Annotated in this window: 104 protein-coding genes, 1 tRNA gene and 1 pseudogene (2 of these 106 cut by a window edge); 51 read left to right on the top strand and 55 right to left on the bottom strand. The window is 70.1% G+C overall.

From position 1 onward, the window contains the following. Together P1K89_RS15915 and P1K89_RS15910 are read right to left on the bottom strand one after the other, a co-directional pair. On the bottom strand, nucleotides 1-1,365 hold the 5' portion of the coding sequence (locus tag P1K89_RS15915) for a S8 family serine peptidase (RefSeq protein ID WP_284617414.1). Its footprint begins 189 nt before the window's first position; the window shows 1,365 of its 1,554 coding nt (coding positions 1-1,365); the start codon lies at nucleotides 1,363-1,365; the stop codon falls past the left edge of the window. 107 nt (nucleotides 1,366-1,472) lie between these two features. Further along, a complete protein-coding gene (locus tag P1K89_RS15910) occupies nucleotides 1,473-3,461 on the bottom strand; it encodes a DNA topoisomerase IV subunit B (RefSeq protein ID WP_284617413.1) in 1,989 nt (662 codons plus the stop codon). 199 nt (nucleotides 3,462-3,660) lie between these two features. Here P1K89_RS15910 and P1K89_RS15905 point away from each other — a divergent pair, with 199 nt between their 5' ends. The 5 genes from P1K89_RS15905 to bamC all read left to right on the top strand — a co-directional run bounded on the left by P1K89_RS15905 (nucleotide 3,661) and on the right by bamC (nucleotide 7,715). Continuing rightward, on the top strand, nucleotides 3,661-4,845 hold the full coding sequence (locus P1K89_RS15905; protein WP_284617412.1) for an MFS transporter: 1,185 nt from the start codon (nucleotides 3,661-3,663) through the stop codon (nucleotides 4,843-4,845). Next, nucleotides 4,845-4,970 carry a hypothetical protein gene (locus tag P1K89_RS15900; RefSeq protein WP_284617411.1) on the top strand — a complete coding sequence of 42 codons (126 nt, stop codon included), beginning with the start codon at nucleotides 4,845-4,847 and terminating at the stop codon, nucleotides 4,968-4,970. Before P1K89_RS15905 ends, P1K89_RS15900 begins: the two co-directional genes overlap by 1 nt. Continuing rightward, complete coding sequence (locus tag P1K89_RS15895) at nucleotides 4,970-5,515, top strand: class I SAM-dependent methyltransferase (RefSeq protein ID WP_284617410.1); 546 nt, start codon at nucleotides 4,970-4,972, stop codon at nucleotides 5,513-5,515. Before P1K89_RS15900 ends, P1K89_RS15895 begins: the two co-directional genes overlap by 1 nt. 70 nt (nucleotides 5,516-5,585) lie before the next feature. Next, nucleotides 5,586-6,467, top strand: coding sequence for a 4-hydroxy-tetrahydrodipicolinate synthase (gene dapA / locus P1K89_RS15890; protein WP_284617409.1), 882 nt, complete (start codon nucleotides 5,586-5,588; stop codon nucleotides 6,465-6,467). 99 nt (nucleotides 6,468-6,566) lie between these two features. Then, entirely contained in the window at nucleotides 6,567-7,715 is a 1,149-nt protein-coding gene (gene bamC, locus P1K89_RS15885; protein ID WP_284617408.1) for an NlpB/DapX family lipoprotein, read from the top strand. Nucleotides 7,716-7,816: 101 nt separating this feature from the next. Here the strand turns inward: bamC and sodB are convergent, their stop codons facing one another. Then, on the bottom strand, nucleotides 7,817-8,401 hold the full coding sequence (gene sodB / locus P1K89_RS15880; RefSeq protein WP_284617407.1) for a superoxide dismutase [Fe]: 585 nt from the start codon (nucleotides 8,399-8,401) through the stop codon (nucleotides 7,817-7,819). 126 nt (nucleotides 8,402-8,527) lie between these two features. After that, nucleotides 8,528-9,826 (bottom strand): exodeoxyribonuclease VII large subunit, encoded by a 1,299-nt coding sequence (gene xseA, locus P1K89_RS15875; protein WP_284617406.1) that lies wholly within the window; start codon nucleotides 9,824-9,826, stop codon nucleotides 8,528-8,530. A gap of 384 nt (nucleotides 9,827-10,210) precedes the next feature. Here xseA and P1K89_RS15870 point away from each other — a divergent pair, with 384 nt between their 5' ends. From P1K89_RS15870 to P1K89_RS15840, 7 genes are all read left to right on the top strand, one after another. Continuing rightward, on the top strand, nucleotides 10,211-10,870 hold the full coding sequence (locus P1K89_RS15870) for a MotA/TolQ/ExbB proton channel family protein (protein ID WP_284617405.1): 660 nt from the start codon (nucleotides 10,211-10,213) through the stop codon (nucleotides 10,868-10,870). A gap of 17 nt (nucleotides 10,871-10,887) precedes the next feature. Beyond that, nucleotides 10,888-11,313 (top strand): ExbD/TolR family protein, encoded by a 426-nt coding sequence (locus tag P1K89_RS15865; protein WP_284617404.1) that lies wholly within the window; start codon nucleotides 10,888-10,890, stop codon nucleotides 11,311-11,313. A 25-nt stretch (nucleotides 11,314-11,338) separates the two neighbouring features. Beyond that, on the top strand, nucleotides 11,339-12,400 hold the full coding sequence (lpxK, locus tag P1K89_RS15860; protein WP_284617403.1) for a tetraacyldisaccharide 4'-kinase: 1,062 nt from the start codon (nucleotides 11,339-11,341) through the stop codon (nucleotides 12,398-12,400). Beyond that, on the top strand, nucleotides 12,397-12,621 hold the full coding sequence (locus P1K89_RS15855) for a Trm112 family protein (protein WP_284617402.1): 225 nt from the start codon (nucleotides 12,397-12,399) through the stop codon (nucleotides 12,619-12,621). Before lpxK ends, P1K89_RS15855 begins: the two co-directional genes overlap by 4 nt. Nucleotides 12,622-12,630: 9 nt before the next feature. Then, a complete protein-coding gene (gene kdsB / locus P1K89_RS15850) occupies nucleotides 12,631-13,428 on the top strand; it encodes a 3-deoxy-manno-octulosonate cytidylyltransferase (RefSeq protein WP_284617401.1) in 798 nt (265 codons plus the stop codon). A gap of 130 nt (nucleotides 13,429-13,558) precedes the next feature. After that, a complete protein-coding gene (adk, locus tag P1K89_RS15845; protein WP_284617400.1) occupies nucleotides 13,559-14,215 on the top strand; it encodes an adenylate kinase in 657 nt (218 codons plus the stop codon). An 11-nt stretch (nucleotides 14,216-14,226) separates the two neighbouring features. Next, nucleotides 14,227-14,991 (top strand): 3-hydroxyacyl-CoA dehydrogenase, encoded by a 765-nt coding sequence (locus P1K89_RS15840; RefSeq protein ID WP_284617399.1) that lies wholly within the window; start codon nucleotides 14,227-14,229, stop codon nucleotides 14,989-14,991. Nucleotides 14,992-15,137: 146 nt separating this feature from the next. Here the strand turns inward: P1K89_RS15840 and P1K89_RS15835 are convergent, their stop codons facing one another. The 13 genes from P1K89_RS15835 to P1K89_RS15775 form a co-directional block, all read right to left on the bottom strand. After that, entirely contained in the window at nucleotides 15,138-17,900 is a 2,763-nt protein-coding gene (locus P1K89_RS15835) for a TonB-dependent receptor (RefSeq protein WP_284617398.1), read from the bottom strand. Between the two features lie 445 nt (nucleotides 17,901-18,345). Continuing rightward, complete coding sequence (locus tag P1K89_RS15830; RefSeq protein WP_284617397.1) at nucleotides 18,346-20,922, bottom strand: TonB-dependent receptor; 2,577 nt, start codon at nucleotides 20,920-20,922, stop codon at nucleotides 18,346-18,348. 303 nt (nucleotides 20,923-21,225) lie between these two features. Continuing rightward, on the bottom strand, nucleotides 21,226-22,713 hold the full coding sequence (locus P1K89_RS15825; RefSeq protein WP_284617396.1) for a tetratricopeptide repeat-containing sulfotransferase family protein: 1,488 nt from the start codon (nucleotides 22,711-22,713) through the stop codon (nucleotides 21,226-21,228). Nucleotides 22,714-22,856: 143 nt separating this feature from the next. Then, a complete protein-coding gene (locus P1K89_RS15820; protein ID WP_284617395.1) occupies nucleotides 22,857-25,580 on the bottom strand; it encodes a TonB-dependent receptor domain-containing protein in 2,724 nt (907 codons plus the stop codon). A gap of 335 nt (nucleotides 25,581-25,915) precedes the next feature. Further along, nucleotides 25,916-27,733 carry an ABC transporter ATP-binding protein gene (locus P1K89_RS15815; protein ID WP_284617394.1) on the bottom strand — a complete coding sequence of 606 codons (1,818 nt, stop codon included), beginning with the start codon at nucleotides 27,731-27,733 and terminating at the stop codon, nucleotides 25,916-25,918. 18 nt (nucleotides 27,734-27,751) lie between these two features. Further along, complete coding sequence (locus P1K89_RS15810) at nucleotides 27,752-29,248, bottom strand: ABC transporter permease (protein WP_284617393.1); 1,497 nt, start codon at nucleotides 29,246-29,248, stop codon at nucleotides 27,752-27,754. Nucleotides 29,249-29,389: 141 nt separating this feature from the next. Next, nucleotides 29,390-30,373: an ABC transporter permease gene (locus tag P1K89_RS15805; protein ID WP_284617392.1), complete on the bottom strand. Its 984-nt coding sequence runs from the start codon at nucleotides 30,371-30,373 to the stop codon at nucleotides 29,390-29,392. Nucleotides 30,374-30,380: 7 nt separating this feature from the next. Beyond that, on the bottom strand, nucleotides 30,381-32,642 hold the full coding sequence (locus tag P1K89_RS15800) for an ABC transporter substrate-binding protein (protein ID WP_284617391.1): 2,262 nt from the start codon (nucleotides 32,640-32,642) through the stop codon (nucleotides 30,381-30,383). Between the two features lie 245 nt (nucleotides 32,643-32,887). Beyond that, nucleotides 32,888-33,811, bottom strand: coding sequence for an LD-carboxypeptidase (locus tag P1K89_RS15795; RefSeq protein WP_284617390.1), 924 nt, complete (start codon nucleotides 33,809-33,811; stop codon nucleotides 32,888-32,890). A 10-nt stretch (nucleotides 33,812-33,821) separates the two neighbouring features. Beyond that, the gene (tadA, locus tag P1K89_RS15790; protein ID WP_439897997.1) at nucleotides 33,822-34,418 is read right to left on the bottom strand and encodes a tRNA adenosine(34) deaminase TadA; all 597 of its coding nucleotides are present in this window, start codon (nucleotides 34,416-34,418) and stop codon (nucleotides 33,822-33,824) included. A 41-nt stretch (nucleotides 34,419-34,459) separates the two neighbouring features. Then, the gene (locus P1K89_RS15785; RefSeq protein ID WP_284617388.1) at nucleotides 34,460-34,675 is read right to left on the bottom strand and encodes a hypothetical protein; all 216 of its coding nucleotides are present in this window, start codon (nucleotides 34,673-34,675) and stop codon (nucleotides 34,460-34,462) included. A 27-nt stretch (nucleotides 34,676-34,702) separates the two neighbouring features. Beyond that, nucleotides 34,703-35,269, bottom strand: a complete 567-nt coding sequence (thpR, locus tag P1K89_RS15780) for an RNA 2',3'-cyclic phosphodiesterase (RefSeq protein WP_284617387.1) — start codon at nucleotides 35,267-35,269, stop codon at nucleotides 34,703-34,705. Nucleotides 35,270-35,421: 152 nt separating this feature from the next. After that, nucleotides 35,422-36,321: a LysR family transcriptional regulator gene (locus P1K89_RS15775; RefSeq protein WP_284617386.1), complete on the bottom strand. Its 900-nt coding sequence runs from the start codon at nucleotides 36,319-36,321 to the stop codon at nucleotides 35,422-35,424. Between the two features lie 125 nt (nucleotides 36,322-36,446). Between P1K89_RS15775 and P1K89_RS15770 the strand changes: the two genes are divergently transcribed. The 4 genes from P1K89_RS15770 to P1K89_RS15755 all read left to right on the top strand — a co-directional run bounded on the left by P1K89_RS15770 (nucleotide 36,447) and on the right by P1K89_RS15755 (nucleotide 39,126). Next, the gene (locus P1K89_RS15770; protein ID WP_284617385.1) at nucleotides 36,447-37,079 is read left to right on the top strand and encodes an NADPH-dependent F420 reductase; all 633 of its coding nucleotides are present in this window, start codon (nucleotides 36,447-36,449) and stop codon (nucleotides 37,077-37,079) included. Nucleotides 37,080-37,109: 30 nt separating this feature from the next. Next, the gene (locus P1K89_RS15765) at nucleotides 37,110-37,559 is read left to right on the top strand and encodes a DoxX family protein (RefSeq protein WP_284617384.1); all 450 of its coding nucleotides are present in this window, start codon (nucleotides 37,110-37,112) and stop codon (nucleotides 37,557-37,559) included. Between the two features lie 80 nt (nucleotides 37,560-37,639). Beyond that, the gene (locus P1K89_RS15760; RefSeq protein WP_284617383.1) at nucleotides 37,640-38,212 is read left to right on the top strand and encodes an NADPH-dependent FMN reductase; all 573 of its coding nucleotides are present in this window, start codon (nucleotides 37,640-37,642) and stop codon (nucleotides 38,210-38,212) included. Between the two features lie 260 nt (nucleotides 38,213-38,472). Beyond that, the gene (locus tag P1K89_RS15755; RefSeq protein WP_284617382.1) at nucleotides 38,473-39,126 is read left to right on the top strand and encodes a trimeric intracellular cation channel family protein; all 654 of its coding nucleotides are present in this window, start codon (nucleotides 38,473-38,475) and stop codon (nucleotides 39,124-39,126) included. Between the two features lie 8 nt (nucleotides 39,127-39,134). Here P1K89_RS15755 and P1K89_RS15750 read toward each other — a convergent pair whose 3' ends face one another. After that, the gene (locus tag P1K89_RS15750; RefSeq protein WP_284617381.1) at nucleotides 39,135-40,136 is read right to left on the bottom strand and encodes a LysR family transcriptional regulator; all 1,002 of its coding nucleotides are present in this window, start codon (nucleotides 40,134-40,136) and stop codon (nucleotides 39,135-39,137) included. Nucleotides 40,137-40,252: 116 nt separating this feature from the next. Between P1K89_RS15750 and P1K89_RS15745 the strand changes: the two genes are divergently transcribed. From P1K89_RS15745 to P1K89_RS15735, 3 genes are read left to right on the top strand one after another with little or no spacing between them, the layout of a single operon-like run. Then, a complete protein-coding gene (locus P1K89_RS15745) occupies nucleotides 40,253-40,603 on the top strand; it encodes a hypothetical protein (RefSeq protein WP_284617380.1) in 351 nt (116 codons plus the stop codon). Further along, nucleotides 40,555-41,592: a Bug family tripartite tricarboxylate transporter substrate binding protein gene (locus tag P1K89_RS15740; protein WP_284617379.1), complete on the top strand. Its 1,038-nt coding sequence runs from the start codon at nucleotides 40,555-40,557 to the stop codon at nucleotides 41,590-41,592. The genes P1K89_RS15745 and P1K89_RS15740 overlap by 49 nt, the downstream gene beginning before the upstream one ends. A gap of 17 nt (nucleotides 41,593-41,609) precedes the next feature. Further along, nucleotides 41,610-42,812, top strand: a complete 1,203-nt coding sequence (locus tag P1K89_RS15735; protein ID WP_284617378.1) for a glycosyltransferase — start codon at nucleotides 41,610-41,612, stop codon at nucleotides 42,810-42,812. 23 nt (nucleotides 42,813-42,835) lie between these two features. On the opposite strand, the gene P1K89_RS15730 is transcribed toward P1K89_RS15735, so the two are convergent. The 3 genes from P1K89_RS15730 to P1K89_RS15720 form a co-directional block, all read right to left on the bottom strand. Next, a complete protein-coding gene (locus P1K89_RS15730) occupies nucleotides 42,836-43,804 on the bottom strand; it encodes an alpha/beta fold hydrolase (RefSeq protein WP_284617377.1) in 969 nt (322 codons plus the stop codon). 22 nt (nucleotides 43,805-43,826) lie between these two features. After that, nucleotides 43,827-44,531, bottom strand: coding sequence for an SDR family oxidoreductase (locus P1K89_RS15725; RefSeq protein WP_284617376.1), 705 nt, complete (start codon nucleotides 44,529-44,531; stop codon nucleotides 43,827-43,829). Nucleotides 44,532-44,611: 80 nt separating this feature from the next. After that, nucleotides 44,612-45,613, bottom strand: coding sequence for an NADP-dependent oxidoreductase (locus tag P1K89_RS15720; protein WP_284617375.1), 1,002 nt, complete (start codon nucleotides 45,611-45,613; stop codon nucleotides 44,612-44,614). Between the two features lie 129 nt (nucleotides 45,614-45,742). Between P1K89_RS15720 and P1K89_RS15715 the strand changes: the two genes are divergently transcribed. Next, nucleotides 45,743-46,354 carry a TetR/AcrR family transcriptional regulator gene (locus P1K89_RS15715; RefSeq protein ID WP_284617374.1) on the top strand — a complete coding sequence of 204 codons (612 nt, stop codon included), beginning with the start codon at nucleotides 45,743-45,745 and terminating at the stop codon, nucleotides 46,352-46,354. Between the two features lie 69 nt (nucleotides 46,355-46,423). On the opposite strand, the gene P1K89_RS15710 is transcribed toward P1K89_RS15715, so the two are convergent. Continuing rightward, entirely contained in the window at nucleotides 46,424-47,314 is an 891-nt protein-coding gene (locus tag P1K89_RS15710) for an MBL fold metallo-hydrolase (RefSeq protein ID WP_284617373.1), read from the bottom strand. Between the two features lie 116 nt (nucleotides 47,315-47,430). Between P1K89_RS15710 and P1K89_RS15705 the strand changes: the two genes are divergently transcribed. Then, on the top strand, nucleotides 47,431-48,333 hold the full coding sequence (locus P1K89_RS15705) for a LysR family transcriptional regulator (RefSeq protein WP_284617372.1): 903 nt from the start codon (nucleotides 47,431-47,433) through the stop codon (nucleotides 48,331-48,333). A 41-nt stretch (nucleotides 48,334-48,374) separates the two neighbouring features. Here the strand turns inward: P1K89_RS15705 and guaA are convergent, their stop codons facing one another. The 3 genes from guaA to guaB all read right to left on the bottom strand — a co-directional run bounded on the left by guaA (nucleotide 48,375) and on the right by guaB (nucleotide 52,734). Further along, on the bottom strand, nucleotides 48,375-49,985 hold the full coding sequence (gene guaA, locus P1K89_RS15700; protein ID WP_284617371.1) for a glutamine-hydrolyzing GMP synthase: 1,611 nt from the start codon (nucleotides 49,983-49,985) through the stop codon (nucleotides 48,375-48,377). Further along, nucleotides 49,982-51,193: an MFS transporter gene (locus tag P1K89_RS15695; RefSeq protein ID WP_284617370.1), complete on the bottom strand. Its 1,212-nt coding sequence runs from the start codon at nucleotides 51,191-51,193 to the stop codon at nucleotides 49,982-49,984. Before P1K89_RS15695 ends, guaA begins: the two co-directional genes overlap by 4 nt. Nucleotides 51,194-51,255: 62 nt before the next feature. Beyond that, complete coding sequence (gene guaB / locus P1K89_RS15690; RefSeq protein WP_284617369.1) at nucleotides 51,256-52,734, bottom strand: IMP dehydrogenase; 1,479 nt, start codon at nucleotides 52,732-52,734, stop codon at nucleotides 51,256-51,258. Nucleotides 52,735-52,876: 142 nt separating this feature from the next. Between guaB and P1K89_RS15685 the strand changes: the two genes are divergently transcribed. After that, nucleotides 52,877-53,380: a DUF4124 domain-containing protein gene (locus P1K89_RS15685; protein ID WP_284617368.1), complete on the top strand. Its 504-nt coding sequence runs from the start codon at nucleotides 52,877-52,879 to the stop codon at nucleotides 53,378-53,380. Between the two features lie 30 nt (nucleotides 53,381-53,410). Here the strand turns inward: P1K89_RS15685 and P1K89_RS15680 are convergent, their stop codons facing one another. After that, complete coding sequence (locus P1K89_RS15680) at nucleotides 53,411-53,743, bottom strand: RnfH family protein (protein ID WP_284617367.1); 333 nt, start codon at nucleotides 53,741-53,743, stop codon at nucleotides 53,411-53,413. After that, complete coding sequence (locus tag P1K89_RS15675; protein ID WP_284617366.1) at nucleotides 53,730-54,179, bottom strand: type II toxin-antitoxin system RatA family toxin; 450 nt, start codon at nucleotides 54,177-54,179, stop codon at nucleotides 53,730-53,732. The genes P1K89_RS15680 and P1K89_RS15675 overlap by 14 nt, the downstream gene beginning before the upstream one ends. 87 nt (nucleotides 54,180-54,266) lie before the next feature. Here P1K89_RS15675 and smpB point away from each other — a divergent pair, with 87 nt between their 5' ends. Then, on the top strand, nucleotides 54,267-54,749 hold the full coding sequence (gene smpB, locus P1K89_RS15670) for an SsrA-binding protein SmpB (protein ID WP_284617365.1): 483 nt from the start codon (nucleotides 54,267-54,269) through the stop codon (nucleotides 54,747-54,749). An 18-nt stretch (nucleotides 54,750-54,767) separates the two neighbouring features. On the opposite strand, the gene P1K89_RS15665 is transcribed toward smpB, so the two are convergent. The 6 genes from P1K89_RS15665 to P1K89_RS15640 form a co-directional block, all read right to left on the bottom strand. Further along, entirely contained in the window at nucleotides 54,768-55,748 is a 981-nt protein-coding gene (locus P1K89_RS15665; RefSeq protein ID WP_439897984.1) for a branched-chain amino acid ABC transporter permease, read from the bottom strand. Between the two features lie 76 nt (nucleotides 55,749-55,824). After that, nucleotides 55,825-56,709 carry a branched-chain amino acid ABC transporter permease gene (locus P1K89_RS15660; protein ID WP_284617364.1) on the bottom strand — a complete coding sequence of 295 codons (885 nt, stop codon included), beginning with the start codon at nucleotides 56,707-56,709 and terminating at the stop codon, nucleotides 55,825-55,827. Between the two features lie 22 nt (nucleotides 56,710-56,731). After that, a complete protein-coding gene (locus P1K89_RS15655) occupies nucleotides 56,732-57,961 on the bottom strand; it encodes an ABC transporter substrate-binding protein (RefSeq protein ID WP_284617363.1) in 1,230 nt (409 codons plus the stop codon). A 36-nt stretch (nucleotides 57,962-57,997) separates the two neighbouring features. Then, nucleotides 57,998-58,708, bottom strand: coding sequence for an ABC transporter ATP-binding protein (locus P1K89_RS15650; protein WP_284617362.1), 711 nt, complete (start codon nucleotides 58,706-58,708; stop codon nucleotides 57,998-58,000). Next, on the bottom strand, nucleotides 58,701-59,480 hold the full coding sequence (locus P1K89_RS15645) for an ABC transporter ATP-binding protein (protein WP_284617361.1): 780 nt from the start codon (nucleotides 59,478-59,480) through the stop codon (nucleotides 58,701-58,703). Before P1K89_RS15645 ends, P1K89_RS15650 begins: the two co-directional genes overlap by 8 nt. Nucleotides 59,481-59,510: 30 nt before the next feature. After that, complete coding sequence (locus tag P1K89_RS15640) at nucleotides 59,511-62,072, bottom strand: ABC transporter permease (RefSeq protein WP_284617360.1); 2,562 nt, start codon at nucleotides 62,070-62,072, stop codon at nucleotides 59,511-59,513. A 100-nt stretch (nucleotides 62,073-62,172) separates the two neighbouring features. On the opposite strand from P1K89_RS15640, the gene P1K89_RS15635 reads away from it, so the two are divergent. Both P1K89_RS15635 and P1K89_RS15630 read left to right on the top strand, forming a co-directional pair. Further along, a complete protein-coding gene (locus tag P1K89_RS15635; RefSeq protein ID WP_284617359.1) occupies nucleotides 62,173-63,042 on the top strand; it encodes a dioxygenase family protein in 870 nt (289 codons plus the stop codon). A gap of 51 nt (nucleotides 63,043-63,093) precedes the next feature. Then, on the top strand, nucleotides 63,094-63,690 hold the full coding sequence (locus tag P1K89_RS15630; protein WP_284617358.1) for a GNAT family N-acetyltransferase: 597 nt from the start codon (nucleotides 63,094-63,096) through the stop codon (nucleotides 63,688-63,690). Nucleotides 63,691-63,723: 33 nt separating this feature from the next. On the opposite strand, the gene P1K89_RS15625 is transcribed toward P1K89_RS15630, so the two are convergent. Further along, nucleotides 63,724-65,976, bottom strand: coding sequence for an aminotransferase class V-fold PLP-dependent enzyme (locus tag P1K89_RS15625; protein ID WP_284617357.1), 2,253 nt, complete (start codon nucleotides 65,974-65,976; stop codon nucleotides 63,724-63,726). A gap of 87 nt (nucleotides 65,977-66,063) precedes the next feature. Here P1K89_RS15625 and P1K89_RS15620 point away from each other — a divergent pair, with 87 nt between their 5' ends. After that, nucleotides 66,064-66,540 carry an Lrp/AsnC family transcriptional regulator gene (locus P1K89_RS15620; RefSeq protein WP_284617356.1) on the top strand — a complete coding sequence of 159 codons (477 nt, stop codon included), beginning with the start codon at nucleotides 66,064-66,066 and terminating at the stop codon, nucleotides 66,538-66,540. Between the two features lie 113 nt (nucleotides 66,541-66,653). Here the strand turns inward: P1K89_RS15620 and P1K89_RS15615 are convergent, their stop codons facing one another. Continuing rightward, a complete protein-coding gene (locus tag P1K89_RS15615) occupies nucleotides 66,654-67,742 on the bottom strand; it encodes a BMP family ABC transporter substrate-binding protein (protein WP_284617355.1) in 1,089 nt (362 codons plus the stop codon). Nucleotides 67,743-67,922: 180 nt separating this feature from the next. Between P1K89_RS15615 and P1K89_RS15610 the strand changes: the two genes are divergently transcribed. The 5 genes from P1K89_RS15610 (at nucleotide 67,923) to P1K89_RS15590 (ending at nucleotide 73,672) form a co-directional block, all read left to right on the top strand. Next, the gene (locus P1K89_RS15610) at nucleotides 67,923-69,557 is read left to right on the top strand and encodes an ABC transporter substrate-binding protein (RefSeq protein ID WP_284617354.1); all 1,635 of its coding nucleotides are present in this window, start codon (nucleotides 67,923-67,925) and stop codon (nucleotides 69,555-69,557) included. Nucleotides 69,558-69,776: 219 nt separating this feature from the next. After that, nucleotides 69,777-70,787, top strand: a complete 1,011-nt coding sequence (locus tag P1K89_RS15605; RefSeq protein ID WP_284617353.1) for an ABC transporter permease subunit — start codon at nucleotides 69,777-69,779, stop codon at nucleotides 70,785-70,787. Further along, a complete protein-coding gene (locus tag P1K89_RS15600; protein ID WP_284617352.1) occupies nucleotides 70,780-71,706 on the top strand; it encodes an ABC transporter permease subunit in 927 nt (308 codons plus the stop codon). The genes P1K89_RS15605 and P1K89_RS15600 overlap by 8 nt, the downstream gene beginning before the upstream one ends. After that, a complete protein-coding gene (locus P1K89_RS15595) occupies nucleotides 71,703-72,686 on the top strand; it encodes an ABC transporter ATP-binding protein (protein ID WP_284617351.1) in 984 nt (327 codons plus the stop codon). Before P1K89_RS15600 ends, P1K89_RS15595 begins: the two co-directional genes overlap by 4 nt. After that, complete coding sequence (locus tag P1K89_RS15590; protein WP_284617350.1) at nucleotides 72,683-73,672, top strand: ABC transporter ATP-binding protein; 990 nt, start codon at nucleotides 72,683-72,685, stop codon at nucleotides 73,670-73,672. The genes P1K89_RS15595 and P1K89_RS15590 overlap by 4 nt, the downstream gene beginning before the upstream one ends. 49 nt (nucleotides 73,673-73,721) lie before the next feature. Here P1K89_RS15590 and P1K89_RS15585 read toward each other — a convergent pair whose 3' ends face one another. Together P1K89_RS15585 and P1K89_RS15580 are read right to left on the bottom strand one after the other, a co-directional pair. Next, nucleotides 73,722-74,420: an HAD family hydrolase gene (locus tag P1K89_RS15585; RefSeq protein WP_284617349.1), complete on the bottom strand. Its 699-nt coding sequence runs from the start codon at nucleotides 74,418-74,420 to the stop codon at nucleotides 73,722-73,724. A gap of 46 nt (nucleotides 74,421-74,466) precedes the next feature. Continuing rightward, a complete protein-coding gene (locus P1K89_RS15580) occupies nucleotides 74,467-74,775 on the bottom strand; it encodes an RNA-binding S4 domain-containing protein (RefSeq protein WP_439897983.1) in 309 nt (102 codons plus the stop codon). A 250-nt stretch (nucleotides 74,776-75,025) separates the two neighbouring features. Here P1K89_RS15580 and P1K89_RS15575 point away from each other — a divergent pair, with 250 nt between their 5' ends. From P1K89_RS15575 to P1K89_RS15550, 6 genes are all read left to right on the top strand, one after another. Next, nucleotides 75,026-75,925 carry a glucosamine kinase nucleotide-binding domain-containing protein gene (locus P1K89_RS15575; RefSeq protein WP_284617348.1) on the top strand — a complete coding sequence of 300 codons (900 nt, stop codon included), beginning with the start codon at nucleotides 75,026-75,028 and terminating at the stop codon, nucleotides 75,923-75,925. Continuing rightward, the gene (nagA, locus tag P1K89_RS15570; protein WP_284617347.1) at nucleotides 75,926-77,098 is read left to right on the top strand and encodes an N-acetylglucosamine-6-phosphate deacetylase; all 1,173 of its coding nucleotides are present in this window, start codon (nucleotides 75,926-75,928) and stop codon (nucleotides 77,096-77,098) included. A gap of 76 nt (nucleotides 77,099-77,174) precedes the next feature. Next, complete coding sequence (locus tag P1K89_RS15565; RefSeq protein ID WP_284617523.1) at nucleotides 77,175-78,185, top strand: SIS domain-containing protein; 1,011 nt, start codon at nucleotides 77,175-77,177, stop codon at nucleotides 78,183-78,185. Further along, the gene (nagZ, locus tag P1K89_RS15560) at nucleotides 78,185-79,687 is read left to right on the top strand and encodes a beta-N-acetylhexosaminidase (protein ID WP_284617346.1); all 1,503 of its coding nucleotides are present in this window, start codon (nucleotides 78,185-78,187) and stop codon (nucleotides 79,685-79,687) included. The genes P1K89_RS15565 and nagZ overlap by 1 nt, the downstream gene beginning before the upstream one ends. A gap of 36 nt (nucleotides 79,688-79,723) precedes the next feature. Next, nucleotides 79,724-81,037 carry an MFS transporter gene (locus tag P1K89_RS15555; protein WP_284617345.1) on the top strand — a complete coding sequence of 438 codons (1,314 nt, stop codon included), beginning with the start codon at nucleotides 79,724-79,726 and terminating at the stop codon, nucleotides 81,035-81,037. Then, a complete protein-coding gene (locus P1K89_RS15550; protein WP_284617344.1) occupies nucleotides 81,034-81,948 on the top strand; it encodes a glycoside hydrolase family 16 protein in 915 nt (304 codons plus the stop codon). The genes P1K89_RS15555 and P1K89_RS15550 overlap by 4 nt, the downstream gene beginning before the upstream one ends. A 130-nt stretch (nucleotides 81,949-82,078) precedes the next feature. Here P1K89_RS15550 and P1K89_RS15545 read toward each other — a convergent pair whose 3' ends face one another. Further along, entirely contained in the window at nucleotides 82,079-82,840 is a 762-nt protein-coding gene (locus P1K89_RS15545) for a GntR family transcriptional regulator (RefSeq protein ID WP_284617343.1), read from the bottom strand. A 313-nt stretch (nucleotides 82,841-83,153) separates the two neighbouring features. Here P1K89_RS15545 and P1K89_RS15540 point away from each other — a divergent pair, with 313 nt between their 5' ends. The 3 genes from P1K89_RS15540 (at nucleotide 83,154) to P1K89_RS15530 (ending at nucleotide 86,957) form a co-directional block, all read left to right on the top strand. After that, complete coding sequence (locus P1K89_RS15540) at nucleotides 83,154-85,907, top strand: TonB-dependent receptor (protein WP_284617342.1); 2,754 nt, start codon at nucleotides 83,154-83,156, stop codon at nucleotides 85,905-85,907. 164 nt (nucleotides 85,908-86,071) lie between these two features. Continuing rightward, on the top strand, nucleotides 86,072-86,359 hold the full coding sequence (locus tag P1K89_RS15535) for a 2Fe-2S iron-sulfur cluster-binding protein (RefSeq protein ID WP_284617341.1): 288 nt from the start codon (nucleotides 86,072-86,074) through the stop codon (nucleotides 86,357-86,359). 82 nt (nucleotides 86,360-86,441) lie between these two features. Beyond that, nucleotides 86,442-86,957 (top strand): DUF3016 domain-containing protein, encoded by a 516-nt coding sequence (locus P1K89_RS15530; RefSeq protein ID WP_284617340.1) that lies wholly within the window; start codon nucleotides 86,442-86,444, stop codon nucleotides 86,955-86,957. 27 nt (nucleotides 86,958-86,984) lie between these two features. Here the strand turns inward: P1K89_RS15530 and P1K89_RS15525 are convergent, their stop codons facing one another. Beyond that, nucleotides 86,985-87,785 (bottom strand): ParA family protein, encoded by an 801-nt coding sequence (locus tag P1K89_RS15525; protein ID WP_284617339.1) that lies wholly within the window; start codon nucleotides 87,783-87,785, stop codon nucleotides 86,985-86,987. A 137-nt stretch (nucleotides 87,786-87,922) separates the two neighbouring features. Here P1K89_RS15525 and P1K89_RS15520 point away from each other — a divergent pair, with 137 nt between their 5' ends. Then, on the top strand, nucleotides 87,923-88,105 hold the full coding sequence (locus tag P1K89_RS15520) for a hypothetical protein (protein ID WP_284617338.1): 183 nt from the start codon (nucleotides 87,923-87,925) through the stop codon (nucleotides 88,103-88,105). A gap of 86 nt (nucleotides 88,106-88,191) precedes the next feature. On the opposite strand, the gene P1K89_RS15515 is transcribed toward P1K89_RS15520, so the two are convergent. After that, entirely contained in the window at nucleotides 88,192-88,407 is a 216-nt protein-coding gene (locus P1K89_RS15515; RefSeq protein ID WP_284617522.1) for a cold-shock protein, read from the bottom strand. 269 nt (nucleotides 88,408-88,676) lie between these two features. Between P1K89_RS15515 and P1K89_RS15510 the strand changes: the two genes are divergently transcribed. Further along, the gene (locus P1K89_RS15510) at nucleotides 88,677-90,305 is read left to right on the top strand and encodes a GMC family oxidoreductase (protein ID WP_284617337.1); all 1,629 of its coding nucleotides are present in this window, start codon (nucleotides 88,677-88,679) and stop codon (nucleotides 90,303-90,305) included. Here P1K89_RS15510 and P1K89_RS15505 read toward each other — a convergent pair. Next, a complete protein-coding gene (locus P1K89_RS15505; RefSeq protein WP_284617336.1) occupies nucleotides 90,250-91,254 on the bottom strand; it encodes a LysR family transcriptional regulator in 1,005 nt (334 codons plus the stop codon). The genes P1K89_RS15510 and P1K89_RS15505 overlap by 56 nt on opposite strands. Nucleotides 91,255-91,366: 112 nt before the next feature. Between P1K89_RS15505 and P1K89_RS15500 the strand changes: the two genes are divergently transcribed. Continuing rightward, the gene (locus tag P1K89_RS15500; protein WP_284617335.1) at nucleotides 91,367-91,993 is read left to right on the top strand and encodes a glutathione S-transferase family protein; all 627 of its coding nucleotides are present in this window, start codon (nucleotides 91,367-91,369) and stop codon (nucleotides 91,991-91,993) included. A gap of 449 nt (nucleotides 91,994-92,442) precedes the next feature. Continuing rightward, entirely contained in the window at nucleotides 92,443-94,053 is a 1,611-nt protein-coding gene (locus P1K89_RS15495; protein WP_284617334.1) for a DEAD/DEAH box helicase, read from the top strand. 40 nt (nucleotides 94,054-94,093) lie between these two features. Here the strand turns inward: P1K89_RS15495 and P1K89_RS15490 are convergent, their stop codons facing one another. After that, nucleotides 94,094-94,828, bottom strand: a complete 735-nt coding sequence (locus tag P1K89_RS15490; RefSeq protein ID WP_284617333.1) for a DUF1223 domain-containing protein — start codon at nucleotides 94,826-94,828, stop codon at nucleotides 94,094-94,096. Nucleotides 94,829-94,884: 56 nt separating this feature from the next. Between P1K89_RS15490 and P1K89_RS15485 the strand changes: the two are divergent. The 3 genes and pseudogenes from P1K89_RS15485 to P1K89_RS15475 all read left to right on the top strand — a co-directional run bounded on the left by P1K89_RS15485 (nucleotide 94,885) and on the right by P1K89_RS15475 (nucleotide 97,288). Continuing rightward, nucleotides 94,885-95,269 (top strand): annotated as a pseudogene (locus P1K89_RS15485) (PPC domain-containing DNA-binding protein). A gap of 142 nt (nucleotides 95,270-95,411) precedes the next feature. Next, entirely contained in the window at nucleotides 95,412-95,894 is a 483-nt protein-coding gene (locus tag P1K89_RS15480) for a DUF3717 domain-containing protein (RefSeq protein ID WP_284617332.1), read from the top strand. Further along, complete coding sequence (locus tag P1K89_RS15475; protein ID WP_284617331.1) at nucleotides 95,891-97,288, top strand: MATE family efflux transporter; 1,398 nt, start codon at nucleotides 95,891-95,893, stop codon at nucleotides 97,286-97,288. The genes P1K89_RS15480 and P1K89_RS15475 overlap by 4 nt, the downstream gene beginning before the upstream one ends. A gap of 26 nt (nucleotides 97,289-97,314) precedes the next feature. On the opposite strand, the gene P1K89_RS15470 is transcribed toward P1K89_RS15475, so the two are convergent. From P1K89_RS15470 to P1K89_RS15425, 10 genes are all read right to left on the bottom strand, one after another. Then, a complete protein-coding gene (locus P1K89_RS15470; protein ID WP_284617330.1) occupies nucleotides 97,315-98,784 on the bottom strand; it encodes a sensor histidine kinase in 1,470 nt (489 codons plus the stop codon). 34 nt (nucleotides 98,785-98,818) lie between these two features. Continuing rightward, entirely contained in the window at nucleotides 98,819-99,526 is a 708-nt protein-coding gene (locus P1K89_RS15465) for a response regulator transcription factor (protein ID WP_284617329.1), read from the bottom strand. A 100-nt stretch (nucleotides 99,527-99,626) separates the two neighbouring features. Next, entirely contained in the window at nucleotides 99,627-100,169 is a 543-nt protein-coding gene (locus P1K89_RS15460) for a Spy/CpxP family protein refolding chaperone (RefSeq protein ID WP_284617328.1), read from the bottom strand. Between the two features lie 143 nt (nucleotides 100,170-100,312). Beyond that, nucleotides 100,313-101,242 (bottom strand): hypothetical protein, encoded by a 930-nt coding sequence (locus tag P1K89_RS15455; protein WP_284617327.1) that lies wholly within the window; start codon nucleotides 101,240-101,242, stop codon nucleotides 100,313-100,315. 65 nt (nucleotides 101,243-101,307) lie between these two features. Continuing rightward, nucleotides 101,308-101,985: a BON domain-containing protein gene (locus P1K89_RS15450; RefSeq protein ID WP_284617326.1), complete on the bottom strand. Its 678-nt coding sequence runs from the start codon at nucleotides 101,983-101,985 to the stop codon at nucleotides 101,308-101,310. Nucleotides 101,986-102,055: 70 nt separating this feature from the next. Beyond that, nucleotides 102,056-102,535, bottom strand: coding sequence for a hypothetical protein (locus P1K89_RS15445; protein WP_284617325.1), 480 nt, complete (start codon nucleotides 102,533-102,535; stop codon nucleotides 102,056-102,058). A gap of 137 nt (nucleotides 102,536-102,672) precedes the next feature. Beyond that, nucleotides 102,673-102,763 (bottom strand) — tRNA-Ser (locus P1K89_RS15440). 52 nt (nucleotides 102,764-102,815) lie between these two features. Next, nucleotides 102,816-104,120, bottom strand: coding sequence for a serine--tRNA ligase (serS, locus tag P1K89_RS15435; protein ID WP_284617324.1), 1,305 nt, complete (start codon nucleotides 104,118-104,120; stop codon nucleotides 102,816-102,818). Nucleotides 104,121-104,204: 84 nt separating this feature from the next. Continuing rightward, nucleotides 104,205-105,185, bottom strand: a complete 981-nt coding sequence (gene ispH / locus P1K89_RS15430) for a 4-hydroxy-3-methylbut-2-enyl diphosphate reductase (protein WP_284617323.1) — start codon at nucleotides 105,183-105,185, stop codon at nucleotides 104,205-104,207. Further along, nucleotides 105,185-105,628, bottom strand: coding sequence for an FKBP-type peptidyl-prolyl cis-trans isomerase (locus tag P1K89_RS15425; protein WP_284617322.1), 444 nt, complete (start codon nucleotides 105,626-105,628; stop codon nucleotides 105,185-105,187). The genes ispH and P1K89_RS15425 overlap by 1 nt, the downstream gene beginning before the upstream one ends. 80 nt (nucleotides 105,629-105,708) lie before the next feature. Between P1K89_RS15425 and radC the strand changes: the two genes are divergently transcribed. From radC to P1K89_RS15410, 3 genes are read left to right on the top strand one after another with little or no spacing between them, the layout of a single operon-like run. Beyond that, entirely contained in the window at nucleotides 105,709-106,380 is a 672-nt protein-coding gene (gene radC, locus P1K89_RS15420; RefSeq protein ID WP_284617321.1) for a RadC family protein, read from the top strand. Nucleotides 106,381-106,406: 26 nt separating this feature from the next. Beyond that, nucleotides 106,407-107,042: a Smr/MutS family protein gene (locus P1K89_RS15415; protein WP_284617320.1), complete on the top strand. Its 636-nt coding sequence runs from the start codon at nucleotides 106,407-106,409 to the stop codon at nucleotides 107,040-107,042. An 8-nt stretch (nucleotides 107,043-107,050) separates the two neighbouring features. After that, nucleotides 107,051-108,067 (top strand): thioredoxin family protein, encoded by a 1,017-nt coding sequence (locus P1K89_RS15410; RefSeq protein ID WP_284617319.1) that lies wholly within the window; start codon nucleotides 107,051-107,053, stop codon nucleotides 108,065-108,067. Between the two features lie 36 nt (nucleotides 108,068-108,103). On the opposite strand, the gene P1K89_RS15405 is transcribed toward P1K89_RS15410, so the two are convergent. From P1K89_RS15405 to P1K89_RS15395, 3 genes are read right to left on the bottom strand one after another with little or no spacing between them, the layout of a single operon-like run. Continuing rightward, nucleotides 108,104-108,523 (bottom strand): group II truncated hemoglobin, encoded by a 420-nt coding sequence (locus P1K89_RS15405; RefSeq protein ID WP_284617318.1) that lies wholly within the window; start codon nucleotides 108,521-108,523, stop codon nucleotides 108,104-108,106. A 5-nt stretch (nucleotides 108,524-108,528) separates the two neighbouring features. Continuing rightward, nucleotides 108,529-109,344, bottom strand: a complete 816-nt coding sequence (locus P1K89_RS15400; protein WP_284617317.1) for a MinD/ParA family protein — start codon at nucleotides 109,342-109,344, stop codon at nucleotides 108,529-108,531. Then, on the bottom strand, nucleotides 109,341-110,072 hold the full coding sequence (locus tag P1K89_RS15395; RefSeq protein ID WP_439897982.1) for a GGDEF domain-containing protein: 732 nt from the start codon (nucleotides 110,070-110,072) through the stop codon (nucleotides 109,341-109,343). Before P1K89_RS15395 ends, P1K89_RS15400 begins: the two co-directional genes overlap by 4 nt. A 184-nt stretch (nucleotides 110,073-110,256) precedes the next feature. On the opposite strand from P1K89_RS15395, the gene P1K89_RS15390 reads away from it, so the two are divergent. After that, a protein-coding gene (locus tag P1K89_RS15390) for a CheR family methyltransferase (RefSeq protein WP_284617316.1) crosses the window boundary here: on the top strand, nucleotides 110,257-110,339 show its 5' end (the start). It continues 787 nt past the right edge of the window; 83 of the gene's 870 nt are visible here — the first part of the coding sequence; the start codon lies at nucleotides 110,257-110,259; the stop codon falls past the right edge of the window.

Raw genomic sequence — 110,339 nt, 5'->3', positions numbered from 1 at the left:
CGGCGTGGCCATCGACGTGCCGTTGTACGACGCGTAGAGGTCGGGCAGCCCGAACACCGCGACGCTGGTCGCTTCGCCGAGCTTGCCGGCGAGCAGTGCCTCGCCGTCGGCCTGCGTGATGCCCACGGAGGGGATCGCCGTCATCGTCTCGCCGAGCGTGCCGAACAACTCGCCGGCTGTGTTGTTGAAGATCACCGCGCCGGCGCCGCCGCTGGCCTGGCAGTTCACGACTTTCTGCGCGAAGCTGATGTTGCCGCGCTTGATCAGGCAGACCTTGCCGGCCATGCTGCCCGGCGTCGCCGTCTCGCCGAGCGCGAAGTCGGCCAGCGCGCCAGCACCCGACACCCGCGGCGAACCGTCCATCGATTGCGATGGCACCGCCATGCCGCCGACGTCCACCGAGCTGCCGGTCTGGCTGAAGGCCGGCACCGTCGACTGCACCGCGACGCCGGGCGCCGCGAGCTCCACGTCGGCATTGACCTGCGAGAAGCCGGCCCTTGCCTTGTTGGCGTCGATCGCGGCGACCGACACCACCTCGGGGAAGCCGGCCGGGAACGAGGTGGCGGTATTGCCGTCGTTGCCGGCGGCCGCGATCAGCAGCAGGCCCTTCTTCGCCAGCAGCGTGCTCACGCGCTGCTCGATCGGGCTGGCCGAATCGCCGCCGAGCGACATGCTGACGACGTTCGAGCCGGCCTGCCAGCAGCTGAGCATCGCGCGCGCGATCACCACGCTGCTGGCGCTGCCGGCGGCATCGAAGACCTTCGCGATGTGCAGCTTCAGCGTGCCCGAGGGCGCGACGCCGACCACGCCGACGCTGTTGTTCAACGCGGCGATCGTGCCGGCGACGTGCGTGCCGTGCGAGTTCTCGTCGGTATCCCAGCGGCCGGACTTGGTGAAGTTCTCGCCGGTCTTCGGGATGGCGGCGAGGTCCTCGTGCGTGCCGTCGATGCCGGAGTCGACGATGCACAGGTTGCGATTGCCGGCGGCGCTGTCCGAGACCTGGTCGGCCTGCACCATCGGGATGCCGTAGGGCACGGTCTGCGTCGACGTGAGGGCCGTCGAGCGCGGGCCCTTGCCGCCGAGGATGCGCCGCGGCACGCCGGCATCGACGAAGTCGACGTTCTTGTTCTTCGCGAGCGCGGCCAGCGCCTTCGCGGGCAGCTCGATCACCATCGCGTCGGCCGCGCTCATGTCGTGCAGCACGCGGCCGCCGGCCTTGGTGACGTCGTTGCGCACCGCCGCCGCGGCGCCGGCCTTGTGGCCGACCGCGACGCTGACACGGTCGTTGTTCTGCGCCTGTACGGAGACCGCGGTCAGGCTGAAAGCGGCGCCCAGCGCCGCGACGATCAGGGAGGGTTTGAACATGGAGGGCACCGATGAACTTCCGGTTGGGAAGCGGTGATGCTCGGCACCCCCTCTCGCAGCGTCAATCCCCGGAAGACGAGGCCCGGGCTAACCCTCGATCTCAGGAATCAGATGTCAACCTCGACTGCATCGCCATGTAACTCCATCAGCTCGCGCCGCGCCGCCGCTTCGCCCTTGCCCATCAGCTTGCCGAACGCCACCACGGTCGCATCGAAGCCGACCTGTCCGAAGGCCACCGGCAGCAGGCGCCGCGTCTCGGGGTTCAGCGTGGTCTCCCAGAGCTGCTCGGCGCTCATCTCGCCCAGGCCCTTGAAGCGGCTGATGCTCCACGCGGCTTCGCGCGCGCCTTCCTTGCGCAGCTTGTCGAGCGTGGCCTCGAGCTCGCCCTCGTCAAGCGCGTAGAGCTTGGCCGCCGGCTTCTTGCCGCGCGCCGGCGCGTCGACGCGGTACAGCGGCGGCTTGGCGACGTAGACGTGCCCGGCCTCGACCAGTTTCGGAAAGTGGCGGAAGAACAAGGTCAGCAACAGGACCTGGATGTGCGAGCCGTCGACGTCGGCGTCGCTGAGGATGCAGACCTTGCCGTAGCGCAGCCCCGACAGGTCGGGCGTATCGCTCGGCCCATGCGGATCGACACCCAGCGCGACCGCGATGTCATGGATCTCGTTGTTCGCGAACAGGCGGTCGCGCTCGACCTCCCACGAGTTCAGCACCTTGCCGCGCAGCGGCAGGATGGCCTGCGTCTCCTTGTCGCGGCCCATCTTCGCCGAGCCGCCGGCGGAGTCGCCCTCGACGAGGAAGACCTCGTTGAGCGTGATGTCGCGCGATTCGCAATCGGTCAGCTTGCCCGGCAGCACCGCGACGCCCGAGCCCTTGCGCTTCTCGACCTTCTGGCTGGCGCGCTGGCGCGCCTGGGCCTGGCGGATCACCAGCTCGGCGAGCTTGCGTCCGTACTCGACGTGCTGGTTCAGCCACAGCTCCAGCGGCGGCCGCACGAAGGCCGATACCAGCCGCAGCGCGTCGCGGCTGTTCAGCCGTTCCTTGGTCTGGCCCTGGAACTGCGGATCGAGCACCTTGGCCGAGAGCACGAAGCTGGCGCGCGAGAACACGTCCTCGGGCATCAGCTTGACGCCCTTGGGCAGCAGCGAGTGCAGCTCGATGAAGGCCTTGATCGCACCGAACAGGCCGTCCTTCAGGCCGGACTCGTGCGTGCCGCCGGCCACCGTCGGGATCAGGTTGACGTAGCTCTCGCGCAGCACGTTGCCTTCGTCGGTGAAGGCCAGCACCCAGGCCGCACCCTCGCCTTCGGCGAAGTTCTCGGTTTCGTTGCCCGAGGCGTAGGCCTCGCCGTCGAACAGCGGCACCAGCGGATCGGCCGGCAGCCCCTGCATCAGGTAGTCGCGCAGGCCACCCTTGTAGAGCCAGGTCTGCACGTCGTTGTCCTTGCCGCTCTTTTCGGTCGTTAGCGTGACGGTCACGCCCGGCATCAGCACCGCCTTGCTGCGCAACAGGTGCGTCAGCTCGGCTTTCGGCAGCTCGACGGCCTCGAAGTATTTCGGGTCCGGCCACACCCGCACGCTGGTGCCCTGCTTGCGCTCGCCGGCCGTCGCCTTGCGAATGACCAGCGGCTCGATCACGTCGCCGCCCGAGAAGGCGATCGTCGCCACCTGGCCTTCGCGCCACACGGTGACCTGCAGCCGCTTCGCCAGCGCGTTGGTCACGCTGACGCCGACGCCGTGCAGGCCGCCGGAGAAGCTGTAGGCGCCGCCGGCGCCCTTGTCGAACTTGCCGCCGGCATGCAGCCGGGTGTAGACGATCTCGACCACCGGCACGCGTTCTTCCGGGTGCAGGCCGAACGGGATGCCGCGGCCGTCGTCGTCGACGCTGACCGAGCCGTCGGCATGTTGCGTCACCGCGATGCGCTTGCCGAAGCCGGCCAGCGCCTCGTCGGCCGCGTTGTCGATCACCTCCTGGATGGTGTGCAGCGGGTTGTCGGTGCGGGTGTACATGCCCGGCCGCTGCTTCACCGGCTCCAGGCCCTTGAGCACGCGGATCGAGGCTTCGCCGTAGGTGCCCGGCGCTTGTGTCTTGGTTGCCATGGGCGCGCATTCTAGGAACGCGGGCCCCGGGGCGCCGTCGCGGCGGGGCAGCGTACGGCGGGGCGGCGTGCGGCGGTGCAGAGCCCGCATGCATCCGTGCAGGCACCCCGCACCGCGTGGGCCCATGCCGTTGTCTTTACATTGCGGGCCTATGACCACGAGTGCCGCCGCCACCGCTTCCGCGCCTACCCGCCTGTCGATGACCCAGGTGCTGCTGTGCGGCGCCGCGATCGTCACGCTGTCGATGGGCATCCGCCACGGCTTCGGCCTGTGGCTGGCGCCGATCACGATGGACCGCGGCTGGTCGCGCGAGACCTTTGCGTTCGCGATCGCGGTGCAGAACCTGGCCTGGGGCATGGCAGGGCCGCTGGCCGGCATGCTGGCCGATCGTTTCGGCGCCTACCGCGTGCTGCTCGCGGGCGGGCTGCTGTACGCGCTGGGCCTCGTGCTGATGGGGCTGTCGACCTCGGGCCTGGCCTTCACCGGCAGCGCGGGCCTGCTGATCGGCATCGCGCAGTCGGGCACCACCTACGCAGTGATCTACGGCGTGATCGGCCGCAACGTCGCGCCGGAGAAACGCTCGTGGGCGATGGGCGTGGCCGCCGCGGCGGGCTCGTTCGGACAGTTCCTGATGGTGCCGGTCGAGAGCTGGCTGATCAGCGCGTGGAACTGGCAGAACGCGCTCTTCGTGCTGGGCTGCGCGGCGCTGGCCATCCTGCCGCTGGCGCGCGGGCTGAAGGAGCCGCCGCTGCCGGCCGCCGCGCACCACCAGAGCATCGGCCAGGCGCTGCGCGAGGCCTTCGGCTACCGCAGCTTCCAGCTGCTGATGGCCGGCTACTTCGTCTGCGGCTTCCAGGTGGTGTTCATCGGCGTGCACATGCCGAGTTACCTGAAGGACAAGGGCCTGGGCCCCGAGGTGGCGACGACCGCGCTGGCGCTGATCGGCCTGTTCAACGTCTTCGGCACCTATGCGGCCGGCTCGCTCGGCCAGCGGCTGGCCAAGCGCCACATCCTGGCGGCCATCTACGCGCTGCGCGGCGTGGCCATCGTCGCCTTCCTGCTGCTGCCGCTGACGCCGCTGAGCGTCTACATCTTCGCGTCGGTGATGGGCACGCTCTGGCTGTCGACGGTGCCGCCGACCAACGCGGTGGTCGCGCAGATCTTCGGCGTGCAGTACATGTCGATGCTCGGCGGCTTCGTCTTTCTCAGCCACCAGGTCGGCTCCTTCCTCGGCGTCTGGCTCGGCGGGCGGCTGTACGACCTGTCGGGCAGCTACGACGTGGTGTGGTGGATGGCGGTGGCGCTCAGCGCGTTCGCCGTCCTGATGAACCTGCCGGTGCGCGAGACGGCGATCGCGCGCACGCCGCGGCCGGCGGTAGCCTGATGTCGCGCCCGCGGCGATGGCTCCTTTACGGCGCGGCCGCGACCGTGCTGGCGCTGGTGTTCGCGGCCTACCTGAACCCGCACCGTGCGGTCGAGCTGGCCGGGCGGGTCTGGGCCTGCTTCTGATGCACGACAGCCTGCCGCCGTCGCCGTGGATCGAGCGCTGGGCGCACCTGCTGCGGCCGGGCGCCACTGCGCTGGACCTGGCCTGCGGCAGCGGGCGGCACGTGCGTTTCCTGGCCGCGCGCGGCCTGGGCGTGACCGCGGTCGACCGCGATGCCGCGGCGCTCGTCGCGCTGCGCGGCGTCGCCGAGGTGATCGTCGCCGACCTCGAAGGCGCGCCGTGGCCGCTGTCGGGCCGGCGCTTCGATGTCGTGTTGGTGACGAACTACCTGTGGCGGCCGCTGTGGCCGCAGCTGCTGGCCAGCCTGGCGCCCGGCGGCCTGCTGCTGTACGAGACCTTCGCTGCCGGCAACGAGACCGTCGGCCGGCCCTCGCGCGCGGACTTCCTGCTGCAGCCGGGCGAGCTGCTGCAGGCCTGCGCCGGCCTGCGCATCGTCGGCTACGAGGATGGCTTCCTCGACGCGCCGCCGCGCTTCGTGCAGCGCGTGGCCGCGCTGGCGCCCGATCCGGCAGCGCCCTCGCCGCTGCGCGTGCCGCTGCCGTCGTAGACCGTCGGGTCCACCCGGCCCGGAGGCCTGCGGTCGCCCGGCTAAAATCGCCGGCTTGCAAGGAATGCGCATGAAACCCATTGTTGGCAGCATCGTCGCGCTGGTGACGCCGATGCACGAGGACGGCAGCGTCGACATCGCCGGCCTGAGGCGGTTGATCGACTGGCACATCGCCGAAGGCACCGATTGCATCGGCGTCGTCGGCACCACCGGCGAATCGCCCACCGTCTCGGTCGAGGAGCACTGCGAGATCATCCGCGTCGCCGTCGAGCATGCCGCCGGCCGCGTGCCGATCATGGCGGGCGCCGGCGCCAACTCCACGCGCGAGGCGATCGAGCTGACGCGCTTCTCGAAATCGGTCGGCGCCGACTGCACGCTGCAGGTCGTGCCCTACTACAACAAGCCGTCGCAGGAAGGCATCTACCAGCACTTCAAGGCGGTGGCCGAGGCGGTCGACCTGCCGGTGGTGCTGTACAACGTGCCCGGCCGCACGGTCGCGGACATGCTGCCCGAGACCACGCTGCGCCTGGCCGAGGTGCCCGGCATCGTCGGCATCAAGGAAGCCACCGGCAACATCGAGCGCGCCGCGCAGCTGATCAAGCACGCGCCCTCGGGCTTCAAGATCTATTCCGGCGACGACGGCACCGCCGTCGCGCTGATGCTGCTCGGCGGCCACGGCAACGTCAGCGTCACCGCCAACGTCGCGCCGAAGCTGATGCACCAGATGTGCATGGCGGCGATCGAAGGCCGCGTGCAGGCCGCGCGCGAGATCCACTTCCGCCTGTTGTCGCTGCACAAGCAGCTGTTCTGCGAGCCGAGCCCGGCGCCGGCGAAGTGGGCGATGTCGCGCCTGGGCCTGTGTCGGCCCGACGTGCGCCTGCCGATCCTGCCGCTGACCGACGCCGGCCAGGCGCTGGTCGATCGCGCACTGCGCGATGCGGGTCTGGTCTGAGCGTCCACCGCGACCGTCCGTCCGCCGTTGTCTGACTTCTTTTGCCCCGGCCGCCCGACTGAAGGCGGCGGCCGCGGCCCCGATCTGGAGATCCGCACCGTGAATCGTGTGTTCGTCGTCACCCCGGCCCGCGCTGCCGTTCTCGCCCTGGCGCTGCTCGCCGGCGGCTGCTCGACCGTCGAGAACTTCCTCGCCGGCGACAAGATCGACTACCGCTCGGCGGCGAACAAGACCTCGCCGCTGGAGGTGCCGCCGGACCTGACGCAGCTGGCGCGCGAAGGCCGCTACCAGCCGCAGGGCGGCACGGTCAGCGCCTCCGCGCTGCAGGCCGGTGCGCAGGCCGGCACAGCGCCCGCCGCTGGCGCAGCGGTGGCACCGAGCACGCTGGGCGATGTCCGCATCGTGCGCGAGGGCAACCAGCGCTACCTGGTCTCGACGCAGACGCCGGAGCAACTCTGGCCCCAGCTGCGCAGCTTCTGGCTCGAGCGCGGCTTCACGCTGGCGGTCGACAACGCCGACGCCGGCGTGATGGAGACCGAGTGGGCCGAGAACCGCGCGAAGCTGCCGCAGGACGGCATCCGCTCGCTGCTGGGCAAGGTGCTCGACTCGCTGTACTCGACCTCCGAGCGTGACCGCTACCGCACCCGCGTCGAGCGCGCGCCCGGCGGCGGCAGCGAGATCTACATCGCGCACCGCGGCCTCCAGGAGGTCTACACCAACCAGCAGCGCGACAGCACGATGTGGCAGCCGCGGCCGACCGATCCGCTGCTCGAAGGCGAGTTCCTGAGCCGGCTGATGGTCAAGCTCGGCGGCGCGAAGGACGACGCCTCGGCCCGCACGACCGTCGCCGCGGCGACGACCGCGCCCGCGGCCCCGGCACGCGCCCGTGTCGTTGCCGGCCAGGCCGGTGCGGCGATGGAAGTCGACGAGGCCTTCGACCGCGCCTGGCGCCGCGTCGGCCTGGCGCTGGACCGCGGCGGCTTCACCGTCGAGGACCGCGACCGCAGCGCCGGCCTCTACTACGTGCGCTACGTCGACCCCAAGCTCGCCGGCCAGGAAGAGCCGGGCTTCTTCTCGAAGCTGTTCGGCCTCGACAAGGACGGATCGAAGCTGCTGCAGCGCTACCGCCTGGCGGTGAAGGCCGACGGCCAGAAGACCCAGGTCGCGGTGCTGAACAACCAGGGCAGCGCCGACGGCGGCGATGCCGCGAAGCAGATCGTCGCGCGCCTGGTCGACGAGCTGAAGTAAGCCGGGTCGGCGCGCGCCAGGCGCGCGGCCGAGAAATGAAGAGAGCCGGTGCATGCACCGGCTCTTTGTTTTGGCGGCGAGCCCGCAGGGGCCCGCGACGGTCAGCCGAAGTTGGCTTCGGCGAACGACCAGTTGACCAGCGAGCTCAGGAAGGTCTCGACGAACTTCGGGCGCGCGTTGCGGTAGTCGATGTAGTAGGCGTGTTCCCACACGTCGATCGTCAGCAGCGGCTTGTCGGCACCGGTCAGCGGCGTGCCGGCGTTGCCGGTGTTGGCGATGTCGACCGTACCGTCGGCCTTCTTCACCAGCCAGGTCCAGCCCGAGCCGAAGTTGCCGACCGCGCTCTTCGTGAAGGCTTCCTTGAAGGCGGCGTAGCTGCCCCACTTGGCGTTGATCGCCGCGGCCAGCGCGCCCGACGGCTCGCCGCCGCCGCCCGGCTTCATGCTGTTCCAGAAGAAGGTGTGGTTCCAGACCTGCGCGGCGTTGTTGAAGATCGGGCCGCTGGACTTCTTGACGATGTCCTCGAGCGACTGGCCGGCGAACTCGGTGCCGGGCACCAGGTTGTTCAGGTTCGTGACGTAGGCCTGGTGGTGCTTGCCGTAATGGAACTCGAAGGTTTCCTTGGAGATGTGCGGCGCGAGCGCATCCGGGGCGTAAGGCAGGGGCGGCAGCGTGAAGGTCGACATGACGGTGTCCTCGGCGGGTGAACGGCGCTCACAGGCGCCGGGTTGGGGTTATCGAGAACATTGTAGGCAGCAAGCCCGGCGCCCACGGACCGCGAAGGGTCTGCCGCCTTTGGGGAACAAAGGCCATCAGTCGCCCGGCAGCCCGAGCTGCACCGAGGTGACCTGCAGTTCGGCCTGGCCGTCGGTCCACTGGGCCTGCAGCGGCTGGCCGGGTCGCAGCGCCTTGGCGGAGGTGACCGGCCGCCCGGCGCCGTCGCTGAGCCACGCATAACCGCGCGACAGCACGCGCCGCGGATCCGCCGCCTCGAGGCGTGCCGCGACGTGCACGAGATGGTCGTGCCGCGTGCCGACCGTGCGCCGCACCGCGGCGTGCAGCCGCTGCGACAGCTCGTCCACGCGCCGCCGCTGCAGCAGCGTCAGCGCACGCAGCGCCGAGCGCTTGCGCTGCTCCAGCATCAACAGCCGGCCGGCGTGCTGCGACACCAGCCGCGCGGGCCGCCCCAGGCGCAAGGCCAGCCGGTCGAGCCGCTGCGCCTGGGTGTCGAGCCGTCGTGCCGCCGCATCGCGCAACCTGCGTTCGAGCTGCACCAGCCGTTGCAGCTCGTCGTCGCGCACCGGCGTCGCCAGCTCGGCGGCGGCCGTGGGCGTGGGCGCCCGCAGATCGGCCGCCAGCTCGGCGAGGCAGACGTCGGTCTCGTGGCCGACGCCGCAGACCACCGGGATCGGGCTGGTCGCGACCGCCCGGACGACGAGCTCGTCGTTGAAGGCCCACAGGTCCTCCATCGAGCCGCCGCCGCGGCAGACGATCAGCGTGTCGACCTCGGCCCGCTCGCCCGCGCGACGGATGGCCTCGGCCAGCTGCGGTGGGGCGTCCGCGCCCTGCACCGGCGCGGGATAGACGATCACCTGCACGTGCGGCGCGCGTCGGCGGATCGCGGTCAGCACGTCGTGCAGCGCGGCGGCCGCCAGCGACGTGACGACCCCGATGCGCCGCGGATACGCCTCGAGCGGCCGCTTGCGCGCCGCGTCGAACAGGCCCGCGGCCTCCATGCGCGCCTTCTGGCGCAGGAACAGCTCGTACAGCGAACCGGCGCCCAGCCGCTGCATCGACTCGACGATGCACTGCAGCTCGCCGCGCGCTTCATAGACGCCGAGGCGGCCGCGCAGCTCGACCTGCTGGCCGTCACCGGGGCGGAAGTCCAGCAGCACCGCGGCGCGGCGGAACATCGCGCAGCGCAGCACCGCGGCCTGCCCGTCGTCGTCCTTCAACGTGAAGTAGCAATGGCCGCTGGCGGCGCGGGTGAAGCTCGCGAGCTCGCCGCGCACGGTCACCGCGCCGAGGCGCGCGGCCAGCGCGTCGCCCGCGGCCAGCAGCAGGCCGGCGACGCTCCAGGCGCGCGACGCGGCCGGCGCTTCGTTCAGCATCGGAGGGCCGTTCGGAGCGGCTTGAAAAGCATGGATTTCCCCAGGTGCGGCATCGGCGGTCGTCGTATCGAGCGGCCTGTCATCGAACCGTCGCAATGTCGCAAGTGGTTGATTTCAAACAAAAAAGCGCTGCTCAAAAATGTGGCAATCCGTTGCGGGGCGCGCCAATGCGTGCTTCGCGGGCCGCCGCCACCGGGTTGCCCACAAACTTGTCCACAGACTCGGTGGATTGTTCACAGGGTGGCGGGTGGACCCCTCGCGGCGGCCCGGATCGACCGCCATCGGCGTGACGCCATAATCGCGGCTCGCCGGCCGGGCGCGTCGCCCGGGCAAGCCCGGATCCCCGCCCCCACAAGCCCCGACAGCGTCTGACGAGGACCCCCCTTGCTTTCGATCATACAAGCGGCCGGATGGCCGATCTGGCCCCTGATCCTGTGTTCGGTGATCGGCCTGGCGCTGGTGGTCGAGCGCCTGATGAGCCTGCGCGATCGCCGCATCGTGCCGGCCAAGCTGCTCGACGAAGTGGTCGCGGTGACGCGGCAGAGCCTGCCGGCGCCGGACGTCATCGCCAAGCTGCACGACAACTCGGTGCTCGGCCAGGTGCTGGCCGCCGGGCTGCGCGCGATCAGCGCCGACCCGCGCCTGAACGAGGCGGCGCTGCGGCAGGTCTTCGAGAATGTCGGCCGCGTCGCCGTGCACCAGCTCGAGCGCTACCTGAATACGCTCGGGACCATCGCCGCCGCAGCGCCGCTGCTGGGGCTGTTCGGCACCGTGGTCGGCATGATCGAGATCTTCGGCTCGCAGGCGCCGACCGGCGCGACCAACCCGACGCAGCTGGCGCACGGCATCTCGGTGGCGCTGTACAACACCGCGTTCGGCCTGATCATCGCGATCCCGGCGCTGATGTTCTACCGCTACTTCCGCGGCAAGGTCGACTACTTCGCGCTCGAGCTCGAGCAGGCCGCCGAGCGCATGGTGCCGCACCTGATGCGCTTCGCGGTGCGCACCGCGCCGACGTCGGCGACCCCGCCCGCCGGCACCTGAGGCTCGGACGCCACCGCATGAACTTCCGCCACCGCCGCATGGAAGAACCGGAGATCAACCTGATCCCGTTCATCGACGTGCTGCTCGTCGTGCTGATCTTCCTGATGCTGTCGACGACCTACAGCAAGTACTCCGAGCTGCAGATCACGCTGCCGGTGGCCGATGCCGAGAAGCTGAAGGAGCGGCCGGGCGAGATCCTGGTGTCGGTGACCGCCGAGGGCCGCTACCTGATCAACCACAAGCCGATCGAGGGCCGCGCCGTCGAGCTGCTGGCCGCCGAGCTGCGCGCGGCTGCCGGCCCGGCCGGTGAGAACGCGGTGGTGATCGTCTCGGCCGATGCGCTGGCCGCGCACCAGTCGGTGATCAACGTGCTCGATGCCGCCCGCCGCGCGTCGCTGCCGCGCCTGACCTTCGCGACGCAGCTCAACGGCGGCCAGCGCTGACGGCCTCCGCCGCCGCGCCCTCCCCTTGTCCTGGCAGCAGCGGCTGGTCGAGCGGTGGCAGCAGCCGCGGGCCGGCCCGCTGCTGATCGCGCTGCGGCCGCTGAGCTGGCTGTACGGCTCGCTGGCGGCACTTCACCGCTCACTTTATTCGCTAGGACTGAGATCCACGCGCCGCGCGCCGCGCCCCGTCGTGGTGGTCGGCAACCTGGTCGCGGGCGGCGCCGGCAAGACGCCGGCGGTGATCGCGCTGGTCGGGCAGCTGCAGTCGCTCGGGCAGCGGCCGGGCGTCATCTCGCGCGGGCACGGGCGCGCGGATGACGCGGTCCGGCTGGTCGAGCGAACGAGCGCGGCCGACGCGGTCGGCGACGAGCCGCTGCTGATCCACCTGCGCACCGGCGTGCCGGTGGCGGTCGGGCGCGACCGCGTCGCCGCGGCCGAAGCCCTCTGCGCCGCGCATCCGGAGGTCGATCTGATCGTCGCCGACGACGGCCTGCAGCACCTGGGCCTCGCGCGCGAACTGCAGATCCTGGTCTTCGACGACCGCGGCGCGGGCAACGGGCGCCTGCTGCCTGCCGGCCCGCTGCGCCAGTCGATGCCGGCCAGCCTGCCCGAGCACACGCTGGTGCTCTACACGCACGGCCGGGCCAGCACGCCGCTGCCGGGCGCCGTCGGCGAGCGCAGCCTCGCCGGCTTCACGCCGCTGGCCGACTGGTGGCAAGGCGCGGCGCCTCGGCCCGAGGCGATAGGCGAGTTGCTCGGCAAGCCGCTGCTGGCGGCCGCCGGCCTGGCGCGGCCCGAGCCCTTCTTCCGCATGCTCGAGCGCCTGGGCCTGGTGATCGGCCGCGTCGCGCTGCCGGACCATGCGCGTTTCGACCCGCTGCCGTGGCCATCGCGCACGCCGGACGTGGTCGTGACCGAGAAGGACGCGGTCAAGCTGCGGCCCGATGCGATCGGCGCGACCCGCGTGTGGGTCGCGACGCTAGACTTCCGCCTCCCGCCCGATTTCGGCCGCCAGGTGCTGCATCGGCTCGAGCAAACCGCCGGCCGCGGCGACAACGACGCCAACGGCGCCAAGGGAACACCATGAGCCTGGACCACCGACTGATCGATCTGCTCGTCTGCCCGCTGTGCAAGGGGCCGCTGACCATGGGTCGCGACGACAACAACCAGCCGCGCGAGCTGCGCTGCGCGGCCGACCGCCTGGGCTTCCCGATCCGCGATGGCATCCCGGTGATGCTGGAGAACGAGGCCCGCGCGCTAGAGCCCGAAGGCGAACCCGCGCCGCCGGCGCTGGGCGCCGCGAAGTAGAACGCGGCGATGCGCTTCACGGTGCTGATCCCGGCGCGGCTGGCGAGCACGCGCCTGCCCGACAAGCCGCTGGCCGACATCGCCGGGCTGCCGATGGTGGTGCGTGTCGCCCTGGCGGCGCGCAGGAGCTCGGCCGAGCGGGTGGTGGTGGCCGCCGATACGCCGGTCATCGTCGACGCCTGCCGGCACCACGGCGTCGACGCGGTGCTGACACGCGCCGACCATCCCAGCGGCAGCGACCGCCTCGCCGAGGCATGCACGCTGCTCGGACTGGACGGCGACGCCCGCGTGGTCAACGTGCAGGGCGACGAGCCGTTGATCGCGCCGTCGATGATCGATGCCTGCGCCGCGCTGCTCGATGCGCGGCCGGACTGCGTGATGTCGACCGTCGCGCACGCGATCGACGATCCCGCCGAGTTCGCCAACCCGAACGTCGTCAAGGTGGTGCTCGACGCGGCCGCGCGCGCGCTGTACTTCTCGCGCGCGCCGATCCCCTGGTGGCGCGACGGCTTCGCGGCCGGCGGCCCGGGCCTCGGCGCCGGCGGCGTCACGGTCGCGCTGCCCGACCCGGCGCCGTTGCGCCATGTCGGCCTATACGGCTACCGTGCGCGCTTCCTGCGCAGCTTCCCGTCGCTGGCGTCGGCGCCGCTGGAGCGGCTCGAAGCGCTGGAGCAGTTGCGCGTGCTGTGGCATGGCGAACGCATCGCGGTGCATGTCAGCGACGAGCGCCCCGGGCCGGGTGTCGACACGCCCGAGGACCTCGAGCGCGTGCGCACCGTCTTCGCGGCCCTGACGGCCGGTGCCTGAGCCGGGCGGCGGCCGGCGTGCCGCCGTCAGGTTCGCGCAGGTCGCCCGGCGATAATCGCCCCCGGCACTTTCACGCCCTGCCTGCGCCGCGCACCGGTCGGCAGCCACATCACGAGACACCGAGGAACGGATGAGACTGATCCTGTTGGGCGCGCCCGGCGCGGGCAAAGGCACGCAAGCCGCCTTCATCTGCCAGAAGTACGGCATCCCGCAGATCTCCACCGGCGACATGCTGCGCGCGGCCGTCAAGGCCGGCACCGAGCTCGGCGTCGCGGCGAAGAAGGTGATGGACGCGGGTGGGCTGGTCAGCGACGACATCATCATCGGCCTCGTGAAGGAACGCATCACGCAGCCCGACTGCGCCAACGGTTTCCTGTTCGACGGCTTCCCGCGCACGATCCCGCAGGCCGATGCAATGAAGGCCGCCGGCGTCAAGCTCGACGTCGTGCTCGAGATCGACGTGCCCGACGAGGCGATCATCGAGCGCATGAGCGGGCGCCTCTTCCACACCGCGTCGGGCCGCAGCTACCACGTCAAGTTCAACCCGCCGAAGGTCGCCGGCAAGGACGACGTCACCGGCGAGGACCTGATCCAGCGCGACGACGACAAGGAAGCGACCGTGCGCAAGCGCCTGGACGTGTACCAGTCGCAGACGCGGCCGCTGGTCGACTACTACTCGAAGTGGGCGGCCACCGGGGACGCTCAGGCGCCGCGTTACGCGCGCATCTCGGGCCTCGGGTCGGTGGACGACATCAAGACGCGCGCCTTCGCGGCGCTGCAGGGCTGAAAGGACATCCGATGCAGATTTCCGGCAAGAGCTTCATCGTCACCGGCGGCGCCTCGGGCCTCGGCGAAGGCACGGTGCGCATGCTGGTGGCCAACGGCGCCAAGGTGGTCATCGCCGACGTGCAGGCCGACAAGGGCCAGGCCCTGGCCGCCGAGCTCGGCGCCGCGACCACCTTCGTGCGCTGCGACGTCAGCCAGGAGGCCGACGGCCGCGCGGCCGTCGCCGCCGCCCAGGGCCTGGGCAAGCTGTGCGGCCTGGTGAATTGCGCCGGCATCGCGCCGGCGATCAAGACCGTCGGCAAGGACGGCGCGCACCCGCTGGACGCCTTCACGAAGACGATCACCGTCAACCTGATCGGCAGCTTCAACATGATCCGCCTCGCCGCCGAGGCGATGAGCCGCAACGAACCCGAACCCACCGGCGAGCGCGGCGTGCTGATCAACACCGCCAGCGTCGCCGCCTACGACGGCCAGATCGGCCAGGCGGCGTATGCGGCGTCCAAGGGCGGCGTCGTCGGCATGACGCTGCCGATCGCGCGCGACCTGGCCCGCAGCGGCATCCGCGTGATGACGATCGCGCCGGGCATCTTCGGCACGCCGATGCTGTTCCAGATGCCCAAGGAGGTGCAGGACGCACTGGCTGCCAGCGTGCCCTTCCCCAGCCGCCTCGGCCGCCCCGAGGACTACGCGAAGCTGGTGCAGCAGATCGTCGAGAACGACATGCTCAATGGCGAGGTGATCCGGCTGGACGGGGCGATCCGGATGGCGCCGAAGTGAGGCTTCGACTCGTGCTGCGCATCTGACGCGGCCGCATGAAAAAGGGCCGGCTTTCGCCGGCCCTTTTGCCTTAGGCGGGCGCCTTGCAGCGCCCTTCCCGGGGATAGCGCGGACAGCGGCTCGCGCCGCCCGCGCATCCGACTCGATCAGAACTCGTAGCGGCCGCTGAACGAGAACGTCCGGCCGTACGGGCTGGCGTAGCGCGGGTCATAGCCCAGCTGGTGGCCGGCGCCATTGACGCGCAGCGACAGCGGCGGTTCCTTGTCCATCAAGTTCTCGATTGCCAGCACCAGCGTCAGGTTCTTCATCGGCTTCCACTGGGTGCGCCAGTCGAGCGTCGTGTGCTCGCGCACGTTGAGTGCCGCGCCAGCGCAATCGCCGCTCGCCGTGTTGTAGAAGACGCAGTCGTCCTCGCTCCAGAACTGGTCCTTGTAGCCGTTGCGGTACTTGACGGTCAGCGTGTGCTCCCAGTTGCCGTGGCCGACGGTGCCCATCGCGGTGATCACGTTGCGGAAGCTCACCGCGTCATTGACGCCGAACTGGTTCAGGCTGGTCGTCCACTCGTTGTCGGTGCCCGGCTTCGTGTAGCGCGACTTGATCAGGTGCGTGCCCATGATCTTGGCGTCGATGCGGCCGAAGCCCGTCTTGCCCTTCCAGCCCAGGTCCCAGTCGATGCCCTCGTTCTGCACCTTGCCGATGTTGACCGGCGCATCGAGGATGGCGACGTAGGTCTTGTTGTTCGACGCCTTGAACTTCGTCGTGAACAGGCTGAGGTACTTGGCCGGCTCGCTCATGATGAGCTGTTCGCTCACCGCGCTGACGGAGTCCCTGATCTCGACCGCCCAGTAGTTCAGGCCGACCGACAACTCGTTCGTCGGCTGGAACACCCAGCCCACGTTCCACTGCTTGGATTTCTCGGGCTTCAGGTTCGGATTGCCGCCCTGGTACACCTCGTACTGCAGGTCGTCCGCGCAGATGTAGCCGGCCTTGAAGTAACCCAGCGGGTCGTAGTTGGCGTTGAACGGGCAGTTGTAGGTGCCGCTGGTCACGCCGAAATCGATCTTCGGCTGTGCGATCTCGCGCATCGTCGCGGCGCGGAAGCCCGTGCCGTAGGACGCGCGCAGCAGCATGTTCGACGAGGCCTGCCACTTGCCGCCGAGCTTGAAGGTGGTGGCCTTCTCGGTGCCCCCGGACTTCACCTTGTTGCGCGAGTCGTCGACGCCACCGATGGAGTCGTAGCGCACCGCGGCGGTCATCTCCAGGCTCTTGGCGATCGGCATCAGCATCTCGCCGTAGACGCCGTAGGTCTTGCGCGAGAGGTCGAACTCCGGCTGGATATCGTCGAACAGGATCTCGGCGTTGGCGACCGCCGGGTTCGCGCTCAGCTTGTAGCCGGTCTCGCGGGCATCGAAGCCCATCGACAGCACGGCACCCCCGCCGGGCAGCTTGAACAGCTCGCGCTGGACGTTGCCGTCCACCGCCTTCATGTCGATCTTGGTCTTGTTGTAGTTGCCGACGAACTGCGTGGCGAGCAGTTCCTTCAGCTGCGCCGCCGGCATCTGGCCGACCGCGTACGGGAACGGATCGAACTTGCCGGCGTCGAGAGCGGCATTGAACTTGTCGGCGAGCGGGAAGCCGGCGAGGTAGTTCTGGTCCTGGTCCTGCTTCGAATAGGTGAAGCCCAGGGTCATGTCCCAGTCACCCATCGTGCCCTGCACACCCAGCACGTTGTGGAACGACTTCGTGTTGTAGTCGTACGTGCGGTTGCCCATGTCGTACAGGCGGTACTTGACGTTCGCGTCCGTGGCGACTGCGCGCTGCGCCGGCGTCAGGTAGGGACTGATGTACTTGACGAAGTACGGATGGTCCGTGCTCATGCCGAACTCGGCTGGGTACGGCGCGATGCGCGCGATCGTGCTGACGTCGGTGTACGCCAGATCCGCAAAGCCGGTCCAGCCCGACTTGCCCAGGTTCAGCTTGCCGGAGGCATAGACAGCCTTGCGCTCCTGCTCCGGCGCGATCTCGACGGTGCTGGTGTAGTCGAAGAAACACTGGCGGCCAAGCGCAACGTGCGCGGGCGGGCAGTTGCCATTGGCCTCCTTGTACGGGCTGAACGAGATCGAGTTGCGGCTGCCGCCGATGCCGGGGCCGAACACGTCGACGTTCGGCGGCACCGATCGCGACGAGCCGTTGAAGAAGTCGTACGAGAGGTCGCCGTAGGTGCCCGTCAACAGGCCTGTCTTGGCGAACTCGCGGTCCGCGGCCTTCAATTGCTTGCGCTTGTCGAAGCTGCCGGCGACGAACACCGAGAAGCCGTCGCGCTCGAGGTTGCCGAAGCCCTTGCTGATGTTGAAATTCTGCTCGTCGCCGCCACCGGCGTCGGTCTTGCTGACTCGCGCTTCGATCGCGAACGGCGCTTCGCCCTTCTTCAGGATGAAGTTGATCACGCCCGCGATGGCGTCTGCGCCATAGAGGGCCGAGGCGCCGTCGGTCAGGATCTCGACGCGCTCGATCGCGGCCAGCGGAATGGAGTTCAGGTCGATCGTCGTGCCGGAGTTCGTCGGCGCGACGCGCCGGCCGTTCAACAGCACCAGCGTGTACTGCTCGCCGACGTCGTGCAGCGACGCGGTCGTTGCGCCGCCACCGCTACCGCCGACGGTGTCCGCGATGCTGGTAAAACCTTGCATCACCGGCAGCGCTTGGATCAGGTCGGTCACCGAGGTGACGCCACTGCGACGGATGTCCTCCTGAGTGACGACCTGCACCGGCAGCGCGCCTTCGGCCGCCACGCGCTTGATCGAGGACCCGGTGATCTCCACCCTTTGCGGCTCCTGGGCATAAGCCGGCAGCGACAGCAATCCGCCCAGCGCCAGCGCCGCCGCGATGCTGACGTTTCTCTTCTTGAACATGAAACTTCTCCGTAGAAGGAAAGTTGATCGATAGACCCACGCCACAGGTCGCCGAGCCGGCCTCGTAGGCCGGGCGGTCCACCTATCTCGAGTATCGAAATTGTCATCACCGAGTTACGCAGCGGCCGATTGGGGTATGCCTTACGTGCTTGTCAAGCGGGCAGGCAATGGCGCGAGAACGCACCGCGCGGGCGCGAAACCCTCAGGGTTGCTCCGGATATTTCGCCGTGTCAGGGCACGGAACGCACCAATTCCTAGGGTCAAGTCCCTAGGATGGTGGCGCTTAGAACGTTGGTTGCTCGCCACACCCCTGCGCTCCGGGGGAGGACACCCTGCCTAGACAAGCATCGACAAAGAAAAGGGGCCCGTCCCGCGCACTGGCGCGGGACGGGCCCCATGGAGAGTCGCGACGAGCCGGCGCGAAGCCGGCTCGTTGCTCAGCCGATCAGAAGAACTTGTAGTTGACGCTCAGGTACCAGAAGCGGCCGCGCGGGCTGTACAGCTCGGCGAAGCCCATCTGGGTGTACTGGTTGTCGGTGGCGTTCGTGTTCGAGAACGGCGGCATCTTGTCGAGCAGGTTCTTCACGCCGCCGCTCAGCGTCAGGCCCTTGATGCCGGTGTAGGCCACCTGCACGTCGAGCTCCTCGTGGCCGCCCACCTTGCGGGAGTTGGCGGAGACGTTCTGCGGATCGTCCTCGTCGATGAAGCCGGCGACGCTGCGCACCGCGCCGGTGAAGGACCAGGGGCCCAGCTCCGACGACACCGAGAAGGTGTTGCGCCAGCGCGGCAGCGCATAGGTGCCGTTGTACTCGTCGAGCGGGTCGCTGGCCGAATCCCGGCGGCGCTGCTTGTTGTAGTACGTCAGCGACTCGCGGATCGTCACGGTGCCGATGGCGGTGTTCGGCATGCGGAAGCGCGCATCGACGTCCACGCCCTCGTTCTCGCGCTCGGCGATGTTCTGCAGGTTCGTGAAGATGTTGAAGCGGGCGCCTTCGCGGTTCCAGAAGCCCTGGCGGATCGCGCTCTCGACGGTAGGCGCGCCGATCTCGTTCTTCTTCTTGATGCGCCACCAGTCGACGCTGGCGTTGAACGGGCCGGCATCGACGATCACGCCGAGGTTGAAGGTCTTGCCGGTCTCGGGCTTCAGGTTCGGGTTCGCGCCGTTGACCTGGAAGGCGTTGACCTGGCACTCGCCGTTGGCGTCCAGCGGCACGCCGAGGATCTGGCACTCGGCCGGGCCGGTGACGTTGATCGCGCCCTGCTCCTGCGCACCGAACAGTTGCTTCAGCACCGGGGCGCGGAAGCTTTCCGTGTACGAGCCGCGCACCGCGAACGCCTGCACCGGCGTGTACTTGATGCCGACCTTCGGGCTGGTCTGCGAGACACCCGGGTACTTGTCGTAGCGCACCGCCAGCTGGCTTTCCAGCGTCTTCAGGATCGGCAGCGACAGCTCGGCGTAGGCCGCCTTGATGTTGCGCGACGCGTCCACCGGCGCCTGCTGGATGCTGCCGACCACGTCACCGGCCTGGGTCTTCGGATCCGGCGTGTCGTTCAGCGACTCGCGACGGTACTGCGCGCCGACGGCGTACTTGGCCATGCCGCCCGGCAGGTTGAAGGCGTCGCCGCCGAAGCGGAAGTTCGCCTCTTCGGTCACCGACTTGCCGGTGCGCAGCGGCCGCAGCTTCAGCGACTCGACGAAAGCCGGGTCGTTGGTGCCGACGGTCGGGTTCAGTTGGCCGCTGGTGGTGGCCGCGACCCACTTGTCCGCGTCGTAGTAGTTGCGGTCCTGGTTGCGGACCTTGCTTTCGCCGCGCGACAGATTGGCCATCACGTCGAAGTTGCCGATGGTGCCGTCGACTCCGACCGCGACCTGGCTGATCTCCGACTTGCGGTCGGTGATGCGCGGGCCGCCCTGCATGAAGCGGCCGGCCACGTAGACCTTGTCCGGGCCCAGGCCGTAGTCGGCCGGGATCTCGTACGGGCGCTGGCTCTCGTTGGTGATCGGCACCACGAAGAAGTCGGGCACCGGGTGCGCCTCGAAGTGGTCCTTGGTCTGGCCCAGCAGGACTTCGGCAAAGGCCTTGAGCTCCGGCGTGACCTGGAACGAGCCCATGACCAGGCCGCTGACGCGGTCGGCGCCGTTGTACGAGGTCAGCAGGCTGGCGTTGAAGTCGTAGCGGCAGCGGCCCACCGGGTTGGTGTTCTCGGCCGGGCACGGCGTGTAGGTCTGGTTGACGAAGCCGCCGGTCACCGGGTCGATGATGTTGCCCTGGGGCGCGAACGAGCTGCGGCCGTCGGACGAGCCGAAGCGGCGGAAGTCGACCGAGCGGGTCAGCTCGCGGTCCTTGCGCAGGATCGGGTCGCGCTTGAGCACGTCAAGACCGAGCATCACGTTGAAGCGGTCCTTCGACAGGTCGCCGAAGCCGAACAGCAGGCCGGCCTTCTTCTCCTTGCCGTCGCTGCGGCTGGACTGGCCGTAGCCGATCGTGGCTTCGCCGCCGCGGTAGTCGGTCTTGGTGATGATGTTGAGCACGCCCGCGACCGCGTCGGCACCGTAGAGCGCCGAGCCGCCGTCCTTCAGGATCTCGACGCGCTCGATCGCCGAGATCGGGATCGAGTTGATGTCGAAGGCCGCGCCGGCGCCGGACGAGTCGTACAGCGCGTTGATCGGCAGGCGGCGGCCGTTCAGCAGCACCAGCGTCTCGCTGGAGCTCAGGCCGCGCATGCCGACGTTGGCGGTGCCCGAACCGGCGGGCGAGTTGGACGCCAGCTCACCCTGGTCGAAGATGTCGATCGACGGGATCGAGCGGATCAGTTCGTTGACCGACGTCGCGCCGGTCTTCTCGATGTCCTTCTTGGTGATGACTTCGACGGGTGCCGGGCCTTCCGCATTGACGCGCTTGATCGCCGAACCGGTGATCTCGACGCGCTGCGGCTGGGCCTGCTGCGCCCATGCGGGCGATGCCGCCATGCCGCCGACGGCAAGCATCGCGGCAAGGCTCAGCGCATTTCTCTTGAACATGCAAAAACTCCTCGGAGTGAAATGACGGACGTGGGTGCGGCGAGCGTTTTGTTGCTGTCCGTTTCCGGACCGCGCGACCCAAGTCGCTCGATTCTCATGGAAGGGTTACGAGCGACTTCTAGGGAATCTCTTGAGCGTCCCCTTCAGGCCACAGTGCATGTTACGCAGCTGTAGGCTAGCTTCCCGGCGCCTGTTGCGTTGCAGCAACTGGCCGCTCATCTGACGCGTCAGTAAACCATGACGATGGCAGGGCTTGTCTGAACCTGTCCAGACAAGCCCTGTCCAGACAAGCGGGAGCGCGCCTCAGGCGGTGACCGGCGGTTCCTTGCCCGGTGGCATGCCCAGCGCTGCCTGCAGACCGTCGAGATGCCGCGCGTAGTGCCGCCAGCGGCCTGACGAGGCCGTGTAGAGCGGCCGGCGCACCTGCCACCCGCTCGGCGTCGCCACCACGCCGTCTCCCTCGTGGAAGCTCATGCAGCGCTCGCTCCACGCCAGGCCGCAGGCCTCGAGCAGCGCCGCGACCACCGGCTGCGGATCGGCCACCAGCGCGTCGTAGTCGACGTCGTGCATCGTGTCGCCGTGCAGCCGCTGCCAATGCGCCATCAGGCGCTCGTACTGCCGGTACCAGTGCGCCGTGTCGAGCAGGTCGAGCGCGTGCGGCATCGTGTGCGACAGATGCAGGAAGTGGATCGACAGGCAGTTGTCCAGCGGGTGGCGGCGCGTATGCACGATCACGGCGTCCGGAAACAGCCGGCGGATCAGGCCGATGTAAAGAAAGTTGTCCGGACGTTTGTCGGTAACGCAGCGCGCGCCGGGAAACATCGTGGCGATGCGCTCGAGGTAGTGCGTGCGCCAGCGCTGCAGCGTCGCCTCGTCGAGCGGCGAGACGACTTGCGGCATCGGGCCGAAGCGCTCGCGCATCAGGCCCGGCAGCAGGTCGATCTCGCCGCCGGCGGTCACGTCGGGATGACGCGCGAGGATGCGTTCGACCAGCGTCGAGCCCGAGCGGAACATGCCGCAGACGAAGATGAGCCTCGGACCGACGGCGGGTGGCGCCGGCATGCCGCGGGGGCGCGCATCCGGGAAGGCGGCGATCAGGCTGTCGATGCAGCGTTCGTGCGCCGCCGCGTCGTAGCGCACGCCACCGCCGGCGGCCCGGCTGGCCGCGTTCGCCGCCGCGTAGGCCGCGAAGGCGTCGTCGTAGGCCTGCGCATCGTCGAGCGCCTTGCCGAGCGCAAAGCCGAGGTCCGCCTGCTCGGCGGGCCCCGCTTGCGCGATGGCGCGGCGCAGGCGCCCGATCAACGGATCATCCGCGCGCTGCGGCGGCTTCAGATGCGGCAGGCGCGACAGCGCCAGCGCATGGCCCGGCTCGATGGCCAGCGCCGCCTCGTAGGCTTCGAGCGCGGCGGTTCGTTCGCCACGCTGCTCGCGCAGATTGCCGAGGTTGATCAGCGCGGGCAGGTAGCGCGGCTGCAGCGCGAGCGCCGCGTGCAGGGCCTGTTCCGCCTCGTCGTGCCGTGCCAGGTGGTCGGACAGGATGACGGCGCGGTTCAGGTGCACTTCCTCGGCGCCGGCGACCCCGTTGACGAGCGCCTGGCCGTAGGAGGCCAGCGCTTCGTCGAAGCGGCGGGCGCGATGCTGCAGGAAGGCCAGGTTGTACCAGGCGTCGGGCAGCCGGGCTTCGTGCCGCAGCAGCTGCTCGAAGGCTTCTATCGCCTGAAGGACGCGGCCCTGTTGCAGCAGGGTCTCGGCCACGGCCTGCAGCCGGCGCAGCTCAGGCGGCAGGTCCATGCCGCTCATCCAGATCTCGAAAACACGGTTCAGGCACGCCCGAATTCTAGGTGCCGCGCCGGAGGACCCCGGCCAGGAAAAAGGGCCGGCCGACCCTGCGGTCGACCGGCCCTCCGGAGCCTTTCGGCTTGGCTAGACGGCGATCAGAACTGGTACTTCGCCGACAGCTGGTACATGCGGCCACGCGGATCGTGGAAACGATCGTCGTAAGCGCGCGCCTGGAAGCGGCCGACCTGGTTGCTGAACGGCGGGTCCTTGTCCAGCAGGTTCAGCACCGCGGCATTCAGCGTCAGGCCCTTGATGCCCTTGTAGCTGACCGACAGGTCCCACACCGAGTAGTCGCCCACGCGGTGCGTGTTGAACGGCGCCGGCACGGCGTTCTGGTCCCAGTAGCCGCGCTGGAACTTGTTGTTCACCAGCACGCCCCAGGCGTCACGCTCCCAGCCGATCGTCGTCACCTGCTGGTAACGGATCACGGGGCCGGCGAACTGCGGGTTGTACTTGCCGTTCGGGTCGAACCAGCGGCCACCCGGCTCCACCTGGAACTTGTACTTGTCGACGTACGAGCCGCGCACCGACGCGTTGAAGCGGCCCATCGGCGTGGCGCCGCTGTTCCAGTCGACGCGCACGTCCACGCCCTTCGTCTCGACGTCACCCAGGTTCAGGTTGGTGTTGATGACGTAGGCCAGCGGATCGCCACCCGGGATCTGGCAGGCACCGATCGCATTGCGGCGGGCTTCCGGCGCCTGGCTGCAGCGCACGTACAGGTTCGCGTACTTGGCCGGGTCGGCGAAGATCGACTGCTCGCCGATGACGCTGATCGAGTCCTTGATGTAGTACGACCAGTAGTCCATCGCGAACGACACCTGCGGCGTCGCCTGCATCACGAAGCCAGCCGACCAGGCCCGCGATTCCTCGGCCGTCAGGCCGGTGTTGCCGCCCTGCAGCTGCTGGAACTGGATGCCGCAGTCGCGCGACGGCACGGCGTTGGCCGTCGGCACGCCGCCCGGGCACAGCACCGGATCGTTGTAGCGCGTGGCGGTGAACGTCGTGGAGTTCGGGGCGTACAGCTGCGTCAGCGTCGGGGCCGTGAAACCGGTGTTCGCCGAGGCGCGCACCAACAGCTCCTTGGTCGGCGACCAGCGCAGCGAGACCTTCGGGTTCGTCGTGTTGCCGAAGTCGCTGTACTTGTCGTAGCGCACCGAGAGGTTCAGCTCCAGGCTCTTCAGGAACGGCAGGTTCAGTTCCAGCGCCACGGCCTTGACGTCGCGGTCGCCTTCACGCAGCGCGCCGGCACCGGCCAGGCCCGAGCTCGCGGCCTGGCTGACCTTGCCCACATCGGTGCGGTAGACCATTTCCTCGGTGCGTGCTTCCGCGCCGACGGCCAGCGTGACCGCGCCACCGCCGAGCGAGCCGAACTGCGTGCTGGCGTTGCCGGAGATGCTCTGCAGCGTGCCTTCGCCGTCCTGGACCTTGCCCAGCACTTGGTTCTGCTGCAGGTAAGCCAGGCCGGCGGCGGACTGGTCGCCGAACGGGTTCAGGTGCGGTGCGCCGTTGGTGCCCGAGACGCCGTTGCGCAGCGGCTGGGTCATCGGGTAGCCGTTGAGGAAGTAGTTCTCGACGAACGAGTTCGACCACAGCGCGCTGGCGGAGTAGTCCCAGCTGCCCAGCGAGCCTTCGACGCCGGCGACGAAGCGCTGCGTGTCGTTCTCCTGCTGGCCGCGGCGCGGGCCCAGCGGCACCGTGCGCCACGACACCGAGATCGGGCGCGTCGAGTCGAGCTTGGGATCGGTGATCGGGTTGATGCCCTTGCCCGGGTAGTACGGGCTGCTCGGGTTCATCGTCAGGCCGCCTTCGGGCGACGGCGCGATCTGCGTCGTCACCTTGTTCAGCGCCTTGAAGTACTCGGCCGAGAAGGTGTGGTTGGAACCCAGCGCGAACGAGCCCTTGACGTAGAGCGAGGTCTGCTCCTGGTCGGGGATGGTGTGGGTGAAGGCCTGGGTGTCGGCGCCGCAGCGGTTGTTGCCGAGGCCGATCGGGGCCGGCTCGGTGGTGAACAGCGAGGTCGGCGGCGAGCAGTTCGGCAGCGTCGGGTTGGTATTGGTGATCGTGCCCGACTGGCTGTAGTTGGCCGGGTGGGTCGTCGGGCTGAGTGCGTTGAAGCCCATCGACGGGATGTACGAGGTCTTCGAGAACTCGCGCTCCGTGCCCTTCATCGGGTCCTGCTTGCGGAAGCTCAGCGTGCCGTAGACGTTCCAGCCCTGCTGCGCCATGTCGCCGATGCCGCCGAGCACCGCGCCCGACTGGGTGTCGGCACCACCATGTTCGGTCATCTGGGCCTGCAGACCGATTTCGCCACCCTTGTAGTTCTTCTTCGTGATGAAGTTGATCACGCCGGCGATCGCGTCGGTACCGTAGGTCGACGACGCGCCGTCAGGCAGCACCTCGACGCGGTCGATCGCCGCCATCGGCAGCGTGTTCAGGTCGACCGCGACGCTGGAGAACGGGTTCGGGACGACCCGCTTGCCGTTCAGCAGCACCAGCGTGCGCTGGGCGCCCAGCGAGCGCAGGTCCGCGTAGGCTGCCGCGCCGTTGGTCGAGCTCACCGAGCCGGAGGTGACGGTGCCGCCCTGCTGCTGCGTGATGAACTTGACCGCCTGCTCGGCGTTGGTCACGCCGGCCTGCTGCAGCGTTGCGCTGCTCAGCGTGACGGTCTGCAGCGAGCTCTCGCCGTCGATGCGGCGGATCAGCGAGCCAGTGACCTCGACGCGCTGCGTCTGGGCGATGACTTCCCCATAAGACATCAGCAGCGCGCTACCGCCGAAAGCCAGCAGCAGTGCCCTGCTGAGCTTCGTTTTCTTCATCATGTATCTGACTCCTTGCCTCGGAAGGACGGGTGATCGATGGACCCACACTGTTTGCAAGCCCCATGCCGGTTTTGTGAACCGTTGGTGACTCGCTGAAGGGCGTGTGTTTCTGAATTGTCACTGGGGGTGTTCGGCGGGCCGGACTAGGGATTGCCTTAGGACCACCCTAGACAAGTGCGGCGACCTCTCCCCCGGCCCCTGTCGCGGGCCCCGTTCTCCCTCGTGGCGCACCGCTTTGCGGCACGCGCTGCGGGCTGGTCCCTAAGGTGAACACCCTAGGCGGCGGAGACCTGTTTCGTTGGTTCGCCGCCACGACCTGAAACATGCCGGCGCGGCTAGAGCCGCGGCACCGCCGCCAGCAGCGTGCGCGTGTAGTCGTGCTGCGGCCGGTTGAGCACCTCGGCGGCGCGTCCGCGCTCGACGATGCGGCCGCTTTGCATCACCGCGACCTCGTCGGCGATGTACTCGACCACGCCGATGTTGTGGGTGATGAAGAGGTAGGACACCCCCAGCTCGCGCTGCAGATCGCGCAGCAGGTTCAGTATTTGCGCCTGGACGGATACATCCAGCGCCGAGGTCGGTTCGTCGCAGACGATCAGCTTGGGCTGCACCGCCAGCGCGCGGGCGATCGCGATGCGCTGGCGCTGGCCGCCCGAGAACTCGTGCGGGAAGCGCTCCAGCGCCTCCTGGCGCAGGCCGACCTGGTCGGCGATGCGGCGGATGCGCGTACGCCGCTCATCCGTGGCGATATCGGGCTGCAGCGCCTGCAGGCCCTCGTCGAGGATCTCCCCGACGCGCATGCGCGGGTTCAGCGACGCGAACGGGTCCTGGAAGATGATCTGCACGTCACGGCGCGCGCGCCGCAGCGCCTCGCCCTGCAGCTCGAACAGGTTCTGGCCGTCCAGACGGGCCTGGCCATCGATGATCGCGATGCGGCGCAGCAGCTGCACGATGGCCTTGCCGGTGGTCGTCTTGCCGCAGCCGGACTCGCCGACCAGCGCCAGCGTGCGCCCGGCCTGCACCTGGAAGGACACGCCGGCCACGGCGTCGAAATGCGCGCGCACGCGCTGCATCAGGCCGCCGCGGACCGGGAAGCGCACGCGCAGGTCCCGCACGTCGAGCAGCGGCGCGGCGCTGTCCCGGGCGGCGGCCGCCGGTGCCGGCACCGCCAGCGGCGCAGGCTCGGCCAGCCCCGGGCCACCCGGCTGCAGAAGCAGGCAGCGCACCTGGCGGCCGTTGACGGTCACCAGCTCGGGTGGCGTCGTGCGGCAGGCCTCGAGAGCATGGATGCAGCGGTCGGCGAAGCGGCAGCCGGCGAACTGCAGCGTCAGCGGCGGCACCGTGCCGGGAATCGCCGCCAGCGCCTCGCCGCGGCGGTCGGCATCGGGCAGCGCCTTTAGCAGCGCGCGCGCATACGGATGCTGGGGCGCGGCGAAGAACTGGTCGGCGTCTGCCACCTCGATGATCTGGCCGGCATACATCAGCGCGACGCGGTGCGCCATGCCTTTGACGACGGCGAGGTCGTGCGTGATCAGCAGCAGCCCCATGCCCTGTTCGCGCTGCAGGTCCTTCAGCAGGTCGAGGATCTGCTTCTGGATCGTCACGTCGAGCGCGGTCGTCGGCTCGTCGGCGACCAGGTAGTCGGGCTCGGACGCCAGCGTCATCGCGATCATCACGCGCTGCTTCTGGCCGCCGCTCATGCGGAACGGGTAGTCGTCGATGCGGCGCTCGGGCTCGGGGATGCCGACGCGGCGCAGCCATTCGACGGCCTTCGCGCGCGCGGCGTCGCCGCGCAGCGCGGTGTGGGTCTCGATCGCCTCGACGATCTGGTCGCCGACCTTCATCACCGGGTTCAGGCTGGTCGACGGCTCCTGGAAGATCATGCCGATGCGCCCGCCGCGCACGCCGCGCATCTGCGACTCCGGCAGTTCCAGCACGTCGGTCTGGTCGATCATCACGCGGCCGGCGGTGACCTGGCCGTTGTCGGGCAGCAGGCGCATCAGCGCCAGGGCGGTCATGCTCTTGCCGCAGCCGGACTCGCCGACCAGCGCGAAGGTCTCGCCACGGCGGATGGACAGGGCCAGCCCGTCGATGGCGCGCACGATGCCGGACTCGGCATCGAGCGCGACCTTGAGGTTGTCGATCGTCAGCATCGCTTCAGGTCTCGGGGATCAGGCAGGCTTGCCGTCCTGGACGGCGGTGACCGGTGCTTCGGGCTGCACGTCGGTGCTCTTGCGGCGCAGCGCCAGGCGCGGGCGCAGCGCGCGCGAGCGCGGGTCGAAGGCATCGCGCACGCCGTCGGCGAAGAGGTTGGCGGCCAGCACCAGCGCGACCATGAAGCCGAACGCGGCGACGAAGGACCACCACACCACCGGGTCGTTGCTCATCTCCGAGCGCGCCAGGTTGATCATGCCGCCGAAGCTGTTGGTCGACGGGTCGACGCCGACGCCGACGTAGGTCAGCACCGCTTCGTAGAGGATCAGGTCGCTGAAGTTCAGCACCGTCGTGATGAGCACCAGGTGCACCACGTTGGGCAGGATGTGCCGGCCCATGATGCGGGCATCGCCGACGCCGAAGGCGGTGGCGGCCTGCACGAAGTCGAGCTCGCGCAGCTTCAGCGTCTCGGCGCGCACCAGGCGGCACAGCGTCGCCCAGCCGGTCAGGCCGAGGATCGCGCAGAGCATGAAGACCTTCAGGTCCGAGCGCTCGGCCGAGGTCTCGAACCACTCCGGATGCTTGTCCAGGCCCACCTGCACCATCAGCACGCAGGCGGCGATCAGCAGCACGCTGGGCACCGACGACAGCGTGGTGTAGAGGTACTGCACCACCTCGTCGACCCAACCCCGGAAGTAGCCGGCCAGGATGCCCAGCGTCACCGCGATCGGCAGCGTTGCCAGCGTCGACAGCGTGCCGATGACGAAGGCAGTGCGCACGCTCTTGAGCGCCTGCACCAGCACGTCGTTGCCGGTGCGGTCGGTGCCGAACACGTGGTAGTGGCCCATCAGCGCACCGGCGGCGCCGGCGAGCACGCTGATGACGGCCAAGGTGAGCAGCAGCGCGCGCAGCGGCAGGTGCGTGCGGTCGGCCGCGAGGTCGCGCCACGCGGCCAGCGTGCCGCCGTGCGCGCGGCGCAGCAGCCAGGCGATACCCAGGCTCGCGAGCAGCGCGAAGACCAGCCCGCCGACCGCGCCGCCGATCGCGCGCGACGTGACGTCGCCGTGCCAATCGCGCGCCGGGTCCATCAGGTGCGCCCCACCGTGTTCGAGGCGCGGGTAGTCGCGCACCGGCTCGCCGTTGCGGGTGAAGGTCTGCTTGATGTGCGCGAGGTAGGCCAGCGGCGCGGAATAGGTGCTCTCGCGCATCGCGATCTGGCGCGACAGCGCGATGTCGAGCAGCGACTCGGCGCGCGGATCGTGGAACACCTTGCCGGCGGCCTGGCCGGCGCTGGCCGGCAGTGCGCGGCGGAAATGCACGCTGTCGAGCGCGGTGATGCCCAGGAACACCAGCAGCACCAGCGCCGAGCACAGCGCCGCCGGGTCGCGCAGCACCTTTTCCCAGGTGGTGCGCAGGTGCGGCGCCCGCGCGACGCGCACGCCATAGCCGATCAGCGCGACGAACAGCACCCACAGCGCCGCGTCGGTCCACAACAGGACGAACTTGAAATCCATCTCAGCTTTCCATGCCACCGAGGCGATAGATACGAGGCAAGCGCTGCGGCACCCAAGCGGCCGCCGCGGATCCGGCTCTGCCGGGCCGCTGGGGGCGCCCCCTTGAGGGGGAGGCGCCGAAGGCGCTACGGGGGTGGGCCATCACGCCAGGCGAACGCGCGGGTCGACCCAGGTGTAGGCGACGTCGAGCAGCACGTTGGTGGCGATGTAGAGCATCGAGCCGAGGAAGACCATCGTGCGCACGATGGCGAAGTCCTGGCCGGCGATGGCCTCGATCACGAAGGCGCCGAGGCCCGGGATGCCGAAGAAGCTTTCGAACACCAGGCTGCCGAGGAAGACGTACGGCAGGTACGAGCCGGCGCTGGTGATGATCGGAATCAGCGCGTTGCGCAGCACGTGGCGGAACAGCACCACCTGCTCCGAGAGGCCCTTGGCGCGCGCGGTGCGCACGTAGTCCTTGCCGATCTCCTCGAGGAACATCGCGCGGTACAGCCGCGCCTCGCCGCCCAGGCGCGACAGCAGCGACAGCATGATCGGCAGCGCGAGGAAACGCACCGCGTCCAGCCCCGGCGCGAAGCCCGAGATCGGCACCAGCCGCAGGATGCGCGAGAAGAAGAACTGGCCGACGATGATGTAGAAGAGGCTCGAGATCGACAGCATCAGCACGCACAGCACGACGCCCCAGAAGTCGATGCGCGAATGGCGGAAGAACACCAGCATCAGCGAGAAGACGACGCTGACGATCAGCTGCAGGATGAACAGCGGCACCGCCAGCTGCAGGCTCACGCCCATGCGCGTCGCGACCTCGTGGCCGATGTCGACCGAGCGCGCCGAGTCGCTGCGGCCGAAGTCCAGCGCCATCAGCGACACCGAGCGTTCCCACATCACGGTACGCGTGAGCTTGCGCGCGCCCTCCTCCTGGGCATTCCAGTACAGCGGCCGGTCGTAGCCGCGCTCGCCCTTCCACTTGTCGATCTGCTCCTGCGTCACGCGCTTGCCGCCGATGTTCAGGCGCGCCATGTCGTCGGGCGTGTTGACGGTGAAGAACAGGAAGAAGGTCAGCAGGTTCACGCCGACCAGGATCAGGAAGCCGTAACCGAGACGGCGCAGGATGTAGTTGCCCATGAGGTGCTCAGGTCGCGTCGGCGGCGGCCGTTGCGCTGCCATTTCCGGTGGCGGCGCTGCCACGTGCGGTGGCGGTCTCGCGCAGCCGGAAGCTGCGGCGTGCGATCCAGGCCAGCACGATCGCGGCCAGTGCGAACAGCGCCAGCGGCCAGCGCACCGGCGCATTCCACTCGGCCTGCTTCTGTGCCCGCGTCGCGGTGTCGATGCGGTAGTACTTGGCCATGTCGCGGATCATGATGCTCGGCTTGCCGTTGTGGATCCACTGCTGGAAGGCCATGCCGCCCCACGGGAAGTAGCCGAAGCACCAGGGCGAGTCGTCCTGCAGCATCGTGACCATCTTGTCGATCACCGCCTGCTTCTGCGGCCCGTCGTCGAGCGTCTGCAGCTGGCGGTAGAGCTTGTCGTACTCGACGTTGTCGTAGTTCGCGTAGTTGTCGCCCTGGCTCTTCGAGCGGCCGAGCGGGCCGTAGAGCAGGAACAGGAAGTTCTCGGCGTCCGGATAGTCCGCCAGCCAGCCGCCCCAGAAGATCTGGTGCTTGCCGCGCAGCGTCTTGTCCTGGTACTGGTTGAAGTCGGTGGCGCGAATCTCGAGCTGGATGCCGAGCTTCGCGAACTGCTTGACCATCCAGTCGTTCTCGCTCTTGAACTCGGGCGTGATCGCGCGCTGGAAGTCGTAGTTCAGCACCAGCGGCTTGCCGGTGGTCGCGTCGCGGCCGTCGGGGTAGCCGGCCTCGGCGAGCAGCTTCTTCGCGTCCTCGATCGGACGGCGCACCGATTTGCCGTCCTTCCAGACGTGCGTCACCGGGTTGTGGAACTCGCCCTGGCCCTCGCGCGAGCCGAACAGCCCCGGCGGGATCGGGCCGTGCGCGGCGACGCCGCCCTTGTACTTGAAGATGCGGCCATAGCCCTCTTCCCAGTCGATGGCGATCGCGATGGCCTGGCGCAGCTTGCGGTTCTTCGCCTGCTGCTGCGGCGTGTCGCCCTTGCCGATCACCGGGTCGAGCATGTTGAAGCCGAGGTACCAGTTGCTGATGTCGGTCATCAGCGGCAGCTTGAAGCCGCGAGCCTCGAACATGCGCTTGACGTCGTCGGAGTCGTCCGCGTCGCTGCGCAGCATCACGCCCCACTCCGGCCGCTCGATCTCCGGCACGTCGAGGAAGCCCTGGCGGAACTTCTCCTTGCGCGGCGTGCGCTCCTTCTCGATCGTCACGTACAGCTTGTCGATGAAGGGCATGGTCTTGCCGCAGTCGTCGAGCAGGCCGGCGGGCTTGTCCTCGGGCATGCCCTCGCAGGGGTAGGCCTCGCCGCGGAAGTTCGGGTTGCGCTTGAGCACGTGGCGGCGGTCGCGGATGAACTCGGTCACCATGTAGGGGCCGGTGCCCACCGGCCACTGGTGCAGCGACAGGCCGTTCTCGCTCATGCCGGGCTGCGCGTAGAAGGCCTCGGCCTCCCACGGCACCGGCGCGAGGAAGGGCATCGCCATCCAGTAGCTCCACTGCGGGTACTTGCCCTTCAGGCGGATGCGCCAGGTGTGCTTGTCCGGCGCGCTGGTGCCGGCCAGCGGGTAGCGGCGGAAGTCGAGGAAGGGCTTGTCGCGCGCGTCTTCCGGAACGTCCTTCAGCAGCTTGGCGTCCTCGCGCTTGATCAGCTCGATGTACTCCTTGAGCCCGATCACGTAGTCGGAGAAGACCGCCGACACCGGCGTCTCGATGCGCGTGCTGGCGTGGCGCTTGAGCGAATAGACGAAGTCCTCGGCCACCAGCTCGCGCGTGCCCTGGTGCTCGAAGTCCCACGGCGACAGCTTGCCCTGCAGCTGCTCCGGCTTCAGCGCGTGGTAGCGGTACTGGCCCTTCTCGTCCTTCGCGAAGGCCGGGTGCGGCGCGTAGAGGATGCCCGGCTTGATCTTGATGTCGTAGACGCTCTCGGCGATCTGGTCGGCCGGCGCGTCGTCGGGCAGCGGCTTGCCGTCCTTGTCGACGTAGTGCGGCTTGGCGACCTCGGCGGCGGCCTTCGGCGTCAGGATGTAGGGGCGCTTCAGGTAGTGGTAGCCGTAGGGCGGCTCGTAGACCTGGAAGGTGTAGGCCGACTCCGGATTCGAGTACGACTGCGTCGGGTCGAGCGAGCGCGGCGAGCGTTCGTCGAACGTGTAGAACAGCGTGTTCTCGCGCTCGGCGCCGGCCCAGTAGGGGCTGTTGTTGCAGCCGGCGGCGATCAGCGCCGCCGCTGCCGAGCAGATCAGGCCGAGTGTGCGAATGAGGGTTCCGCGCATGCGGGCACTCCTGGTGCGAATCGCCTGCAGGGAAGGGTCGTCCCCGCGGCAGGCTCAAAAAAAACGTCGCCTCGAACGGCGACCGGCTTGTGGCCGGCTGTCTTCCGAGGCGGAACGCGATTCTAGATGTCTATGCAAGTTGCATTCCTCGGGGTTTCCATCCAAAACGATGGCCGCGGGCGTCGGCCCGGCCCCCTGGACGCGGGGCCTGGCGCGTGCATGCAACGTCCGATGTTGCGCGACTGTTACCCGCCGGCGTGGTGCGTGTGCTCCCAGGCGACGAAGGCATCGCGCCCATCGACGAGCAGCTCGACCCGCCGGCCCACCGGCAGCGTCACCTTGGTCGGCACGTGGCCGAACGGCAGGCCGGTGAGGATCGGCGTGGCGCTGACGCCGCGCAGGTGCGCGACCGCGTGCTTCAGCGTGTAGCCGCGATCCAGGGGCGACTTGCGCCAGTCGGTCACCGCACCCACCAGCGCCGCCTTCTGCTGCGCCAGCACGCCGGCCTGGTGCAGCTGCAGCAGCATGCGCTCGATGCGGTACGGGTGTTCGTTGACGTCCTCGACGAACAGGATGCCGCCCTTCACCTTCGGCCAGTGCGGCGTGCCCAGCAGCGACATCAGCACCGTCAGGTTGCCGCCCCACAGCACGCCCTTGGCCTGCAGGCCGTCGAAGCCGGCCTCGGTGCGGAAGCCCACCGCTTCCAGCTCCCCGGACATCGCCTCGGCGAAGCAGTCGCGCGTGACTTCATCGATGCCGCCGGCCTCGTCGGTGCGCCCGAAGTCGTCGCAGGCCAGCGGGCCGTGCCACGACAGCGCCTTGGTGTGCGCCAGCAGGCCGAGCTGCAGCGCCGTCAGGTCGCTGTAGCCGACCCAGCGCGTGCCGCGCTCGACGCTGCGCGCGAGCAGCGCCCAGTCGATCGCGTCCAGCAGCCGCGTGATGCCGTAGCCGCCGCGGCAGGCGATCGCCACCGACGGCGCGGCGCGCGCGACGCGGTGGATCGTCTCCAGCCGCGTGGCATCGTCACCGGCGAAGCGCTGGTGGCGCGCACGCACGCTCGGGTCGACGGCCACGTCGAAGCCGAGCGCACCGAGGCGCTGCTTCGCCAGCTTCAGCGCCGGTGCGCGCAGTTCCACGCCGGCCGGCGCGAAGATGGTCAACGAGGTCATGAGGAAGGGGTCAGGTCGGTTTGAAATTGGGGGCCGGCGTGCCGAACTCGACGACGTCCCCGGTCGGGATCGGCGCCTGCTCGATCGCCTCGCCGGTGGGGATCGGGCCGCCGGACTCGCCGCTGCCGTCGTCCGCGCCCAGCGCGGCACGTTCGGCCTCGCGCTCGGCCCGCTGCAGCGCGCGCCGTTCGGCGAAGAAGCTGCGCAGCAGCTGCGACGACGCTTCGGCCAGCACGCCGCCTTCGATGGCGGTGTGGTGGTTGAGCCGGCTTTCGGCGAACAGGTCGATCACCGAGCCGGCGGCGCCGGTCTTCGGGTCCCAGGCGCCGAAGACCACGCGCTTGAAGCGCGCGTGCATCAGCGCCATCGCGCACATCGCGCAGGGCTCGAGCGTCACGTACAGCTCGCACTCGGGCAGGCGGTAGTTCTCCAGCAACTGCGCGGCATGGCGCAGCGCGACGACCTCGGCATGCGCGGTCGGGTCGTGCGTGGTGATCGGCCGGTTGTAGCCGGTGGCGATGACCTGGCCCTCGCGCATGATCACCGCGCCCACCGGCACCTCGCCTGCCAGCTGGGCATTGAGCGCCTGGTCGAGCGCGATGCGCATCGCGTACTCGTCGGCACGCCGAAGATCGGTGGTGGGCTCGTTCACTGGCTCGGCTCTGACGCGCGTTGCTGCATGCCCTGCTCGAAGGCCTTCTGCACGTCCTGCTTGTACTTCTGCGGCAGGTTCGTCGCGTCGGCGGGACCGGACGCGGCCGCGCCGGGCGCCGTCGGCTTCAGGGCCTCGGCCTGCTTCTTGCCAAGTTGCAGCAGCACGAAGGCCACCACCAGCAAGGCGGCGACGCTGAAGATCATGCGCATCGAATGCCCCTCCTCGTTCGTCGTGGGTCACGCGGCCAGCGGCCAGCGCGCCAGCGGCACATGCGCCGAGCGGCCGACGAGGCTGCGCATCAGCAGGAACTCGCGCACCGTCCAGGCCACCGGCTCGACCGCGCGCGCGGCGACGCGCTGGTCGTCGTACAGCAGCGTCAGGTGCGGGCGGTAGGGGCGATGCGCCTCGAAGGGCAGTCCGGCCGCCTGCAGGCGCGTGGCGAGCGCGTCGTGCAGCCGCGCGACCGGCCCCTCGGCCGGCGCGAGCAGCACGATCGGCCGGTTGGCCGGCCGACGATCGAAGCTCGTGACGCGGTCGAGGCACAGCTCGAAGGCATCGCAGCGCACGTCGTTGGCCGCTTCGACCAGGCGCTGCGACAGGCCGTCGGGCAGCGCCGGGAACGTGCCGACGAACAGCAGCGTCAGGTGGCGACGCTCGGCCGGGATGGCCTTGCCCTTCAAGGCCAGCTCGCGCTGCAGCGATTGCGTCAGCGCGGCGATGCGCGCCGACGCGTCGGCATCGGGCTGGGCGGCGAAGAACAGGCGGTCCATCGCGTCGACGCCGGCGCCGGCGCTCAGGCCCACCTGGTGCTCGACTCCCGGGAGCGATGCAGGGCTGAGCTGACCATGTGCCGTCCGATCTTCCGTGTGTGTTGGCGGCGGGTTCGTCCGGGACGTCCGGACGCTTCGCCGGCGACGACTATAGGGCCTCGCCGCTCCCGCCCGGTTCCCCGGCGTCACGCTGCCCACGTGCGATCCCGGAAGGCCTCGACCAGGAAGTCGATCAGCACCCGCACCTTCGGCGTCAGGTGCCTGCGGCTCGCGTACACCGCATACACACCCAGCTCGATCGAGCGGTAGTCCGGCAGCACCTCGACCAGCGCGCCCGCGCGAAGATGCTCGCCGACCATGAACGAAGGTTGCAGCACGAGGCCCTCGTGCTGGAGCGCCGCGGCGCAACAGGTGTCGCCGCTGTTGCTGCGCAGGCGCGGCGTCACCTTCACGCTGACCGGGCCCTGCGGGCCGTCGAAGTTCCACGTATCGCCCGACGCCAGCAGCGTGTAGCCGAACACGGTGTGCGACGTGATGTCTTCGGGGTGCGAGGGCGCCCCATGGCGACGCAGGTAGTCGGGCGAGGCGCACAACACGAGCCGGGTCGTGGTGAGCAGGCGGCTGACCAGCGACGACGCGGGAAGCCGCGCGATGCGCACGGCCATGTCGTAGCCCTCGTCCACCAGGTCGACGATGCGGTCGGCCAGCGTGACGTCCAGCGTGACCTTGGGATGTCGGTGCAGGAAGGCCGGCCACAGGGGCGCCAGGTGCAGCAGCCCGAAGCTCACCGGCACGTTCAGCCGCAGCAGCCCGACCGCCTCGTCGGCACGCGAAGTCACCTCTGCCTCGGCCTCGTCGACAGCGGCGAGCAGTTCCTTGCAGCGGACGTGGAAGACCTCGCCCTCGACCGTCAGCGACAGCCTGCGCGTCGTGCGATGCAACAGGCGCACCCCGAGGCGCGTTTCCAAGTCGCCGATCAGCCGGGACACGGCGGTCTTCGACACCTGGAGCGCGTCGGCCGCGCGAACGAAGCTGCCCGCATCGACCACCGCGGCAAAGGCCTGCATTTCTTCGAACCGGTCCATCAAGAGCCATTGTCCCTTTTGTCGGGACAAACAGGTTCTCATCTGAGCATTTATCTCCATGCGCGGGATACCTAGAGTTCGGGCATCGCAGCCACACCGTGCTGCATCACCCCAGGAGACCCCTCATGAAGATCACCGTCATCGGCGCCGGCAACATGGGTGCCGCGTTCGTCAAGCAACTCAGCCGCGCCGGCCATCAGGTCAGCGTCACGGCGCGCGACGCCGCCAAGGCCGCCCAGGTCGCCGCCGCGAATCCCGGCGCCCGGGCCGTGCCCGCGGCCGGGGCCGCCGAGGGCGCCGACGCCGTCGTGCTGGCAACCGGCTACGCCGACGCGGTCGCCGCGCTGCGCGGCGTGGGCAACCTGGCCGGCCAGGTCGTCGTCGACATCACCAACCCGCTGACGCCCGACTACATGGGCCTGACGATCGGCCACAGCACATCGGCGGCCGAAGAGATCGCCAAGACCGTTCCGGGCGCCAACGTCGTCAAGGCCTTCAACACCGTGTTCGCCCAGGTGCTCGGCGAAGGCGCCGACTTCGGTCACGGCCGCAAGGTCGAGGTGTTCGTCGCCAGCGACAGCGAGCGGGCCAAGCAGACCGCGGCGGCCATCGCCGAAAGCATGGGCTTCGTGGTGGTCGATGCCGGCGGCCTGAAGAACGCGCGCTACCTCGAGCCGCTGGCGGGCCTGAACATCTACCTCGCCTATGGCGCGGGTCGGGGCACGGGCATCGCGCCGGCCTGGATCCGCAAGGCCTGAACCCCCGCCCAACCATCAAGGAGCACTCACATGAGCGATCGTGCAATTCAACGCGTACTGGGCACCGATGCCGGTCTCGGCCCGCTGGCCCTGCGCATCCCCGTCGGCATCATCTTCGCGGCGCACGGCGCGCAGAAGCTCTTCGGAGCCTTCGGCGGCTACGGTCTCGAAGGCACGGGCCAGTTCATGGCCTCGCTGGGCCTGACGCCGGGCTTCCTGATGGCCCTGCTCGCGGGCAGTGCCGAGTTCTTCGGCGGCCTGGCGCTGCTGGTCGGCGTGCTGGTGCGGCCCGCGGCGGCGGCGCTGGCCTTCGCGATGCTGGTGGCGATCTTCTCGGTGCACATCGGCAACGGCCTGTTCATGGCCAAGAACGGCTACGAGTTCGGCCTCGCGCTGCTCGCGGCATCGGTGTCGCTGCTGATCAGCGGTGCCGGCAGGCTGTCGGTGGACGCGGCGCTGGCCAGCCGGGCCGCGCGCTGAACACGTCGCGGGAAGCGCTTGTGAAGCAGCGGGGGCGGGCGTACAACGAGTGCCCCCTTCATGCTTCCCGGGAGCCGCGCATGGCCACGTACAAGGTTGGATATTTCGTCGGCAGCCTCGCCTCGACGTCGATCAACCGCCTGCTTGCGAAGGCGCTCGTGAAGCTGGCGCCGCCCGAACTCGTGATGAGCGAGATCGCGATCAAGGACCTGCCGCTGTACAGCTCGGACTACGACGCCGACTACCCGCCGGTGGCCCGCGCCTTCAAGCAGGCCATCGCCGATGTCGACGCAGTGTTGTTCGTGACCCCGGAGTACAACCGCTCGATTCCGGGTGGCCTGAAGAACGCCATCGACTGGGCGAGCAGGCCCTGGGGCAAGAACGCCTTTGCACGCAAGCCTTCGGGCGTGATCGGCACCTCGCCGGGCGCCATCGGCACCGCCGTGGCGCAGCAGAGCCTGCGCGGCGTGCTGTGCTTCTGCAACTCGCCGCTGATGAACACGGTGGAGGCCTACATCCAGTTCAAGCCCGGGCTCATCACGCCCGACGGCGAGGTCACCGACGAGGGCACGAAGAAGTTCCTGCAGAACTACATGACCGAGTTGCACGCCTTCATCGTGCGTGTGCTGACGGTGCTCCCGCGCACGACCTGAGCGACGCGTCGGATCGCCCGGCTCGCCTGCAGCGAGACGCGGTCACGCCGGCCACGGCGTCGGCCGAGGACCAGTCACGGCCTGGCTTCATCACGGTGTTCGGCCGTCAGCCTCTCCCACAAGCATCGCCGCCGTGCATCGGCGTCGGACAGGGCATTGCCCTCGTCGTCGAACGGCTCTGACGCGGGCCGCCGCGGCGGGCGCGCTGGGGCAATGAGCCGTCTACGATCCGGACTTCAGCGTTTTCGGGGAACCCCACGATGGCCGGCGGCGCGCCCTGGGTCTTGAGTCAGGTTCAGGTGGTCGCCGAAGCCGCGGCCACCGTCGCATTCGCCTTGTCGGGCGTCATCGAGGGCGCGCGCAAGCGGCTCGACGCGGTCGGCATCTGCGTGGTCGCTGGCCTGGCCGCGTTCGGCGGCGGCACCGTGCGCGACCTGGTGCTGGACCGCCGCCCGCTGTTCTGGATCGAGCACGCGGGCTGGCTGTGGGCCCTGCTGGCCGGCTGCATCGCGGCGATGGTGTTCATGCGCGCCCGGCACCTCGAGCCGACGGAACGCGCGATGCAGTGGCCCGACGCCATCGGCCTCGGGCTCTTCTCGGCCAACGGCACCCAGATCGCGCTGGACAGCGGCATGCCCACCATCGTCGCCGTGCTCCTGGGCATGGTGACGGCCGTGTTCGGCGGCGTGCTGCGCGACGTCGTCTGCAACGAGATCCCGCGCGCCTTCAACGACCACCGGCCCTATGCGATCTGCTCGTTCGCCGGGGGCTGGGTCCTGGTCGCGGCGCAGGCGCTCGCGCTGCCCGGCTGGGTCTGCCTGACCATCGCGGCGCTGGTGGCGACCGGCCTGCGCGCGGCAGCGGTCGCATGGGACTGGCGCCTGCCCGCGTGGCAGGCCTCGGGCAAGCCCTGAAAGCCGACCTATCCGCCGCGTGACTTCGACGCTCGCCCCGGACGGCTGGCGTACCAGCGTGGCCGGACAGCGGAAGGTCTTGCGCCGAACGCCGCGCTGCACTTCGCCTCGACGGGACCCAGCAGGTCCGAGAGGAAGCCGACGAAGTCCTGGACCACGGCATCCCGCTTCGACTCGGGTCGAATCAGGGCGCTGAACGGCGGCGAGTCACTGCTCTCCCAGTCGACCAGCACTGGTTGCAGCAGCCCGTCGCGAACGAAGGGCCACACCGACAGGTCGGCGAAGCGCCCGACGCCCTGGCCCAGCAGCACGGCCTGCAGCACGTCATCCCGGTTGGCACAGGTGAGCCAGCCGCTGACGGCGACTTCCTCGACCACGCCATCGCGCATGTGGCGCCACAGGTCCAGCACGGTGCCTTCCGGGCTGCGCACGAGGGGGCAGGCATGGTTCGCCAGCTCGGCGGGTCGGGCCGGGATGCCGTGGCGCCGCCAGTACGCGGGGCTGGCGCAGACGATCAGCCGGCTCTGCACCAGCGGCCGCTGCACGAGGTCCACGCTGCCAGGCCAACCCAGAGCCACCAGGACGTCGACGCCGCGGGTCGCGGTGTCCGTGACGGTCAGGAAGTCCACGGTGCGCAGGTCGATGTGCACGTGGGGATGTCGCTCGTGCCATTCGGGCAGCGCCGGCACCAGCAGCGCGCGCGACAGCAGCGGCGGCGCGCCGACGACGAGCGTGCGCGTGCGCCGCAACTCCGGCGCCACCAGCGCCCGCTCGGCGTCGGCCAGCTGGGCCAGCAGCGGCGTGCAGCTCTCCAGGTACTGCGCACCGCGTGCGGTGAGCGCCAGCCCCTGCGTGCTGCGGTCGAGCAGCTTGACGCCCAGGTCGCGCTCCAGCGATGAGACCAGCTTGGTGACGGCCGGCACGCTGACGTCGAAGCGCCGCGCCGCCGCCGAGAAGCTGCCCTCCTCGACGGCGGCCACGAAGTAGTGCAGTGCGCGCAGCTTGTCCATCGCCGATGGGTCCGGGCAGTCCCTAACTTCTGGTTAAGGGCATTGTGCCCGGCGGATCCTTTCGCGCCGTCGGGGCGGCTCCTACATTGGCCCCATCGACACGCTGGAGCGCGCCCATGAACACCGCCACCCTGGCCACCAACTGCGTCGCGACACGCCGGCGTGGCCCGTCCTTGCTCGGTGGTGCGTTCGCGCTCTTCAACGGCCTGCGCATCGTCGCCTACCTGCCCACGCTGGCCGCCATCCAGACCAGTGGCCAGGCCGACCAGCACTCGATGTTCACCTGGCTGACCTTCCTGGGCGCCAACTTGACCATGGCGCTGTGGCTGCACGAGCAGAACGGGCGGCGCGTCAACCGCGCGGTGGCAGTCAATGCCTTCAATGCCTTCATGTGCGGCGCCATCGCCGCTTCCATCGCGTGGCTGCGCTGGGTGCAGCCGAACCCGGCCCTCACGAACCTTTTCTGACCGCGGAGGATTCCATGCGCCAGCTCCTGCTCTCGATCGCGGCCTCGATGGCCCTGCTCACTCCCGTCGCCGCATCGGCACAGACCGCCGCCGCGGACGGCTTTCCGACGCGGCCCCTGCGCATGCTGGTGCCCGTGCCGGCCGGCGGGCCCAGCGACTTCATCGCGCGCCAGGTGGCGCAGCAGCTCGCTGCGTCGCTCGGACAGGTGGTGACCGTGGAGAACAAGCCTGGCGCCAACGGGCTCGTCGCTGCCCGCGAGGTGCTGGTTGCGCCTGCCGACGGCCACACCTTGCTCTATGCCCCCGGCTCGATGATCGCGACACCGCTGATGGCCAAGGGTTCGGGCGTGGACTGGTCACGGGATCTGGCGCCGCTGGGCAAGGTCGGCCGGGTGCCCTTTGCCCTCGCCGTGCACCCCGGCGTGCAGGCCCAGACGCTCGCCGACCTGGTGCGGCAGGCGCGCCGGCAGCCTGGCGTGCTCAACGTGGCCACCAGCACGCCCAGCGAGGTACTGGCCGCGTCGCAGTTCATGAAGGCGGCCGGCATCCAGCTCACGCGGGTGCCGTACAAGGGCGGAACCCAGGCGCTGCCCGACCTGCTGGCGGGTCGCGTGCAGTTGATGTTCGGACCGCTGTCGCTGCTGCAGCCGCAGGCCAGGTCGGGTGCGCTGCGCATCCTGGCCACACTGGCGCCCGAGCGCAGCGCCGCGTTGCCCGACGTTCCGACCATGGACGAGTCCGGGATGGGCGGCGTAGACGTGCCCACGTGGCAGGCCGTCTACACGACAGCCATGGTGCCGCCGGCCACCCGTGCCCGGCTGGCCACCGACATCGCCGCCGCGGTGGCCCGGCCGGAGATGCGCGTCGAGTTCGAGCGTCGCATGCTCGCCGTCGAAGGCGCATCACCCCAGGCGCTGGCTGCGACGATCGCGCATGAACTGGCGGTGTGGTCTGCCCTGATCGACGAGTACAAGCTGACCGCCGATTGAACGCGCCCGGGCCGACGATGCGCGTCCTGTTCTGCACCACCGGCGGGCTGGGGCACCTGATGCCGCTGCGTCCACTGGCCTCGGCGTTGCGGTGCCGAGGCCACGAGGTGGCTTGGGTGACGGCCCCCGATGCCTTGCCGGTGCTGCGGGACGAGGGCTTCGACCTGTTCGCGGCCGGTCCCACCTTCGAGGCGAGCCGGCGTCAGTTCCGCGAGGCCCATGCCGATGCGGCGTTGTTGACCGGCGAGCGGCTGTCGGCATATGCCTTTCCGAGGCTGTTCGGGGCCGTGCTCGGGCCCGCGATGCTCGAAGGCGTGGACCAGGCGGTGCGGCACTGGCTGCCCGACCTCGTGGTGACCGAGCCAGCAGCGCTGGCCGTGCCGCTGGTCTGCGAGACCTTGGGCCTGCGCCACCTGACCCACGGCTACGGCCTGCGGCCACCGCGTGCGTACCTCGAGAACGCCCTGCGCTTCTTCGCGCCGCAATGGCGGGCGCGTGGCCTCGATGCCCCCGCCGGCGGCAGTCCCCATCGTCAGCTCGACCTGGACATCGCACCGCCGAGCCTGCAGCCTGCAGCCGCACGATCTCACGACGGCGTCTTTCGCTACAACGCCCATCGACCTGCTCCCCAGGTGCCGTTCGCGCTGCCCGGGGGGCTCCGGGCGGCGCTGCAGCGATCGAGCGCGCGGGGGCCCCGCCTGTATGTGACGTTCGGTACCGTGTTCAATCGCAGCGCCGCACTGATCGCTGCCGCCCGGGCCGCTGCCCGGCTCGGCGGGACGGTGGTCGTCACGGCAGGTGCCGATGGCGATCTGCAGGGTCTCGCGGGGCTCGGCGCCCACGTGCACGTTCATCGGTTCGTGGATCAGGCGGCCTTGTTGCCGCACTGCGACGTGGTGGTCTCGCACGGCGGTGCGGGGACGATGCTCGGGGCAGCGGCCCACGGCGTGCCGCATCTGGTCCTGCCGCAAGCGGCGGACCACTTTCGAAACGGGCGCGCCCTCTGCTCTGCAGGCGCGGGTCGCACCGTCGAACCGGAATGGCAGACCGAGGCCGCGGTGACCGCTTCCTTGTCGGCCGTGCTGACGTCAGCCGCGCTCGAGAGCGGCGCGAGCGCGCTGGCCCGGGAGATGGCGGCCATGCCGGATGCGCGCGCGGCAGCCATGGCGGTGGAGCGTTGGAACGCCAGCGCGCCCTGCCGGACCACGGACGCGAGGTGAGCGCGCTCCGATCCCGGTTCGCATCAGCGCGCGAGGAACTGCAGCGCCCTGGGCACGAAATCGGCGTGGTACTGGAACACGCCGCCGTGGCCGGCATCGGGATAGATGACCAGGCTGCTGTTCGGCAGGCGCCGGGCAAGATCGCGCGAGTTGGGTGTCGGCACCATCCGGTCGTCGTCACCGTTGACGACGAGCACCGGCTGCCGGATTACCGAGAGGTCGACGGGCTGCTTGCGGCCCCACGCGCCGAGCGCCTGAAGCTGCGCCACGTAGGCCCGCACGGCGATGTCCTTGTCGCGACCTTCGGAACGCTCCTTCAGTCGCGCCAGGAACGCCTTGCCGGCGTCGATCCCGGCCGGCGTGCGGGTGAAGAACAGGTACTGCTTCGGGTCCTGGCCGGTGACCAGGCCCCGCACCAGATCGACGTTAGCGACGCCGGCCACCGCGCTGATGCCTTCGCCCCCGGCCGGGCCGGTTCCGGCCAGGATCATCCTGCGAACGAGCCGGGGCTCCTTCAGCGCGATCTCCTGCGCGATCATGCCGCCCATCGAGAAGCCGAAGAGGTCGACCTGCGCGAAGCCCATGGCCGCGATGAAGGTGATGGCGTCGTCCGCCATCTGCTCGATCGACCTGGCCGGCGCGCCGGTGGACGCACCGACCCCCCGGTTGTCGAACACGATCACGTGGTGCCTGGCCGCGAGGCCGTCGACGACGCGGGGATCCCAGTTGTCCAGCACGGCCGCGAGGTGGTTCAGGAAGATCACCGGCGTGCCGCCATGCTGCCTGCCGAGCTCGCGGTAGGCGAAGTCGACGCCGCCCGCCGACAGGCTTTGTGTCGGCACGTCGGTCCACCTGACCCCCGCTGCCTGGGACACCGGCGCCGGGTGGGCCTGGGCACGGACCGGCGACGCGTCACGCGCCTGCGCAGGCACGGACGTGAGCAAGGAGGTCACGGCCCATGCCAGGGCGAGCCGAGGGATGAAGTGGCGCATGCCGTGCTCCGTTGAATCTGCTTCACGCCTGCTGGGGAAGGTAGCTGGGCCGCGCCGCGGTCAAGCCGCGCTTGACCTGCTCGGTGATTTCGTCGGCCAGCACCTCGTCGAGGCCCGCTTCGAGTCCGTCGAGTGCCCGCGCGACGATCGCTTCAGGGCTGGACTTCGGCACATCGAAGCCCCGCGTGAGATCGGTGTCGACGTAGCCCATGTGCAGCGCCAGCACCTGCGTCGCCTGCTGCGCCAGTTCGGCGCGCAGCGCATTGGTGAGCGACCAGGCGGCGGACTTGCTCGCCGAGTACGCCGCCAGCCCACCGCCGCTCACCCAGGAGGCGACCGACAAGACGTTGAGGAAGCCGCCTCCCCCGTGGCGCCTGAGGATCGGCGCAAACGCCTTGCTGATCCGCAACATGCCGAAGAAGTTGGTCTCGAAGATGCGCCGGGCGACGTCTTCGCTGTCATCGGCGAGAAATCCGCCGGGCTGGGCGATGCCGGCGTTGTTGATGACCAGCGTCACGTCCGATGCCAGCGCTGCGGCGGCGGCCACGTCTTCCGGCTTGTTGACGTCCAGCCGCAGGGCGTGAACCCCCGGCTGGGTGATGGTGGCGGGGTCGCGTGCCGCCGCGTAGACCTTGCGGGCACCGCGCGCGAGCAGTTCATCGGCGAATGCGCGGCCGATGCCACGGTTCGCGCCGGTGACGAGGGCCACGGCGTTCTCGATCTTCATGACGTTCTCCAAGAAAAGGGGCGGGAGGAAGTGGGTGGGCACCGGCGCGGGCGCGCCGCCCATGGGTGTGCCGATGGCCGCTATCGCATCTGCACGACGACCTTGCCCTTCGAGCGCCCGAGGGCGAGGTAGTCCAGGGCGTCCTTGGCCTGCTCGAAGGGAAACACCCGGTCGATCACCGGCCGGATGCGCTGCGTCTCGAGCAGCTGGCCGATCTGGGCGAGCTGGTCGCCGTCGGGTCGGGCAAACAGGAAGGCGTAGTCGACGTCGTGCTTCTTCGCGAGGTGCATGATCCGGCGGCTCATCAGCGCGAACACGACCCTCAGCACGACATTGAGCCGGCGGGCGCGAGCGAATGCGACGTCCAGCGGCCCGACCAGCGAGACGACCCGGCCGCCCGCCTTCAGGATGCCGATGGACTTCTCGATCGCGTCACCCCTGACGGTGCCCAGCACCGCGTCGTAGCCGCGCAGCACCGCCTCGAATTCCTGCTTCTTGTAGTCGACGATCTCGTCGGCGCCCAGTCGGCGCACCAGCTCGACGTTGCCGCTGCTCGTGGTCGTGCCGACGCGGGCCCCCAGGACCTTGGCGAGCTGGATGGCGAACGTGCCGATGCCGCCGGAGCCGGCCGGGATGAACACCTTCTGCCCCGCCCGCAGGCCGATGCGCTCCTTCAGCGCCTGCCAAGAGGTCAGCCCGACCATCGGGATCGAGGCCGCCTGGACGAAGTCGAGGTTCGCCGGCTTCAACGCGGCGGCGCTTTCGGGGACCACCGCGAATTCGGCGATCGACCCCGTGCCCTGGTCGAAGGTGCTGGCGTAGACCGCGTCGCCGACCTTGAACCGGGTCACCCGCGTGCCGACTTCCGTCACCACGCCCGCGAGGTCGCTGCCCAGCGTGGCCGGCAGCTCGAACTTCACGACGGCCTTGAAGAGCCCGGTCGGAATCATGTTGTCGATCGGGTTCACGCCCGCCGCGTGGACCTGGACCAGCAGTTCGTCGGGCTTGAGCGTGGGGCGCGGCACCTCGGCGAAGCCGATCTCGGGGGACTTGCCGTAGCGCTTGAAGGTGAGTGCTTTCATGGGGGGTGCTGCCGTGGCAAGTTCGATGAGTCAATTATGACGATCATCATCTTAAAAGTCAAGACTTTGATGATGGTCAGCATCAATGTATAGTCCAAGCGAAAGGACGCACCCCCGGCGCAGACAGCGATGAAAGTCACCAAGGCACAGGCGCAGGCCAATCGCACGCATGTCGTCGAGACGGCGTCGGAGCTGTTTCGCGAACGCGGCTTCGACGGGATCGGCGTTGCCGACCTGATGGCCGCGGCGGGTTTCACGCACGGCGGCTTCTACAAGCACTTCGGCTCCAAGGCCGACCTGATGGCCGAAGCGACGGCCTGCGGCATCGCGAAGACCATCGCCCTGTCCGATGGCGTGGATGCTCCGACGTTCGTCGAGCATTACCTGTCGCGCGCGCACCGGGACGCTCGCGCCACCGGCTGCACGCTGGCCGCGCTCGGCAGCGACGCGGCACGGCAGCCGGAGTCGGTGCGGGTCGCGCTGGAGGACGGCGTCGAGACGCTGGTGGCGACGCTGATGCGGTCAAACGGCGCGTCGGGTGCCGCTGATGATGCGCAGGCGCGATCCCGCATCCTCGACGCGCTGGCGCACGCGGTGGGTGCCCTCGTCCTGTCGCGGGCCTGCCCGGACGATTCGCCGCTCGCCGACGAAATCCTCGCCGTCGGCCGGGAGGCCATCCTCGAGTCGCTGCGGCCGAAGCAGGCCGTGAAGGCCGCGCCGCGCAGGCGAAACGCGGACTGAACCGTCAGCGCGCGTCGACCGACCCGCGCGCCGCGTGCGCGACCTGCGGACCGCAGGGCGCGATCGCGCTCACCACTTCATCTCGCCCTTGTTGACCTTCGCGCCGATGTCCAGCGCGATGCCCAGCCCCGCCTTCGGGTAGGCCTTCTGCATCGTGGCGATCAGCTCGGCGCCGCTCGGCGCCTTCGCCAGCTCGGACTCGAAGCGCTTCAGGTAATCGCGCGTGTAGGCGATCGTCGTCGCATCGGTCGCCGTGCCGGCGGCCATGTGGCCGGGCACCACGAGCGCGGGCTGCAGCGCCTGCATCTCGTCGAGCTGCGCGAGCCAGGCCTGCCGCTCGCTCGGCTTCTGCGTGTCGGCGGTCCACACATGCAGGTTGCCGAACACCGCGAGGTTGCCGACGATCGCCTTGATCGACGGGATCCACACGTAGGGGCGGTGCGCCAGTTCGCCGGTCGTGCCGCGCACCTCGATGACCTGCCCGTCCACGCTCAGCGTGGTGCCGCTGATCGCCTCCGGCAGCACCGGCTGCTTCGGCGCGTTGACGCCCATCTTCGGGCCCCAGAAGGCGAGCTTGCCGGCCATCTTGGCCTGGATCTTCTCGCGCACTGCCGGGGTGGTCAGCACCTGCGCCTGCGGGAAGAGGCCCTTGAGCGTCTCGGCGCCGAAGTAGAAGTCGGGATCGGCGTTGCTGATGAAGATCGTCTTCAGCGTCCTGCCGGAGTCGAGCACGTTGGCCGCGACGCGCAGCGCATCGGCACGCGTGAAGCCGCTGTCGATCACCATCGCCTCGCTCGGGCCGCTCACGACGATGGCATTGACGTGGAAGCTGTTCGCATCGGCGTTGTAGACCTTGACGGCCAGCGGTGCGGCGGCCTGCGCGGCAGCCTGGTCGGCCGCGACGACACCGAGGGCGAACACGGGCAGCAGGGCGCGGGCGATCTTGAAGCGGGGAAGCATGCGGGGTTTCCTTGGAGGTGAAAGTGGCGACGAGGTGGACTCTATAGACGCCACTTTGGTAGATAAACGCCCGATCGATAGAATGTTCTTTGCATCATTCGATCGAATCCTCACGCATGGACCGTCTCACCGCCACCCGTGTCTTCGTCACGGTTGCCGAGCACGGCAGCCTCACGCAGGCGGCGGAGCGCCTGGACATGTCCACCGCGATGGTGAGCAGGTATCTGGCGGCCGCCGAAGGCTGGCTGGGGGCGCGGCTGCTGCACCGCACGACGCGGCGCATCAGCCTCACCGAAGCGGGCCAGGCGGCGCTGCCGTCCTGCCGTCAGCTGCTGGACCTGGCGGAGGACGTCGTGCACCAGGCCGGCGAGATGAGCCGCGTGCCGTCCGGCCGGCTGCGCATCACGAGTTCACCGTCGTTCGCCGAGGCGCAGCTGGCCCCGGCGCTGGTCGAGTTCCAGCAGCGGCACCCGCAGGTGGATGTATCGCTGGTCGTGACCGACCGCAGCGTCGACCTCGCCGCCGAGCGCATCGACCTGGCGGTGCGCATCACCAATTCGCTCGAGCCGACGATGATCGCTCGGCCCCTGGCGGTCTGTCGCTCGGTGCTGTGCGCCGCACCGCGCTACCTGCGCGCGCACGGCACGCCGCAGACGGCAGACGCCATGCGCCAGCACGTCTGCCTGATGCACGCGATCGTCGGCGCAGCGCAGTTCCGCTTCCGCCGCCGCGGACAGTGGATCGAGCTGCCGGTGACCGAGCGGTTCTCCACCAACGACACCGCGGTGCTGCGCCGCGCCGTGATCGAAGGTGGCGGCATCGGCATCCTGCCGACCTACCTCGTGGCCGAGGACCTCCAGCGCGGCCGGCTCGTGCGCGTGCTGCCCGCGCTCGAACCCGAGACACTCGGCATCCACGCGATCTTCCTGTCGCGGCAGCACCAGCCATTGGCGCTGAGGCTGCTGGTCGACCACCTGGTTGAGCGTTTCGGCGGCGAGACGCCGCCGTGGGACCGGTGATGCGCAGCGTCAGGTCGAGGCGGCGCAGCGAGAAGCCGGCCCTACTCCCACTCGATCGTCGCCGGCGGTTTGCTCGACACGTCGTAGGTGACGCGGTTGATGCCGCGCACTTCGTTGATGATGCGGCCCGAGACCTTCTTCAACAGGCTGTACGGCAGCTCGGCCCAGTCGGCGGTCATGAAGTCCGAGGTCTGCACCGCGCGCAGCGCGACCACGTAGTCGTAGGTGCGGCCGTCGCCCATCACGCCGACGCTCTTGACCGGCAGGAACACCGTGAAGGCCTGGCTGGTCAGCTCGTACCAGCTCTTGCCGCTCGGGGGATCGATTGCCGCGCGCAGTTCCTCGATGAAGATCGCGTCGGCGCGGCGCAGCAGGTCGGCGTACTCGCGCTTGACTTCGCCGAGGATGCGCACGCCCAGGCCCGGTCCGGGGAAGGGATGGCGGTAGACCATGTCGTGCGGCAGGCCCAGCGCCACGCCGAGCTCGCGCACCTCGTCCTTGAACAGGTCGCGCAGCGGCTCCAGCAGCTTCAGCCCCAGCGTCTCGGGCAGCCCGCCGACGTTGTGGTGGCTCTTGATCGTGATCGCCTTCTTGGTCTTGGCGCCGCCGGACTCGATGACGTCCGGGTAGATCGTGCCCTGCGCGAGCCACTTCACGCCGCCGGACGCTGCGCCTGCGGCGGCCTTGAGCTTCGCGGCCTCGGCCTGGAACACCTCGACGAACTCGCGGCCGATGATCTTGCGCTTGGCCTCGGGGTCGCTCACGCCGGCGAGCTTGCCGAGGAACTGCGCGCTGGCATCGACATGCACCACCTTCGCATGCAGCCGGCCGGCGAACATCTCCATCACCGCCTGCCCTTCGTTCAGGCGCAGCAGGCCGTGGTCGACGAAGACGCAGGTCAGCTGGTCGCCGATCGCGCGGTGGATCAGCGCCGCGGCGACGCTGGAATCGACGCCGCCGGACAGGCCGAGGATCACCTCCTCTTCGCCGACCTGCGCGCGGATCGCGGCCACGGCTTCCTCGATGTGGTCGCGCATCACCCAGTCGGGCCGCGCGGCGCAGATCTGCAGCACGAAGCGTTCGAGCAGCGCGCGGCCCTGCAGCGTGTGCGTGACCTCGGGATGGAACTGCACCGCGTAATAACCCCGCGCTTCATCGGCCATGCCGGCGATCGGGCAGCTCGGCGTCGAGGCCATCAGCTTGAAGCCGGGCGGCATCGCGGTGACCTTGTCGCCGTGGCTCATCCACACCTTCAGCATGCCGTGGCCTTCCGGCGTGCGATGGTCCTCGATGCCGTCGAGAAGCTTCGTGTGGCCGTGCGCGCGCACTTCGGCATAACCGAACTCGCGGTGGGCCGAGGCCTCGACCTCGCCGCCGAGCTGCACAGTCATCGTGAACATGCCGTAGCAGATGCCGAGCACCGGCACGCCGAGCTGCCAGACCGCGGCAGGGGCCCGCAGGTCGTGCTCCTCGTAGGTGCTGGCATGGCTGCCCGAGAGGATCACGCCCTTCGGGTTGAAATGGCGGATGAACTCGTCCGAGACGTCATTCGGATGGATCTCGCAGTAGACGTGGGCCTCGCGCACGCGGCGCGCGATCAGCTGCGTGACCTGCGAGCCGAAGTCGAGGATCAGGATCTTGTCGTGGTTCATGGTCGGGCGGTGGCCACGGCGGGCGCGGCTTGACGGAATTTCCAGTGGGCGAGCAGCAGCGCGGCGAGCATCAGGGTCGCGCTGAAATAGAACGGCAGGCCGATCAGCCAGTCGCCCTTCGGCCGGTGCGACACGATGCCCAGCAGCGGCGTCGCGATCAGCGGTGCGCTGACCGCCATCAGGCTGTTCAGCGACGCCAGCGAGCCCATCGTCTCGCCCTGAACGCGGGCGTCGGCGGCGTTGGAGATGATGCTCTGCACGGCCGCGGTCCCGCCGGCGCTCAGCAGGTTGCCGACGATGATCACCGCGTACAGCATCCAGCCCTCGGTCGACAGGCCGAAGCCGAGGTAGGTCAGGAAGCCCGCGAACAGCGAGAACAGCGCCAGCCGCGGTGGCTCGAAGAGCTTGAGCGAATGCTTCAGCAGCACGCCCTGCGCGAAGGCCGACATCACGCCGACGCACAGCAGGCTGAAGCCGACCTCCTTCGGACCCCAGCCGAACTTGAACTTCGTGTACAGCACCCAGCTGGTGTGCAGCGTGAACTGCGCCAGCGACACCAGCGCGACCACGCCCACCAGCGCGCCGACGCCACGCAGGCGCGCCAGGCCCGACAGCGCCGCGAAGGGGTTCGCGCGCTTCCATTCGAAGGGTCGCCGGCGCTCCGGCGTCAGCGATTCCGGCAGCACGAACCAGCCGTACAGCCAGTTCAGGATCGCCATGCCGCCGGCGACGAAGAACGGCAGGCGCACGTCGGCCGAGCCGAGCAGGCCGCCCATCACCGGGCCCAGCGTGAAGCCGATGCCGAACATCGCGCCGAGCTGGCCGAAGCGCTGCGCGCGCTGCTCCGGCGGCGTGATGTCGGCGACGTAGGCATTGGCGATCGCGATGTTCGACTGCATCGCGCCGGAGAACAGGCGCACCACGATCAGCATCCACAGATGGGTGGCCAGCCCGGTGACGATGAAGCTCAGCGCCAGGCCCGAAAAGCCGATCAGCAGCACCGGGCGCCGCCCGTACTGGTCGGACAGCGCGCCGAGGATCGGCGAGCCGAAGAAGTTGGCGACCGAGAACGAGAAGGTCACGGCGCCGAACCACCAGGCCTGCGCGGCCGGCGAATCGGTGAAGGTGCCGACGATGTGCGGCAGCACCGGCACGATCAGGCCGATGGAGATCATGTCGATCATCACTGCGATGAGGATGAACGACATGGCCGCCTTCCTTTCGGAGAGGCGGCCATTCGTCTCGGCGGGAAGGCGTCCGCTCAAAGCGCTTACTCCATCCGGTAGTTGGGCGCCTCTTTGGTGATCTGCACGTCGTGCACGTGGCTCTCACGGATGCCCGACGACGTGATCTCGACGAACTGCGCCTTGCTCTGCATCTCGGCGACGGTGGAGCAGCCGCAGTAGTGCATCGACGCGCGCAGGCCGCCGGCGTACTGGAAGATGATGCCGACGACCGAGCCCTTGTACGGCACCTGGCCCTCGATGCCTTCGGGCACCAGCTTGGCGCTGGCGTTCGCCGTGGTCGTCGCCGCCGAGCTGTCCTGGAAGTAGCGGTCGGCCGAGCCCTGCTGCATCGCGCCGATCGAACCCATGCCGCGGTAGCTCTTGTAGCTGCGGCCCTGGTACAGGATCACCTCGCCCGGGGCTTCTTCGGTGCCGGCGAAGGCGCCGCCCATCATCACGGTGTCGGCGCCGGCGGCGATGGCCTTGGCCAGGTCGCCGGAAAAGCGGATGCCGCCATCGGCGATCAGCGGCACCCCCGTGCCGGCCAGCGCCTTGGCCACCGAGTCGATGGCCATGATCTGCGGCACGCCGACGCCGGTGACGATGCGCGTGGTGCAGATCGAGCCGGGGCCGATGCCGACCTTCACCGCATCGGCACCGGCTTCGACCAGCGCCAGCGCGGCCTCGCCGGTGGCGATGTTGCCGCCGATGACCTCGACCTGCGGGAAGTTCTTCTTGACCCAGCGCACGCGGTCGATCACGCCGGCCGAGTGGCCGTGGGCGGTGTCGACCACCAGCGCGTCGACGCCGGCCTTGACCAGCAGCTCGACGCGTTCTTCGGTGCCGTCGCCCACGCCCACCGCCGCGCCGACGCGCAGCTTGCCGTGCGCATCGCGTGCGGCACTGGGAAAGCTGGTCTGCTTGGTGATGTCCTTCACCGTCATCAGGCCGCGCAGCTCGTAGGCATCGTTGACGACCAGCACGCGCTCGAGCTTGTGCTTGTGCATCAGCGCCTTGCCGTCCTCGATGGTCGCGCCTTCGTTGACGACGATGAGCTTCTCGCGCGGCGTCATGATCTCGCGCACCGGCACGTCCAGCCGGGTCTCGAAGCGCAGGTCGCGGCCGGTGACGATGCCGACGACGCGGCCGTCCTCGATCACCGGGAAGCCGGAGATGCCGTGCTGCTTCGACAGGGTCATCACGTCGCGCACCGGCACGCCGGGCGAGATCGTGATCGGGTCGCGCAGCACGCCGGACTCGTAGCGCTTGACACGCGCCACCTCGGCCGCCTGCTGCTTCGGCGTCAGGTTCTTGTGCACGATGCCGATGCCGCCTTCCTGCGCGATGGCGATCGCGAGGCGGGCTTCGGTGACGGTGTCCATCGCGGCGGACACCAGGGGCAGGTTCAGGTTGATCCGGCGCGTGAAGCGCGTCGCGAGGCTGGTGTCGCGCGGCAGGACCTGCGAGAAGGCGGGCACCAACAACACATCGTCGAAGGTGAGCGCTTTGCCGAGAAGGCGCATGGGGAATGCTCCAGACGCAAAAGCGGATTATAGGGATGCCCCCAGGGCGGCCCGGGTCGTCGGGTTGCCGAACGCCTTGTATCCCCCGCCTGGAGGGGGCCCCGCTACACTGGCGCGCTGACGTTCGTTTGGGGACAAGACGATGCGATGGGACCGCGCTTTCTGGATCGCGGCGATCGGCCTGGTGGCCGTTCTGCCGGTCCAGGCCCAGTGGAAGTGGAAGGACGCCAAAGGCCAGGTGCACGCCAGCGACCTGCCGCCCCCGCGCGAAATCCCCGAGAAGGACGTTCTGCAGCGCCCCACGGAAGTCAAGCGCACGCCGGCCAATGCCGCGTCGGCGCCCACCGCTCTACAGCCATCCGCGCCCGCGCAGGCAGCCGCCAAACCCCGCGTCGACCCCGAGATCGAAGCACGCCGCGTGCGCGCCGAGCAGGAGCAGCAGGCGAAGGCCAAGGCGGCCGAGGACCGCAACGCCGCGACCCGGGCCGAGAACTGCGCCCGCGCGAAGCAGCAGCTCGCGACGATCGACAGCGGCATGCGCATGGCCCGCGTCAACGACAAGGGCGAGCGCGAGGTGCTCGACGACAAGGCGCGCGCCGAAGAGGCGCAGCGCGCGCGGCAGATCATCCAGTCGGAGTGCCGCTGAGGCGCCCGAAACCGGCAACAGGGGCCGTGCCTACCGTCGCGGTGCGCGCTTGATGCCGTCGCGCCGGTAGCGCTGCCGCCGCGCCTCCTTCGGATCCACCTGCAGCGGGCGGTAGAGCTCGATGCGGTCGCGCTCGCGCAGCGGTGCCGACAGCTCGCAGCGGCGTCCCCAGAGGCCCGGCAGCAGCGCGTCGAAGACCGCCGCGCCGAAACGTTCGCGCCATCCGCTGCGGGCCAGCGCGTCGGCCACCGTCGCGCCGGCGGGCAGGCGCAGCGCGAGCAGCTCGACGGCATGCGGCCCGGCCGCGTAGACCAGCTCGACGCCGATGGTCGCCGCGTCGCCGGGCACGTCAGCGGGCGCCATAGACCTGCTCTGCCCGTTGCACGAACGAATCGACGAAGGTGTTCGCCACCCGGTCGAACACGGGGCTCAGCACGACCTCGAGCGCGCTGCTGTTGAAGGCGTAGCGCAGGTCGAACTCGATGCGGCAGGCCGGCGCGCCGCTGCCGGGGCCGATGGGCTTGAACAGCCAGGTGCCGTCGAGCACCGAGAACGGGCCGTCGATCAGGTCCATCGAGACCGACTCGCCCGGCGCGTGCTGGTTGCGGGTGGTGAAGGCGTGGTGCAGGCCGGCGTAGACGAGGTGCAGCCGCACCGTCATGCCGCCCTCGTCTTCCTCCATCACCTCGGCGCGTTCGCACCAGGGCAGGAACGTCGGGTACGACCGACAGTCGGTCACCAGCTCGTACATCTCCCGCGGCGAGTACCAGAGCAGGACGGACTTCCGGACGTGCTTCATACAATGCGCCGGATTCTAGGGGCCGCCTCTCGGTCGCCATCCCTCTCACTTGGAGGACGGCCGAGCGGCCCCATCTCATTTGCACCCATGGCCAACGCCCCTGCCCCGATCGCCGAGAACCGCCGCGCGCGCTACGACTACCACCTCGAGGAGTTCTACGAGGCCGGTGTCGTGCTGGCCGGCTGGGAGATCAAGGCCATCCGCGCCGGCCAGGTGCAGCTGACCGACGGCTATGTGCTGGTCCGCGACGGCGAGCTGTTCCTGATCGGCTGCCGCATCAACGCGCTGCGCTCGGCCTCGACGCACGTCAACCCCGAGGCCGACCGCACCAAGAAGCTGCTGATGCACAAGGCCGAGATCAAGCGCCTCGTCGGCAAGGTCGAGCAGAAGGGCTTCACGCTGGTGCCGGTGAACCTGCACTACAAGGGTGGCCGGGTGAAGGCCGACATCGCGCTGGCGAAGGGCAAGGCCCAGCACGACAAGCGCGACACCGAGAAGAAGAAGGACTGGGAGCGTGAGAAGGGGCGGCTGATGCGGCACAAGGTGTCGTCGCCCGGCGCCAAGGACTAGCGCGGCGCCGCCGCGACGCTACAGCGGCTTCTTCAGCCAGTGCCCCAGTTCGCCGATGATGCCGCGGCGGAAGGCCAGCACGCAGATCACGAAGATCACGCCCTGCACCACCGTCACCCAGGCACCGAGCTGCGCCAGGTAGTTCTGCATCGTGATGATCACTGCGGCACCGACCACCGGCCCGAACAGCGTGCCCATGCCGCCCACCAGCGTCATCAGCACCACCTCGCCGGACATCGACCAGTGCACGTCGGTCAGCGAGGCCAGCTGGAAGACCAGCGACTTCGTCGCCCCCGCGAGGCCGGCCAGTCCGGCGGACAGCACGAAGGCGATCAGCTTGTAGCGGTCGGTGTCGTAGCCGAGGGACAGCGCGCGCTGCTCGTTCTCGCGGATCGCCTTCAGCACCTGGCCGAAGGGCGAATGCACCGTGCGCCAGATCAGGCCGAAGCCCGCGAGGAAGATCACGTACACCAGCCCGTACATGGCCCAGACGTTCTTCAGGTCGATGAACCCGAAGAGATGGCCGCGCGGCACGGCCTGGATGCCGTCCTCGCCGCCGGTGAACTTCGCCTGCAGGCAGAAAAAGAACACCATCTGCGCCAGCGCCAGCGTGATCATCGCGAAGTAGATGCCCTGGCGACGGATCGCCAGCAGCCCGGCGCCGAAGCCCAGCAGCACCGCGGTACCGGTGCCGCAGAGGATCGCGAGCTCCGGCGTCAGGCCCCAGACCTTGGCCGCATGCGCCGAGATATAGCCCGCGCTGCCGAGGAACATCGCGTGGCCGAAGGACAGCAGGCCGCCGAAGCCGATCAGCAGGTTGAATGCGCAGGCGAACAGCGCGAAGCACATCAGCTTCATCATGAACACCGGGTACACCACCAGCGGTGCGGCGAGCAGCACGAGCGCCATCACGGCGAAGGCGATCAGGTGCACGCGGCGGCCGCTGGCGGCGTCGGCAGCAGCGGTTCCCGAGGTCGACCCCGGCAGCACGGCGCTCATCGCGGCCTCCGCCGGGCCGCCCCAGGGAGGCCGCGCGTCCCCTCGGGGGACCACGAGCGAAGCGAGCTGAGGGGCCTCATTTCTGCGTCCCGAACAGGCCGGCCGGCTTCAGCAGCAGCACGATGGCCATGATGATGAAGATCACCGTGTTCGACGCCTCCGGGTAGAACACCTTCGTCAGTCCCTCGATCAGCCCGAGGCCGAAGCCGGTGACGATGGCGCCGCTGATCGAGCCCATGCCGCCGATCACGACGACCGCGAATACGACGATGATCAGGTCCGCCCCCATCTGCGGGCTGACCTGGTAGATCGGCGCGGCCATCACGCCGGCCAGCGCCGCCAGCCCGACCCCGAAGCCGTAGGTCAGCGTGATCATGCGCGGCACGTCGACGCCGAAGGCCTGCACCAGCTTCGGGTTCTCGGTGGCCGCGCGCAGGTAGGCACCGAGCTTGGTGCGCTCGATCACGAACCAGGTTCCGAAGCACACCACGCCCGAGGCCACCACCACCCAGGCGCGGTAGTTCGGCAGGAACATGAAGCCCAGGTTCTGCCCGCCCTGCAGCGACTCGGGGATCTGGTAGGGCTGGCCCGACGAGCCGTACTCGTTGCGGAACAGGCCCTGCACGATCAGCGCGAGGCCGAAGGTCAGCAGCAGGCCGTAGAGGTGGTCGAGCTGGTACAGCCGGCTCAGCATGAAGCGCTCGATCACGACGCCCGTGGCGCCCACCACCACCGGCACGATCGCCAGCGACCACCAGTAGCCCAGCCCCAACTTCTGCATCAGCAGCCAGGCGCAGAACGCGCCCATCATGTACTGCGCGCCGTGGGTGAAGTTGATGATGTTCAGCAGGCCGAAGATCACCGCCAGGCCGAGTGACAGCAGCGCATAGAACGAGCCGTTGATCAGCCCGATCAGCAACTGGCCGAACAGGGCCTGGCTGGGGATGCCAAAGATCTCCATGAACCTTCGACCTGCGCCGCGCTTACTTCACCAGAGGACAGCCGCCTTCGGCCAGCGGACGGAATGCCTGGTCGGCCGGAATCGTCGAGCGCACCTTGTACAGGTCCCACGGGCCCTTCGATTCGGACGGCTTCTTCACCTCGACCAGGTAGGCCGGGTGCAGCTTGCGGCCGTCGGCGCGGATCGAGCCCTTGCCGAACAGCGGGTCGTCGGTCGGCATCTTCTTCATCTGCTCGATCACCTTCGCGCCGTCGTCGGTCTTGATCGCCTCGATGGCCTTCAGGTAGTGCAGCACCGACGAGTAGACGCCGGCATGGATCATCGTCGGGTAGTTGTTGCGCGGCGCCTGCTCGGAGAAGCGCTTGGCGAAGGCGCGCGTCGCGTCGTTCAGATCCCAGTAGAAGGTCTCGGTGAAGATCAGGCCCTGCGCGGTCTGCAGGCCCAGCGCCTTCACGTCGGTCAGGAATACCAGCAGGCCGGCGAGGTTCTGCCCGCCCTTGCCGATGCCGAACTCGGCCGCCTGCTTGATCGAGTTGATCGTGTCGCCACCGGCGTTGGCCAGGCCGATGATCTTGGCCTTCGAGGTCTGCGCCTGCAGCAGGAAGGACGAGAAGTCGGTGCCCGGGAACGGGTGCCGCACCTTGCCCAGCACCTTGCCACCGTTCTTCAGCACCACCGCCTCGGTGTCGCGTTCGAGCGCATGGCCGAAGGCGTAGTCGGCGGTCAGGAAGAACCACGAGTCACCGCCGGTCTTGACGATCGCGCTGCCGGTGCCATTGGCCAGCATCCAGGTGTCGTAGGTCCAGTGGATGGTGTTCGGCGAACAGGCCTTGCCGGTCAGGTCCGACGTGGCCGGTCCGGAGCCGAGGAAGGCCTTGCCCTTCTCGCGCGTGATCTGGTTGACCGCCAGCGCGACCGACGACGTCGGCACGTCGACGATCACGTCGACCTTGTCGGTGTCGTACCAGGCGCGTGCGATCGTCGAGCCGACGTCGGGCTTGTTCTGGTGGTCGGCGCTGACGATCTCGACCTTCATGCCCTTCTTCGCGGCGCCGAAGTCCTCGACCGCCATCTTCGCGGCGACCACCGAGCCGGGCCCGGTCAGGTCGGCATAGAGGCCCGACATGTCGTTGAGCACGCCGATCTTGATCACGCCGTCGGAGATCTGCGCCGCGGCGCCGCCGGCCGCGGCCGCGGCCGCCAGGCCGATCACCGAACGGATCAGGACGGAGGAACGCTTGGTGTCTTGCATCTGTCACTCTCCTAAGTCAGTGGGAACAACGTGGGGCTATACGCCGAGCAGCTCGTGCAGCAGCCCCATCTTCGAGTCCAGTTCGGCCGCGGTGAATCCTTCGACGATGCGGCCGTGCTCCATCACGTAGAGGCGGTCGGCCAGCGGCGCGGCGAAGCGGAAGTTCTGCTCGACCATCACGATCGTCAGCCCCTTCTCGCGCAGCAGCCGGATCGCGCGGCCCAAGGCCTGCACGATCACCGGCGCCAGGCCCTCGGAAATCTCGTCCAGCAGCAGCAGCTTCGCGCCGGTGCGCAGGATGCGCGCCACCGACAGCATCTGCTGCTCGCCGCCCGACAGCCGCATGCCCGGGCTGGCGCGCCGCTCCTTCAGGTTCGGGAACAGCGTGTAGATCTCGTCGACCGTGAAACCGCCTTCGGCCACCGGCGGCGGCAGCAGCAGGTTCTCCTCGCAGTTCAGGCTGGCGAAGATGCCGCGTTCTTCCGGGCAATAGCCCAGCCCCAGGCGCGCGATCTTGTGCGGCGGCAGCGCGATGGCTTCGGTGCCGCCGATGCGGATCGACCCGGTGCGGCGGCCGACGAGGCCGAGGATGGCCTTCAGCGTGGTGGTGCGGCCGGCGCCGTTGCGGCCGAGCAAGGTGACGACCTCGCCGCGATGCACCTCGAGGTCGACACCATGCAGGATGTGCGACTCGCCGTAGAAGGCATGCACGTCCTTGAGCTGCAGCAGCGGGGTCCCCTCAGCCATGCGCGCCCTCCAGCTGCGCCTCGGCCGAGCCCATGTAGGCCTCCAGCACCTGCGGGTTCTTCGACACCACCGCGTACGGCCCCTCGGCGATCACCTGCCCGCGCTGCAGCACGCTGATGGTGTCGGCGATGCTGGCGACGACGTTCATGTTGTGCTCGACCATCAGCACCGTGCGGTTCGCGGCGACGCGCTTGATCAGCTGCGTCACGCGTTCGACGTCCTCGTGGCCCATGCCCTGCGTCGGCTCGTCCAGCAGCATCAGCTTCGGGTTCAGCGCCAGCGTCGTCGCGATCTCGAGCGCGCGCTTGCGGCCGTAGGGCAGCTCGGCGGTCACGGTGCCCGCGTGCTCGCGCAGGCCCACCGTCTCCAGCAGCTCGAGGGCGCGCCCGTTGAGCTGGTCGAGCGAACGCTCCGAGCGCCAGAAGTGCATCGAGGTGCCGAGCTCGCGCTGCAGGCCGATGCGCACGTTCTCCAGCACCGACAGGTGCGGGAAGGTGGCCGAGATCTGGAACGACCGGATGACGCCGCGCCGCGCGATCTGCGCCGGCTTCTCGGTCGTGATGTCCTGGCCCTCGAACAGGATGCGCCCGCGCGTCGGGATCAGGAACTTGGTCAGCAGGTTGAAGACGGTGGTCTTGCCCGCGCCGTTGGGCCCGATCAGCGCGTGGATCTGCCCGCGCTTCACGCGCAGGTTGACCCCGCTGACGGCGACGAAGCCCTTGAACTCCTTGACCAGGTCCCGGGTCTCGAGGATGACGTCGTCGCCGTTCATCGGTCCTTTCGGATATTCAGATCATCCAGATCACTCTGGTGCCCGCCGCAGTGTCTCCATGACCGGCCGCCTGAGCACTTCGCGCAAACCCCACCAGCCCGCCGTCAGGGCCAACACGGCCCCCACCAGTGTGCCGATCAGCGGCACCCACGGGCTCGGCGCCCAGGTGAACTCGAACACCTGCCGCGCCATCACGCCGCCGACCACCATCGCGGCCACCGACGCCAGCAGCCCCGCCAGCGCGCCGATGCCCAGCAGCTCGGCGCGCTGCATGTGGCGCAGCAACGCCGAGCCGGCCCCCACCGCGCGCATCACCGCGTACTCGCGCGAGCGGCTCTCGCGCGTGGCCGCTACCGCGGCGAACAGGACCACCAGCCCGGCCGCCAGCGTGAAGCCGAACAGGAACTCGACCGCGCGGATCACCTGGTCCAGCACCTGCTGCACCTGTGTCAGCTGCACCGAGACGTCGACGTTGGTGATGTTCGGGAACTGGCGCGACAGGCCCGAATCGAAGCCCGGCGTCACCGGCGCGCGGAAGGCGCTGATGTAGCTGACCGGCACGTCGCTCATCGCCGACTGCGGGAAGATCACGAAGAAGTTGACCCGCATCGACTGCCACTCGACCTTGCGCAGGCTGGTGATGCGGGCCTCCTTCTGGATGCCGCCGATGTCGAAGCGCAGGCGGTCGCCGAGCTTGAGCTTCAGCGTCTGCGCGAGGCCTTCCTCGACACTCAGGCCATCGGCCTGCTCCGCCACCCAGGTGCCGGCCGACACCGTGTTGTGCCCCGGCAGCACCGCGGAATGGCTGACGTTGAACTCGCGCTCGACCAGGCGCTTCGCCCGGTCCTCGGCGTACTGCGCCGGCCCCACCTCCTGCCCGTTCACCGCCACCAGCCGGGCGCGGATCATCGGGTACCAGTCGTAGCGCGCGATGCCGGCGGCCTTCAGCGTCGCCTGGAAGGCCTCGCCCTGCTCGGGCTGCAGGTTGATCACGAAGCGGTTCGGCGCGTCCTTCGGCGTCGCCTGGCGCCACGCGGCGATCAGGTCGGTGCGCAGCAGCACCAGCAGCACCAGCGCCAGCAGGCCGACCGCCAGCGCCGAGACCTGCAGCACTGCGAAGGCCGGCCGCGCGGCGAGCTGGCGCGTCGCCAGCACCAGCCAGCGCGGCGCGCGGCTCTCGGGCACGGTGCGCTTGAGCACCATCACGGCCACCCAGGCGAGGAAGGCGAAGAGCCCGATCGCCGCCGCGAAGCCGCCGACCGCGATCAGCCCGAGCAACAGGTCCGAGGACGCGGCGACCAGCAGCGCCGCGAAGCCGGCACCGCCGGCCAGCAGCACGCCGACCGACGCCGCCTTCAGCCCGCCGACGTCGCGACGGATCACCCGCAGCGGCGGCACGCGCGCCAGCTGCAGCACCGGCGGCAGCCCGAAGGCCACCAGCAGCGTCAGCCCGACGCCGATGCCGAAGAACGCCGGCGTCAAGGTCGCCGCCGGCAGCGCGGCGTCGAGCAGGTTGGCCAGCAGGCGCACGAAGATGAAGTGCACCGCGAAGCCGAGCGCGACGCCGAGCGCACTGGCCAGCAGCCCGACCGCGCCGAATTCCAGCGCGTAGGCGCCGGCGATCGCCCGCTGCGGCGCGCCCAGCACGCGCAGCATCGCGCAGTCGTCGAGGTGGCGCTGTGCAAAGTCACGCGCCGCGATGGCCACCGCCACCGCCGCCAGCAGCGCCGCCAGCAGCGCGACGAGGTTCAGGAAACGCTGCGCCCGGTCCAGCGTCTGCCGCATCTCGGGCCGGCCGGACTCGAGCGATTCGGTCCGCAGCCCGCGCAGCCTGGCCTCGGCGATGTGCGTTTCGGCCCAGCGCACGAATTCGCGCACCTGGGCATCCCGGCCCTCGGGCGCGGCCACCGCGAGGCGGTAGGTCACGCGGCTCGCCGGCTGGATCAACCCGGTGGCCGCGAGGTCGGCGGCATGCAGCATCACGCGCGGCGCGAAGCTCATGAAGCCGGCGCCGCGGTCGGGCTCCATCACGATGATGCGGTCGATAACCAGGCGCTGGTCGCCCAGCAGCAACGCATCGCCCACACGCAGTGCCAGCGATTCCAGCAGCGACGCATCGGCCCAGACACGTCCGCGCGGCGGGCCAGCGCTCACGTCCTGCGGCGCGCCGTCCGCGGCGGCCTGCACGCGCATTGCGCCGCGCAGCGGGTAACCGTCGCCGACCGCCTTCAGCGCGACCAGGCGGGTATCGCCGCCCTTGTCGTCGGGCGCGCGCGCCATGCTGGGAAAGCTGGCCGTCGCGACGCTGCGCAGCCCCAGCGCAGCCGCCTTCTCGGCGAACGCGGGCGGCGCCGGCTGGTCGCTGGCGATCACCGCATCGCCGCCGAGCAGCGCCCGCGCGTCGCGCGCCAGCGCCGCTTCGAGCCGGCTGGCGAAGAAGCCGACGGCCGTCAGCGCCGCCACCGCCAGCATCACCGCGACCATCAGCAGCCGCAGTTCGCCGGCCCGGAAGTCGCGCCAGCCCTGGCGCCAGGCCAGCGCCAGCATCGAGACCGGCAAGCTCGGCGCCGGCGACTGCACAGTTCGGTCCATGGGGCGCGACGGTACACCAAGGCCGGCGAGCGGCCGGGCTGAAGCGTGCGTGCAGTGGGGTCGAACGATGGTGGGCACGTCCGCTGCTCCAATGAGCGTCATGAACACCTCGCTGCTGCCCCCGGTCTTCGTCTCGCACGGCTCCCCGATGACGGCGCTCGAGCCCGGCGCCACCGGTCCGTTCTGGAGCCGGCTGGGGCCGGCACTGGACGCGCTGGCCGGCCGGCCGCGGGCGATCCTGGCGGTGTCGGCGCACTCGCTGGCGCGCGAGCCGGTGCTGCTGGCGGCGCCCGACCACGCGACGGTGCATGACTTCGGCGGATTCCCCGAGGCGCTGTACCGCCTGCGCTACGACACCGCCGGCGCGCCGGCGCTGGCGCGCGAGGTTGCCGAACTGCTGCGGAGCGCCGGCCTGCCGGCGCAGCGCGTCGACGAAGGCGGCCTGGACCACGGCATCTGGACGCCGCTGCGTTTCGTCTACCCGCAGGCCGACGTGCCGGTGCTGCCGCTGGCCTTCCCGCCCGACTGGGCGCCGGCCCGGCTGTTCGCCCTGGGCGAGGCCTTGCAGCCGCTGGCCGCCGACGGCGTGTGGATCCTGGCCACCGGCAGCATCACGCACAACCTGCGCATGCTGTTCGGCGCCGCGCAGCGCCCGCCGCTCGATGCGCCGGAGATCGCGCAGAGCGCCGCGTTCCGGCGGTGGTTCGTCGATCGCAGCGCGGCGCGCGACTGGGACGCGCTGCTGGACTACCGCGCGCAGGCGCCGCATGCCGCGCTGATGCATCCGAGCGACGAGCACCTGCTGCCGTGGTACGTGGCGGCCGGCGCCGGCGGCCGCGCGGCCCCGCCGCAGCGCCTGCACGATGCGCTGACCTACGGCTGCCTCGGCATGGACGCCTATGCGTTCGGCCCGGCTGCGCCAGCGCTCATGCAGGCGCTGCAGCCGGCAGCCGCCGCGGCGCCGGCGTAGGGCCGGCAGCCGCTGCTGTCACGCCGGCGGCTTGCTCCTACACTCGGCGGCATGTGTGCCGCCCCGCTGCAGATCACCACCGAGCGGCTCGAGCTCGTTGCCACGGAACCGTCGCTGGCCGAGCCCGTGGCCGCGTTCTACCAGCGCAATGCCGCTCACTTCGCGCGCTGGGACCCCCCGCTGCCGCCCGACCACGCCAGCCCGCCGCGGGTGCGCGAGTCGCTGGTCGAGGGCGAAGCGGCCTTCGAGCAGGGCCGCAGCCTGCGCTGGTGGCTGCAGCCGCGCGGCAAGCCGGGCTGGGTGATCGGCTCGGTGCACCTGTCGAATCTCGTGCGCGGCCCGATGCAGGGCTGCACGCTGGGTTACGCGCTCGACGTGCAGCACACCGGCCGCGGCTTGATGCACGAAGCGCTGGGCGCGGTGATCGGCGAGGCCTTCGCGCCGACCATCAACCTGCACCGCATCCAGGCCGCGGTGCGGCCGGAGAACGCGCCCAGCCTGCGCGTCGTGCAGCGCCTGGGCTTCGCCGAGGAAGGCCTGGCGCGCGACTACCTGTACATCGACGGCGCGTGGCGCGACCACCGCATCTTCGCGCTGCTGAACCCGCACTTCGTGCGACCGCAGAGCTGGCCGCGCGCGGTCGGCTGAGCGGCTAGGGCCTGTTAACGCTATGGGAGGGCCCTAGTCGGGCTGCGGCCACAAGGCCAGGCCGCCCTGCAGGCTCCACGCCTGTGCGTGCCCCAGGCGGCGCAGCGCCCGCGCGGCCTGCGCGCTGCGGTTGCCGGCCCGACAGACGAAGAGCAGCGGCCGCTGCGCCGGCAGCGCCAGCCAGTCCGGCAAGGCATCGAGCAGCGCCGACAGCGGCACCTGCCGGATGTCGGCCGAACGAAGCGCCCCCCGCTCGAGGACCGTCAGCGCGCCGACGCGCTGTTCGTAGGATTCGCGCACGTCGACCACCAGCGGCGCCAGCGGGCCGGCGAGCATCGCGTCCAGCTGCGCGCCGTCCAGTTCGACGCTCGCCAGCGAGGCGCGGGCCCCGACGCTCGTTCCACAGGCCATCGTCTGGCACGCGGTGGGCGGCACATGCCGCTCCAGGTCCGCCTTGGCCGCGGCGAAGGCTTCGGCGTGCAGCACGGCGTCGAGGGCCCCGGCCAGCAGCGGCTGCAGCAGGCGTTCGGAGGCCAGCGTGCAGGCGAAGTGGTCGTCGTAGTCGTGCCCCGGCAGCAGCAGCGCGCGCGGCCCGACGGCGTCCTGGAGCCGGCGCAGGGAGTCGGCGAACGACAGCGGCGCGCTCTGCGCGAAGTCGCTGCGCCCGAGCGCGCCGGGCATCACGGTATCGCCGACGAAGGCGAAACAGGCGCCCTCCGCGTCCTTCAGCAGGTAGGCGGTCGAGTCCGCCGTGTGCCCCGGCACCGCCAGCCGCGTCAGGCGGTGGCGGCCGAGCACGAGGGCGCTGGCACCATCGGGCCAGCCGAGCGCATCGCCGGCGTGCGTTTCGAGCAGCGATGGCGCCAGGGCCGCGCGCAGCGCCTGGGCGGACGACGCGTGGTCGCCGTGGCTGTGCGTGTCGAGCACCGCCGCGACGGTGAAGCCGCGGCAGCCCACCCATTGGACGATGCGCGCCGTCAGTTCCGGCAGGGGATCGATCACGACGCAGCGCCGGCTGGCGGCATCGGCGACGATGTAGCAGCAGGCGCCCGCCACGACGAAGCGCGTCAGCACGGGGGTCTGCGCACCGCCGGCGCCCGGCGCCGATGCGCTCAGGCAACTCTCGCGCAGCGATGCGCCGCAGGCGCCGATGCGGTCGCAGGCTTCCTCGATCAGCCCGGCCCCATCGGCCGGACCGAAGGACAGGCGCACAGCGGCCCGCGTCTGCCAGTCGGGCAGGCCCATCGCCTCGAGCACGTGACTGGGGCGGGCCGCCGCGGCGCTGCAGGCCGAGCCGCCGCTGACGCGCAGCCCGGCGGCATCGAACAGGTCGAGCAGCAGCTTGGAGCTCAGGCCCGGCACCGAGAAGTTCAGCGTCGTCGGCAGCGCCAGCGCGGCCGGCGCGTTGAAGACGATGCCCGGGAAGGCCTCGCGCAAGGCCGTGGCCAGGCGCTCGCGATGGCGGGCGAGCGTCGCCGCGTCGCAGAAGGTCTCGCCGTCCGCCAGCGCCCGCAGCACCGCGCCGAGCGCCGCGATGCCAGGCATGTTCTCGGTGCCGGCACGCAGCGCGCCTTCCTGTCCACCGCCGGCCTGCAGCGGCGTGAAGGGCGCACCGTCGCGCACGTACAGCAGGCCGACGCCCTTGGGCGCATAGAGCTTGTGTCCCGAGAACGGCGCGTAGTCGATGCGGCGCTCGACCAGCTTCAGCGGCAGCTTGCCCAGCGCCTGCACGCCGTCGACCAGCCACAGCGCCGGGCTGCCGGCCAGCGCGGCGGCGATGCCGTCCAGGTCGCTGATCACGCCGGTCTCGTTGTTGGCGGCCATCGTGCAGACCAGGCCGGCCTGCGGCGCGTGCTCGCGCAGCCAGCGCAGGTCATGCCGGCCATCCGGCCCCACCGGGATGGCCTGGATCGGCAGGTCCAGCGCCAGCACCGCGTTCCAGTGCTTCAGCGCTTCGGCGACGGCCTTGTGCTCGGTGGCACCGTACAGCAGGCTCAGCGCGCGGCCATCGCCGGCAGCGCGCCGCCGGCGCAGCTCGGTCAGCGCCGACAGCACCGCCGTCTGGATGCCTTCGGTCGCGCCGCTGGTGAAGAACAGCTCGCCGCCTTCGGCGCCGATCACGCGGCGCGCGGTCGTGCGCACCTCGTCGAGCAGGGCCCGGGCCTTCAGCCCCGAGCCATGCAGGCTGCTCGGGTTGCCGTAGACCTCGGCCATCACCGCCAGCGCGGCGGCCTGGGCCTGCGGCAGCACCGGGGTGGTGGCATTGGCGTCGAGGTAGATGTCCATGGGCCACCATTGTCGATAGTCAAGGCGGAATCCGCGTGCAAAATCGAGCTCGAAACCTGCAATTCATGGAAGCACATTCCCTTTGACATGCCAATCCAGAAACTCGATTCCATCGACCGCAAGCTGCTCGATATCCTGCAGCAAGCCGCCGACACGCCGATCGCCGAACTCGCCGCCCAGGTCGGCCTGTCGCAGACGCCCTGCTGGCGCCGGGTGCAGCGCCTGAAGGAATCGGGGGTCATCACGCGCAACGTGATGCTGGTCGACCGCGACAAGGTGAACGTCGGGGTGACGGTGTTCGTCTCGGTGCGCACGAGCACGCACAGCCAGGACTGGTTCGACCGCTTTCGCGCCGCGGTCGAGGCGATTCCGGAGGTCGTCGAGTTCTACCGCATGAGCGGCGACGTCGATTACCTGCTGCGCGTGGTGGTGCCGGACATCGCCGCGTACGACCGGGTCTACAAGCGGCTGATCGCCGGCACGCAGCTCTTCGACGTGTCGTCGAGCTTCGCGATGGAGGAGATCAAGTTCACCACCGCGCTGCCGCTGGGCTACGCGGCGTGAACCGGCCTCCAGCGGGCCGACGGGCCGACGGGCCAACAGGCCGACGGGCCAACGGGCCTGCGGGCCTGCGGGCCGACCTGCCGATGGGCCCGCGGCGCGTGGCCCTCAGCGGCTCAGCGCGCCGACGGCACGCTGCCCGTCACGCCCTGCACCAGCCAGTCCATGCCGGCGATCTGCGCGTCGTCCAGCGCGCCATGCGCCAGGCGTTCGCGGCCGGTGTTGTCGACCAGCCGGCCGCTGAAGGGCTTGAAGCGCCCGCTGACGATGGCCTGGCGGCGCGCTTCGAGATCGGCCTTCAGCGCCGGCGGCAGCGCCGGGTTCAGCGCCGACAGCTGCACGAAGCCGTCCTTCATGCCGCCCCACACCGGCTGCGGCTTCCAGCTGCCGGCGATCACCGACTTCGCCACCTGCGTGTAGTAGCCGCCCCAGTGGTGCGTCACCGCGGCCAGCTGCGCCTTCGGCGCGAACTTGCCCATGTCGCTCTGGTAGGCCAGCACCGCGACGCCCTTCTCCTCGGCGGTCTGCGGCACGACCGGCGAACCGCTGTGGTTGGTCAGCACGTCGGCGCCCTGGTTGATCAGCGCCAGCGCGGCCTCGCGCTCCCTGGCCGGGTCGAACCAGGTGTTGAGCCAGGTCAGCTTCAGCTGGGCGGAAGGGTTGGCCGCCTGCATGCCGAGCGCGAAGGCGTTGATGCCCTGCACCACCTCGGGCACCGGGAAGCCGGCGACATAACCCGCGATGCCCGACTTGCTGTGCTTGCCGGCCAGGTAGCCGGCGAGCCAGCGGGCCTCGTAATAACGCGCGTTGTACGTGTTGACGTTCGCGGCCGTCTTGTAGCCGCCGGCATGCTCGAACTTCACGTTCGGGAATTCGGACGCGACGCGCAGCGCCGGCTCCAGGTAGCCGAAGCTGGTGGCGACGATCAGGCCGCAACCGTCGCGGGCGAGGTCGCGCATCACGCGCTCGCTGTCCGGGCCTTCGGCCACCGCCTCGACGAAGCGCGAGCGGACCTCGGCGCCCAGCGCCTTGTCCATGGCCTGCCGACCCTGGTCGTGCTGGTAGCTCCAGCCGGCCTGGCCGACCGGGCTGACGTAGACGAAGCAGGCTTGCAGCGGGGGCGCGGCGCGGGGCCCGGTGCTGGCCAGCGCCAGCGAAACAAGCGCTAGGGCCGATGCGGCGGCGCGCTTGAGGTTTTTGTGCATGGTTGTCCTCGACATGGCCCCTTGAATGGACAACGCCGGCCGCGGGGGCACGCGGCCGGCGTCTTGAAGCACGAATTGTCGCAGATCGGGGTTTGCCCCTTGGGGGGAAGCCCGCACGGCCCGGGTCTTGCAGCACCGACCCCCGATTAGCATGGTGGCCACACCACACAAGGAGGACGCATGACCCATCGCACGCACCATCCTGGCCCGTCGCGCACCGCCGCCATCCTCGGCCTGGCGTTCGCGGGCACGCTGGCTATCCTGGCGGCACCGGCCGCGTCGGCAAAGACCTTCGTCTACTGCTCCGAAGGCTCGCCCGAGAACTTCACGCCCGCGCTGAACACCACCGGCACCAGCTTCGACGCGGCGCGCCCGGTCTACGACCGGCTGACGCACTTCACCCGCGGCTCGACGCAGGTCGAGCCCGGCCTCGCCGAGAGCTGGACGGTGTCGCCCGACGGCAAGGTCTTCACCTTCAAGCTGCGCAAGGGCGTGAAGTTCCATGCCGCCGGCGGCTTCAAGCCCACGCGCGACTTCAACGCCGACGACGTGCTGTTCTCGTTCGAGCGCCAGTGGAAGACCGAGCATCCGTACCACAAGGTCTCCGGCGGCAAGTACGACTACTTCGCCGACATGGGCCTGCCCGACGACCTGCAGGCGATCGAGAAGGTCGATGCCAACACCGTGCGCTTCACCTTGAAGCGCGCCAACGTCACGATGCTCGCCAACCTGGCGATGGACTTCGCGTCGATCCATTCGGCCGAGTACGCCGACTTCCTGGCCAAGCAGAACAAGAAGGAGCAGCTCGACCAGGTGCCGGTGGGCACCGGCCCGTTCTCCTTCGTCACCTACCAGAAGGACGCGGTGATCCGTTTCAAGGCCAACAAGGACTACTGGGGCCCGGCCGCCGAGAAGGCGCAGTTCGACGACCTGGTGTTCGCGATCACGCCCGATCCGACCGCGCGTTATTCGAAACTGAAGGCCGGCGAGTGCCACTTCGTCATCGCGCCGCGCCCGGCCGACCTGCCCGAGATGCAGAAGGACCCGAAGCTGCAGGTCATCAACCAGCCGGGCCTGAACATCGCGTACTGGGCCTTCAACACCCAGAAGGCGCCCTTCGACAAGAAGGAGGTGCGCCAGGCCTTCAGCATGGCGATCGATCGCGCGGCGATCATCAAGGACGTCTACCTCGGTGCCGGCCAGCCGGCGAAGAACCTGATCCCGCCGACGCTGTGGTCGTACAACGACAAGGTGCAGGCGCTGCCCCACGACGCGAACCAGGCGAAGGCGCTGCTGGCCAAGGCCGGCGTGAAGACGCCGCTGGACGTCGACCTCTGGTACATGCCGGTGCAGCGGCCCTATAACCCGAACGCCAAGCGCATCGCCGAGATGATGCAGGCGGATCTGGCGAAGATCGGCGTCAACGCCAAGCTCGTGACCTACGAGTGGGGCGAGTACCGCAAGCGCATGCAGCAGGGCGAGCACATGACCGGCCTGCTCGGCTGGACCGGCGACAACGGCGATCCCGACAACTTCTTCTTCCTGCACGGCTGTGAAGCGGCGCGCCCCGGTGGCCAGAACCTGTCGAAGTGGTGCGACAAGGCCTTCGACGAGCGCCTGCAGAAGGCACGCGCGATCGCCGACACGAAGGAGCGCACCAGGCTGTACCAGGAAATGCAGCAGATCGAGGCCGACGAGGTGCCGGACTTCAAGATCGCGCACTCGGTGGTCTACGAGGTGATGCGCAAGGAGGTGAGCGGTTTCAAGCAGAGCCCCTTCGGCTCCCACCAGTTCAACGGCGTGAGTCTCAAGTAACCCCCCGGAGCGGCCTGGCGGCCGCCTCCCCCCAGGGGGCCGCCCCAGCGGCCCGGCAAAGCCGGTTCCGCGGCACGAGACCTCGGCACCCCCCGGAGCGGCTGCGCCGGGCCCCCTCGGGCTAGCGCCCTCTCCCCCCGGGGGGCCACCCCAGCGGCCCGGCGGAGCCGGCTCCGCGGCGTGTGCTTGGGAAGACGCTCTGCTGCAAAACGACGATCGATGCTCCGCTTCCTATTGCGCCGCCTGGCGCTGACGCTGCCGACTTTCGTCGCGCTGATGTTCGTCACCTTCGTCGCGATCCGCCTGGTGCCGGGGGATCCGGTGGAGGTGCGTGTCGGCGAGCGCGGCATCAGCGCGGAGCGGCTGGCGATGTTCCGCAAGGAACTGGGTCTGGACCAGCCGGTGTGGAAGCAGTTCGTCGACTACATGGCGCAGTTGCTGCAGGGCGACTTCGGCACCTCGCTGGCGACGAACCAGAAGGTGCTGACCGAGTTCGCCGCGCTGTTCCCCGCGACGCTGGAGCTCGGCTTCGCCGGCATGCTGTTCGCGGTGCTGATCGGCATCCCCGCCGGCACCATCGCCGCCGCGAGACGCGGCACGATCTTCGACCAGGCGCTGATGGGCCTGTCGGTCACCGGCTACTCGATGCCGATCTTCTGGTGGGGCCTGCTGCTGATCATGTTCGTCGCCGAGGCCTGGGGGCTGACGCCGGTGTCGGGCCGCATCGACCTGATCAAGTACTACTTCGAGCCGGTGACCGGCTTCATGACCATCGACGCCTGGCTGTCGGGCCAGGACGGCGCGGTGCTCGACGCGCTGCACCACCTGGTGCTGCCGGCCATCGTGCTCGGCACCATCCCGCTGGCGGTGATCGCCCGCATGACGCGCTCGGCGATGCTGGAGGTGCTGAACGAGGACTACGTGCGCACCGCGCGCGCCAAGGGCCTGCCGCCGTGGCGCGTGATCGGCCTGCATGCGCTGCGCAACGCGCTGATCCCGGTGGTCACGATCATCGGCCTGCAGGTCGGCACGCTGATGGCCGGCGCGGTGCTCACCGAAACCATCTTCTCGTGGCCCGGCGTCGGCAAGTGGCTGATCGAATCGATCTCGCGCCGCGACTATCCCGCGCTGCAGGGCGGCGTGATGCTGATCTCGTCGATCGTCATCGTCGTGAACCTGGTGGTCGACCTGACCTACGGGCTGATCAACCCGCGCATCCGCCATGGCTGAGACCACCGAGCGGGGCCCGTCGAGCCAGCCCGGCCCCTTCCGCGAGCCCGGCCCGCTGCGCGCCTTCTGGCACGCCTTCCGCGAGAACCGGGGCGCGCTCGGCGGGCTGGTCGTCGTGCTGCTGGTGGTGGCGATCGCGTTGCTGGCCGACCTGATCGCGCCCTACTCGCCGACCGAGCAGTTCCGCGACGCGGTGCGCGCCGCGCCGATGTGGGCCGACGGCGGCTCGTCACGCTTCGTGCTTGGCACCGACAGCCTGGGCCGCGACATGCTGTCGCGCCTGATCCACGGCGCCCGCATCTCGCTGTTCATCGGCCTCGCGGTGATGGGCGTGTCCTTCATCCTCGGCGTGCTGATGGGGCTGGCCTGCGTCGCCTCGCCGGGGCCGATGGGCCAGGCGGTGGACGTGATGATCACGCGGCTGATGGACCTGATCATGGCGGTGCCGAGCCTGGTGCTGGCGATCCTGGTCGTCGCGGTGCTCGGGCCCAGCCTCACCAACACCATCGTCGCGGTGACCGTCGTCTACCTGCCGCGCTACGTGCGGCTGGTGCGCGCGTCGGCGCTGGCGGAGCTGGGCAAGGACTACGTCACCGCGGCGAGGGTCTCGGGTGTCGGCCGCGTGCGGCTGCTCTTCGCCACCGTGCTGCCGAACTGCCTGTCGCCGCTGATCGTGCAGGCCGCGCTCGGCGTGTCGGACGCGATCCTCGAGGCCGCCGCGCTCGGCTTCCTCGGCCTCGGTGCACAACCGCCGACCGCCGAGTGGGGCACGATGCTCGCCGACGCCCGCGAGTTCATCCGTTCGAACCCCTGGCTGGTGACGCTGCCGGGCATGGCGATCCTGGTGACAGTGGTGTCGATCAACCTCGCGGGCGACGGCCTGCGCGACGCGCTCGACCCCAAGATGAGGCGATCGTGAATCCCCTTCTCGAAGTCCGCGGCCTGACCGTGCGCTTCCCGACGCGCCACGGCGCCTTCACCGCGGTCGACGGCATCGACATCGTCGTCGAACGCGACGAGGTGCTGGGCATCGTCGGCGAGTCGGGCTCGGGCAAGTCGGTCGCGATGCTGGCGATCATGGGCCTGCTGCCGTGGTCCGCGCAGGTGCTGGCCGAGCGCATGGCCTTCGACGGGCGCGAGCTGCAGACGCTGGCGCCGAAACAGCGACGGCAGCTAGTCGGCAAGGACATCGCGATGGTCTTCCAGGAGCCGATGTCCTCGCTGAACCCCTGCTTCACGGTCGGCTGGCAGGTCGGCGAAGCGCTGGCCACGCACATGAAGCTCGACCGCGACGCCCGCCGCCGCCGCGTGATCGAGCTGCTCGAGCAGGTCGGCATCCCCGATGCCGCGCGCCGTGCCAGCGCCTTCCCGCACCAGCTGTCCGGCGGCATGTGCCAGCGGGTGATGATCGCGATGGCGCTGGCCTGCAAGCCGCGCCTGCTGATCGCCGACGAGCCGACCACCGCGCTCGACGTGACGATCCAGGCGCAGATCCTCGAGCTGCTGATGACGCTGCGGCGCGAGGCCGGCATGGCGCTGGTGCTGATCACGCACGACCTCGGCGTCGTCGCCGAGACCGCCGACCGCGTGATCGTGCAGTACGCCGGCCGCCAGGTCGAATCCGGGCCGGCCGAGACGCTGTTCAGCGATCCGCACCACCCCTACACCGCGGCCCTGCTCGATGCGCTGCCCGAGCGCGCCGACGGCCGCCGGCTGGACGCCATCCCCGGTCTCGTGCCCGGCGCGCACGACCGCCCGCCCGGCTGCCTGTTCGCGCCCCGCTGCCGCTTCGTTCAGCCGCGCTGCGCGATCGCCCCCGGCGCCGCGGACGATACGCTCGGCCGCGCGCTGTGCCACACGCCGCTGCTGCAGGGGCATCCGATGGAGCCTCGCTCGTGATCGCGCCGGCGGTGCTGCAGGCCGAGGACCTGAAGCGCGACTACGCCGTGCGCCGCGGTCCGTTCCGCGCCGCGGCCACGGTGCATGCGCTGGCCGGCGTGTCCTTCACGCTGGCCGCCGGCCGCACGCTGGCGATCGTCGGCGAATCGGGCTGCGGCAAGTCGACGCTGGCGCGGCTGCTGACGATGGTCGAGCCGCCGAGCGCCGGCCGGCTGCGGGTCGACGGCCACGACGTCGCGCAGACGCAGGCCTCGGGCAGCAACGCGGAACGGCGAGCGCTGCGCCGCGCGGTGCAGATCGTCTTCCAGAACCCCTACGGCTCGCTGAACCCGCGCCAGACCGTCGGCGCCGCACTCGCCGAGCCGCTGCAGGTCAACGGCATGCGCGATGCCGCCGAGCGCGAACACAGGGCCCGCACGATGCTCCAGCGCGTCGGCCTGCGCGACGAGCACTTCGGGCGCTATCCGCACATGTTCTCCGGCGGCCAGCGCCAGCGCATCGCGATCGCCCGCGCGCTGATGCTGCAGCCGCGCGTGCTGGTGCTCGACGAGCCGGTGTCGGCGCTCGACGTGTCGATCCGCGCGCAGGTGCTGAACCTGCTGGCCGAGCTGCAGGACGCCTTCGGCGTCGCCTACGCCTTCATCTCGCACGACCTCTCGGTGGTGCGGCACGTCGCCGACGAGGTGGCGGTGATGTACCTCGGCCGCATCGTCGAGCAGGCCCCGCGCGACGTGCTGTTCGAAGCGCCGCAGCACCCGTACACGCAGGCACTGCTGTCGGCGACGCCGACCGTCGACCGCGCGGCCCGCCGCCAGCGCATCGTGCTGAAGGGCGAGCTGCCGTCGCCGCTGCGACCGCCGGCGGGCTGTCCGTTCCACACCCGCTGCCCGGAGGCGGTCGAACGCTGCCGCGCCGAGCGACCGGCGCTGCGGCCGATACCCGACGAGCCGGCGCGCACGGTCGCCTGCTGGCTGCGCCCGGGTTGAGGGGCGCGAGGCCGCGCAGCATCACCGCGACCTTGCCCGCGGCGGCGCTTCACTCGATCGAATCGAGCCAGGCCGCCAGTTGCCCAAGCGCGTCGAACTGACGGAAGCGCGGATGCGCCTGCGGCGCGTCGGCCGCCTCGTGGGCCCAGACCAGCGGGTACGGGATCAGCGCCGCGTAGGCGCCGGCCTCCAGCGCCGGCAGGATGTCCGAGCGCACCGAATTGCCGGCCATCAGCGCTTCTTCGGGCGGGGTGCCGTGGCGGCGGAACGCACGGCGGTAGGTGTCGGGCGTCTTCTCGCTGACGATCTCGATGCCGGCGAAGAAGTCACCCAGGCCGGAGGCCGCGAGCTTGGACTCCTGGTGAAACAGGTCGCCCTTGGTGATCAGGACCAGTGGCGCGCGCTGCGCGAGTTGCTCGAGCGCCTCGTGCACGCCGGGCAGCGGCTCGATCGGGTGCGTCATCAGTTCGCGCCCGGACGCGAGGATCTCGCCCAGCACGCCGGCCGGCGCGTTGCCGCCGCTCAGCTCGATCGCGGTCTCCATCATCGACAGCGTGAAGCCCTTGGCGCCGTAGCCATAGACCAGCAGGTTGCGGCGCTCGACGCCGGCCAGGTGCGCTTCGACCTGCGGCGCATCGGCCCAGGGCGCGAGCAGTTCGTTGAAGCGCTGGTGCGTCAGCCGGAACAGCGTCTCGTTGTGCCAGAGGGTGTCGTCGGCATCGAGGGCGATCAGCGTGGGACGGGTCATCGTGCGGGCAGCATATCGAGGCCGCGCGACCACGCGGCCGGGTGAATCATTCGGCAGGCGTCGGGCGGTCGGGCGCCAAGTCCGAGGCGTCGCCGGTCGCGCCGGCCCCCTCGGCCGCTTCGGCCGTCTCGGCCGCCGCCGGCGGCAGCAGCCGGATGCGCGTGCCGGTCACGCTGATCACCTGACCGGCGCGCAGCTTGGCCGTCTTGCGCAGCTCGTCGCGGCCGTCGACCTGCACCTTGCCGTCGGCGACCAGCTGCTTGGCCTGCGCCCCGCTGCCCGCCAGGCCGGTGGCCTTCAGCAGCCGGTCCAGGGTGATGTGATCCCCGCGCAGCGGGAAGTCGATTTTTTGCATGGGATGATGGGCGCGATCGGGACCGGATTGTGCGGCGCCCGCTGCGCGTCAACTGGTACTAGCAATGGTCATCGAGCGGCGCCCCGTGCCGCCACCCCGCCCGCAGGCGCTCCCGTGCGCCAGCCATCTTCCCTGCGTGTCGGGCCTGCCAGGGCCTGCGCCCGGGTTTCCACCGAGCGCCCCGCCGGCGCCGACCGATTGACCATCTGGTCTTGTGTGGTACTATATTGGTATTATCCGTTCAGCCACCATGCGCCTGTCGACCCAGCCCTCCGCCCAGCCCCGCTTCTTCCTCGGTGTCGACGGCGGTGGCAGCGGCACGCGTGTGCGCCTGGTCGACGAAGCCGGCCAGGTGCTCGGCCGCGGCGAGGCCGGACCGTCCGGGCTGAGCCAGGGCATCGAGCAGGCCTGGGAACACATCGGCATGGCCATCGGGCGCGCCTTCGCGCAGGCCGGCCACGCGCTGCCGCCGCTGTCCGACTGTGCGCTGGGCCTGGGCCTCGCCGGCGCGCACAGCCCGGCGCAGTGCGACCGCTTCATGGCCCTCGCCCCGGCCTATGCGCGCGTCGCGCTCGACACCGATGCCGGCACCGCGCTGCGCGGTGCGCATGGCGGCGCGCCGGGTTCGATCGTCGCCGCCGGCACCGGCAGCGTCGGCGAAGCGCTGCGGCGCGACGGCCGGCGCGTCTCGGTCGGCGGCTGGGGCTTCGGCATCGGGGACGAAGGCTCCGGCGGCTGGCTCGGGCTGGCCGCGATGCGCATCGCGCACCGCGCGCTCGATGGCCGCGCCGCCGCCGGTCCGCTGGCGCGTGCGGTGTGGGGCATCGCCGGCGGCCAGCGCGATGCACTGCTCGACTGGTCGCGCCACGCCGGCCAGCATGGTTTTGCGCGGCTCGCGCCGCTGGTCTTTCACAGCGCCGATGCCGACCCGGCGGCACGCCGATTGCTCGACGAAGCGGCGCACGCGCTGGTCGAGATGGCCGCGGCGCTCGATCCGGACGGCGACCTGCCGCTGGTGCTCATCGGCAGCATCGCGAAACGCCTCGCGCCGCGGCTGCCGCCGCAATGGCTGGCGCTGGTGGTGGCGCCGCAAGGTGATGCGATAGACGGCGCGCTGCAGCTGGCGCGCGAAGCACGGATCCTGGCCTAAATGCTCCCTCCCCTGAACCGACCTTCCGCCGCCAGCGAGCCGTCGCTGCAGCGTCTCGAAGGCCACATCCTGACCCCGCGCGGTTTCGTGCGCGGGCACCTCGCGATCGGCGCCGATGGCCGTATCGAGCAGGTCCACGGCGAACCGCGCGACGAGTACGCGGTGCGGCACGAGGGGTTGCCGATCATCGTGCCCGGCTTCATCGACCTCCATGTGCACGGCGGCGGTGGCAGCGACACGATGGAGGGCGGCGATTCGGTCGCGCGCATCGCGCGGCTGCATGCGCAGTACGGCACCACCTCGCTGCTGGCGACGACGATGACCGCGCCGCACGCGGAGCTGGTGACCGCGATGGCGGCCATGGGCACGATCTGCCGCAACCGGGCCACCGGCGGCGCGCGCGTGCTGGGCGTGCACCTCGAAGGGCCGTACATCAACTCCGGCAAGCTCGGCGCGCAGCCCGACTTCGTGCGCGCGGTGTCGATCGAGGAGCTCCAGGAGCTGCATGCGCTGGCGCCGATCCGCCTGATCACGCTGGCCCCGGAGCTGCCGCACAACCTCGAGGTCATCGAACCGCTAATCGCCGCGGGCTTCCGGGTGCAGCTGGGCCACTCGGCCGGCAGCTACGAGGACGGCGTCGCCGCGCTGCAGCGCGGCGCCGGCGGCTTCACGCATCTGTTCAACGCGATGACCGGCCTGCACCACCGCGCGCCGGGCATGGTCGGCGCGGCGCTGGCGCATGCACGCTACGCCGAGATCATCCCCGACCTGCTGCACGTGCATCCCGGCGCGATCCGCGCGGCGCTGCGCGCGATCCCGTGCCTGTACTGCGTCACCGATTCCACCGCCGCCGCCGGCATGCCCGACGGTGACTACAAGCTGGGCAGTCACACCGTCACCAAGTGCCTGGGCGGCGTGCGGCTCGAGGACGGCACGCTCGCCGGCAGCACGCTGACGATGGACCAGGCCTTGCGCAACCTCGTCGGCCTGGGCCTCGAGATCGAAGAGGCGTCGCGCCGCACGTCCACCCACGCCGCCGACTACATGGGCCTGCACGATCGCGGCCGGCTCGAGCCGGGCGCCTGGGCCGACCTCGTCGTGCTGGACCGTGCGCTCCAGCTGCAGCAGGTGATCATCGAAGGAGAAGTGATTGAGCTCGAGCATGTGCAATGACGCGCCGGAGCCGGCGCGGTCGTGCAATGACACGCCGATGACCGACGGCGCGCCGACGGACGCGCCCGTCTCGCGCATGCTGGCCGAGGCGCGCGAGGCGCCCGCCGCCATCGCCCGCGCGCTGGCGGCCGACGGCGAGACGCTGGCCGCGCTGGGCCGCGTGCTGCGCGCCGAGCCGCCATCGGCGGTGCTGACGGTCGCCCGCGGCAGTTCCGATCATGCCGCTCACTTCATGGCCTATCTGGTGATGGCCAGGCTGGGCCGGCTGGTGACCTCGCTGCCGATGTCGCTGGTCACGCTGTACTCGTCGAGGCTGCAGTGCGATGGCCTGCTGTCGCTGGCCTTCTCGCAGTCGGGCCAGAGCCCGGACCTGGTCGCGCCGCAGCGCTTCTTCCGCTCGGGCGGCGCGCGCACGGTAGCGGTCGTCAACGACCCCGCGTCGCCGCTGGCCGAAGCCGCGCAATGGGTGCTGCCGCTGCATGCCGGGCCTGAGCGCAGCGTCGCGGCGACCAAGAGCTACATCGCGCAGCTGGTGGCCGGCGCGCGCTTCGTCGCGCAGTGGCAAGGCGATGCCACGCTGCAGTCGGCGCTGCAGGTGCTGCCCGAGGCGCTGGAGCGCGCCGCGTGGGCCGACTGGTCGCCGCTTGCCGAGACGCTCGTCGATGCCGATCGCCTGTTCGTGATCGGCCGGGGCCTGGGCCTGGCGATCGCGATGGAGGCGGCGCTGAAGTTCAAGGAGGTCTGCGGCATCCAGGCCGAGGCCTTCTCCGGCGCCGAGGTCAAGCACGGCCCGATGGCGCTGATCGACGAGGGCTATCCGCTGCTGGTCTTCGCGCCGCGCGGCCCGGCGCAAGCCGGCCTGCTGGCGCTGGCCGACGAGATGCGCCAGCGCGGCGCGCGCGTGCTGCTGGCGGCCCCCGCCGGCACGCCGGGTGCCCAGCTGCCGCTGATCCCGAGCGCGAGCGACGACCTCGATGCGATCACCGCGATCCAGAGCTTCTACCCGGCGGTCGAAGCGCTCGCGCGCGCCCGCGGGCTCGACCCCGACGCCCCGCGCCACCTCAGCAAGGTCACCCGGACGCACTGATGTCGCCGACCGACTTCCACCCCGGCCATCTGGTGATGGTCGACCTGCCCGGCCAGGTCCTCGATGCCGGCACCGCGGCCTTCCTGCGCCGCCACCACGTCCGCGCGGTGTGCCTGTTCCGCAAGAACCTCGGAACCGAAGACGAGGTGCGCCGCCTCGTCGCGCAGCTGCGCGACGTGCTGGGCCCCGAGGCGCTGATCGGCATGGACCAGGAAGGCGGCTCGGTCGTGCGCGCGACCTTCCTGCCGCAGGCGCCCGCCGCGATGGCGCTGGGCGCGGCCGACGACGAGGCCCTGGCCGAGGCGGTGGGGGCGGCCGTGGGGCGCGGCCTGAAGTCGCTGGGCATCAACTGGAATTTCGCGCCGGTGCTCGACCTCAACAACAACCCGGCGAACCCGGTGATCGCCGAGCGCAGCTTCGGCGCCGACCCGCATCGCGCGACGCGCCTGGCCGCCGCGTGGATGCGCGGCTCGCTGCGCGAAGGCGTGGCTTGCTGCGTCAAGCACTTCCCCGGCCATGGCGATACGCACGTCGATTCGCACCATGCGCTGCCGACGGTCGACAAGTCGCTGGCCGAGCTCGAAGCGCTGGAGCTGATCCCGTTCCGCGCGCTCGCGCACGGCCCCGACGCCGCGCCGGCGATGATGACCGCGCACATCGTCTACCCGCAGATCGATCCGGCCCATCCGGCCACGCTGTCGCGCCCGGTGCTCACCGGCCTGCTGCGCGAGACCATCGGCTACGACGGCGTGGTGATCACCGACGCGCTGTTCATGAAGGCCGTGCACGAGCGTTATGGCCACGCGCGCGGCGCGGTGCTGGCGCTGCAGGCCGGCGCCGACATGCCGCTGGCGCAGGGCAGCGCGCAGGAGCAGTCCGACGCGGTGCAGGCCATCGAGGAGGCGCTGCGCGAGGGCGAGCTGCTGCCGGCGCAGGTGCAGCGCTCGGCGCAGCGCCTGGCCGCGCTGGCCCGCGCCTACCCGGCCGATGCGCGCGTGTACGACGAAGCGCAGCGCGCGCACGACGACGCGCTGATGCACCGGGCCTGGGCCCGCGGACTGACCGCGCTCGGCGGTGCGACGCCGCCGCCGCGCGGCCAGGCGCTGCGCGTGCTGACGCAGGCGGCGGTGGCCAGCGACGGCGTCTCCGAAGCCGGCCTGCCCGCCGAACAGGTGCGCGCGCTCTTCGCCGGCTTTGCCGACGTGCAGTTCATCGCCGTGCCCGATCTCGGCACGATCGATGGCGCAAGCTTCCCGCGCGATGGCCGCGTCAATGTGCTGGTATCGAACCAGCGCGCCCGCTACCCGGCCAGCGCCGCCGCGGCGCGGCCCGACCTGCACCTGGCGCTGTGGAACCCGTTCCAGGTGCTCGACATCGCCGCGCCGGCGCTGGTCAGCTGGGGTTATGCCGACGGCGCGCTGGCCGCCGTGCGCGCATGGCTGGAAGGCCATGCCGACGCGCCCGGCCGCTCGCCGGTGCCGCTGCAGCCGCTGACCGCCTGATCCCCCGACGTCCTGAAGTCCCGGAAGGCCTCGCCGATGACGATGACCACCACCGCCGAGGCCGCCGCGCCGGCCGATGCCGACGCGGCGCCCAAGCGTTCGCCGATCACCTGGGTGCCCAGCCTGTACTTCGTGCAGGGGCTGCAGTTCTTCGTCGTGATGCTGATCGCCGGGCTGATGTTCAAGAACATGGGCATCGCCAACGACCAGATCGCGCGCTGGACCGGCGTGCTGGGCCTGGCCTGGGCCTTCAAGCCGCTGTGGAGCCCGTTCCTCGAGATGGCGCGCAGCAAGAAGATCCTGGTCGTCGTCTTCCAGTTCACCGGCGCGTTGAGCCTGGCGCTGCTGGCGCTGGCGATCCAGCTGCCGATGTTCTTCGCCGCCAGCATCGCGGTGCTGTTCCTGCTGGCGTACTCGTCGGCGACGCACGACATCGCCTGCGACGGCCTGTACATGGCGTCGTTGAGCCCGAAGCAGCAGGCGGCCTACGCCGGCTGGCAGGGCGCGTTCTTCAACGCATCGAAGTTCCTCACGCTGGGCGGGCTGCTGGTGGTTGCCGGCCACCTCGAGAAGAGCATCGGCGTGCACCATGCGTGGTCGCTGATCTTCGCGCTGCTCGCCGTGCTGCTGGCCGCGCTCGCCGCTTACAACGCGTGGGTCCTGCCCGGCATGCTGCGCGCGGACGCGCTGCCGATCAGCGCCACCAGCGTCGCGAACACCTTGCGCGAGGTGTTGAAGGACTTCTTCGCCAAGCCCGGCATCGGCCTCGCGTTCCTCTTCATCATCCTGTTCCGCCTTGCCGAGGGGCAGGTGCAGACCATCGGCCCGCTGTTCCTGATCGAGGCGCGCGACAAGGGCGGCCTGGGGCTGACCACCGAGCAGGTGGGCGGCATCTACGGCACCGCCGGCACCGCGGCCTTCCTCGTCGGCAGCATCCTCGGCGGCTACTTCACCTCGTGGCTCGGCCTGAAGCGCGCGATGCCGGTGCTGATCATCGCGATGGCGGTGCCCAACGTCGTGTTCTGGTACCTCAGCGTCGCGCTGCCGGCCAGCCTGCTGCACACCGGCGTCGCGGTCAGCATCGAGATGGCCGGCTACGGCTTCGGCTTCGTCGGCATGATCCTGTACATCATGCAGGCGGTGGCGCCGGGCAAGTTCCAGACCGCGCACTACGCCCTGGGCACCGGCGTGATGCAGCTGGGCTTCATCCTGTCGAAGACCATCAGCGGCGACATCCAGGTGGCGATGGGCTACCAGAGCTTCTTCCTGTGGACCATCGCCTGCGGCGTGCCGGCCTTCGTGCTGCTGTTCTTCGTGCGCATCCCGGCGCCCGAGCGTTCCGACCGATGAATCGCCATCACGCATTCGGCGCGGCCCTGCTGCTCGCGCCGCTGGCCGCTGCCGCGGCGCCGAAGCCCGCCCCGCCGCTCTTCTTCGACGACTTCGCCGATGCCGATGCCAGCACCCTGCCCGCCGGCGGCTGGCAGCTGCGCAGCGCCGCCGGCCACCCGGGCGTGCCCGGCGCCCAGTGGCGCCCCGATGCGATCAGCCTCGTCGACGACCCCGCACGCCGCGGCAACCGCCTGCTGCGCCTGACCGCCCGCACCGACGGCAGCGGCGAGGGCACCGTGCAGGCGCAGCTGTGCCACCAGCGCAAGGTGCTGCACGGCACCTACGCCGCGCGCATCCGCTTTTCCGACGCGCCCGTCTCGGGCATCGACGGCGACCCGGTGATCCAGACCTTCTACGCCGTCGCACCGCTGAAGCATGCGTTCGATCCGCAGTTCAGCGAGGTCGACTGGGAGTACCTGCCCAACGGCGGCTGGAGCTCGGACAAGCAGCGCCTGTACGGCATCTCGTGGCAGACCGTGCAGGTCGAACCCTGGGAAGCGCACAACAGCGCGCACGAGGAATTCCACTCCTTCGACGGCTGGCACGTGCTGCTGATGCAGGTGGAGCCGCAGCAGGTGCGCCTCTTCGTCGACGGCCGGCCGATCGCCCGCCATGCCGGCCGCAACGTGCCGGTGGCGCCGATGGCCATCAGCTTCAACCTGTGGTTCTCGCCGGGCGGGCTGCTGCCGAAGAGCACCGAGCCGCGTGTCTACACGCAGGACGTCGACTGGGTGTTCCATGCCGCCGGCCGCACGCTGAGCTCCGCGCAGGTCGATGCCGAGGTGAAGCGCCTGCGCCGTGCGGGCACTGCCCGAATCGACACGGTGCCCGCACCCCAGCCGCCGCTCGAAAGTCGCTGCGACTTCTGACCCGCAGGCCGCCAAGCCAGCCGCGAAGTCGGGGGCCGGGGCCCGGCGGGCGATTTAGGGACGCATGAGCCCGTCGGGCCCCGGCCCCCGGCTTCGCTCGCGGACATCTCCGCAAGCGAACGCCGGCTACCTAGATCGCATTCAGCTCGGCCACGAAGTCGTAGGTGTCGCCGCGGTAGATCGACTGCGACAACTCGATCGCCCGCCCGTCGCGCAGGTAGCCCAGCCGCTCGACCAGCAGCCCCGCGTCGCGCGGCTTGGCTTCCAGCAGCTTGGCCTGCTCGTCGTTGAGCAGCAGCGCGTGCAGCCGCTGCAGCGCGCGCACCGGGCGATGGCCGGCCCGGTCCAACGCCTCGTACAGCGAAGTGTCCACCGCCTCCAGCGACGGCAGCGCGAAGGCCGCGATCGTCGCCGTCTCGATCGACATCGGCGCGTCGTCGGCATAACGCAGGCGGTGGAAGCGGTAGACCGTGGTGCCCGGGCTCATCGCCAGCTTCAGCGCCTCTTCCGGCGTCACCGTGCCCTCGGCCTTCTTCAGCCACACGCTGCGCGGATTGCGGCCGCGTGCGCGCATGTCCTCGGAGAACGAGGTCAGCTTCGAGAAGTTCTTGTCGATGCGCGTGCAGACGAAGTTGCCCGCGCCCTGGCGGCGCTCGAGCAGGCCCTCGTCGGCCAGGCCGTCGATCGCCTTGCGCACGGTGATGCGCGAAACGTTGAGGTCGGCGGCGAGCTGGCGCTCCGACGGCAACGCGTCGTCCGGGCCGAGGATTCGCTTCTCGATCGCCTCGCGCAGCGCCTGCTGCAACTGCAGGTACAGCGGCTGGTTGTTGCTCGGATCGAGCGTGCGCAGGATCTGCGTCAGCGCCGCCGGGTGGTGGGTGTCACTCCTCATCGGCGGTCTCTGCCCTTGCCGTTGCTTCAGTACCACTATCGTACCAGAAGCGATTGACGTGGTTCCTCACGCTTGTACTAGGCCGCACGCCCCTCACTGGTCCCCGTTCGGACGGCCCAATCCTTGCTGCAGCGGGCCCATTCGCACCCCCGGAACGAGGGGCTCGGACCAGACATGTAAGAGCCGGATACGGGTAAACGGCTAGACCGATTTACCAAAGTGGTAGTACAGTGGTACGCATCCACTTAGAACCAAGCGGTCGTCCGGCGGCCCGCCCCCTTTCACCACGCCACCCATCCCCGGAGAGGAGCTCATGAAGGCAACTTTGACCCCCATCGCATCGGCCGTCGCATTCGCACTGATCGGCTCGGTCGCGTACGCGCAGCAGCCCGCAGCCCAGCAGGACGACAAGAAGCCGCAGGCGCAGCAACAGGTGGCCAAGGAGCCCGCCGTGCAGGTGGCCCAGGCCACCACCCCACAGGCCCCGGCGGCCTCCGGCGGCAGCACTGAAACCGTCGTGATCACCGGCATCCGCGGTTCGCTGCAGCAGTCGCTGAACCAGAAGCGCAACGCCGAGTCGATGGTCGAGGTGATCACCGCGGAAGACGTGGGCAAGATGCCCGACAAGAACGTCGCCGACTCGCTGCAGCGCGTGCCGGGTGTCGGCGTCGCGACGGCCGGCGGCACCGAAGGCGGCTTCGGCGAGAACGACCGCGTCAGCATGCGCGGCACGCCGTCCTTCATGACGCTGACCACGCTGAACGGCCACACCGTCTCCAGCGGCGACTGGTATGTCGACAACATCACCGGCGGCGGCCGCAGCGTCAGCTACTCGCTGTTCCCGTCCGAGCTGATTGGCCGCGTCACCGTCTACAAGACCTCGCAGGCCAACCTCGTCGAAGGCGGCGGCGTCGGCACCGTCGACATCGAGACCCGCAAGCCGCTCGGCTTCAAGGACCGCCTGACGGGCATGGCCTCGCTGTCGGGCGCCTACACCGAAGCGGCGAAGAAGACCGACCTGCAGGCCAGCGGCCTGATCAACTGGAAGAACGACGACAACACCGTCGGCGTGCTGGTGCAGGTGTTCGACGAGAAACGCCACCTGCGCCGCTTCGGCCAGGAGTTCCTGTGGTGGGACAAGGTCGACACCTGGTTCGCGCCGGCCTGGGTGGCCGCGAACCCCGAGGTCAAGGGCAAGAACATCTCGCTGCTGACCGGCTCGGTGCTGTTCCAGCAGGAACGCCAGCGCCGCGGCGGCCTGGTCGACCTGCAGCTCAAGCCCACCAAGGACCTGACGCTGGACCTGAGCGGCTTCTACAGCAAGCTGAGCGCCGACAACATCAACGCCAACTTCATGCTGTCGCCGTACCAGGTGCTGTCGAACAACTGGTCGGGTGATTCGAACAGCGCGGTGCCGAGCTCGTACAAGATCACCGGCGACACGATCTCGCAGATCACCTTCCCCGCGAGCTGCCCGGTGGCCAACTGCTCGGCGATGGGCGCCTCGGTGCAGGACGTGATCTCGCGCCCGGGCTCGTACAGCGACTCGAAGTTCCTCAACCTCGATGCCGAGTACAAGGTCAGCGACAGCCTGCGCCTGAAGGGCAAGATCGGCTCGACGCGCGGCACCGGCCATGCGCGCGACTACGGCTACGAAGTCTGGAACGCGTATTCGGGCAGCAGCCTGACGATGCACGGCCTCGATGCACCGGCCACGGTGACGATCGACAACGCGGGCACCTTCTCGCCGCGCACCGGCGCCGACTTCTTCGGCGGCTGGGCGTCCGACATCACCTCGAAGGACAAGGAAGACTACGTCCAGGTCGACGCCACCTGGAAGCTCGACTCCGAGATGTTCCCGGCGGTGCACTTCGGCATCCGCTCGGCCACGCACAAGCGTTCGCTGGAATGGCTGGGCGGCACGCTCGCCGCCGGCGCCGGCTCGCTGGCCAACGCGCCCACCGGCGGCCTGACGCACTTCCCGTCGAGCCCGCTGCCGAACATGCTCAGCGGCGCCTGGACCTTCAGCGCCGATTCGGTCAACGCCTGGGGCAACCGCTTCGTCTCGTTCACCAACCACGCCTACCAGAGCGAGTTCCAGATCAAGGAACGCGCCGATGCCGGCTACGTCATGGCCGACTTCGCCGCCGGCGCTTTGAGCGGCAACGTCGGCGTGCGCGTGGTGGGCACCGACGTGCATGTCGAGAACGCGTCGCCGAACAACATCTGGCGTCCGGTGGTCACCGACAACAGCTACACCGACGTGCTGCCGAGCGCCAACTTCCGCATGGAGCTCGCGAAGAACCTGCTCGGCCGCGCGGCGATCAGCCGCACGCTGGCCCGTCCGGAGATCGGCTCGCTCGGCGCGCTGAACCTGCTCGACATCCAGCGCACCGGCACCGGCGGCAACCCGAACCTGAAGCCGGTCCGCTCGACCAACCTCGACTTCGGCGTCGAGTGGTACTTCATGCCCAAGTCGCTGCTGTCGGCGAGCGTGTTCGCGATGAACATGAGCTCGTACGTCACCTATGGCTCGTACCAGCAGACCTACTTCAACACCGCCGTCGGCGCGCCGACCGTCTACCAGATGAGCGCGGCGCTGAACACCAAGGCCGAGGTGCGCGGCATCGAGCTGAACTACGTCCAGGACCTGGGCAACAACTTCGGCTTCAACGCCAACTACACCTATGCCGACGGCAAGGAAACCGGCAAGGCGCCGGGCTCGGCCTGCGCGACGAGCAACAACTGCGACATGATCGGCAACTCGAAGAACTCCTACAACGTGGGCGCCTTCTTCGAGAACGACTTCTTCAACGCCCGCGTCGCCTACAACTACCGCTCGGCCTTCCTCAACGGCCTGAACCGCAACAGCGCGATCTACCAGGACGCCGTCGGCACGGTGTCGGCATCGCTGGGCTACAAGTTCGGCAAGAACCTGACCATCACGCTGGAAGGCAAGGACCTCAACGATCCGCTGCTGAAGTCCTACGCCACCAACAAGGACCAGCCGCGCGCGTTCTACAAGAACGGCCGCCAGATCTACCTCGGCTTGCGCGCGCAGATCTGATCATCACCTGAGCTCCGTGGGCCGGTGCGAGCAAGCCGGCCCGCTTCGTCAGTCGGCCGCCTTGTGAAACCGGGGCGGCTGCGCGAGTCTCCTCGGAGTCTTCGACGGGCGGTCCGGCCTCCAAGCCGGCCGCCCGATTTTTTTGCCCCTATGCTCGGCGCCCGATGGATCACCAGATGCTCGTGCTGCCGCTCGATCGGCGCGTCGCGGTCGGCGCCGACCAGACCCTGCTGCAGGCGGCGCTCGCCGCCGGCGTTGTCCTGCCCAGCTCGTGCCGCAACGGCAGCTGCCGCACCTGCATGTGCCGGCTGGTGGACGGCCGCATCGGCTACCGCATCGCCTGGCCCGGGCTGCTGGCCGAGGAAAAGGCAGAAGGCTGGATCCTTCCGTGCGTCGCCTACCCGGCCGGCGACGTGGTCATCGAGTCGCCGCACGCCGTGCACGTCGGCTGACGAGCAATCATTCTTTGCATCGGACCGGGCCGCGATCTGGCACGATCGAGTCGCGTCCCCCGCCAACCCCAAGGAGGTTGCCATGCGAGCCCCAACGTTGCGCCCTCAAGTCGGCAAGATGGCCGCGGCACTCGTTGCCGCGGGCTGCCTCGCCGCACCGGCGCTGCAGGCCGGCACCGCCGACGTGCAGTTCGTCGAGCCCGAGAAGTACGCCGATGCGCGCGACAACCTGCATCGCCGCGAAGACGTGCTGAAGGAACTCGCCACGCGATTGCAGCAGCTGGCCGAGAAGCGCCTGCCGGCCTCGCAGAGCCTGCGCATCGAGGTGCTCGATGTCGACCTCGCCGGCGATGCCTTCCCGCGCATCGCGCTGCGCGACACCCGCGTGATGCGCGGCCGCGCCGACTGGCCGCGCATGCACCTGCGCTACACGCTGCGCGAAGGCGACAAGGTGATCAAGAGCGGCGAGGACCACATCGCCGACATGAACTACCTGATGAACAACACCCGCCACTGGCAGGACGAGCCCTTCCCGTACGAGAAGCGCATGCTCGACCGCTGGTTCAACGAAACCTTCAGCGTCGCCAGCGCGCGTTAGGCGCACCGGCGCGCGCGCCGATCGGGATCAGGCGCGCCGGCGCGCCTTGGACGGCTGCGCCGACGCGGCCAGCGCGTCGTGCAGCTCGACGTATTCCTGCGTCAGCTTGTGGCGCGGATCCAGGTGCACCAGCGGCGTCGCCAGGTCGTGCGATTCCTTCACCCGCACGCTCGCGCTGAGGTAGGGCGACAGCACGGGCAGGCCTTCGTCGATCAGCTCCTGCACCAGGCGCTGCGGCAGCTTCGCGCGCGGCTGGAACTGGTTGACGACGATGCCGGCCACCGCGAGGTCACGATTGTGGTCGGCCTGGATCTCCTGCACGCTTTCCAGCAGGCCGTAGAGCGCGCGGCGGGAGAAATCGTCGCAGTCGAACGGGATCAGGCAGCCCTGGGCGGCGATCAGCGCCGAGCGGGTGTAGAAGTTCAGCGCCGGCGGGGTGTCGATGTAGATCCGGTCGTAGGCGCCGTCGAGCTCGGCCAGCGCGTCGCGCAGCTTGTAGATCTTGTAGCGCGACTCGAGCTTCGAATGCATCTCGTCGAGCAGCGGGCTCGACGGCAGCACATGCAGGTTGTCGAAGCGCGTCTCGGCGACGAACTCCGACGCCGCCTTGTTGCGCAGGCTGAACTTCAGCGTCTGATCGAAGAACTCGGCCAGCGTGTCGCGCGGTGCGTCGGCCGCGTCGCCCAGCAGGTAGCGCGTCGAGTTGCCTTGCGCGTCGAGGTCGATGACCAGCGTACGCAGGCCCTGGTCGGCGCTGATCGCCGCGAGGTTGCAGGTGATCGTCGACTTGCCGACGCCGCCCTTCTGGTTGAACACGACGATGCGCATGACGGGCCTTCGATCCTTGTGTGCCGGGAACTGCCCGCGATTATGCTGCGGCGCAACACGAGTCTCGATGGCGTATGCTGCGCGGCAGGCAGCGGCACGCGAACGGCGCGAACCGGCCAACCAGGAGGACGACCAACTTGGCGACCCCCAATTACTCGTACGAGAAGCGCCAGCGCGAGCTGGCCAAGAAGCGCAAGGCTGAAGAGAAGCGCCAGAAGAAGGCCCACAAGGCTGGTGATGCACCCGCCGATGGCGCGGACGATCCTGGCACCGCGCCGGGGCCTGCCCCGGCGAATCCCCCTGCGCCTCCCGGCGAGTAGCCAGGCAGTCAGCCAAAAAAAACCGCGGCCCGAGGGCCGCGGTTCTGTTCTTGGGCGCGCCGTCTTCGGGCGCCCGGGTGCACGTTTCAGAGCACCTTGATGTTCGCGGCCTGCAGGCCCTTCGGGCCCTGCTTGACTTCGAACTCGACGCGCTGGTTTTCCTGCAGGCTGCGGAAACCGCCGCCGTTGCGAATTTCGCTGAAGTGGGCGAACAGGTCGCCGCCGCCGTTTTCAGGCGTGATGAAGCCGAAGCCCTTGCCGTCGTTGAACCATTTGACGACGCCGGTCTGCGTGTTGCTCATGTACAGAATGCCCTTGGTATGACTTGAAAAAACATCGCGGCCGGCGCGAAGCCGGCCGCATGATGTCTGCCCCGAATGTAGCAGCAACTGAACGAGCGCCGTTTCACCTGCCTCAGAGCGGCGCCTGCGCCATGCGGTCTTACCCGCAACTGCGCTAGAGGTGTGCCTCGATTCCAGGCGCAGCCACGGACCTCGTCGGCGCCGGCCCGGTCGATATGATGAATCGAGACCCCACGTGGCAGGCAACAAGGCCGACGGAGACTTCAAGCATGTTCGACTACATCGTGATTGGCGGCGGCTCGGCGGGCTCGGTGCTGGCCTCTCGGCTCAGCGAAGACCCCGAGGTCAAGGTCTGCCTGCTCGAGGCCGGCGGCCCCGACAAGAGCGTGTTGATCCACTGCCCGGCCGGCCTCGCGCTATTGGCGCAGAACGGGCAGCACAACTGGGCCTTCTCCACGGTGCCGCAGGCCGGCCTCAACGGCCGGCGCGGCTACCAGCCGCGCGGCAAGGTGCTGGGCGGCTCGAGTTCGGTCAACGCGATGGTCTACATCCGCGGCCAGCGCGAGGACTACGACGCCTGGGCCGCCGAAGGCAACGCCGGCTGGTCCTACGACGACCTGCTGCCCTACTTCAAGCGCTCCGAGCACAACGAGCGTGGCGCCGATGCGTTCCACGGCACCGGCGGTCCGCTGAACGTGATGGATCTGCGCAGCCCGAACCGGCACGGTCCTGACTTCATCCGCGCCTGCGTCGAGGCCGGCCTGCCGCTGAATCCCGACTTCAACGGGGCGACGCAGGAAGGGGCTGGCCCCTACCAGGTCACCCACCGCAACGGCGAGCGCTGCAGCGCCGCGAAGGCCTACCTGACGCCGCACATCGGTCGCCCCAACCTGCAGGTGATCACCGAGGCCCACACCACGCGCCTGCTGTTCGAGGGCCGGCGCGCGGTCGGCGTCGAGTACCGCCACGGTGGCGCGCTGCGCCAAGTGCATGCGCGGCGCGAGGTGCTGCTGTGCGCCGGCGCGCTGCAGTCGCCGCAGATCCTGATGTTGAGCGGCATCGGCCCGGGCGAACACCTGCAGCAGGTCGGCATCCGCACGCTGCTGGACCTGCCGGGTGTGGGCGCGCAGCTCCACGACCACGTCGACGTGGTGCTCGGCGTCGATGCACCGCACCTGAAGGACCTGTTCGGTCTGTCGCTGGGCGCGGCCTGGCGCACGCTCGGTGCCATCCGCGAATGGCGCCGCCATCGCACCGGCCCGCTGACCACCAACTTCGCCGAAGCCGGTGCCTTCATGAAGAGCAGCCCGGCGCTGGCGACGCCCGACCTGCAGGTGCACTTCGTGATCGGCAAGCTGGTCGACCACGGCCGCAAGACGGTGTTCGGCCACGGCTATTCGTGCCACATCTGCCTGCTGCAGCCGAAGAGCCGCGGCACGCTGCGCCTGGCCAGCGCCGACCCCTACGCTGCGCCGCTGATCGACCCGAACTTCTTCGGTCACCCGGACGACCTGCCGCGCCTGGTGCGTGGCGTCAAGCTGATGCGCCACATCATTGCCCAGCCTGCGCTGGCCACGCTGGGCGGCCGCGAGATGGCGACCTCGGCCGGCGCGCAGAGCGACGAGCAGATCGAGGCCTTCCTGCGCCAGTACGCCGACACGATCTACCACCCGGTCGGCTCGTGCCGCATGGGCTCGGGTCCGCTGGACGTGCTCGACACCGAGCTGCGGGTGCGCGGGCTGCAGGGTCTGCGTGTGGTCGACGCGTCGATGATGCCGAGCATCGTCAGCGGCAATACCAACGCGCCGGTGATCGCGGTGGCCGAAAAGGCCGCCGACCTGATCAAGGCGGCAGCGCGCCGCCCGGCGGAAGCGCCCGCCGCCGCGGTGGTCGCCTGAGCGGCGCGGCCGCGTCTGCTGCAGGCCCGGGCGCGGACGCTTCCAGCCCGCGCCCCTGCAGCACCGGTACGGCCCGCAGGCGCTCGGCGGCGAAGCCGACGAAGGCGCGCACCTTCGCCGCGGCCATGCGGCCGGCCGGGTACACCAGGTGCACCGGCACCGGTGGCGGTTCGTGCTCGGGCAGCACGATGCGCAGCCGGCCGTCGCGCACCTCGTCGGTCACCTGGTAGGCCAGCGCGCGCGCCAGGCCGAACCCGGCGACGGCCGCGGCCACCTTCATCTCGACCGAGTTGATCACCAGCCGCTGCCGCGGCGTCGCGGCTTCGCGCGTGGCGCCGAAGTGCCAGGGCTGGCTGCCCTGCCCGTCGAAGTTGAAACCGATCGCCTCGTGCCGCGCCAGATCGGACAGGTCGCGCGGCTCGCCGCGGGTCGCGAGGTAGGCCGGCGAGGCGACGACCACGCGCCGCAGGCTGCCCACCGGCACCGCGGTGAGGCTCGAATCCGGCAGTGGCGCGATGCGCAGCGCGACGTCGAAGCCCTCGTCGATCAGGTGCACGACGCGGTCGACGAAGAACGCACGCGCGCCGAGCGCGGGTTGCGCGGCGAGGAAGTCCAGCAGCAGCGGCCCGATGTGCCGGCGCCCGAACATCGTCGGCGCGGTGACGGCCAGCACGCCACGCGGCTCGTCGCGCTGGCCGCTGACCGCCGCTTCGGCGTCGTCGAGTTCGCCCAAGATGCGCCGGCAGTCGGCGACGAAGGCTTCACCCGCCTCGGTCAGCCGCAGGCTGCGGGTGCTGCGATGGAACAGCGGCGTGCCCAGCCGCTTCTCCAGTGCGGCCACCGCGCGCGTTGCCGCGGGCGGCGACAAGCCCCGCTGGCGCGCCGCGCGCGCGAAGCCGCCGGCGTCGGCGACGGCGACGAAGGTGCGCAGGCTGTCGAGGTGGTCCATGGCGCCGCCGTTACGTGAAGTGGAATTCTCAAATGCTATCGGAGCAGATTCCTGTCGCAGCACGCAATGAATACGCTGGCGATCTCCACCATGAACTCGAAGGACCACCGCCATGCCCCGTCCCGCCCAGCCGATCACGCTGTACCGCTTCGCCCTGTCCGGCCACGCGCACCGCGTGCAACTGATGCTGTCGCTGCTCGGCCTGCCGCACCGGCTGGTCGAAGTCGACCTGATGAAGGGCGAGCAGAAGGCGCCGGACTTCATCGCGCGCAACCTCTTCGGCCAGGTGCCGGTGATCGAGGACGGCGACTTCACGCTGGCCGACAGCAACGCGATCCTCGTCTACCTGGCGCTCACCTACGACGCCGACCGCCGCTGGCTGCCGGCCGACGTGCGCACGCAGGCCGAGATCCAGCGCTGGCTCGGCGCGGCCGCCGGGCCGCTGGTGCGCGGGCCGGCGGTGGCGCGCTGGCAGCGCATCTCGAAGCAGGGAGACGGTGTCGCGCTGCATGCGCAGAGCCACCAGTTCTTCGCCCGCGTCGAGCAGCACCTGGCTGCGCGCGACTGGCTGGTGGGCGACGCGCCGACGATCGCCGACATCGCGCTCTACAGCTACACCGCGCGCGCGCCGGAAGGTGGCATCGGCCTCGACGACTACCCGCACCTGCGCGCCTGGCTGGCGCGCATCGAGGCGCTGCCGGGCTTCGTGCCGATGCCGGTGGCCGCAGCGACATCGTGAGGGCCGCGATCGACTTCGCCGATGAGCACGCTTCCACGCCGGTGAGGTCGCGCTGCAGGCGCGGCATGGCCTGCAAGCTTCGGGGGAAACCCGTGCAAGCTTGAGAACCTTGTGCCACAATCGCGGGCTTCGCCGATCGGGTGCACCGATGCCCCCCATCGATACACGTTCGGCGATTCTTCGTTCATCTCCCTGACCCTCATCGAGCCGGGCCCTGCCTCCAAGCCGAGAAATGCTCGGCGCAGGGAACTCAAGCCGCGTCTCGAGGCCTGGTTGGCGGCGATGCCGTCGCTCCAGACATTCGGGCCCGCCGGCACTGCGTTCTGCAGTCCGTCATTCCCTTGCTTGGCGACTTCACCTGCGGTGGACGCAACTCGCGCCGCCGCGGCTGTGCCTTGTCGTGGCTTCCTGAAGCTGCCGGGCATGGCTTGCTCGATGAAAGCAGTTCCATGAGTTTCGAACCCCAGATCGACCCGACCCCGATGGTCGACACCGTCGAGAACAACATCACCACCGGCGCCTTCGACGTGCTCGGCCTCGCGCCCGAGATCCTGAAGGCCATCACCCACGCCGGCTACCCGTCGCCGACCGAAGTGCAATCCCGCGCCGTGCCGGTCGCGCTGACCGGCGTCGACCTGCTGGTGTCCTCGCAGACCGGCAGCGGCAAGACCGCCGCCTTCGTCTGGCCGGCGCTGCAGCGCATCCTGCTGGCGCGCCAGGACCCGGCGAAGAAGCGCGTGAAGGGCCAACCGCAAGGTCCGCGCATCCTCGTGCTGGCGCCGACGCGTGAACTGGCGATGCAGGTGTCGCGCGCCTGCATGGAGTACGGCCACGGCGTGCAGGGCCTGCGCATTGCGCACGTCGTCGGCGGCGTGCCCTACCACGCGCAGCTGAAGGCGCTGCGGGGTCCGCTGGACATCCTGATCGCGACCCCCGGCCGCCTGCTCGACCTGATGAACTCGGGCGCGGCGATCATGTCGCAGGTCGAGATGCTGGTGCTCGACGAAGCCGATCGCATGCTCGACATGGGCTTCATCGACGACATCACCACCGTCGCCGAAGCGCTGCCGAAGACCCGCCAGACGCTGATGTTCAGCGCCACCTTCGCCGGCAACGTCGGCCAGCTGGCGCAGCAGCTGACGCGCGAGCCGCAGCGCATCAGCGTGCAGTCGCACACCGACACGCATGCGCAGATCGAGCAGCGCCTGCACTGGGCCGACAGCCCGTTCCACAAGCATGCGCTGCTGGAGCAGCTGCTGACCGACCGCGAGCTCGACCAGGCCCTGGTCTTTACCAGCACCCAGCGCGATGCCGACGACCTGGCCTACAAGCTCGCCGAGATCGGCCATGCCGTCGCCGCGCTGCACGGCGGCATGCCCCAGGGCCGCCGCAACCGCGTGCTGCAGGGCCTGCGCCAGGGCCAGCTGCGCGTGCTGGTGGCCACCGACGTCGCCGCGCGCGGCATCGACGTGCCCACGATCAGCCACGTCATCAACTTCGGCCTGCCGATGAAGGCCGAGGACTACGTGCACCGCATCGGCCGTACCGGCCGTGCCGGCCGCACGGGCCTCGCGATCACGCTGGCCGAGCGCCGCGACATCGGCATGATCCGCCGCATCGAGCGCTTCACGACCCAGCGCATCAGCGCCACCGTCGTGCCGGGCCTCGAGCCGAAGGCTCCGCCGCCGTCGGACAAGCCGCCGATGAAGGACCGCTCGTTCGGCAAGCCGCTCGGCCGCGGCTTTGCCGGCAAGCCGTTCCCGCCGAAGGGTGGGCACGGTGGCAACCGCGGCGGCTTCGGCAACCGCGACGGCTTTGCCCCGCGTGAAGGGTTCGGCAACCGCGACGGTGTCGCCCCGCGTGAAGGTTTTGCCAACCGCGACGGCTTCGCCCCGCGTGAAGGCTTCGGCGGCCAGGGTGGTCGTCCGGCGCACGGCGGCAACCGCGGCGGCTTCGGCGGTTCCGGTGGCGGATTCAACGGCGGATTCAACGGCGGAGGCTTCGGCGGTGGCGCCGGCGGCCGCGGCTTCGGCGGCAAGCCGCGCGGCCCGGCGCGCTGACGCGACGGTCCCGCGGCGCGGAACCTGACCGCCCCGGGACCTAACAACCCAACTGCACGGCCTGCAGCGGCAGGCCGCTGCGGGCATCGCTGACGACCACCAGCAGCCGTACCGGCCGGCCGCCTTCGCCGTGGCGCGGCGCCGTGATCTCGAAGCGCGCTGGCGCCGCCGACGCCCAACTCGCGCGTTGCCCATAGGCCCGCACGACATGATCGTGCTGCAGCGCGACGCCGCGGTTCTCGCCGGCCTTCACCGCGCTGGCATGGCCGTCCTCCAGCAGCACCCACCACGCAGCGATCGTGCCCGGCGCGCCCGTCAGCGGCGCGACGTCGACGATCACGCGCGTGTCCTCGCGCCGCAACTGGATCGCCACCGGCGCCGGACCACCGGCCGGCGGCAGCTGCGGCCAGCGCCGCCAGTCGCGGCCGTCGACCAGCACCTGCGGTGTGTACGCAAAACGCGAGGCGCCGGCTGCGACCCGCTGCGCCTGGCGCTCGGTGTGCGCCGCCGCGCCGAAGCGGTCCTTCCAGCCGAGGTGGTCCCAGTAGTCGACATGGAAGGCCGCAGCGAGCACGTCGTCGCGGCCCTTCAGCGTCGACAGCCAGCGATCGGCCGGCGGGCACGAGTTGCAGCCTTCGGAGGTGTACAGCTCGACGAGGCGCGCCTGCTGCGGCGCCGAGCGAGCTTCGCAGCGGCCGGCATCGGCAACCACGCCGGTCGACGTGGCCAGGCCCAGCGCCAGCGTGGCGGCGCACCAGGGAGAACGGGCATCCATGCGGGATCGTCGCGCCAACCCCCTCGCCGCTTACATCGCGCGCCACAATGACCCGCATGCAGACGCTGCCGCTGAGACTGCCGCCCGGCGCGGACCTGCGCCTCGCGCTTCAAATGGCCGCACCGGCGGCCTTCGTGCTGGCCGGCATCGGCAGCCTGTCGACACTGGCGCTGCGCCTGGCCGGGGCCGACGAGCCGACCTTGCTTCAAGGCGACTTCGAGCTGCTGACGCTGTCGGGCTCGTTGTCGCCCGACGGCGCGCACCTGCATGCCAGCGTCGCCGACGCGCAGGGCCGCGTGCTCGGGGGGCCACGTCGCGCCGGGCTGCATCGTGCGCACGACGGCCGAAGTGCTGGTGGCCGTGCTGCCGGACTGGCAGTTCGGGCGCCAGCCCGATGCCGCCACCGGCTACGCCGAGTTGGTGGTTCGACGGAAGGTTTGAGCGGTCATCCGACCGCGGGCCCGAGCGGTTTCCAACCGCGGGCCTGAGCGGTCACCTGCCACGCGGCCGGCCTCTGCAGCCGCGCTATGCTTGCCGCCCCTTCGCCGGACGCCCGACCGTTCACGACCCGCCCCCCCTGCCCATGGCCGGCATCCACATCACCGACATCGAAGCGGCCATCAACTGGTGGCGCGAGCGTTCGCCCTCGCCCGACGGCATCACCGCCTGCAAGCAGGTGCGCGCGCTGGCCGAGGTCTACGCGCTGATGGTCTATTACCGCGAGCCGCTGGCCGACGAGGACACGATGCCCGCCGCCGCGCGCGAGGCCTGGCTGGACTGGTACGCCCACACGCCGGACGCGCCCTGCATCGCGATCTGCTCGACCGCGCAAGGTGATGCGGTGTGCAAGGGCTGCGGCCGCACCGAAGACGAGGTGCAGCACTGGCCGGTGCTGACGCCGGCCGAAAAACGCCTGGTGTGGCGCCGCATCACCAAGGAAGGCACGGCGTGGCGCTTCAACCGCTATGCCGAGCGTGCACGCAGCGCCAGCGGCATCGACCATCCGGCGCCGGACAGCTTCGACACCCCCCTTTCCACCAGGCCGACGGGCACCGGCGCACGATGAACCCCGCGGGCTTCGTCGCCAGCGTGAGGCGCATCGTGCCCTTGGCGTGGCCGGTCTTCATCGGCCAGCTCGCGGTGCTGGGTTTCTCCACCGTCGACACCGTGCTGGTCGCGCGTCATTCGTCGACCGACCTCGCCGCGCTCGCGGTCGGCTCGGCGGCCTTCGTCACGGTCTTCATCGGCCTGATGGGCGTGGTGCTGGCGATCAGCCCGATCGTCGGCCAGCTGTTCGGCGCCGGGCGCGAGGCCGAGGCCGGCGCGCAGCTGCACCAGGCGATGTGGCTGGCGCTCGGGCTGGCGCTGGTGGGCAGCACGCTGCTGCTCTTCCCGGCGCCCTTCCTGGCGCTGTCGCAGGCGGGGCCCGAAGTAGCGTCCAAGATACGCGGCTACCTGCTGGCGCTGGCCTTCTCGCTGCCGGCCTCGCTGCTGTTCACGATCTACCGCGGCTTCAACACCGCGGTGTCGCGGCCGAAGGCGGTGATGGCGCTGCAGATCGGCGGGCTGGCGCTCAAGGTGCCGCTGTCGATCGCGCTGGTCGGCGGCGTGCCGGCGCTGGACGTGCCGGCCCTCGGCGTGCAGGGCTGCGGCATCGCGACGCTGGTCGCGATGTGGGCCCAGGTGATCGTGGCCTGGGTCGTGCTGCGGCGCGACCCGTTCTATGCGCGCTTCGCGCTGCGCGGCCGCGGCCTCGACCGGCCGCAGCCGGCGTCGCTGAAGGCCTTGCTGAAGCTCGGCGTGCCGATGGGGTTGTCGATCCTGATCGAGGTCACCGGCTTCGCCTTCATGGCGATCTTCATCGCGCGCCTCGGCGAGACGCCGGTGGCCGGCCACCAGATCGCGGCCAACCTCGTCGCGCTGCTGTTCATGATGCCGCTCGGGCTGGCGAATGCCACCGGCACGCTGGTCGCGCAACGCATCGGCGCGGCCGATCTCGCCGACGCCTGCCGCCTGGGCCGCCACGGCGTGCTGCTGGCGCTGGTGGTCGCGCTGGTGGTCGGCGGCGCGGTGTTCGCGCTGCGCGGAGCGATCGTCGGCCTGTACACCACCGACGCGGCGGTGATCGCCGCGGCGCTGCCGCTGGTGGCATGGGTCACGCTGTTCCACGCCGCCGACGCGGTGCAGACCGCCGCGGCCTTCGTGCTGCGCGCCTGGCATGTCGCGACCGCGCCGCTGGTGATCTACGCGGTCGCGCTATGGGGCGTGGGGCTGGCCGGCGGCTACGTGCTGGCGTTCAACATCGGCGGCGGCATGCCGGCCGCGTGGCACGGTGCGCCGGGCTTCTGGATGGCATCGACCGCCGGCCTCGCGGTCGCGGCGGCGGGCCTGAGCGCCTTCATGGGTGCGGTGCACCGCGCGAAGAGGCGTGAAGCGCTCGAGATCGCGAGCGCGCGCTGAGCCCGCGAGGTCAGCGGGCAGGCGATTCAGCCGGCGGGCAGCGCCAGCACGAAGCAGCTGCCGCCGCCGTCGCGTGGCTCGCAGCGCACACTGCCGCCGTGGTGCTCGGCGATCTGGCGCACCAGGCTCAGGCCGAGGCCCACGCCGCCTTCGCGCTCGGCATGGCCGGGCAGCCGGAAGAAGGGTTCGAAGATGCGTTCGCGGAAGGCTGCCGGCACGCCGGGGCCGCGGTCGCTGACCCGCGCCTCCGCGCCGCCGTCGGGCCGTTGGACGATCTGGGCCTCGACTTCGGCACCGCCATAACGGTGGGCGTTCTCCAGCAGGTTGCGCAGTGCGCGGCGCAGCAGGCGTTCGCTGCCCTGCACCGTGACCGCCGAGCCGGCGGCCTGCGCGCCGACCCGCGCGGCTTCCTCCGCGGCGAGGCCCAGCAGCTCGACCGGCTCGCGGCGCTCGAGCACGCCCGCCGCGTCGAGGCGGCTGGCGAGCAGCACTTCCTCAACCAGCGCGTCGAGCTCGGCGACGTCGGTTTCGATCTCCTGGCGCAGCGCCGCACGCTGCGCATCGGCGGCGTCGCCGTACATCGCCACCGCCATCTTCAAACGCGCGAGCGGCGAGCGCAGCTCGTGACTGGCGTTGGCCAGCAGGCTCTGGTGCGAGCGCACCAGCGCCTCGATGCGCTCGGCCGTGCGATTGAAAGTGCCAGCGAGCGCGGCGACCTCGTCGCGGCCGGACTCGTCGACCCGTTGGCCGAGCTTGCCCGCGCCGAAGGCCTCGACGCCTTGCTTCAGCGACTCCAGGCGCCGCGTCAGCCGCCGCACCACCGGGTAGGCACCGGCCGCGACCGCGACCAGCAGCAGGCCGAGCAGCAGCACCGGACCGGCCGCAGCGATCACGCCGTCACCCGGCAGCAGCAGCGGCGAGGGCACCCTCAAAGGACCCATCGGGCGCTCGGGCGGCGGACCTTCGTCGCGCTGCGCCGCGGGACCTCCGCGATCGCGCCAGGCGCCTGGCGCCGGCGCCATGCCCGCCCGCGGGCCCTCGGCCCAAGGCCGGTCCGGCGGCGCAGTGGCGGGGCCGCCAAAGCCACGCGGCCCGTCGCCCTGCATCGCGCGCCGCAACGGCCGTCGCGCGATCCACAAGGTGCGGCCGTCGTCGAGCTTGACCGAGATCGCCGGCAGACCGCCTTCGGCTTCGCGCCGCAGGAAACTGTCGGACGCGCCGATGCGGCGCCCGCGCGAGTCGTCCAGCGCCATCGGCAGGCGCAGGCGCATCGACCACTCCGCGAGCGCCTCCGACTGTGCCGCGGGCGGCGCATCGGCCGCCGGCAGCGAGCGCTGCACCAGCTCGGCCCAGGCGGCGACCCGTTCGTTGACCACCTGCTCGAAGCGCACCCGTTCCTGCGCGACTTGGCGCTGCCACAGCCAGCCCGACACCAGCGCGAACAGCGCCAGCGCGGCCACCACCGTGAGCCAGATGCGCAGGTAGAGCGATTTCATGCCGCCCCCTCGCGCCGCGGCGCCGCAGCGAGCCTCACTCGTCGGCGTCCTGCTTGCGCGCGAAGACGTAGCCCGAGCCGCGCACCGTCAGAACGCGCTTCGGGCACTTCGGGTCGTCCTCGATGCAGGCGCGGATGCGCGAGACATGCACGTCGATGCTGCGGTCGAAGGCCTCGATCGGGTGGCCCTTCAGCGCGTCCATGATCTGGTCGCGCGACAGCACGCGGCCGGCGCTCTGCGCCAGCACGCACAGCAGGTCGAACTGGTGGCCCGTGAGGTCGCAGGCCTTGCCCTCGATGCGCGCCTGGCGCGCGCCCATGTCGATTTCCAGCCGGCCGAAACGCAGCACGTCGTCGCCCGCGGTGTCGGGTTCGGCGCGGCGCAGCAACGCCTTGACGCGGGCCAGCAGCTCGCGCGGCTCGAAGGGCTTGGGCAGGTAGTCGTCGGCACCGAGCTCCAGCCCGACGACCCGGTCCAGCGGTTCTCCACGGGCGGTCAGCATCAGCAGCGGCAGGCGCTTGGTGCGGGCGTCGGCCCGCAGCTCGCGCGTCAGGTCCAGGCCGTCGCCGTCCGGCAGCATCAGGTCGAGCACCAGCGCGTCGTAGGGTCCGCCGCGCAGGCGTTCGCGCCCCCCGGCCAGCGAGCCAGCGGTGTCCACCTGGTAGCCGTGGCCACGCAGGTAGTCGCCGACCATCGAGGTCAGGCGGGCGTCGTCGTCGATCAACAGCAATCGTGCGCTCATGGACTGATTAAAAAACAAAAACGCCCCGGCGCACGGGGCGCCGGAGCGAAGCTCCTGGAAGGAAGGGAATCGGAACCATCGGCCGGGGGCCGCGCAGCCTTCAGCTGCGCTTGGGCGCGCCATCGAGCGAATCGCGCTCGCGGCGGTGACGTTCCATCATGTCGCGGCGCTTGCCGATCTGTTCGGCGAGCTTCGCACGCTGCTCCGGCGTCAGCACCGCGGCGGCCTCGATCGTCGCCTGGAGCATTCGCTTGCTGGCGGCCTCGTGCAGCGCGGCCTGCTTCTGGCGCAGCGCCTCGGCGGCGCGCGCGTCCACCGTCGGCGCGGTGAAGATCTGCACCCACTGCGCACGCAGGTCGCCGGCGGCCTGGTGCTGCGCACGCAATTCCTCGTGCGCGGCGCGGTAGATCTGCTGCACGCGGGCCTGCTGGTCGGCACTGGCGCCGACGGCTTGCAGCACCCGCTCGGACATCATCATCATCGGGCCGCCGTGGCCGCCCGCACCATGGCCGCGGTGCATGGCGTGCTGCCCTTCGCCGCCGGGCATCGCCTGCGCCATCTGCGCAGCCCCGCCGGCCAGCGCCAGCACCAGCATGCCGGCCGCCAGCGTCCACGGACCCTTCGAGCGCATCATCGTGACCATTGCTTGATTACCTCATCGATCGGTTGACGATGAGGGCATTCTGGGAACCTGGCTTGAAGCCCCCTTGTTCAGGGGGTAAAGCTAGGTAAAGGGGTCGACGAAGCGGCCGCCTCGGGCAGGAGCGAAGCGACGTGGGGGTCCACTCAGCCGCCGCCGGCCTCGACGCGCACGAGGCGGCGCCGCAGCGCGTAGCGCGCGTTGTCGCTGCTGCGCAGTTCCAGGCGCAGCAGCACGCCGCTGCGGCGGTCGACCGACATCACGCCGTCCAGGCGGGTGCTGCCGCCGGCGGCGGTCGGCACGTCGCCGAAGAGCTCGATCACCGCGACGTCGAATTCCCTCCCGCCGATCTGCTGCGGGCCGATCGCGACCACCTGCCCGCGCACGCGCGCACGCCCCGGCAGCGCATCGCCCGCCGTCAGCTCGCCCGCCAGCACCTGCCCGAGCGCAAGGTCGCGTTGCAGCAGCCGCTGCAGGCCGACCGGCTGCGCCCGCTGCGGCGACGACACCGCGTTGCCGGCCAGATCCTGGTACCAGCGCTGCGCGAGCGCCTGGCCGTCGAGGTCGAGCGTGAACTCCAGCTGGTCGTGCTGCAGCGACGCGACGCGCATGCCGAGCTCGTGGGCCGCACCGCGAGGGCCGGTGCGCTGCTCGTAGACCAGGCGATCACCCAGGCCCACCGGCAGCGCTTCGTCGCGTTCGGCCGCCGACGCGGTGAGCGACGCACCGCAGCGATGGCGTGCGGCCGCGGTCTGCATCGCTTCGAAGCGGCCCTTCAATGCGGCCAGTTCCGCCGCTTCCGCCCCGTCGGGCCGCATCGCCAGCAGCGCGGGCCAGAACACGGTGACGCCGATGCCCAGCGCGATCATGTTGTGGCCCGCTCGGGTATCGACGGCGTAGGCGACGTCCGCGGCGCGCTGCTGCACGGCATCGATCTGCTCGGCGAGGCGCTCGCACGCCCAGCCGGCATAGGCGGCCGGGTCCGCCGGTGCGGGTTTCACGTCGACGGCCCGCGATGCGCAGCCCACGACCAGCGCGAGCGCGGCGATCGCCAGGCAGGAGCGGGCGAAATGCATGGCGGCGGATTGTGCATCCGCTGGCGGTCGCGCCGCCAGTGCGGAGATCGCTGGGTTCGTGGGCGTCAGCGGTCGGGGGAGGACGAAGACGGCGTTACGGCGGGGACCGGGGCGGTCTGGGCGGTCGTTGCAGCCGGCGACGACTCCGCGGTCGGCGTCGTCGGCGCCGTCAGCGCGATCGGCGCGGCCGGCGTGGTCTGCGCGGTCTGCGTCACCTGCGCGCCACCCGGCAGCTGCAGCTCGTTGCGCACGTCGACCACGCCCCGCGGCGCGCGCGCCAGCACGGTCGCGCGGTCGCGCGCCTCGACGCTCGGGGCCGGGCCGCGCAGGGTCACCACACCCTGGTGCGTGTCGACGTCGATCTTCAGCGCGCTCAGGCTCGGATCGGCGGCGAGCGCCGTCTTGATGCCGGCCGTGATGCCGGCGTCGCCCACCGCGCCGGCCGCACGCGCCATCGTTTCGGCACCGCGTTCGACGACCCCATCGGCCGAGCGCTGAACGTCGCTGCCGAGGCCGCGCACGGCGGTTTCGCCGCGTTCGATCGTGGCGTCGACACGTTGGCCGAGCGTCTCGGTCTCGTAGTAGTCGGACACCAGCAGCCCGGCAATGGCCGCGCCGATGACGGCGGGAAACAGCCAGGCAAACCAGCGGATGCGCCGGCGCGGGGCAGGCGCGGCGCGCGTCGGCTTGGGCGGCGGTTCCGTCGCCACGGCCGATTGCAGCGGGGTGCGATGGGGAAGCATGAGGGCAAGCCTAGGGCCGCCCGGGAACCTGGCTTGTCGGCGGCGCGCCGATTTCGCTGTGCGCGCTGTCCTACGGCGTCTCAGCGGGTTCCGTCTCCCGCTCCAGCGCGATCGAGACCCGTTCCTGCAACTGCAGCAGCGCAGGATGCGAGATGTCGTTCAGTCCGTCGAGCTGCAGCAGGATCTTCTTCAGCACGTGCGCCGGCGTCTCCGGGATCGCACGCGCCCCCTGGCGGGCCAGCGCCGACTCGAGGTAACGCAGGTGCGGCAACGCATGGCGGGTATCGGGGTTGGCATCGAGCAGCGCCTTCAGCGCCAGGCGCTGGGCGGCCGCTTCAGCGTCGGTCGGCGGTGCGCTCACCGGCGCCAGCGTCGGCGGCGCGTCTTGGGCGGCCGCAGGGGCATCGCGGTCCTGCAGCAACAGGCGCCAGCGACCGTCCGTGCGAACGAGGCGCAGGTGACCGAACAGCAACTTGCGCACGAAGCCGACGAGGCCGCCGCGCGGCTTGCTCGACCTGGGGGGACGGGACGACGGGCGGGACATGGACATCACGGCAGGCAGGAGTACGCCCACGGGATATCGGCAGCGCAGCGCGTCGTCTTGAGGTCCGCCGGCGGTCGCCGGCGGTCGGCGCGCAAAGCAAAAGGCCGTCGCTGTCGCGACGGCCTTCGTGCTGGCGTGATGCCTGGCGGAGAGGGTGGGATTCGAACCCACGATACGGGGTTACCGTATACCGGATTTCGAGTCCGGCGCATTCGACCACTCTGCCACCTCTCCCGATCTGTTCTTCACCGGTGGTCGGCCGGGTGAAGCCCGCGATTCTAGCGCATCAATTCCGCAGTTCTTCGAGGCCGCCAAGATAAGGACGCAGTGCGGCCGGGATGCGGATGCTGCCGTCGGCCTGCTGGTGGTTCTCCAGCACCGCGACCAGCGTGCGGCCCACCGCCAGCCCCGAGCCGTTGAGCGTGTGCACGAGCTCGGGCTTGCCCTGGGCGTTGCGGTAGCGGGCCTGCATGCGCCGCGCCTGGAAGGCGCCGCAGTCCGAGCACGAGCTGATCTCGCGGTAGGTGTTCTGCGCCGGCAGCCAGACCTCCAGGTCGTAGGTCTTGGTGGCACCGAAGCCCATGTCGCCGGTCGACAGCAGCATCACGCGGTACGGCAGCTCCAGCTTCTGCAGGATGGCCTCGGCATGGCCGACCATCTCCTCGAGCGCGCGCGGGCTGTCCTCCGGCTTCGTGACCTGCACCATCTCGACCTTGTCGAACTGGTGCTGGCGGATCATGCCGCGGGTATCGCGGCCGGCCGAGCCGGCCTCCGAGCGGAAGCAGGGGCTGTGCGCGGTCAGCTTCACCGGCAGGTCCTCGGCCTTCAGGATCTGATCGCGCACCGTGTTCGTCAGCGAGATCTCCGAGGTCGAGATCAGGTACTGCTCGGTCGGGGCTTCGTCGCCCGCCTCGGCACCGCGGTATACCCAAAACATGTCCTGCTTGAACTTCGGCAGCTGGCCGGTGCCCTCCAGGATCTCGCGGTTGACGATGTACGGCGTGTAGCACTCGGTGTAGCCGTGCTCGGTGGTCTGCACGTCGAGCATGAACTGCGCCAGCGCACGGTGCAGCCGCGCGACCGGGCCCTTCATGAAGGTGAAGCGCGAGCCGGCGAGCTTGGCGCCGGTCTCGGGGTCGAGCCCCAGCGGCGCGCCCAGGTCGACATGGTCCTTGACCGGGAAGTCGAACGTGCGCGGCGTGCCCCAGCGGCGCTGCTCGACGTTGGCGTGCTCGTCGGGACCGACCGGCACGCTCTCGTGCGGCAGGTTGGCCACGCCCATCAGCATCAGCGACAGCTCGGCCTGCAGCGCTTCCAGCCGCTCGGCACCGGCCTTCATCTCGTCGGCGATGCCGCTCACTTCGGCCATCAGCGCCGAGGTGTCCTCGCCCTTGCCCTTCATCTGTCCGATCTGCTTCGACAGCGCGTTGCGCTTGGCCTGCAGCTCCTCGGTGCGGGTCTGCAGCGACTTGCGCTCGCCCTCGAGCGCGCGGAAGCGCTCGACGTCGAGATAGGGCTGCGGGGTCTTGCGGGTCTCGAGCCGCGCAACGACCGAGTCGAGGTCGCGGCGCAGCAGGGTGATGTCCAGCATGGTGGTTCTCTTTCGAAATCGGGGGCGATTGTAGGAACGGCACCCGAGGGTGCCGTTCCGATGCATGTGCAAGCGAACGGCGGATCAGGATCGCGAGGACGAGAACTCGCGCATCGACTTGTCGCCCAGCCCCACCGGCAGCGGGAAACGCACCGTCTCCTCGACGCCGGCCATGCGGCGCACGCTGACGGCGCCGAGCTCGCGCAGCCGGGCGATGACCTGCTGCACCAGCACGTCGGGCGCCGAGGCGCCGGCGGTCAGGCCCACGCGCGGGCGGCCGTCGAACCAGGCCGGCTGCAGGTCCTCGGTCGAGTCGACCATGTAGGCGGGCGTGCCCAGTCGCTCGGCCAGCTCGCGCAGGCGGTTGCTGTTGCTGCTGGTCGGGCTGCCGACGACGATCACAACGTCGACCTGCGGCGCCATCAGCTTCACCGCGTCCTGGCGGTTCTGCGTCGCGTAGCAGATGTCCTGCTGCTTGGGCTCGCGCACGGCCGGAAAGCGCGCCTTCACCGCGGCGAGGATCGCGGCGGCGTCGTCGACCGACAGCGTGGTCTGCGTGACGACCGCCAGCTTGTCGCCCTTCGGGTTGACGCGCGCGACGTCGGCGACGTCCTCGACGAGGTAGATGCCCTCCGAGAGCTGGCCCATCGTGCCCTCGACCTCGGGGTGCCCCTTGTGGCCGATCATCACGAACTCGTAGCCTTCGCGGGCGAGCTTGGCGACCTCGACGTGCACCTTGGTCACCAGCGGGCAGGTGGCGTCGAAGACCTGGAAGCCGCGGTGCCTGGCCTCGTCGCGCACGCTGCGCGGCACGCCGTGCGCGCTGAAGACCAGCGTGGCGCCGGGCGGCACGTCGGCCAGGTCTTCGATGAAGATCGCGCCCTTGGCCTTCAGGTCGTTGACGACATAGGTGTTGTGGACGATCTCGTGGCGCACGTAGATCGGCGCGCCGAAGCGCTCCAGCGCGCGCTCGACGATCTCGATCGCGCGGTCGACGCCGGCGCAGAAGCCGCGCGGCTCGGCCAGCAGCACGTCGTCGACGCGGGGCTCGGCCGTCGCCGCCATCACAGCACCCCGATCACCCGGACCTCGAAGGTCACGGGCTGCCCGGCCAGCGGGTGGTTGAAGTCGAACAGCAGCCAGTCGGGCCCCAGCTCGCGCACGACGCCGGCATAGGCGCCCTGCCCGTCCGGCGTCGGGAACTGCACGACGTCGCCGACGTGGTACTCGGCGTCCGGGTCGCCCAGCTCGGCCAGCAGCGCGCGCTTGACCCGCTGCAGCAGCTCGGGGTTGCGCTGGCCGAAGGCCGTGCCAGCATCGAGACGGAACGTCTCGTGCGCACCTTCGCTCAGGCCGAGCAGTTTCTGCTCGATGGCCGGGGCCAGCTGGCCCTGGCCGAGCGACAGCGTCGCCGGTTGCCCGTCGAAGGTATTGACGACGTCGCTGCCGTCGGGTCCGGCGAGCCGGTAATGCAGGGTCAGGAACGACCCCTCCTGAATGGTGATCACGCCAAGGGGGGAGAAGTGGCGTCGCGCGTGGCGACTAGACTGGCCGCATTTTACGAGGGGGGCGGCGCCGGCCGTCGATGATGTCGATCAAGCACCTGCCGAGCGGCGCCCGGCCGCGCGAAAAACTGCTGGCGCTGGGGCCCGCGGCGCTGGCCGATGCCGAGCTGCTGGCGCTGCTGCTGCGCACCGGCGTGCGCGGCCAGGGCGTGCTGCAACTGGCGGAACACGTGCTGCAGCGCTTCGGCGGCTTCGCCGGGCTGCTGCAGGCCAGGCCCGACGAGCTGGCGGTCAAGGGCCTGGGCCCGGCCAAGCGCGCCGAGCTGGCGGCGGTGGTCGAGATGGCGCGCCGCTCGCTCGTGCAGCAGATGCGCGAGACACCGGTCTTCGACTCGCCGCAGGCGGTGAAGGACTTCGTGCAGCTGAAGCTCGCCGGGCTGCACCAGGAGGTCTTCGCGGTGCTGTTCCTCGACAGCCAGCACCGCCTCGTGCAGTGGGACGAGATGTTCCGCGGCACGCTGAACCAGACCAGCGTCTACCCGCGCGAGGTGGTCAAGCGCGCGCTGGCGCTGAATGCCGGCGCGGCGATCCTGGCGCACAACCATCCTTCGGGGCTCGCGGAACCTTCGCGGGCCGATGAATTCCTCACGCAGTCGCTGAAGAGCGCATTGCAACTCGTCGACGTGCGGCTGCTCGATCACCTCGTCGTCGGCCGCGGGGCTGTCGTATCGTTCGCCGAGCGCGGCCTGTTGTGATGCCGCTGAACAGCGTTGGGAATGTCATGAAGATCAGGAGCCTGGCCGAGCTCGGCGCCCTGCGCGAGGCGATGGCCCGCGCGCAGCGCGACGCGGCCGAGCGCGCCGCGCGCGAGCGCGCATTGCAGCGCCGCCAGCAGGTCCAGCACGACCTGTTCGCCCGTGCGGTCGGCCCGGTGCACAAGCTGCGCGACCGTGGCCTGGCCGAGATCGTGCGGCCGCTGCCGCCGCCGCACCCGCGCCAGCGCGAGCTCGACGAGCAGGCGGCGGTGCGCGAGTCGCTGTCCGACGAGGTCAACCTCGAGTCGCTGCTGCTGACCGACGACGGCCTGAGCTTTCGCCGTCCCGGCATCGGCCCCGAGGTGGTGACCAAGCTGCGCCGGGGCCAGTGGGCGCTGCAGGGCCAGATCGACCTGCACGGGCTGAACCGCGACGAGGCGCGCCGTGCGCTCGCCGACTACCTGCATGAATGCCAGCGCCGCGGCATGCGCTGCCTGCGCGTCGTGCATGGCAAGGGACACGGCTCGCCGGGCCGGCAGCCGGTGCTGAAGGCCAAGGTGCAACGCTGGCTGGCGCAGAGCGCGGAGGTGATCGCCTTCGCGCAGGCCAGTGGCCCGCAGGGGGGTGCCGGGGCGCTGGTGGTGCTGCTGGCCGGCAGCTGATCGGGACGATGATGCCAGTCTTCCTTCGAGCCCTCGGCGTGCTGCTGCTGTTCGCCGTCAGCGCGGCGTTCGCCCAGCCACAACCCTCCCCGCACGCGATCGAGATCCCGCGCTGGTTCTCCAACAGCCTGCTCGACTTCAAGGACGAGGTGCCCGAGGCCGCGCGCGAGGGCAAGCGGGTGATGGTCTATTTCGGCCAGGACGGCTGTCCGTACTGCAAGGCGCTGATGAAGGCCAACTTCGGGCCGGGGCCGATCACCGACAAGACACGCCAGCACTTCGTCGCCATCGCGGTGAACATCTGGGGCGGCAGCGACGTCACCTGGCTCGACGGCACGCAGACCACCGAAAAAGGCCTCGCGCAGCTGCTGAAGGTGCAGTTCACGCCGACCCTGCTGTTCCTGGAGAGCGACGGCCGCGTCGCACTGCGGCTGAACGGCTACCAGCCGCCCGAGCGCTTCACGCATGTGCTGGACTACGTCATCCAGCGCCGCGACCGCGAGCAGTCGCTGGCCGAGTACCTCGCCGCGCAGTTGAAGGAACCCGAGGTGGCGATCGCGGGCCCGCGGCCCTACCTGATGCGCGACGCGGGCAACCTGGCGCGCGGCGGCCGCGCAAGGCCGCTGGCGGTGCTGTTCGAATCGGCGTCATGCAAGGCCTGCGCCGAGATGCACGGCGAGGCTTTCGCCCGCGATGCGATGAAGCCGCTGCTCGCCCGCTTCGACATCGCGCGGCTGGCGCCGGCGACGTCAAGCCCGCTGGTGACGCCCGACGGCCGGCGCAGCGACGTGCGCCGCTTCGCGCGCGACCTCGGCATCCAGCTGTACCCCACGGTGGTGTTCTTCGACGCGCAAGGCCGCGAGGCCTTCCGCTTCGACGGCTACATGCGGCCCTTCCACATCGAGAGCGCGTTCGAGTACGTGGCCGACGGCGCCTACCGCCAGCAGCCGCATTTCCAGCGCTTCGTGCAGGCGAAGGCGGACAGGCTGCGCGAGCAGGGCAAGCCGGTCGATCTCTGGAAGTGAAGCGGGGCGGCGCCGGCCGCCTCGACCTGGCCCGGCTCAGCCGCCCTGGTTGCGCATCCAGTCGGCGGTGCCGAAGAAGCTCTCGGCCAGGCGCTCGGCCATGGCCGGGTCGATGCCCTCGTCCTGCATGGCCTGCAGCATGCAGGCCATCCACTGGTTGCGCTCGCGGATGCCGATCGCATACGGCAGGTGGCGCGCGCGCAGCCGCGGGTGGCCGAAGCGCTCGATGTAGTGGTTCGGGCCGCCGAGCCAGCCGCAGAGGAACCAGAAGAGCTTGTCGCGCGAACCGTCGAGCGACTGCGGATGCAGCGCGCGCAGCTCGGTGAAGACCGGCTCGAGGTCCATCAGGTCGTAGAAGCGGTCGACCAGCGCGCGCACGCCGGTTTCGCCGCCCAGGCGTTCGAACGGGGTGATCGCCGCCGCAGCGCTCGCCGCGTCGTCGTCGATGTCCGCCATGGCCTTCAGCCTGCCAGCTTGGCGGCGGCGGCGACCAGCGCCTGCGCGGCCGGGCTGCCGGGCAGCGACTCCAGCAGCAGCTGGCGCCGCTGCACCGTCTCGCGCACCGCGCTGTCCTGCGGGATGTCGCCGATGTGGTCCAGCTTGATCGGCTGCGCGAGGTTGCCGTTGACGAAGCGGTCAACGACTTGCTGCAGCTGCGCCCGCACCGCACGGCCTTCGCCGCTGCGCTGCGTCTGGTTGACCAGCAGCTTCATCGGCCGCGGCGCCTGCGTCGAGGCCAGCACCTTGACGGTGGCGTAGGCATCGGCGAGCGAGGTCGGTTCCGGCGTCGCGACGATCAGCACCTCGTCGGCCAGCGACACCGTGAACAGCACGACGTCGGAGATGCCGGCCCCGGTGTCGAGCAGCACGTGGTCGTAGCGCGGACGCACGCGCTGGATCACGTCGAGCAGCTTGTCGCGTACCTCGGGCGTCATGCGCGAATACTCGATCAGGCCCGAGCCCGCCAGCAGCACCGAGAAGCCGCCGGGCGCCGGCAGGATCGCGTCGTCCAGCGGCGTGCGGCCGGTGAAGACATCGTGCAGCGTCAGGCGCGAGTACAGGTTCAGCACGACGTCCAGGTTCGCGAGGCCGAGGTCGGCATCGAGCACCAACACGCGCGCCCCTCGGCGGGCGAGCGCGGCGGCGAGGTTCGCGGTGCTGAAGGTCTTGCCGACACCGCCCTTGCCGCTGGTGATCGCGGTGATGCGCGCGCCCTTGGGCGGCGGCGCAGTCGACGCGGGCGCGGCCGTGGGGGCCGACGGGGTGACGGGAGTCATTCGAAGTCCTGAAACTGGGAGGTGCCGAACAGCATGCCCTTCTCTTCGGCGCTGACCGAGGGCACTTCGGAAGGTTCGATGCAGACGCGGTCGCGGCCTTCGGCCTTCGCGCGGTACAGCTGACGATCCGCGCGCTCCATCCAGAGTTCCGCGGACGAGCGCACCCATTGCTGCGCGAAGGCGCCGCCGACGCTGACGGTGACGCCGATCGTGCGGCCGTCGAGCAGCGGCAGCACGGTGCGGGCGACACGATGACGGATGCGGGCGGCTACCTGCGGCCCGAAAGCGGCCGCGCAGTTCGGCAGCACGATCGCGAATTCCTCGCCGCCGATGCGCGCGACGAGGTCCATCGGCCGCACGGTGACGGCCAGCGCCTCGCCGACCGCGCGGATGACCTGGTCACCGACCGCGTGGCCGTGGGTGTCGTTGATGCGCTTGAAATGGTCGATGTCGACGACCAGCAGCAGCGCCGATTCGCCGGACCGGGCCACCCGATCGACCTCGCGCGCCAGCGCCAGCTCGAAGTGGCGGCGGTTCGCCAGGCCCGTCAGCGGATCGCGGCTCGACAGGTCGACCAGCCGGTCGATCAGCTGCTGCATCCAGGCCTGCGAGCCCGGGATGCCGCCGGGAATCTCCTGCCCTGCGTGCCGCAGCAGCGCCAGCGCCATGTCCAGCCGCAGTACGTCGGCATCGGGGTGCAGCAGTTGCGGTCGGTGGTGGGCGTCCACTGAAGGGTTGACGAGGTACAGCGTGCGGCCAGTCTAGCAGTGGCCCTTCCTGCGACAGGGGCGGGAATAGCGGTCCAAACCGGGCTTTCTTCGCCCGCTCGGACCTCAAGCGCTCGGTCAGACTGCCGAACAAATGCCGTGATGCCGCGGCATCGCGCCCCTGGACCGTCCTCGAATACGAACCATGTCCGACCTCATTGCACCGACACGGCCTGCCGCAACGACCGGCAGTGCCGCCGTCGAGCAGGAATTCACGTTCTCGAAGGC

Origin of the sequence: Aquabacterium humicola, from assembly GCF_030167915.1 — a bacterium.
Taxonomy (GTDB): domain Bacteria; phylum Pseudomonadota; class Gammaproteobacteria; order Burkholderiales; family Burkholderiaceae_C; genus Pseudaquabacterium; species Pseudaquabacterium humicola.
The sequence above is the reverse complement of the archived record's forward strand: the minus strand, read 5'-3'. Positions and strand labels throughout refer to the sequence as shown.

Coding starts and splice junctions, on each gene's coding strand:
- P1K89_RS15910 (WP_284617413.1), bottom strand. CDS start 3,461: ATGGCAACCAAGACACAAGCGCCGGGCACCTACGGCGAAGCCTCGATC.
- P1K89_RS15905 (WP_284617412.1), top strand. CDS start 3,661: ATGACCCAGGTGCTGCTGTGCGGCGCCGCGATCGTCACGCTGTCGATG.
- P1K89_RS15900 (WP_284617411.1), top strand. CDS start 4,845: ATGTCGCGCCCGCGGCGATGGCTCCTTTACGGCGCGGCCGCGACCGTG.
- P1K89_RS15895 (WP_284617410.1), top strand. CDS start 4,970: ATGCACGACAGCCTGCCGCCGTCGCCGTGGATCGAGCGCTGGGCGCAC.
- dapA (WP_284617409.1), top strand. CDS start 5,586: ATGAAACCCATTGTTGGCAGCATCGTCGCGCTGGTGACGCCGATGCAC.
- sodB (WP_284617407.1), bottom strand. CDS start 8,401: ATGTCGACCTTCACGCTGCCGCCCCTGCCTTACGCCCCGGATGCGCTC.
- xseA (WP_284617406.1), bottom strand. CDS start 9,826: ATGCTGAACGAAGCGCCGGCCGCGTCGCGCGCCTGGAGCGTCGCCGGC.
- P1K89_RS15865 (WP_284617404.1), top strand. CDS start 10,888: ATGAACTTCCGCCACCGCCGCATGGAAGAACCGGAGATCAACCTGATC.
- P1K89_RS15855 (WP_284617402.1), top strand. CDS start 12,397: ATGAGCCTGGACCACCGACTGATCGATCTGCTCGTCTGCCCGCTGTGC.
- kdsB (WP_284617401.1), top strand. CDS start 12,631: ATGCGCTTCACGGTGCTGATCCCGGCGCGGCTGGCGAGCACGCGCCTG.
- adk (WP_284617400.1), top strand. CDS start 13,559: ATGAGACTGATCCTGTTGGGCGCGCCCGGCGCGGGCAAAGGCACGCAA.
- P1K89_RS15840 (WP_284617399.1), top strand. CDS start 14,227: ATGCAGATTTCCGGCAAGAGCTTCATCGTCACCGGCGGCGCCTCGGGC.
- P1K89_RS15835 (WP_284617398.1), bottom strand. CDS start 17,900: ATGTTCAAGAAGAGAAACGTCAGCATCGCGGCGGCGCTGGCGCTGGGC.
- P1K89_RS15830 (WP_284617397.1), bottom strand. CDS start 20,922: ATGTTCAAGAGAAATGCGCTGAGCCTTGCCGCGATGCTTGCCGTCGGC.
- P1K89_RS15825 (WP_284617396.1), bottom strand. CDS start 22,713: ATGGACCTGCCGCCTGAGCTGCGCCGGCTGCAGGCCGTGGCCGAGACC.
- P1K89_RS15820 (WP_284617395.1), bottom strand. CDS start 25,580: ATGATGAAGAAAACGAAGCTCAGCAGGGCACTGCTGCTGGCTTTCGGC.
- P1K89_RS15815 (WP_284617394.1), bottom strand. CDS start 27,733: ATGCTGACGATCGACAACCTCAAGGTCGCGCTCGATGCCGAGTCCGGC.
- P1K89_RS15810 (WP_284617393.1), bottom strand. CDS start 29,248: ATGGATTTCAAGTTCGTCCTGTTGTGGACCGACGCGGCGCTGTGGGTG.
- P1K89_RS15805 (WP_284617392.1), bottom strand. CDS start 30,373: ATGGGCAACTACATCCTGCGCCGTCTCGGTTACGGCTTCCTGATCCTG.
- P1K89_RS15800 (WP_284617391.1), bottom strand. CDS start 32,642: ATGCGCGGAACCCTCATTCGCACACTCGGCCTGATCTGCTCGGCAGCG.
- P1K89_RS15795 (WP_284617390.1), bottom strand. CDS start 33,811: ATGACCTCGTTGACCATCTTCGCGCCGGCCGGCGTGGAACTGCGCGCA.
- tadA (WP_439897997.1), bottom strand. CDS start 34,418: ATGCGCATCGCGCTCGACCAGGCGCTCAATGCCCAGCTGGCAGGCGAG.
- P1K89_RS15785 (WP_284617388.1), bottom strand. CDS start 34,675: ATGCGCATGATCTTCAGCGTCGCCGCCTTGCTGGTGGTGGCCTTCGTG.
- P1K89_RS15775 (WP_284617386.1), bottom strand. CDS start 36,321: ATGGACCGGTTCGAAGAAATGCAGGCCTTTGCCGCGGTGGTCGATGCG.
- P1K89_RS15770 (WP_284617385.1), top strand. CDS start 36,447: ATGAAGATCACCGTCATCGGCGCCGGCAACATGGGTGCCGCGTTCGTC.
- P1K89_RS15765 (WP_284617384.1), top strand. CDS start 37,110: ATGAGCGATCGTGCAATTCAACGCGTACTGGGCACCGATGCCGGTCTC.
- P1K89_RS15760 (WP_284617383.1), top strand. CDS start 37,640: ATGGCCACGTACAAGGTTGGATATTTCGTCGGCAGCCTCGCCTCGACG.
- P1K89_RS15755 (WP_284617382.1), top strand. CDS start 38,473: ATGGCCGGCGGCGCGCCCTGGGTCTTGAGTCAGGTTCAGGTGGTCGCC.
- P1K89_RS15750 (WP_284617381.1), bottom strand. CDS start 40,136: ATGGACAAGCTGCGCGCACTGCACTACTTCGTGGCCGCCGTCGAGGAG.
- P1K89_RS15745 (WP_284617380.1), top strand. CDS start 40,253: ATGAACACCGCCACCCTGGCCACCAACTGCGTCGCGACACGCCGGCGT.
- P1K89_RS15735 (WP_284617378.1), top strand. CDS start 41,610: ATGCGCGTCCTGTTCTGCACCACCGGCGGGCTGGGGCACCTGATGCCG.
- P1K89_RS15730 (WP_284617377.1), bottom strand. CDS start 43,804: ATGCGCCACTTCATCCCTCGGCTCGCCCTGGCATGGGCCGTGACCTCC.
- P1K89_RS15725 (WP_284617376.1), bottom strand. CDS start 44,531: ATGAAGATCGAGAACGCCGTGGCCCTCGTCACCGGCGCGAACCGTGGC.
- P1K89_RS15720 (WP_284617375.1), bottom strand. CDS start 45,613: ATGAAAGCACTCACCTTCAAGCGCTACGGCAAGTCCCCCGAGATCGGC.
- P1K89_RS15715 (WP_284617374.1), top strand. CDS start 45,743: ATGAAAGTCACCAAGGCACAGGCGCAGGCCAATCGCACGCATGTCGTC.
- P1K89_RS15710 (WP_284617373.1), bottom strand. CDS start 47,314: ATGCTTCCCCGCTTCAAGATCGCCCGCGCCCTGCTGCCCGTGTTCGCC.
- P1K89_RS15705 (WP_284617372.1), top strand. CDS start 47,431: ATGGACCGTCTCACCGCCACCCGTGTCTTCGTCACGGTTGCCGAGCAC.
- guaA (WP_284617371.1), bottom strand. CDS start 49,985: ATGAACCACGACAAGATCCTGATCCTCGACTTCGGCTCGCAGGTCACG.
- P1K89_RS15695 (WP_284617370.1), bottom strand. CDS start 51,193: ATGTCGTTCATCCTCATCGCAGTGATGATCGACATGATCTCCATCGGC.
- guaB (WP_284617369.1), bottom strand. CDS start 52,734: ATGCGCCTTCTCGGCAAAGCGCTCACCTTCGACGATGTGTTGTTGGTG.
- P1K89_RS15685 (WP_284617368.1), top strand. CDS start 52,877: ATGCGATGGGACCGCGCTTTCTGGATCGCGGCGATCGGCCTGGTGGCC.
- P1K89_RS15680 (WP_284617367.1), bottom strand. CDS start 53,743: ATGGCGCCCGCTGACGTGCCCGGCGACGCGGCGACCATCGGCGTCGAG.
- P1K89_RS15675 (WP_284617366.1), bottom strand. CDS start 54,179: ATGAAGCACGTCCGGAAGTCCGTCCTGCTCTGGTACTCGCCGCGGGAG.
- smpB (WP_284617365.1), top strand. CDS start 54,267: ATGGCCAACGCCCCTGCCCCGATCGCCGAGAACCGCCGCGCGCGCTAC.
- P1K89_RS15665 (WP_439897984.1), bottom strand. CDS start 55,748: ATGAGCGCCGTGCTGCCGGGGTCGACCTCGGGAACCGCTGCTGCCGAC.
- P1K89_RS15660 (WP_284617364.1), bottom strand. CDS start 56,709: ATGGAGATCTTTGGCATCCCCAGCCAGGCCCTGTTCGGCCAGTTGCTG.
- P1K89_RS15655 (WP_284617363.1), bottom strand. CDS start 57,961: ATGCAAGACACCAAGCGTTCCTCCGTCCTGATCCGTTCGGTGATCGGC.
- P1K89_RS15650 (WP_284617362.1), bottom strand. CDS start 58,708: ATGGCTGAGGGGACCCCGCTGCTGCAGCTCAAGGACGTGCATGCCTTC.
- P1K89_RS15645 (WP_284617361.1), bottom strand. CDS start 59,480: ATGAACGGCGACGACGTCATCCTCGAGACCCGGGACCTGGTCAAGGAG.
- P1K89_RS15640 (WP_284617360.1), bottom strand. CDS start 62,072: ATGGACCGAACTGTGCAGTCGCCGGCGCCGAGCTTGCCGGTCTCGATG.
- P1K89_RS15635 (WP_284617359.1), top strand. CDS start 62,173: ATGAACACCTCGCTGCTGCCCCCGGTCTTCGTCTCGCACGGCTCCCCG.
- P1K89_RS15630 (WP_284617358.1), top strand. CDS start 63,094: ATGTGTGCCGCCCCGCTGCAGATCACCACCGAGCGGCTCGAGCTCGTT.
- P1K89_RS15625 (WP_284617357.1), bottom strand. CDS start 65,976: ATGGACATCTACCTCGACGCCAATGCCACCACCCCGGTGCTGCCGCAG.
- P1K89_RS15620 (WP_284617356.1), top strand. CDS start 66,064: ATGCCAATCCAGAAACTCGATTCCATCGACCGCAAGCTGCTCGATATC.
- P1K89_RS15615 (WP_284617355.1), bottom strand. CDS start 67,742: ATGCACAAAAACCTCAAGCGCGCCGCCGCATCGGCCCTAGCGCTTGTT.
- P1K89_RS15610 (WP_284617354.1), top strand. CDS start 67,923: ATGACCCATCGCACGCACCATCCTGGCCCGTCGCGCACCGCCGCCATC.
- P1K89_RS15605 (WP_284617353.1), top strand. CDS start 69,777: ATGCTCCGCTTCCTATTGCGCCGCCTGGCGCTGACGCTGCCGACTTTC.
- P1K89_RS15600 (WP_284617352.1), top strand. CDS start 70,780: ATGGCTGAGACCACCGAGCGGGGCCCGTCGAGCCAGCCCGGCCCCTTC.
- P1K89_RS15585 (WP_284617349.1), bottom strand. CDS start 74,420: ATGACCCGTCCCACGCTGATCGCCCTCGATGCCGACGACACCCTCTGG.
- P1K89_RS15580 (WP_439897983.1), bottom strand. CDS start 74,775: ATGCAAAAAATCGACTTCCCGCTGCGCGGGGATCACATCACCCTGGAC.
- P1K89_RS15575 (WP_284617348.1), top strand. CDS start 75,026: ATGCGCCTGTCGACCCAGCCCTCCGCCCAGCCCCGCTTCTTCCTCGGT.
- nagA (WP_284617347.1), top strand. CDS start 75,926: ATGCTCCCTCCCCTGAACCGACCTTCCGCCGCCAGCGAGCCGTCGCTG.
- P1K89_RS15565 (WP_284617523.1), top strand. CDS start 77,175: ATGCTGGCCGAGGCGCGCGAGGCGCCCGCCGCCATCGCCCGCGCGCTG.
- nagZ (WP_284617346.1), top strand. CDS start 78,185: ATGTCGCCGACCGACTTCCACCCCGGCCATCTGGTGATGGTCGACCTG.
- P1K89_RS15555 (WP_284617345.1), top strand. CDS start 79,724: ATGACGATGACCACCACCGCCGAGGCCGCCGCGCCGGCCGATGCCGAC.
- P1K89_RS15550 (WP_284617344.1), top strand. CDS start 81,034: ATGAATCGCCATCACGCATTCGGCGCGGCCCTGCTGCTCGCGCCGCTG.
- P1K89_RS15545 (WP_284617343.1), bottom strand. CDS start 82,840: ATGAGGAGTGACACCCACCACCCGGCGGCGCTGACGCAGATCCTGCGC.
- P1K89_RS15540 (WP_284617342.1), top strand. CDS start 83,154: ATGAAGGCAACTTTGACCCCCATCGCATCGGCCGTCGCATTCGCACTG.
- P1K89_RS15535 (WP_284617341.1), top strand. CDS start 86,072: ATGGATCACCAGATGCTCGTGCTGCCGCTCGATCGGCGCGTCGCGGTC.
- P1K89_RS15530 (WP_284617340.1), top strand. CDS start 86,442: ATGCGAGCCCCAACGTTGCGCCCTCAAGTCGGCAAGATGGCCGCGGCA.
- P1K89_RS15525 (WP_284617339.1), bottom strand. CDS start 87,785: ATGCGCATCGTCGTGTTCAACCAGAAGGGCGGCGTCGGCAAGTCGACG.
- P1K89_RS15515 (WP_284617522.1), bottom strand. CDS start 88,407: ATGAGCAACACGCAGACCGGCGTCGTCAAATGGTTCAACGACGGCAAG.
- P1K89_RS15510 (WP_284617337.1), top strand. CDS start 88,677: ATGTTCGACTACATCGTGATTGGCGGCGGCTCGGCGGGCTCGGTGCTG.
- P1K89_RS15505 (WP_284617336.1), bottom strand. CDS start 91,254: ATGGACCACCTCGACAGCCTGCGCACCTTCGTCGCCGTCGCCGACGCC.
- P1K89_RS15500 (WP_284617335.1), top strand. CDS start 91,367: ATGCCCCGTCCCGCCCAGCCGATCACGCTGTACCGCTTCGCCCTGTCC.
- P1K89_RS15495 (WP_284617334.1), top strand. CDS start 92,443: ATGAGTTTCGAACCCCAGATCGACCCGACCCCGATGGTCGACACCGTC.
- P1K89_RS15490 (WP_284617333.1), bottom strand. CDS start 94,828: ATGGATGCCCGTTCTCCCTGGTGCGCCGCCACGCTGGCGCTGGGCCTG.
- P1K89_RS15480 (WP_284617332.1), top strand. CDS start 95,412: ATGGCCGGCATCCACATCACCGACATCGAAGCGGCCATCAACTGGTGG.
- P1K89_RS15475 (WP_284617331.1), top strand. CDS start 95,891: ATGAACCCCGCGGGCTTCGTCGCCAGCGTGAGGCGCATCGTGCCCTTG.
- P1K89_RS15470 (WP_284617330.1), bottom strand. CDS start 98,784: ATGAAATCGCTCTACCTGCGCATCTGGCTCACGGTGGTGGCCGCGCTG.
- P1K89_RS15465 (WP_284617329.1), bottom strand. CDS start 99,526: ATGAGCGCACGATTGCTGTTGATCGACGACGACGCCCGCCTGACCTCG.
- P1K89_RS15460 (WP_284617328.1), bottom strand. CDS start 100,169: ATGGTCACGATGATGCGCTCGAAGGGTCCGTGGACGCTGGCGGCCGGC.
- P1K89_RS15455 (WP_284617327.1), bottom strand. CDS start 101,242: ATGCATTTCGCCCGCTCCTGCCTGGCGATCGCCGCGCTCGCGCTGGTC.
- P1K89_RS15450 (WP_284617326.1), bottom strand. CDS start 101,985: ATGCTTCCCCATCGCACCCCGCTGCAATCGGCCGTGGCGACGGAACCG.
- P1K89_RS15445 (WP_284617325.1), bottom strand. CDS start 102,535: ATGTCCATGTCCCGCCCGTCGTCCCGTCCCCCCAGGTCGAGCAAGCCG.
- serS (WP_284617324.1), bottom strand. CDS start 104,120: ATGCTGGACATCACCCTGCTGCGCCGCGACCTCGACTCGGTCGTTGCG.
- ispH (WP_284617323.1), bottom strand. CDS start 105,185: ATGGCGGCGACGGCCGAGCCCCGCGTCGACGACGTGCTGCTGGCCGAG.
- radC (WP_284617321.1), top strand. CDS start 105,709: ATGTCGATCAAGCACCTGCCGAGCGGCGCCCGGCCGCGCGAAAAACTG.
- P1K89_RS15415 (WP_284617320.1), top strand. CDS start 106,407: ATGAAGATCAGGAGCCTGGCCGAGCTCGGCGCCCTGCGCGAGGCGATG.
- P1K89_RS15410 (WP_284617319.1), top strand. CDS start 107,051: ATGATGCCAGTCTTCCTTCGAGCCCTCGGCGTGCTGCTGCTGTTCGCC.
- P1K89_RS15405 (WP_284617318.1), bottom strand. CDS start 108,523: ATGGCGGACATCGACGACGACGCGGCGAGCGCTGCGGCGGCGATCACC.
- P1K89_RS15400 (WP_284617317.1), bottom strand. CDS start 109,344: ATGACTCCCGTCACCCCGTCGGCCCCCACGGCCGCGCCCGCGTCGACT.